This window comes from Streptomyces sp. CA-210063, assembly GCF_024612015.1.
Taxonomy (GTDB): domain Bacteria; phylum Actinomycetota; class Actinomycetes; order Streptomycetales; family Streptomycetaceae; genus Streptomyces.
In genome coordinates this window covers 9,533,982-9,649,076 of record NZ_CP102512.1, presented here as the reverse complement: position 1 = coordinate 9,649,076, position 115,095 = coordinate 9,533,982, and the positions used below count along the sequence as shown (strand labels likewise).

Sequence of the window (115,095 nt, the reverse complement as noted above, 5' to 3'; positions counted from 1 at the left end):
GGTGATGTCCAGGACCACCATCAGCTGACACGAGGCGATGACGAAGAGCGCCATCGCACTCCCACCACCACCTGATTCCCGAGTGGTGGTCTGCGCGGGGGAAGTCGGCTGCGGGTTGCTCATGGCGTATCGCAAAGGCAGAACTCGGTGAACGGTTCCGTCCACGGCGTCCACTGTCCGACGCTACGCTTTTGCCGCGACCGTCACCACTTGAGCGCCGGCTCCGCCCTGGGACCGCCTTCAGTGCCCTCGGAACGCCTCTTCCAGCCACCAGGACCCGTGGTCGCGGGTCACCTTCGCGTCGATCAGCAGCGGCGCGGAACGCGGTCCGGCGAGCCAGTCCTCGACGGGCTCGAGGTCGGCCGCGGTGCGTACCGTGACCGCCTCGAAGCCGTAGCCGCGGGCGAGGGCCGCGATGTCGGTCGGCGGGAACACGACCGTGTCGAGGGGGTGCCCGTCCGGGCCGAAGTGGTGGACCTCTGCTCCGTAGGCCTCGTCGTTGTAGACGACGACCACCATGGGCAGGCCGAGCCGTCGTACGGTGTCGAGTTCGACGGCGCTCATCAGGGCTCCGCCGTCGCCCAGGGCGGCCACCGGCAGCCGGTCGGGCTGCGCGAGTGCCGCGCCGACGGTGGTGGCGAGGCCGAGGCCGATCGACTGGAAGGCCTGGGTGAAGCAGAAGCCCTGGTGGTCCGGCACGGACAGGTACGCGCTGGGGTGGCCCATGAAGTTGCCCGAGTCCACGCCGATCACACGCGCGGCGGGCAGGAGGTCGTCGAGCGCGATGCTCAGGGTGCGCGGGTCGATCCGCTCCCGGTCGCTCTCGTCCTCGTACGGCACGTCCCGCCACCGTACGCGGGCGGCAATGGCGGCTTCGGTGTCGGCGGTCCGGTAGCCCTGCCGGTGGATGGGGATGTCACCACCGCTGTCGCCCACCGCGAGTGCCCGGCGTGCCGTGAGTTCCACGTCTCCGGTGACGCCCAGGTGGACGGGGCGGTGGGCGCCGAGCGCGGACGGGTCGTCGTCCACCTGTACGACGGTGGCGTCGGGGCCGATCAGGCTGCCGTGGCGCATCGTCCACATGTTCAGGGCGCAGCCCCAGCCGATGATCAGGTCGGCGCCCTGGATCAGTTCGGTGGTCAGGGGGGAGGCGAAGCCGCCGGAGATGTTCAGGGACCAGGGGTTGCCGTGGAAGAGGCCGTGGGCGACAGCCGAGGTGGCGAGGAGGGCGCCGTGACGGTCGGCGAGCGCGGTGAGGGCCTCCCGGGCGCCGGGCGTGCGGGCACCTCGGCCGGCCACGAAGACGGAGCGCCGTGATTTCTCCAACTCCCGTGCCAGCGCCGCTACTTGGTCCGCATCCGGCGACATCGCCTCTCGTGCGGGTGGCGGAGTGAGGGAGGCGGGCAGGGCGGCGTGCGGTACCTCAGAGGCCTGTACGTCCAAGGGCAGGTTGAGGAGGATCGTCCGGCGTTCGTGAAGAGCGCGTCGTACGGCCTCGCAGGCCTGCGCGACCGCCGTCTCCGCCGACGTCACGCGTGCCGTGACCGCACCCACCGCCCGCGCCAACGCCTCTTGGTCGATGTGGAAGTTGGAGTGCGGCTGGGTCACCTCGGCGGCCAGTACGAGCAGGGGTGTGCGGCTCTTCGCGGCCTCGGTGATGCCGGTGACGGCGTTGGTCAGGCCGGGGCCCTGGTGGACGCTGAGCGCGGCGACGGTCCCGCTGGTGCGGGCGTAGGCGTCGGCCATGGTCGCGGCGCCGCCTTCGTGACGGGCGGCGACGAATCGGGCGCCGGCGGCCACGAGGGCGTTGGTGAAGTGGAAGTTGCCGGAGCCGACCACCCCGAAGACGTGGTCGATGCCGGATGCGTACAGTGCCCTGCCTACCGCTTCGGCGACCTTCATGCGCGCTCCACCAGGGCGAGGACCCGCGCGGGAGCCCCGGATCCGGCGACGATGGGCAGCGGTCCCGCGATGACGACGGCGCCGGTCGGGGGGAGTGCGGCCAGGTTGCGCAGCTGCGTGAGCCCGTACTTGTCGTTGCCGAGGAAGTACGAGTGGCACGGGAAGGCCGGGTCGAAGGAGTGCGCGCGTCCGGCGTCGGTGCCGACCGTCTCCACGCCGAGGCCGATCACCGGTGTCTCGTCCGCCACCCAGCGGGCGCAGTCCGATGACAGGCCGGGAGTGTGCGGGCCGTTCTCGTCGGAGTTGAGGAACGTCTCCTGGGAGTGGCCGCGGGCGTCCCACCCGGTGCGCAGCAGCAGCCAACCGCCGTCGGGCAGCGGCCCGTTGTCGGTTTCCCACGCCTTGATGTGGTCGACCTCGACGAGGAAGTCGGGGTCCTTGGCGGCTTGGGCTGTGAAGTCCAGTACGGCCGCGGGTGCGATCAGCCGACGTGCCGGTACGGACGCCACGTCGTCGAGGTCCTTTCCGGTGACCCAGTGGACGGGGGCGTCGAAGTGGGTGCCGGTGTGCTCACCGCTGCGGAAGTTGTTCCAGTACCAGGCCGGGCCCCGGTCGTCGTACCGGCTGATCTCCTCCAGTTCGAACACCTGGGTCTGGCCGAACCCGGGCGGCAGCTGGATCACCGGCGTCGACGACGACAGGGGCGAGGTGAGGTCCACGACCTCGATCGCGCCACTGCGCATCCCGGACACCAGGGCCGCGAGGACGGAGGGTTGGGTCATGACGGCCTCCTGGGGGGGCGAATGCGGTCGGCCCGTCCAGGGTGTCAGCGGGTGCGCACGCGCACCAGGTGGAGTGTTCCCGTCCCTGGCGGCCCGGGTTGTGCTCGCTCCCGTCGAAAACATGTGCAGGATCGGCGCGGGTGGCGTTATGCTCGCCGCGATGATGACTCACTCCATTGGCAGAATGGGGGTCCCGTCCGCGCAAGGTGAGTGCTGATGCTCACTCATATCGCGAACGGGGATTCCCGGCTTTCCTTCTGGTCGCGCGTGCGCGAGTTCGCCGTGCCACCCTCCATGATCGAGACTGCGACCGTCCGCCGTGCTGTCGGCGACTGGGCCGGGGCGTGTGCCGCCGCAGGTATCGACATCGACCTCGATATGCGTTCCGTGGCACACGGTCATGGCCACGAGCTCGCGGCCCAGGTCCGGGCCGATCTCAGGTATTTGGCCCCGGACCTGTTGCGCTGGCACATGCCGAGGATCGCGCCCGACGGGCTGTTGCGCCCGGGCCTGACCCTCTCGCTGGCCCGTTACGACGTGGCGGGGCGTGCCGGACCGTATCCCGTGCACCTCGTGGCCCGGACTCCGCCCGCCTGGGCGGACGCCGGTCAGCGGATCGGCCTCGCGTTGTGGGACGGGTCCCGGTCCGAGGCCGCCGCCCGCGGTCATCCGCATCCGCGCCCCAGCCGTCGGTACCGACTCGATCTGCATCGCCATCTGTGGGACGCGCGCAGAGCTGGTGAGTTGCGGGTTCGGGCCGGAGCGGATGCGTCGGCCGCCGACGGCCCGTCTCCACCGGGTCCCTCGCTGGTGGACTCCGATGTGCCGGGGACGGACGTGTGGGGGACGTTGGCCGCGGAGCGCGGCTGTGCCGTCGAGCGGTGGGCGGACGAGGCGGCGGTCGTGCTGCGTGCGGAGGGGCGATCCACCGGTACCGTCCTCGTGCGCTGCGGGGCCCGGCGCCGACTGATGCTGGACGTGGGATCGGGGCCGGGCGCGGACGCCGACGGCCGCAGCCTCAACGGCAACGGCAACGAGCCGCCCGCCCTGCGGATCGCCGTCGCATCCGGCGACGACGGCGTCGGCGCCTCGCTGCCCGTCCTGCCCGACGCCGCGACCTGGGTGCTGCCCGATCTGGAGCTGATCCGTGCCGGCGCGATCGACGTCGAGCGGCTGCACCCGCTGGTCGCGTCGGCGCTGGTACCGGGTCATGTGCCGTCGGGTCCGTCCGGGGCTCCGGACCGGGCGGGGCGACCGCGGATCGTGGAGTGCCGGGGAGAGCGGCACCGGATCGGCCTGGTCGACGGGGTACTGGTCCCGCTGGACCATGACCCGGCCGAGATCCGGCGGGAGGAACTGCTGGTCGAGCTGACCGGTACTCCCCTCCCCTGCCTGCAGGCGATCGACGAGGCACACCGCCGCCCGGACTGTCTGTCCGGCGTGCGCGAACGCCTGGACCACGGGGACATCGCCGGTGCGCTGGCCGTCGTCGAGGGGCTGCTCGGCCCCGAGGCGGTACTGCGTGACGGTGCTCTCCGGGACGAGTTGGAGGCGGCCGCCCGACGCCGGATCGCCTACGGCCTGTACCGGGCGGGCCTTGCCGATCCCGGTCCCGGCCGGGTCCGCAGCGATGTCGGCCGCCGCCGTCCCCGCCACCGCCGCCCGCGCGTCGCGACCTTCTACTGACCCGGGGACCTCGGTCCCCGGCACCCGCTCACTTCACATCGTCACGGGGGCCGTCACCCCCGCACGCCCTCTACACACCACAGGTGATCAAACATGCCCACTCGCGCCCCGTTCGCCTTGCCCAACGCCTTCTCCGATACCGATACCGGCACCGATACCGACCCCATCTCCCAACTCGACGTCGCCAGTGACCTGTTGAGCCTGCTGCGCACCACGACCACCGAACCGCGCCCCGACACCCAGCTGGAGGCGCTGACCCTGGCCGTCGCAGCGGATCTGCCCGTACTGCTGTGGGGGGAGCCGGGGATCGGCAAGACCGCGGCGCTGACGCAGCTCGCGGCCGCCCTGGATCTTCCGCTGACCACCGTGATCGCCAGCGTGCACGAGCCGTCCGACTTCTCGGGGCTGCCGATCGTGGGAGACGACCCGGCCGAGCAGGGCGTGCCGATGGCTCCGCCGGACTGGGCCGTGCGGCTCGTACGCGCCGGCCGGGGGCTGCTGTTCCTGGACGAGCTGTCGACGGCGCCGCCGGCCGTGCAGGCCGCGCTGCTGCGGCTGGTGCTGGAGCGAAGGATCGGCGCACTGCAACTACCTCCCGAAGTAAGGATCGTGGCCGCCGCCAACCCGCGGTCCTCGGCGGCCGACGGCTGGGAGCTGAGCCCGCCGCTGGCCAACCGGTTCGTGCACCTTCAGTGGACGCACGACCACGAGGTCGTCGTACGGGGTCTCGGCGGGACCTGGCCCAGGGCCACCCTGCCGAAACTCGCGCCGGAGCGGCTGTCGCAGGCCGTGGACTTCGCCCGTCGCGCGGTGTGCGCGCTGCTGGCCGCGCGCCCCAAGCTCGTGCATCAACTGCCCAGCAGCGAAAGCCGCCGGGGTGGCCCGTGGCCGTCGCCCCGAAGCTGGGAGATGACCCTCCGTCTGATCGCCTTCGCCACCGCCTCCGGCGTCTCCCGGGATGTGCTGTCCCTGCTGGTCAGGGGCACCGTGGGCGACGGTCCGGGGCTGGAGCTGCTGGCCGGTCTGGACCGGCTGGACCTCCCGGATCCCGAGGAACTGCTCGCGGACCCGGCGAGTGCGGTCCTGCCCGGGCGGGGCGACCTGCGGCAGGCGGTGCTGGACGGTGTGGTGGCGGCGGTCCGGGCACGGCCGGAGAAGGCCCGCTGGGACGCGGCGTGGGCGCTGCTGGTCCGGGCGTTGGAGACGGGGGCCCCGGATCTGGTGGTCGTGCCCGCGACCACCCTCGCCTCCTTGCGCCGCGAGGACTGGGACGTTCCGGCGGCGATCGAGAACCTCGCCGGAGTGGTGACGCTGTCCCGGCGGGCGGACCAGGCGGCGGCCCGGGCCAGGACGGCGACGAAGGGCCGCCGATGAGCACCGACACGACTGCCGAGGTGAGCACCGGCGCGCCGGGCACCCAGGACCTCGACCTCGACAAGCTCTTCGCCGCCCGGCTCCAGGCGGCGCGGGCCCGGCCCTATCTGGCGACGGCGCTGTTCGCGCTGCACACCGTCGCGTCCCGGCACGTGCCCACCATGGGCGTGGACCGGCACTGGCGGTGTTACGTCTCGCCGGGCTTCGTGGACCGAACGCCGGTGGAGGAGCTGGCCGGCGTATGGGTGCACGAGGTGTCGCATCTGCTGCGCGACCATCACGGGCGCAGCGACCGGGTCGCCAAGGAGCGTGGCCTGACCGGTCCCGGGGAGCGGCTGCGCATGAACATCGCCGCGGACTGCGAGATCAACGACGACGTGTTCGGCGACGGGCTGGTCAAGCCCGAGGGGGTGGTCGATCCGGCGTTCCTGAGGCTGCCCGAGGGACAGTTGATGGAGGACTATCTGCGTCAGTTCCAACTCGGGCCGCGCACACAGGAGTTGGCGTGGCTGGACTGCGGCAGTGGCGCCGACGGTCTGGACCGGGAGTGGGAGCTGGGGCCGGACGGGGCGCACGGCCTGAGCGAGCGGGAGCGGGACGCGGTCCGGTTCCGGGTGGCGCAGGGCATCACCGGCCGTCCGGGTTCCGCGCCCGAGGGCTGGCAGCGGTGGGCGGAGGAGGCGTTCCATCCGCCGCAGCCGTGGCGGGAGTTGCTGGGCGCGGCGGTACGGTCGGCGGCCTCCGCCCCCGGCGCGGGCGAGGACTACTCCTACGGCCGGCCGTCGCGGCGCTCGGCCGGAGTGCCGAAAACCGTGCTGCCGAGCCTGCGGCGCAGACCGCCCCATGTCTCCGTGGTCATCGACACCTCCGGGTCGGTCAGTGATGTGGAACTGGGCAGCGCGCTTCTGGAGGTCGCCGCGATCTCCCGTGCGGTGGGCGGCCGCCGCGATCTCGTCACCGTCGTGCCGTGCGACGCGGCCGCCCGGATCGCCCACCCGCTGTGCCGGGCCGAGGGCATCCCCCTGATGGGCGGCGGCGGTACGGATCTCCGCACCGGCTTCGCCAAGGCGCTCCGCAGCCATCCCAAGCCCGACGTCATCGTGGTCCTCACCGACGGGCAGACACCGTGGCCCGACTCACGGCCGCCGTGCCGGACGGTGGTGGGCCTGTTCCCCCGCCAGTACGCGGGCAGTGCGTGGGACGAGGACGACCCCGACTACGTACCGGACTCACCGCCCGACTGGGCACGTGTGGTGGAGATCGGGTAGGGCGGGCCCGACGTTGACCAGGACTACTCCCGTATCCAGCACCACAATTCCCTCATGACAATGAAAACGATTATCGATAAGGTGGGCATGTCAAGCCGGGCGCCTCCTTGTCGAGGTGCCGTCGGGCTGCCCTGAGGCCGGAACGCACCGCACGAAAAGGGGAGCTGTGGCTCATCTGTTGGTGGTCGAGAGCTGGGTCGGATCGATGAGCAGGCTGCTGCCACGGGCCATCCGGGAGGGCGGGCACGCGTTCACGTTCCTCACCCGCGACCTGCACCACTACCTCCGCTCGGCCCCCGAGGGCACGGCCCATCCGCTGCTCGGCGCGCGGAACATCGTCACGGCCGACACCAACGACATCGACACCCTGCTGCCGGAGGTCGAACGCCTGCACGCGGTGTTCGGCTTCGACGGAGTGATCTCGTCCTGCGACTACTACCTGCCGACGGTGGCCCGGATCGCCGGGCACCTCGGACTCGCCGGGCCGGGCCCGGAGGCCGTCGCGGACGCCTGCCGCAAGGACGCCACCCGCCGCGTCCTCGCCGACGCCGGGGTGCCCGGACCGCGTTTCGCTCTCCATGAGGAGTGGGCCGACCTCGCCCGGGCGGCACGGGAGATCGGCTATCCGCTCGTCGTGAAGCCCGTCGACCTGTGCGCGGGCATGTACGTACGGCGTGTCGACGACGAGGTCGAACTCATGTCGGCGGTAAGGGAGTTGGCCGACTTTCCGCTGAACGCGCGCGGGCAGCGGCGGGTACCCGCCGTGCTCCTCGAAGAGCTGCTGACCGGGCCCGAGGTGAGCGTCGAGACCGTGTCGTACGCCGGGGCGGTGCACGTGGTCGGGGTGACCGACAAGAGCGTCGGCGGGGCGCCCGCGTTCATCGAGACGGGGCACATGTTCCCCGCCGCCCTGACGGGCGCCGACGCGGAGGCCGCCGAGCAGACCGCGCTGGGCGCGCTCAAGGCGCTCGGGCTGACCGACGGTGTCGTGGCGCACACGGAGATCAAGCTGACCCCGGCCGGGCCGCGTGTGGTCGAGGTGAACCCCCGGCCCGCCGGGAACCGCATCACCGAGCTGGTCCGCCATGTCACCGGCATCGACCTGGCCGCGGCCGCCGTGGAGGTCGCCCTCGGCCGCGAGCCCGATCTGCGGCGCCGGGAGACCGGGCTGCGCAGCGCGGCCGTCGGCTTCCTCGTACCGGAGAGATCGGGCACGCTCGAAGCGCTGGACGGCGGTCAACTCACGGATGTGCCAGGCGTGTTGGAGGTACAGCTCGCCGAGCCGGGCCGGCCGGTCAAGGCGGCGGGAAGCAACAACGAGTATCTCGGGCATGTCATGGTGGGCGACCCCGACGGGCTGGGTGCGCGCGGGCAGGTCGAGGCGCTGCTGGGCGAGTTGAGCGCCGGGCTGGTGATCCGGTGACCGCCGTCGCGCCGATGGCCCGCGCGGCCACGTACGAGGAACTGGTGGAGCGGGCTCGCGCGGGCGAACTCGGCCCGGATCCGAGGACGGTGCGGATCGCGGTGGCGTTCGTGACGCGGCAGGCCGTGCGGCACGACGGGCGGGGTACCGGCTATCGGAACGAGGTGCTCAGCCTGCGGCTCGCCGGTGCCGTGGGGTCCTGCGCGGTCGAGCCCGGCGCTCTGCCGGACGCGGCGATCGACGACTGTGTCGGCGCCGATGTCGCCCGCCTTCTGGATCATCCGCTCCTTCCGGTACGGGTGGCCGCGCTGGACGCCTATCTGATGCATGTCGGCCCGCACACGCCGGAGAACGGGGCGCGCCCGTTCGCGCTGCCGGCCGGGACGTCGCTGGAGAAGTCGCGAGCGCGGGCGCGGGCCGTGGTCGAGCTGCTCGCATCGCCACCGGGTGCGACGGTGCTCGTGGTGGGTGTCGTCAACTCCCTTCTGGAGGCGCTGCGTTCGCGCGGGATCGGCTATGTGCCGTGCGATCTCAAGGGCGGGGTCACGGAGTGGGGCGAGGAGGTCGTCGCCGACGCGCTCGGGGCGGCCGACCGCTGTGACGCGCTGCTCGTGTCCGGGATGACGCTGAGCAACGGCACCTTCGAACCGTTGCGGCGGCACGCGCTGGCGCACGACAAGCAGTTGGTGATGTTCGCGCAGACGGGCAGCGCGGTGCTGCCCAGGTTCCTCGGTCACGGCGTGAGCGCGGTGTGCGCGGAGCCGTATCCCTTCTTCTGGCTGGACGCGGGGCCGGGCACGCTGCACCGCTACCACCTCAACTGTCCGGATCCGGGAGACCGCCAGTGACCTCGTCGACCGTCCTGCGTACCGTCGCCCGCCCCGAGCTGCTGTCCCTGGTCGGGCGTACGCCGCTGGCGCGCATCACCGCCGATCTGCCCGGGCCCCAGCCGGGGTTCTGGGCCAAGCTGGAAGGGCTCGCGGCGGGCGGGATGAAGGCGCGGGCCGCCGTGTCCATGCTGCTGGGCGCCCGTGAGCGCGGCGAACTGCGGCCCGGCGCCCCGGTGGTGGAGTCGACGTCCGGCACGCTGGGCATCGGGCTCGCCTTCGCGGGGCAGGCGCTCGGCCATCCGGTCGTGCTGGTCGGCGACAGCGAACTGGAGCCGTCCATGCGGCAGTTGCTGCGCTCCCACGGCGTACGGCTGGAGCTGGTGGACCGCCCGGCCCCCCGGGGCGGCTGGCAGGCGGCGCGCCTCGCGCGGCTGCGGGAGCTGCTGGCCGTGCTGCCGGGGGCGTACTGGCCCGACCAGTACAACAACCCGGACAACACCGCCGGTTATGCCTCGCTGGCCGCCGAACTCGCCGTCCAGCTGGACCACTTGGACATCCTGGTGTGCAGTGTCGGCACCGGCGGCCACAGCGCGGGCATCATCGGCCCGCTGCGGCGGCACTGGCCCGCGCTGCGCCTCGTCGGCGTCGACTCCACCGGCTCCACGATCTTCGGCCAGCCGGCCCGGCCGAGACTGATGCGCGGCCTGGGCAGCAGCATCCACCCGCGCAACGTCGCCTACGACGCCTTCGACGAGGTCCACTGGGTCGGGCCCGCGGAGGCCGTGGACAGCTGTCGTCGGCTCGCCCGGGGCAGCTTCGTCAGCGGCGGCTGGAGCACCGGCGCGGTCGCGCTCGTCGCCGCCTGGGCGGCCCGCGTCCACTCGGGCGCCGTCGTCGCCACCGTCTTTCCGGACGGCCCCCACCGCTACCTCGGCAGTGTCTACGACGACGACTTCGCCACCGCGCACGGCCTCGACCCGGCCTCCGCCGCCGTCCGCCCCGTCGAGATCCCCCATCCCGGTGCGGCCGAGGCCGTCGGCTGGGTCCGGTGCGGCAGGGTCGCCGATCCGCTCAAGGTCCCCCATTCGGAAGAGAGACTGTGAAGGCCACCCAGCGCACCGTACGCCTCGAACTCGCCGAGCCGTTGCGCATCTCCCGCTCCACCATGTCCGCGCGTGACGCGGTGTGGCTGACCATCGAACACGACGGACTGGCCGGCCACGGTGAGGCCGTCACCAGCGTCTACTACGGCCTCGACGCCGACACCCTTGGACGGCTGTTCACCGCCGTCGCCGCGGACCTCGTCCGCTTCGGTGATCCGGAGAGCGCCCTGGAGGCCCTGCGGGGCGGCGAGCCGGCCGGGGCGGGCACTCCGCCCGCCGTGACCGCCGCCGTGGGTGCCGCGCTGCTCGACCTCGTGGGGAAGCGGGCGCACAGCCCCGTGCACCGGCTGCTCGGCGCTCCGGTGGCACCGGTGGCCGCGACCGCCCGGACCATCGGCATCACCTCGCCGACGCGTGCCGCGGCCGAGGCCCGCCGCCTCGCCGCGAGCGGCTTCGAGGTCGTCAAGGTCAAGGCCGGGGCGCCCGACCCGGAGGACGACGTCGAACGCGTACGGGTCATCCGCGACGCCGCACCCCGGGTCCGGCTGCTCCTGGACCCCAACGGCGCCTGGTCGGCGGCGCAGGCCGAGGTCCTGCTGCCGCGTTTCGCGGAACTCGGGGTGGAGGCCGTCGAGCAGCCCCTCGCTCCCGGTGATCCGGACGCCCTGGCGGCCCTCGCGGAGCGCTCGCCGCTGCCCGTCATCGCCGACGAGGACGCGGTGGGGCTGGAGGACGTACGGCGGCTCGCGGGGCGTGTACACGGAGTCAACATCAAGCTCGCCAAGTGCGGCGGCGTCCACGCGGCCCTGCGGATCGCCGAGTCGATCGAGGGCAGCGGCACCGAGCTGATGCTCGGCTGCCTCACCGCCAGCAGCCTCGGGCTCGCCCCCGCCGTCCATCTCGCCGACCGGGCCCGCTGGGTGGACCTCGACGGGCACCTCCTGCTCGCCGACGACCCGTGGACCGGCATCGGGGGCACCGACGGATTCGTACGCGCAAGTGGTGTGCCTGGTCTGGGAGTTCGGCTTCGGGAGGCAGCGGAGGCGGGACGGACGGGGCACGCTCGGCAGCCGGGGGAGACACGCCGTGCAGACGTGGCATGAGATACGCCGCTTCCCGTTCGCCGTCCGCCTCCTGCTGGTCAACCAGCTGGGCGTCAACATCGGCTTCTACCTCCTGATCCCCTACCTCGCCACCCACCTCACCGAGAACCTGGGCATGTCGGCGGCCGTCGTCGGCATCGTCCTGGGCGTCCGGAACCTCAGCCAGCAGGGCCTGTTCATCATCGGCGGCTCCGCGTCCGACCGGCTCGGCGCCCGGGGGGTCATCATCGCCGGGTGCGCGCTGCGGACCGTCGGGTTCGGGCTGTTCGCGCTCGGCGACGGGCTGGCGGTGCTCCTGGCCGCCTCGGTACTCAGCGGGCTCGCCGGGGCCCTGTTCAATCCGGCGGTGCGGGCCTATCTGGCGCAGGAGGCCGGGGAGCGCAAGGCGGAGGCGTTCGCGCTGTTCAACGTGTTCGCCACGACGGGAGCCCTGATCGGGCCGCTGCTGGGCAGCGTGCTGCTGCTCGTGGACTTCCGTACGTCCGCGCTCACCGCCGCCGGGATCTTCGCGGTCCTCACCGTGGCGCAGGCCCTCGTCCTGCCCGCCCGGAAGGTCGAGCCGACCGGCAGCGGTGTCCTCGGCGACTGGCGCGAGGTCCTCGGGAACCGGGCCTTCCTGGCGTTCGCGCTCGCCATGGTCGGCATGTTCACCCTGGAGAACCAGCTGTACCTGCTGCTGCCCGCCGGAGCACGCGACGCCACCGGCTGGGACGGCGCGGCCGGCCTCGTCTTCCTCGTGGGCACGCTCGCCAATCTCGCGCTCCAGCTGCGTATCACCAAATCGCTCAAGTCGCGGGGCGACAGGGCACGGTGGATCGGCGTGGGGCTCGCGGTGACGGCACTGGCGTTCGTGCCGCCGGCCCTCGGGGCGAGCGTCGGGGCCTCCGGGTGGCTCGCCGCCGTACCCGTCCTGCTCGGCGCGCTGCTCCTCTACCTCGGCCTCATGGTCGCCTCGCCGTTCGTGATGGAGCTGATCCCGCGCTTCGGGCGACCGGAGCTGACCGGCACGTACTTCGGGATCTTCTACGTGGTCTCGGGGGTCGCGGCGGCCGTCGGCAACACCGTCGTCGGGTGGGCCATGGACGCCGGGGCGCGCGGCGGCCACGGCTGGCTGCCCTGGGCATGCTGCGCCCTGTTCGGGCTGGCCTCGGCGGGCGGGGTGGCCTGGCTGTACCGGCGCGGGGCACTGCCCTCCACGCCGGCCCCGGTCACCACCGCCCCGGGGAAAGAGAGGAGCACGGCATGACGGGCGGAGCGACCGGCGACGTGACGAGCGAGGCCACGAGCCGAGCGACCGCCGATATGAGGGGCGAGGCCACCAGCCGAACGGCCGGCGCCGTGACGAACAAGGGCACGAGCCGAGCGACCGACCAGGTGGGGGGCGAGGCCACCAGCCGAGCGACCGGCGAGGTGAGAGGCGAGGCGCCGGGATCACCGATCGCCGACACGACAGGCCGAGCGACCGCCCGGGTCGTGGGCCGCAACCTCCTCACCGACAACCCCGAGCTGTACGAGGCCCGCTTCCCCGACTCCGGCCGGCTGGCCGGGCGCTGGGCCGAGGACTGTCTGCGGCGCCACGGGGCCGGGCCGCGCGTCCTGGACATGGGCTGCGGCACCGGGCGCGACGCCGCGCACCTGCACGACGCCGGCCGTACGGTGACCGGCGCGGACCTCTCCGAGGCGATGCTCACCCACGCCGGGGACCGGCACCCCGGGCCGACGTACGTGCGGGCGGACCTGCACGGCTTCGACCTGGGCCGGGCCGCCTTCGACGCGGTCGTCTGCCTGGACAGCTCCCTGCTGTACTGCCACACCAACGCCCAGCTCGACGGCTTCCTCGCCTCCTGCCGCCGGGCGCTCGCGCCCGGCGGGCTGCTGGTCGCGGAGATGCGCAACGGCGCGTACTTCCTGGGCCGTACCGACCTGCTCGACACCCCGACCGTCAACGCCTTCACCTGGCAGGGCACGGCCTACCGGTCCACCACCACCCTGACCGTCGACCGCACCGCCCAACTGCTGCGCCGTACCCGCGTCTGGACCTCGGACGACGGCGCGCCACCCGCCGAACAGTGCTCCGCATGGCGGCTGTTGTTCCCGCAGGAGCTGCGCCACGTCCTGGTCACGCACGGTTTCGAGGTGCTCGAACTGCACGACGGTCCGGGCCCGCGTACCGAACCACCGTGGCAGGAAGGGCAGTTGCCCGGCCGCGCGACGGACGCGGACCGGCTGCACGTCGTCGCGCGACTCACCTTTGCCCACTGACCCCTCATCCACACCACACCACACGACACCCAAGGAACCCTCATGCACGACGATCTTTTCCCCGGTCTGCGCCGACGCGGTTTCCTCGCCGCCACGGGTGCCGTCACGCTCGGCGCGCTCGCCCTGACGGGGTGCGGCGAGGACGGCGGTACGGACGCCGAGGCGGACGGCGGCGACGGCACGCCCAAGCGCGGCGGGCGGCTGCGTGCCGCCTTCGCGGGCGGCGGCGCCAGCGAGACCCTCGATCCGCATCTGGCCAATCTGTTCGCCGACGTCGCCAGAGCCAAGGCGCTGTTCGACAAGCTCGCCGACTACGGACCCGATCTGTCCGCCCAGCCGCGCCTGGCCACGAAGTGGGAGTCGAACAAGGCCCTGGACCGCTGGCAGGTCACCCTGCGCGAGGCGACCTTCCACGACGGCAAGCCGGTCACCGCGAAGGACGTGCTGTTCAGCTACCGCCGTATCGCCGACCCTGAGAAGGCGTTCCGCGCCAAGGCGTCCCTGGAGCCCATCGACCTCGACGCGAGCCGGGCCACCGGTGAGCGGAGCATCGAGTTCGTGCTGAAGCGGCCGACCGCCGAATTCCCCAACGTACTGGCCGCGTTCGGCGCGTACATCGTGCCCGAGAACACCGCCGACACCGCCTTCGACAAGAAGCCGATCGGCTCCGGCCCCTTCCGCTTCGTGTCCTTCTCCCCCGGCCGCTCGGCCGTCTTCCGCCGCTACGACGAGTACTGGGAGGGCGCCCCGCACCTCGACGAACTCGAATTCGTCGTCGCCAACGAGGAGTCCGCCCGCGTCAACGCCCTCCTCGGCGGCCAGGTCGAGTACGCCCACGAGCTGAACCCCACCACCGCCCGCGCCCACGAGGGCAAGGGACAGATCGAGATCGTCCGGCTGCGCAACAGCGCCATGCAGGCGTTCTGCATGAAGACGGACCGGGCGCCCTTCGACGACAAGCGGGTACGTGAGGCGTTCTTCCTGATCGCCGACCGCCAGGAACTCGTCGACGGCGCGCTGTCCGGGGCGGGCGTGGTCGGCAACGACCTGTTCGGCAAGGGCTACGAGTACTACGCCGCCGACCTCCCCCAGCGCGAGCAGGACCTCGACCGCGCCAAGGCCCTGCTCAAGCAGGCCGGTGCCGAGAAGCTGAAGGTCAGCCTGGACACCTCGGCCGTGGCCGCCGGGTTCACCGAGGCGGCCAGCATCTTCCGCGACCAGGCCGCGAAGGCGGGCGTCACGATCGACGTCAAGATGGGCAGCAAGGACTCGTACTGGAGCGACATCCTCGACTCCGGCACCCTCGCCTGCTACCGCTCCGGCGCCATGCCCATCGAGGCGCACATCTCGCAGCGACTGCTCACCGACTCCACCACCAACGCCACCAAGTGGCAGCACAAGGACTTCGACGCGCTGTACCAGCAGGCACAGTCGACGCGGGACAAGACGGAGCGGGCCGCCGTCTACGAGCGGATGCAGCGCCGGCTGTACGCCGAGGGCGGTTTCCTGATCTGGGGGTTCGCCGACTGGATCCTCGGAACGGCCAAGACGGTGAAGGGAGTTGAGGTCAAGGCCCCCGCCAACACGCTCGACTGGGCACGCTTCGACAAGGTGTGGCTCGCGTGACATCCGGGCAGACCGAGCGACATCCCCCACGGTTCGCCCGCGCCCCGAAGGGGCGCGGGGCTGTGTCGACATGCGGCTCCGCCGCGGGGCGCGACAAGCCACGACGACGCCGCACAGACAAGACAACCCATCGCGGCACCCCCCGTGGAGCGCTTCGCTCCTTCATCGCCCGGCGGCTGCTTCTCGGCGTCGCGCAGACCGTGGCCGTCGTGCTGCTGGTCTTCGCGCTCACCGAGGCGCTGCCGGGCGACGCCGCGGTCGCCCTCGCCGGCGACCAGCCCGACCCGGCACGCATCGCCGCCATCCGCGAGGCCATGCATCTCGACCGGCCGGTGCACGAGCGGCTGGCCGACTGGGCGCTCGGCCTGCTGCACGGCGACTTCGGCACCTCCCTGGCCTCCGGCCGCCCGGTCGGCCAGTACATCGCCGACGGCTTCGGGCCGACCCTGCTGCTGGCCGCGCTCACCGTGGCTCTCCTCGTGCCCATCGGCTTCGGCCTCGGCGTGCTCGCCGCCCGCCACGAGGGCGGACTCGTCGACCGGCTCATCAGCTCCCTGACGCTCGCCGTGTACGCGGTCCCCGAGTTCGCCCTCGGGGTGCTGCTGGTGACCGTCTTCGCGCTGAAGCTGGGCTGGCTGCCGCCGACCGCCGTCGGCTACGGCGCCGACCTGCTCGCCCACCCGGCCGCGCTCGTCCTGCCCGTTCTGGTCCTGCTCTCCCGGCCGGTCTGCTCCCTGGTCCGCCTGGTCCGCGCCGGCATGGTCGACGCCCTCGCGTCCCCGTACGTCGCCCACGCCCTCCGGTACGGCGTGCCGGGTGCCCGCGTCCGCTACGCCCACGCACTCCCCCATGCCCTCGCCCCCGCCGCCCAGCAACTCGCCCGCACCATCGACTGGTTGCTGTGCGGCGTCATCGTCGTGGAGGCCCTCTACGTGATCCCCGGACTCGGCACCGTTCTCCTCAACGCGGTCGCCGAACGCGACGTACCCGTCGTCCAGGGCCTGGCCGTGGTCTTCGGTGTCCTGACCGTCGTCCTCAACCTGGGCGCGGATGTGGTCGCCCGGCGGCTGGCGCCCCGGGCGGGGGTGGCGGCGTGACGACGGACGTGGACATCAGCGCAGTCGTCGTTCCCGCTACCCGGCGTCGACGCACGGGCCGTTTCGCCCTCGGCGTCGCCGTGATCGCCGTACCCCTCTTCCTCGCCCTGCTGGGCCCGGTGTTCGCGGGCGAGCCCGGGGCGCGGTCCGCGTCCTTCACGCTCGGCGGCGGGCACTGGCTCGGCACGGACTTCGTGGGCCGGGACGTGTGGCGGCAGGTGCTGCACGGCGGTCGGCCGGTCGTGCTGACCGCGCTCGGCGCCGGGGCGCTCGCCTATCTCGTCGCGTTGCCGGTCGGTCTGATCGCCGCGCTGACGCATCGGCGCTGGCTGGAGGAGCTGCTGATGCGCCCCCTGGACGTCCTGATCGCGGTCCCGTCGCTGCTGCTGATCCTGCTCGTGTCCTCCGTGTTCACCCCCGGTGCCGTCGGCCTCGCCCTCCTGGTGGCGCTGGTCAATGTGCCGGACGCGGCCCGCCTCGTACGCGCCGCCGCCACGGAGGCCGCCGCCCGGCCCGTCGTCGAGGCACTCCGGCTCCAGGGCGAGAGCTGGTGGCGCACGGCCGTCGGCTACGTCGGCCGCACGATCCTGCGCACCCTCGGCGCCGATGCCGGCACCCGGCTGACCGGTGTGCTGTACCTGGTCGCCACGGCCGCGTTCCTCGGCGTCGGGGTGGCGCCGGACGCCGCCGACTGGGCGGTGATGGTCGACCGCAACCGCACCGGCCTGTTCGTCCAGCCATGGGCCGTGGTCGTACCCGCGCTGCTGATCGTCGCGCTGACCACGGGCACCAACCTCCTCTTCGACGCCGCGCTGGAGAAGCCCGACGTTCGCGGCGGGAACGGCCGGCGCGGCGAGCGCCGGGTACGGAAGGAACGACGGTCGTGAAGCAGTACGACGACGGCGGCGGCCGGGCCGCCTCGCCGCCCCTGGCCGAGATCACGGATCTACGGGTCGAGGTGGGCGGCCGGGCGATCGTCGACGGGGTGAGTCTGCGTGTCCTGCCCGGCAGGGTCACCGCGCTGGTGGGTGCCTCGGGCAGCGGGAAGACGACCACCGGGCTGGCCCTGCTCGGCGAGTTCCCGGTGGGCGCGCACATCAGCGGCGATGTCCGCGTGGCGGACGAGGGCCTCGTCGGATACGTGCCGCAGCATCCGGCGGCCGTCCTCAACCCGGCCCGCCGTATCAGCGCCCTGCTGACCGACATCGCCCGCGCGCAGGTACGTCACCTGCCCCGCGGCGGACGCCGAACAGCCGCCCGCGAACGCGTCCTCCAGGCCCTGACCGATGCCCAGCTCCCCGACGCTGAAGCGCTGTTGCGCCGCTACCCGCATCAGCTCTCCGGTGGCCAGCAGCAACGCGTCGTCCTCGCCCAGGCCCTCCTGCTCGGCGCCCGGATCGTCGTCGCGGACGAGCCCACCACCGGCCAGGACGCCCTGACCAAGAGCCTCGTCGTCGACCAGTTGGCGGCGGTCGCGGCGCGCGGCATCGCGGTCGTCCTGCTCAGCCACGACCTCGACGTCGTGCGCGCGCTCGCGGACGAGGTCCATGTCATGCGGGCGGGACGTGTCGTGGAGTCGGGCGCGACTCACGACCTGTGGCTCGCGCCCCGGCACGAGTGGACCCGCCAACTCCTCGACGCACAGCCGTCGTTCACCAGAACGGTGACGGGGACGGAGGCCGGTGACCGCGGCGGCTCAGTGGGAGCGGCTCCGGAGCCCGTGCTGCGCGTACGCGGCCTCACCGCCCGCCACCGCGACGGCTCACGCGGCACGACCGTGGCCGTGCGCGCCCCCGAACTCGCCCTGCGCGCCGGGGAATGCCTGGCCGTCGTCGGCCGCTCGGGCAGCGGCAAGACCACCCTCGCGCGCTGCCTCGCGGGGCTCCACCGCGACCACGACGGCGAGATCCTCCTCGACGGCACCCCCCTGCCGCGCAGCCTGCGCGACCGCGGCCGGGGGCAGTTGGCGGCCGTGCAGTACGTCTTCCAGGACGCCCGCGCCGCCTTCGACGAACACCGCCCGGTCCTGCACCAGGTGGCCCGCACGGCGGTCCGGCTGCGCGGCGCCGACGACCGCGCCGCCGAGACCGAGGCGCTGACGACCCTGACGCGTCTGGGCCTCCCACCGGACCTGGTGCGCCGACGCCCGGCCCAGCTCTCCGGCGGCGAACTCCAACGCGCCGCCCTGGCCCGCGCACTCCTCGCCCACCCCCGCGTCCTGATCTGCGACGAGATCACCTCCGGGCTCGACACGGTCACCCGGCGAGGAATCCTCGACGTCCTCGCGGGCCTGCTGGGCGACAGCGGCCCGGCCCTGGTCCTGATCACCCATGACCTGGACACCGCGGCCGTGGCCCACCGCATCGCGGTCATGGACGCCGGCGAACTCGTCGAACAGGGCCCCGCCCACCAGATCCTGACGGCACCACGGCACCCGTTCACGATCTCCCTCATGGGGACCGCCCACTCCCGCCCCCTTCCGCTCTCCCCCGCCACAGCCGCTACGCATGAGGACGTCTGATGCAGGCTCCGGGTGTGTAGTGCGAACTGATCGCCTGCCCTCGCCCGCTCGGCCGCCGCGGAACTGCGCGCGCGACACTCCTCGGCCGCCTGAGCCTCAGGGCGCGGCGTCCGTCCAGGCGGAGTCGTCCTCCATGAGGTCCAGGTCCGGCGGTACGAGGGTCGTGGACTCCACCATGCCCTTGAGGAGGTTGTGGAGCAGCCGGTTGTCGGAGGGGCGGCCCTCGGACTTGTCGTGCATCAGCGGGTAGCGGAAACCGGTCCTGTGCAGGCGCCGCCGTACCGCCTCGATGCGGTGCTCGACCTTGCGCTCGGTCCAGCCCGCGTCCGGGCGCAGACAGGCGAGCTGCTTGGCGGCCATGCCGTACGTCAGGGGGCGCGGGTCCTCCTCGTACAGCAGGTAGCGCTGGCCGAGCACGACCAGGAGCAGCCGTTCGTCGTCGTCGAGCGCCCAGATCTCCGGCCGTACGGTCTCGGCGCGCCGGCGCGACACCGGCCCCTGGTCGTCGTGGCCCGCCACATACAGCTCGACGAGGTGCTCGCGGTAGCCGGAGCCCTTCACGAACAGCGGGGTGTAGCCGGCGTCGAGCGGGATGGGCTCGGTGGTGAGGTGCATCATCCGGCCGCGGGGCAGCCGGACGAGCTGCTGCCCGATGTTGCGCAACCACCACATGCCTTGGCGGTACGTCAACTCGCCATGCCGCCGGCTCACCCTCAGATCGTCCACGCCCACACCCAGGTCCACGTCCGGCTTCTCGCCGCGCCCGAAGCGGACCGTGAGGCCCTGCCGGGGCGGGGCGCTCAGGTCGCCGGTGACCGTGCGGGCGTGCAGCGTACCGGGCGCGGCGGGCGCGACACCGCGCGCGAGGCTGGTGGAGAGGGGCATCGCTGGTCTCCTCGGTTCATCGATTCTGCGCACACGGTACGGACGCTGCCACCAGGGTCCTCCCTCCGCTCCGGGACCCCTCCCCGATCCGGGCCCGTATAAAGGGATGTGCCCCGTGGACGGGGCTCAACGGCGTCCGCCGGCATACGAGTTGAGGGGTTCGCCTATGAGCACGGGCAGGGGCCGGTTCGGCATCGCGGTGGCGTCGGCCCTGACAGTGGTACTCACCGGCTGCGGCGGGGGCGGCGGTCAGGACGACGGCTCCGGGGAGGGGACGGAGCCGTCGTCCACGACCCGTACGCCATCGGCAGCGGGCACGAGCGACGAGGCGGGCACACCGCCGCCGCGGGCGGAGCGGCCGGCCTCGCCGACGACCTCTGCCACCGACGACGGCGACAGCGGCGGCAGTGAAGGTGACCGTGCCGGTGAATCGGGCGCGGCCGACGGCACCGACGTCGACGCCTGCTTCGACGGGCGCTGCGAGATCGCCGTCTCCAAGCCCCTGTCCATCAAGGTCGACAGCCGCTTCGGCGTCAGCGATCTCCGCGTCACGAAGGTCACCGCCGACACCGTCGTCCTCCAGTCCTCGGGCGCCGGCACGTTCCTCAGCTCCTCGATCGGCGAAGGCGGCACGGGCGGCCTGAACGGCCTCGGCTTCCGCGTGACGTCCCTCGAAGGCGGCACGGCGGTGCTGGAGTTCTTCCCCCGCGCCTGAACGCCTGAGCCCGCGTGACTCAGGCGATCTCGACCAGCAGGTCGCCGCCCTCCACCTGCTGGATCTTGTTGATGGCCAGGCGGGAGACCCGTCCGGCCTTCGGGGCCGTGATGGTGGCCTCCATCTTCATCGCCTCGATGGTGGCGACCGTGGCGCCGGCCGCGACCTCGTCGCCCTCGGCGACGGCGAGGGTGACCACGCCGGCGAACGGGGCGGCCACATGGCCGGGGTCGGAGCGGTCGGCCTTCTCGGTGACGGGGATGTCGGAGGAGGCGGCCTTGTCGCGGATCTGGATGGGGCGCAGCTGGCCGTTCAGGGTGGACATCACCGTGCGCATGCCGCGTTCGTCGGCCTCGCCGACGGCCTCCAGGCCGATGAGGAGCCGCACGCCGGGCTCCAGGTCGACGGAGTACTCCTTGCCGGGGCCGAGCCCGTAGAAGAAGTCCTTGCTGTCGAGGACGCTGGTGTCGCCGTAGGTCTGACGGTGCGTCTCGAACTCGCGGGTCGGGCCGGGGAACAGCAGGCGGTTGAGGGTGGTGCGCCGGTCCTTCTCCAGTCCGGTGCGGTCCTCGGCGGTCAGGTCCTGGACGGGCTTGGCGTCGGCGCGGCCCTGGAGGGCCTTGGTGCGGAACGGCTCGGGCCAGCCGCCGGGCGGGGTGCCCAGCTCGCCGCGGAGAAAGCCGATGACGGAGTCGGGGATGTCGAACCGGTCGGGCGTGGCCTCGAACTCCTCGGGGGCCACTCCGGCGCCGACGAGATGCAGGGCGAGGTCGCCGACGACCTTGGAGGAGGGCGTGACCTTCACCAGGTGGCCGAGGATGCGGTCGGCGGCGGTGTACATCGCCTCGATGTCCTCGAAGCGGTCGCCGAGGCCGAGGGCGACGGCCTGGGTGCGGAGGTTGGAGAGCTGGCCGCCGGGGATCTCGTGGTCGTAGACGCGTCCGGTCGGTGAGGCGAGGCCCGCCTCGAAGGGGGCGTAGATCCGGCGGACGCTCTCCCAGTAGGGCTCCAGGTCGCCGACGGCCTTCAGGTCGAGGCCGGTGGGCCGGTCGGAGTGGTCGGTCGCCGCCACGATGGCCGACAGCGACGGCTGCGAGGTGGTGCCGGCCATGGACGCCACGGCCCCGTCGACGGCGTCGGCGCCGGCCTGGATCGCGGCGAGGTAGGTGGCGAGCTGGCCGCCCGCCGTGTCGTGGGTGTGGATGTGCACCGGCAGTTCGAACTCGCGGCGCAGGGCCGACACGAGCTTGGTGGCGGCCGGGGCGCGCAGCAGGCCCGCCATGTCCTTGACGGCCAGGACGTGGGCGCCCGCCTCGACGATCTGTTCGGCCAGCCGGAGGTAGTAGTCGAGCGTGTAGAGCTGCTCGGCGGGGTTGGAGAGGTCGGAGGTGTAGCAGAGGGCGACCTCGGCGACGGCCGTTCCGGTGGCCCGTACGGCGTCGATGGCGGGCCGCATCTGGCCGACGTCGTTGAGCGCGTCGAAGATCCGGAAGATGTCGATGCCGGTCTCCGTGGCCTCCTGGACGAAGGCGTCGGTGACCTCGGTCGGGTACGGCGTGTAGCCCACGGTGTTGCGGCCGCGCAGCAGCATCTGGAGGCAGATGTTGGGCGCGGCGGCGCGGAAGGCGGCCAGCCGCTCCCAGGGGTCCTCGGCGAGGAAGCGGAGGGCCACGTCGTAGGTGGCGCCGCCCCAGCACTCCAGGGAGAGCAGCTGCGGCAGCGTCCGCGCCACCACCGGGGCGACGGCGAGCATGTCCTTCGTACGGACCCGGGTGGCGAGCAGCGACTGGTGGGCGTCCCGGAACGTGGTGTCGGTGACGCCGATGGTAGGCGACGCGCGGAGCCAGCGGGCGAAGCCCTCCGGGCCGAGCTCGACGAGCTTCTGCTTGGAGCCGGCCGGGGGTTCGATCGTGGTGGGCCGCGGCAGCTTGGTGGCCGGGTCGATGAGGGCGGGCCGTTCGCCGTGCGGCTTGTTGACGGTCACGTCGGCCAGATAGGTGAGCAGCTTGGTGCCCCGGTCGGCGGAGTGCCGGGAGGTGAGCAGGTGCGGGCGCTGCTCGATGAACGACGTGGTGACGTTGCCGGACTGGAAGTCCGGGTCGTCGAGGACGGCCTGCAGGAACGGGATGTTCGTGGCCACGCCCCGGATGCGGAACTCGGCGACCGCGCGCCGGGCCCGGTTGACGGCGGTGGTGAAGTCCCGGCCCCGGCAGGTCAGTTTGACCAGCATGGAGTCGAAGTGGGCGCTGATGTCCGTACCGGCGTGGGTGGTGCCGCCGTCGAGGCGGATGCCGGAGCCGCCGGGCGAGCGGTAGGCGCTGATACGGCCGGTGTCGGGGCGGAAGCCGTTGGCGGGGTCCTCGGTGGTGATACGGCACTGGAGTGCGGCGCCGCGCAGGGTGACGGTCTCCTGGGACAGTCCGAGGTCGGCCAGGGACTCCCCTGCGGCGATGCGGAGCTGGGACTGCACGAGGTCGACATCGGTGACCTCCTCGGTCACCGTGTGCTCGACCTGGATGCGGGGGTTCATCTCGATGAAGACGTGGTTGCCGTCGCGGTCGAGGAGGAACTCGACGGTGCCCGCGTTGCGGTAGCCGATCTCCCGGGCGAACCGTACGGCGTCGGCGCAGATCCGGTCGCGCAGGGCCGGGTCGAGGTTCGGCGCGGGGGCCAGCTCGATGACCTTCTGGTGGCGGCGCTGCACCGAACAGTCGCGTTCGAAGAGGTGGATGACGTTGCCGTGGCCGTCGGCGAGGATCTGCACCTCGATGTGGCGGGGCTCGATGACGGCCTTCTCCAGGAAGACGGTGGGGTCGCCGAAGGCGGAGGCGGCCTCACGGGAGGCGGCTTCGATGGACTCGCGCAGCGCGGCGGGGTCCTCGACGCGGCGCATCCCGCGTCCGCCGCCGCCGGCGACCGCCTTGACGAACACGGGGAAGCCGATGTCGTCGGCGGCACGGACCAGTTCGTCCACGTCGGTGGAGGGCTCGGAGGAGCCGAGGACCGGTACGCCGGCGGCGCGGGCGGCGGCCACCGCGCGCGCCTTGTTGCCGGTCAGTTCGAGGATGTGGGCGCTGGGTCCGACGAACGTGATGCCGGCTTCCTCGCAGGCCCGGGCCAGCTCGGGGTTCTCGGACAGGAAGCCGTAGCCCGGGTAGACGGCGTCGGCGCCCGCCAGCCGGGCGGCGCGCATGATCTCCTCGACGGAGAGATAGGCCCGCACGGGGTGTCCCGGTTCGCCGATCTCATAGGCCTCGTCGGCCTTGAGCCGGTGCAGCGAGTTGCGGTCCTCGTGGGGGAAGACGGCGACGGTCCGCGCGCCCACTTCGTAGCCTGCGCGGAACGCGCGGATCGCGATCTCGCCTCGGTTGGCGACCAGTACCTTGCGGAGCATTCCCGATCCCTTCGGCCTGCCTGGTGAGGAACACCATGCTCCCGGCATTGTGGCCGACGTGCCATGAGAGCCCGGTCACTGACAGGCGATCGGAGGTCTGACCCAGGTGACGGAGTCCGTGCGAAGGGTCCGAACATCAGTACGCGGGTCGGCTACGCCAGGGGGCCGAGGTCGCCTTCGAGGACGGTTTGGGTGATCGGGGGGCGGTCCCAGAGGGCGAGGATCTCGTTGGCGAGGTCGACGATCGGGAGCACGGGGTGGTCGTTGCGCACCTCGATGGAGGCGGCCAGCAAGGAGCGGGGGACGGCTTCGGCGTCGAGGAGGACGCGCCAGTCCTCAGGCGCGAGTTCGAGGAATTCCAGTCCCTTCAGGTGGGCGATCTCCAGGGGGTCGGCGAGGGTGCCGGGGTAGGCGGTGAGGGTGCGCAGGCGGGGCAGGCCCATGACGGGGACGAGGCTGAAGGGTTCGCCGTCCCACACGCCGAGGCTCAGGGCCTCCAGGCCGGGATGGGCGGCGGCCTCGACGCTCCGCACCGAGGCGTGGTTGACCCAGACCACCGCCGGCGGCTCGCCGTCCCCTCTACGGCCGACGCGCTCTTCCTTGGGTCCGTGCAGCACCAGGTCGGTGAGGGAGTCGCTGACCAGGGCGGCGCCTGTGTGCTCCTCGTGGCTGAGGATGACGATCTGCCCCAGGTGTCCGCACGGGCCCGGTGTCAGGTCGACGGCCAGCCGGTCGCCCCCGCCGTTGTCGCCGAAGGCGATCCAGCCGGGCGAGCCGACCAGACCCTGCACGGCGGCGTCGGGTGGTGTCACGACCGCGTCCTTCGCCCCGAACCGCCACAGGGCCGGGCGGGACGGCGCGTCCGCGACATACACCTGGTCCAGGGGGAGGATCTCGCAGTGGACCGCCCTGTACTGGACCTCCGCCGCCTCGTAGCCGCCGTCCCCGTCCTCCCAGCGCGCACGCGTCACCCGGTAGAGCACCTTGAGCTCGTCGGGCAGCGGGACCCCCAGGCGCTCCTCGGCGGCGGCGATCTCCTCGTCGGTGGCGCCGACGGCATCGGGCATCCGCTCGCGCAGCGTCCGCTCCAGCAGCGCGGGGTCGGCGGTCGGGGCCGGGGCCGCGTCGGGCGTCGGTTCGGGCAAGCGGCGCCACGGCTCGGGGACGGCGCCCTCGACGAGGACCAGCGAGCCGGGGTGCGGACCGCCGACGCCCGGTTCCACGGCGGGGCTCGGACCGATCAGCCGCAGCAGGGCCCGCCCGTCCGGCGAGGCTTCCAGCGTGAACGAGACGCCCTCGACATCGGATTCCATGAGCGCGTTACGCACCAGCTCCACCGCGTCCCACTCGGCCTGCATGTCCTCGAGCTGAGCGGCACGACCGGGCTGCGGCATCGATCGGGTCAGGGGGACGCTCCACCCGTGGACGCTGATCTGCCCCGCCACTTGGCCATCCGGTGCGGCGAGCCGCTCCGCCTTGTCGGCCCACAGGAGCCTCGACAGCGGCTCCCAGGTGGTGAAGTCATGGAGTGCGGACACGTGTCCTCCGGTTGGTTCCGGCGAGCGGGGCGAGGCGATTATCACGGACGGCCGTGTCCTGCCCTGGTCCGACCCCCTGCTCAAGGTGACCTTTGAATCGCTTCATCCCCTGCGAGCTCGGGAGCAGCGGCAGCACGGTCGGCTCCGGGTGCGCCGCTCCGAGACACGCACACGACACGGGTGACCGTGCCGCCGAACTCCCGTGGGCACGGTGCTGCGGATCGGACCGGTGGGGTCGGACACGACGGAGGTGCGACGCGCGGCCTCCTGAGTCACTGGAGCGACAGAAGTGACCGAAACCCGGACCTCGGGCCCGCGCTGAGCTAGCCTCAGTTTTCGGGGGGCGAACTGACGTGCGCCTAAATTCATTTCGGGGGTGTTGTGTCAGACCAGCGGCCGGTGCCATCACGTTCGACGGCAGAGAAGGCTCCGGCGCTGCGACAGGCGGGTGCCCTGCCCTTGCGCCCCGGCGACCCGGACCGCATCGGTCCCTATGTGTCACTGGGGCTGCTCGGCAGCGGCGGTATGGGGCGCGTCTATCTGGCGCGTCCCGTGGACGGCGGGCCCGACCTCGTCGCCGTGAAGGTGATCAGGCCCGAGTACGCGGAGGACGTCCGGTTCCGCCGCCGGTTCGAGCACGAGGCGTCGGTCCACAGCCGGGTGCGCACCCCGCGTATGCCGCGCCTGGCCGGCACGGGCTTCCGGGACGAACTGCTGTGGATGGCCACGGAGTACGTGCCCGGGCTCGATCTGGCGGCCGCCGTGCACGAGGACGGTCCGCTGCCGGCCGTCGCCGTCCGGCGGCTGGTGGCGGAGCTGGGGCAGGCGCTCGCCGACCTCTCCGCCGCGGGGATCGTGCACCGGGACCTGAAGCCGTCCAACGTCCTGCTCTCCGCCCGGGGCGCGCACGTCATCGACTTCGGCATCGCGAAGGCCGCCGACGCGAGCGCGATCACCGGCACGGGCAACCGGGTGGGCACCCCGGCCTACATGTCCCCGGAGTACCTGCGCACGGGTGAGTGCGACACCGCCTCGGACGTGTTCTCTCTGGCCTGCGCCCTGGTCTTCGCCGCGACGGGCAGCGCCCCGTTCGGCGACGGCACCGGCGTCGACGTCATGCACCGGGTGGCCTTCGAGGAGCCCAACCCGAAAGTGCTCGCCGAGATCGCGGCGGCCGACGCCACCCTCGCCTCGCTGCTGGCCGCCTGCCTGGCCAAGGAGCCCGGGAGCCGGCCGACCCCGGGGCAGCTGATCGAGGCGGCCGGGGCCGACCCCGGGAGCTCCGAGACGTCCGGCTGGCCCGAGCCGCTGGGCGGCAGAGTCCTCGCCCGGCAGCGGGCGTACGAGGCGCTGTGCCGGCTCCCCCTCGAACAGCCCGAGTCCGAGCGCGTGGAGAAGGCTCCGAGTCCGTCCGCCGACGTACCCTCGAGTCCGCCCGCCGACGCGTCGGCACAGGAGTTACGTCCGACGCGGCCCCGCACCTGGACCCGCCGCAAGCGGGTGCTGGTCGGCGCCGCCGGTCTCGCCCTGAGCACGGCGGCCGCCGGTGTCGTCGTACTCACCCTCCAGAGCCCCTCCGGCACCACGGCGTCGCCGGAGACGGGCACGACGAATTCCGCCGACGCTCTGCCCGGCGAGGCCGCCTCGGCGTCGGCGACCGGCGGCTCGGGCGGTGCGGCGGCCGTCCCGGACGGTGGGTCCGGGGTCTCGGAGGTGTCCGGCAAGGGTGACCCGGCCGCGCCTGACGGCGACGCCGCGCGCCCCGACGCGTCCGGCTCCGGCACCCCCGACGACGACCGGCACACCGACTCCTCCGCGCCCGCGCCAGGGACCGGCGCGCCCACCGGGACCACGCCGCCCCCGGCCGACGAGTCCACCGAGCCCTCGACCCCGGCCGGGCTCTCGGACTGCACGTACTACTCGGGCAACGGACGCACCCGCCTGGGGGACAGCGGCAAACGCGTGTCGCAGGTCCAGTGCATGCTGACCGGGCGCGGGTACGGCGTCGGGGACGCGGACGGCGAGTTCGGGACCGGGACGGAGGCCGCGGTGCGGAACTTCCAGAGCGACAAGGGGCTGAACGCCGACGGCGTCGTCGCGCGCGACACCTGGGTCGCGTTGCGCGGCACCGACTGACGTATCTGTCCGCCCGCTTGCGTCGGGGCTCCCCGAGCGGCGCCTGAGGTCACTCCACGAACAGTCCGCGCGCGGCGGCCCGCGCGTCGAACTCCTCCAAGTGGGCCTGGGCGTCCGGGAGGGCGTCGCACATCGCCTCCAGGAGGACCTGACCCAGCAGCATGGGGGCGCTGACGGTGTCGAAGACCAGGCCGGTGCCGACGGCGGCGGGGAGGAGCAGATCGCTGTGGGCGGCGACCGGGGCGAAGGTGCCGTCGGCGATGGTCACCACCGTGAGGCCCGCGGCGCGGGCGTGGGCGAGGGCGTCGAGGAGTTCACGCGGGTGGCGCGGCAGCGCGAAGCACAGCAGCGCGCTGGCGCCCGCCTTCCGGGCCGCGTCGATGCGGTCGGCGAGCAGTGAGCCGCCCTCGTCGAGCAGCCGTACGTCGGGGTGGACCTTCGCGGTGAAGTAGGCGAAGCCGCGTGCCTGGGCGGCGGAGGCGCGCAGCCCGAGGACCGGCAGGGGACGGGAGGCGGCGAGCAGCCGGCCCGCTCGTTCGACGGGCTCGGGGTCGGCCAGCAGGGACGCGAGGTGCCGCAGGTTGTCGATCTCGGCCTGTACTGCCTGCTGGTACGGGTTCCGCGACCGGCCGTCGAAGCCGTCCCAGGCGGGTGCGACGTCCCGGAGGTGGGCGCGGAGGGCCGGGTAGCCGTCGAAGCCGAGGGCGACCGCGAAACGGGTCACCGAGGGCTGGCTGACTCCGGCGAGCTGGGCCAGTTCCACGCTCGACAGGAAGGGCACGTCCGCCGCCTGCCGGACCAGGCAGTGGGCGATACGGCGCTGGGTCGGGGTGAGCCGACGCCCCTCGAAGAGCTGGTGCAGCCGCGCGGACGTACCGACGCCTCCGAGTCCTTCGGGGCCGGCTCCACCGGGTCGTTCGGCACCGACTCCCTCGGACCTCTCGGACCCAGGTCGTTCGGCACCGACTCCCTCGGACCTCTCGGACCCAGGTCGTTCGGCACCGACTCCCTCAGACCTCTCGGACCCAGGTCGTTCGGCACCGACTCCCTCAGACCTCTCGGACCCAGGTCGTTCGGCACCGACTCCCTCAGACCTCTCGGACCCAGGTCGTTCGGCACCGACTCCCTCAGACCTCTCGGAGCCAGGTCGTTCGGCACCGACTCCCTCAGACCTCTCGGTGCCGACAGCGTCAGCCATCTGATCCCCCAGCCGGTCGTCGTGCTCGGTCCCCTCCCCCTGCCCGGCGGGGTGGTCGGTGCGCGGTGCCGGGCAGGAGCGGGGGCGGACGGTGTGGGCGTGACCGGGACGGTCAGCTCGCGAGGCCGGCGGACGTCAGCCAGTCCTTGGCGACGACGTCGGCGTCCTCCTTGTCGTTGACGAGCTTCTTCATCATCTCCAGCAGGTCCTCGGTGGTGAGCTCGGCCGAGACGGCGTTGAGCGCGGACTTGGCCGTGTCGTTCACCGCGTCCTTGTAGACGAGCGGCGTGACGTTCTGCGAGGAGAAGAGGTTCTTCGGGTCCTCCAGGACCACCAGCTTGTCCGCGACGATGGCGGGGTCGGTGGTGTAGAGGTTGGCGGCCTGCACCTCGTCGTCCTTCAGCAGCTTCACCAGGGTGGTCTGAGCGCCCCCGTCGAGCGGCTGGAACTTCCCGAACTCCACGCCGTAGACCTTCTTCAGGCCGGCGACGCCCTGGTTGCGGGTCTTGAACTCCGAACTGGCCCCGAGCGTCATGTCCCCCGCGACCGGCTTGAGGTCGGCGAGGCTCTTGAGGTTGTGCTTGGCGGCGGTCTCGGCGGTGACCGTGACCGAGTCCTTGTCCTCGGCCGCGGCGGAGTCGAGGATCTCCACCGACGACGGGAGCTTCTCCTTCAGCTCCGCGTTGACCTGCTCGGTGCTGGTCGCGGTGCTGTTCTCGTCGACCGCCACCGACAGCAGGGCGCCGTTGTACTCGGGGAAGACGCCTATGCCGCCCTTGACCACCTGGTCGTAGTAGACCTCGCGGGCCCCGATGTCGAACTTCCGGGTCACCTTCAGGCCCTTGCTCTCCAGGGCCTGCGAATAGATCTCGGCGAGCAGCTGGTTCTCGGGGAAGTTCGCCGAGCCGACGACGATGGACTTGCCGTCGCCGCCACCGTTGTCGCCCGCCAGCGGGTTGTCGTCGCTGTCACCGCCACCGCCGCAGGCGGTCAGCGTGATTGCGGTGATCAGGCCGAACGCGGCGCCTCTGTACATGCCTCGCATGGGTTTTCCTCTCTCGGAGCCCGGGAGCTCCGAAAATCGTGATGAAGAGATTCAGGATTTCGACGCCGAGACCCTCAGGCCCGGCGAGACGACGACGCGCCGCAGCGCGGTGAACACGACCTGGACGACGAGGGCGAGCACGACGACGACGGTGGAGCCGCCGATGACCAGCTCGTAGTCGTTCCGGGAGAGTCCGTCGACGATGTAGCGGCCCAGGCCGCCGAGGCCGGGGTAGGCGGCGACGGTCGCGGTGGCCACCACCTGGATCGCGGCGACCCGCAGTCCGAGGAGGATCAGCGGCAGCGCCATCGGCACCTCCACCCGGATCAGGACCTCCCACTCGGTCATACCGACCCCGCGCGCGGCGTCCCGGGTGGCGGGGTCCACGCCCCGCACTCCCTCGAAGGTGTTGATGAGGATCGGCGGAACCGCGAGCGCGGTCAGGGCGACCAGCACGGGTGCGGTGCTGAGCCCGGCGAGGGTGACGACGAGGACGACCAGGCCGAAGGTGGGGATGGCGCGGGCGAGGTTCGCCACGGTCGCCACGGCGAACGCGCCACGGCCGGTGTGCCCGACGAGCAGCCCGAACGTCAGCCCGATGAGGGCGGCGAACAGCAGGGACAGTCCGCTGTAGGTGAGGTGCTCCAGGAGCCGCTGTGGGATGCCCTCGTCGCCGCGCCACTGGGCCGAGGAGGTCAGCCAGTCCCCCACGAGCTCCATCTGGTTCAGGAAATCGTTCATGCCGCCGTCACCTTGTTCCGGGACCACGGGGTGAGCAGCCGCTGCGCGAGGACCAGCAACGCGTCGGTGGTGAGCGCGAGCAGCATGATCAGCACGATCGCGGTGAAGATCGGGGTGGGGAAGTCGAGTTGGAGGCCGCGGGTGATGTAGTAGCCGAGGCCGCCCTGTCCGATCAGCTGTCCCACGGCGACGAGGCTGATGGACGAGACGGCGGCGACGCGCACACCGGCGATGACGACGGGGACGGCGATCGGCAGTTCGACCTGGACGACCCGGCGTACGGCGCCGAATCCCATCGCGGTGGCCGCGAGCCGGACCGGTTCGGGGACCGAGGCGAGGCCGTCGACGACGTTGGGCACCAGCACCGACAGGGTGTAGAGCGTCAGCGGGATCATCACCGTCTGTTCGGTCAGTCCGGTGTAGCGGACGAAGATCATGAACAGGGCGAGTGACGGGATCGAGTAGAGGATGTTGGACACGGTCAGGACCGGCGGGTAGAGCCAGCGCCAGCGGTGGCACGCGACGCCGAGCGGCACGGCGATGATCAGTCCGAACAGCACCGGGAGCAGGCCGAGTCTGAGGTGGACGCCGGTGTATTCGGCGAGTTCGGCGGTGTGGTCGGCTATCCACTGCCACCGGACCAGCGGTTCGTCGTCGCTCATCGGTCACCGCCGCCCGGGCTGTCGGCGGTGACCTTGTCGCCGGTCGGTGCTTCCTCGGCCGCCCCGGCGGACAGCTCGTACGCGTCCGCGACGCCGACGACCGCGCCCTGTGCGTCGACGCCGACCGCGAGGCGGGCGGGTGACAGCAGGGCCGAGTCGAGGGCGGCCCGTGCCGAGTCGCCGACGAGGCTGAAGGTGTGGCCGAGCGGGGTCAGCGGCGCGTCCGCGAGGGTGCCGGTGTCCGGCAGTCCGGCGACCGGGGTCCAGCCGAGGGGGCGCCGGGCGTCGTCGACGACCAGCACCCAGGGCTCGTCCACCGCGCGGGCCTCGGCCACGGGCGCGGTGGTCGACAGCACCGGGCCGTCGCGCAGCGGCAGCTCGGCCGCGTTGACGAAGGAGAGCCGGCGGATGCCCCGGTCGTGCCCGACGAAGTCGGCCACGAAGTCGTCGGCGGGACTGGCGAGCAGCCGCTCGGGGGTGTCGAACTGGGCGAGCTTGCCGCCGGTGCGGAACACGGCGATGTTGTCGCCGAGTTTGATCGCCTCGTCGATGTCATGGGTGACGAACACGATCGTCTTGTGCAGCTCCTTCTGCAGCCGGATGAACTCGTCCTGCAGCTCCGCCCGCACGATCGGGTCGACCGCGCTGAACGGCTCGTCCATCAGCAGCACCGGCGGGTCGGCGCCCAGCGCCCTGGCCACCCCGACGCGCTGCTGCTGCCCGCCGGAGAGCTGGCTCGGGTAACGCTTGGCCATCTCGGCGGGCAGGCCCACGAGTTCGAGCAGTTCCGCCGCCCGGGCCCGCGCCTTCTTCTTGTTCCAGCCGAGCAGCAGCGGAACGGTCGCTATGTTGTCCAGGATGGTCCGGTGCGGGAACAGCCCGGCGTGCTGGATCACATAGCCGATGCCGCGGCGCAGTTCGGGGGCGTTCACCTCCCGGATGTCCCGGCCGCGCAGCATCACCGTGCCGTCGGTCGGCTCCACCATGCGATTGATCATGCGCAGGGTGGTGGTCTTGCCGCAGCCGGAAGGACCGACCAAGACCGTGATGCCACCCTCGGCCAGCTCCAGGGACAGTTCGTCCACCGCTGTCGTGCCGTTTGGATATTTTTTGCTCACCGCGTCGAATCTGATCAAGACTGCCCCTTACCCGACTGCATATAGCCATTCAGAGTCGTCGGTGACTGAATGAGAGTCAATGGAATTCGGTGAACGGCACGTTACGTTCACACTAAGACGGCCCAGAGATGCCCGAAATTCTTAACTTTTGCCCTATATGTCCAACTTCATAAAGCTCGCCGTGGAGGCCTTGGTCGCCGCGCAGGCGGCGGATCTGGCGGCAGGACGGTGAGCCGCGACATCCTGGGGTCGGACGACGACCGGCGCACCCTGCGCGCCCTGACCGGGGAAGCGTCGGCCTTGGTGGGAGGAGCGTCATGACCAACTGCGACGTACACCAGCATCTGTGGACCCCCTCGCTGGTGACGGCCCTGCGGTCACGCCGCGAACCACCGTTCCTGGACGGCTGGACCCTGTTCCTGGACGGCGAGCCGCCCTACGAGATCCCGCCCGCCGACCACGACATCGCCCGCCGTGCGGACCTCGCCGCCACCGACGGACTCGGCCGGGCCCTCGTCTCGCTGTCCTCGCCGATCGGCGTGGAGTGGCTGCCCGGGGCCGAGGCGCGCCCCCTTCTCGACGCCTACCACGAGGGCTCGGCCACGCTCCCCGAGCCGTTCGGCGCCTGGGCCGCCGCCTGCGTACGGGACGTCGACGCGAAGGCGACCGCCCAGGACCTCGACGCGGGCTTCGTCGGCCTCCAGCTCCCGGCGAACGCCCTTGCCGACGCGGCCGGTTACACGCGCTGCGCCCCACTGCTCGACCTGCTCGAAGAGCGGGACCTCCCGCTGTTCGTCCACCCGGGGCCCGCGCCCGGCGGGGCCGAGGGGCCCGGCTGGTGGCCCGCGATGGTCCCCTATGTCCAGCAGATGCACTCCGCCTGGTTCGCCTTCCGTGCCTACGGCCGGCCGCGTCACCCCCGGCTGCGGATCTGCTTCGCGCTGCTGGCCGGGCTCGCCCCGCTCCACGGGGAGCGCTTCGCCGCCCGGGGCGACGGGAGCGACGCCGCGGGGGACCCGGACGTCTTCGTCGAGACCTCCTCCTACGGCCCGACCGCCGTCGAAGCCGTCGTCCGCGCCCTCGGCGTGCACGCCGTCGTCCAGGGCTCGGACCGCCCCTACGCGGAGCCCCCGCAACAGCCCGGCTTCGGCCTGGGCGGCGCGGCCGCGTACGCCTTCCGCATCACCAATCCCCGACGCCTGCTCACCGGGAAAGCCGACTGAGGCCGGAGCCGGGCCGCCCCGCCGCGTCGAAGCCGTCCCCTCAGCGGCCGGGGCGGATCAGCCCCGTCAGATAGCGCCACAGCGAGGAGCGCTGCCGGGCGGACGGGTCCGGTGTCACCGGCTCCTCCACGTCTCCCGCCCCCATCGGCTCCTCCGCCGCGCCGTCCGCCCGTGGCCGCTCGGACGTCGGCGCGAGTTCGTACCGTACGGGCAGCGAGCGCAGGCCCCGCATGAAGGGCGAGGAACGCCAGGGCAGTTGGTCGACGGGGAGGGCGAGGTCGAGGTCGGAGAACCGCTCGAACAGCCGGCCCACCCCGACGGCGGCGACCGTCGAGGCGAGTTCGCGTGCCGGGCACTGGCGCGGGCCCGCGCCCCAGGAGAGGTGGGCCCGGGTGCTGACGGTGGTGCCGGGGGCCACGTGGTCGGCGAAGAGCGGGTCGGCGTGGGCAGCGGCGGCGGAGACCCAGACCGGGTCGCCCGCGCGGATCAGGTAGTTGCCCAGCGGGGTGTCCTCGGCCGCGAACCTCGGCACGAAGTTCACCAGCGGCGGCTTCCGCATGACGACCCGGTTCATGGCCTCCCGGACCATGCCCGCGGAGAGGCTGGCCCGCACGCTGTCCTCGCCCGAGAGAACCTCGACGACCGTGTTGGAGATGAGGATGCCGACGTGGTCGGACGTCATGCCCAGCAGCATGAACAGTTCACGGGCCAGCTCGTCGAGCGAGAGGTCGGGGTGGGCGGCCAGCAGGTAGGAGGGGAAGTCCTCGCCGGGCTCCTTCAGCTTCAGCCTCCCCAGTTCCGCGAGCGCGCCCAGCAGCCGCTCCAGGGCGGGCCCCGCGTCCGGGCCCGCGTCCAGTACCCGCCACATGTCCATCAGGGCGTCGTCGCCCTGGGAACCGGGGAAGCCGAGCAGATGGCTGGCCACCATCAACGGCAACGGCCGGGAGAACTGGGCGGACAGGTCCGCCAGCCCCGTACCACCGGCCTGGCCCATCAGGGTGATCAGTTCGTCGGCGTAGGCGGTGACGGCCGTCTTCAGCCGCTTGGCCTGGGGGTTGCGCGGGTCCTGGAACGGCCTGAGCGCCAGGTCCCACGCGGTCCGCAGCGTGCGGTGGCCGGGGCCGCCCTGGATCAGTACATGGTTGACCTCCAGGGACGGACCGAGCGGCCAGTCGGCCGGGACCCGGCCCTCCGTCCGGGCCCGCCAGTTCTCCAGGCCCTTCGGCCACCCGTCGTCGTCCTGGAGGACCTGGAGCGCCTCGCGGTAGCCCAGGACCAGCCAGGCGGGTACGCCCAGCAGATCCACCGGCGCCACCGCGCCGTGCCGCTGCCTCAGCCGCTCGTACACCAGCGAGGGACGCGTCTCGTAGTCCCGGGTCAGCAGCGGTTCGGGAGACAGCGCCTCCAGACCCGTGTCGTTCAGCTCCACGGACACGCCCTCGCCCGACTGGGTTTCCCTCACCATGCCGCCCCTCCGACACTCCCCGTACCGGCCCACCTTCAGCCGGTGACCGGAAACGTGGGGACCCTACCCCAGGGTCACATCCAGGGGAACGGCGGGCGTCACCACGCACAGCTCCCGCCCCCTGACCCACCGCCGTGGACGACGGCGAACCAGGCCGTCAGCCGGCGGCACGGGCCGCCTCGACGAACTCCGCGATGAGGGCGGGGTCCTTGACGCCTCGGCTCTGTTCCACGCCGCTGGAGACGTCGACGCCCCAGGGGCGGGTGGCGGCGACGGCGTCGCGCACGTTCTCCGGGGTGAGGCCCCCGGCGAGGAGCCACTTCTCCCCGTCCGAGGCCAGCGGCCTGCTCGACCAGTCCCAGGCGATGCCCGAGCCGGGGACGGGCGCGTCGAGGAGGAGCATGTCCTCGCCGAACTCCCCGCAGCGCGGCACCGAGTCGCCGAACGCCGCGGCACGGATCAGGGTCCAGCCGCCGGTCGCCAGGTCGTCGTAGTAGGCGCGCTCCTCCGGGCCGTGCAGCTGGACGGCCCGGATTCCCGAGTCGGTGGCCAGGGACCGTACGTCGTCGAGGGGCTCCTCGCGGAAGACGCCGACCGTCAGGACGTGCTCCGGTACGCGGCGGCTCAGCCGTGCGGCCGTGGCGGCGTCGATCCGGCGCGGGCTGGCCGAGAAGACGAAGCCGATGGCGTCGGCGCCCGCCTCGACGGCCGTGTCGACGTCCTGCTCGGTCTTCAGACCGCAGATCTTGATGAAGAGGGAGTCACTGGAGTTGCTCACCGCCCCAGCCTGCCGTATCGGCGGCGGGAACGGGACGGCGGTCACCCGGTCCAGGTGCGCCCGACGCGGTCAGCTCCACGCTCCCGACTGGCGCCGGGTGACGACCGCGCTGAGCGTGCGCACGCCCCGGGTCGAGCCCGGGTCGATGCCGGTGAGCTCCCGCACCCGGCGGAGGCGGTAGTCGAGGGTGCGGGTGTGGACGTTGAGGGCGGTCGCGGTGGCGCCGCGGTGCATGTCGTGGCGGTAGTACGCGTCGAGGGTGAGGAGCAGGTCCGGGCCGGAGTCCAGCCGGCGGGCCACCGCGCTCAGCCAGTCGTCGACGAACGGCACATCCGCGACGGCCAGTTCGACGAACACGTCCGCCAGGGTGTGCGGGCGCAGCCGGGCGTCCGCGCGGCTCAGCGGGGCCGCCCGACTGATCCGCCGGGCCCTGTCCAGGGCGTCGGCCAGCCCGGACAGCGGGGCGGTGGCCGTACCGACGGCGCAGGGCCGGCCGAGGGCGCGGGCGAAGTCCCGTACGAGATCCGGCACGTGGTGGGGGGTGAGATCGGGAATGAGATCGGGAACGGTGTGCGGCGGCACGTTTTCCGCTTCGGCGGCGCCGGACATCAGGGGGACCAGGGCGATCAGCTCACCGCTTCCGTCTCCGTTCTCCAGGCCCCACATGACCGGTACCTGGTGGCTCTTCACCAGCGTCTCGATCTCGTTTTGCAGGAAACGGTCGACGGCGGGCGGGTCCGGCAGCCGGAACACCGTCACCGCACAGTCATCGGGCAGTTCCATGTCGACGGCCTCGGCGAGTTCCGCCGCTATCGGATCACCGTTCAGCAATGACCGGGCCAGCAGGGCGACCTGCTCGGCATACGGCATTCGGCGGCGCAGTACGCGCACGAATCCCTCACGGTAGGCACCGATGCCGCGCTCACCCTGCGGGGCGAACCAGGTCATCATGCGCATGAGTTCGTCGACGCCGCCGCCGCGCTGGGCCTCGGTCGCCTCGTTGATCTCGCGCAGCATGAGCGCGGTGTGCACCCGCAGCACCCGCTGCCGCGCGTCGAGCGACATTCCGGCCCCGGCCCGCAGCTCCCCCATCGACGCGATGTAGCCGAGGTCGTCGCCGCTCAACTCGCTGTTGTCCGGCGACAGTTCGACGGTACGACGGCGGAGCCACATCGCGTGCTCCAGCGTCTCGGCCCGGGCCCGGGGGTCCTTGTCCAGGAACCCGAACTCCGGGATCTCACGCTCGTACGTCTCGACCTCGCGGCGGGCGTTGGTCGACGCCTGCCGGGCCAGTTCGGCGAAGAGGCTCCCCATGGACGCGAGCATGTCATTCCGGACGAACCGGCCGACAGGCGAGATCCGGACGGCGTTCATCACTCCGCATAAATCGGCGTCAACCCTGTCGAGCAGGCTTTTGTCACAGTGCGCAAAATTCCCGGATCGGGGCGTTCCCGTCACCACTTCCGCTTGTGGAGGAGCTGTGAAACGGCCTTAATGAGAACCGCGTACACGCCCGTTGGGGGAACACGGCGGCACATCATTCCGGCGCGGCTCCGGCACGGTCCGGAAATCAGTGCGGGCGGAAGTACGGGAATTCTCAGACATGCGCCCCACAATGGCGCTCGCTCAAACGGGAGGGAAACTCCGATGAAAGCGGACAAGAGAAAGAGAATCATGGCGGCGGTCGCGGTCATGGCCACGTCGACGGCGCTCATGCTCGGCACTCCGGGCACCGGTTCGGCCGCCCCCGCCGCCACCCCCAGCCTGCGTGCCTACGGGATCACCGGTGACGGCACCCTGATGGCCGCGTTCTGGACCGACCGGCCGGACGTACTCAACTGGGTCAGGGCCGTCACCGGCCTCAGCGGCGACACGGGCCTGATCGGCATCGACTTCCGGGTGCAGAACGGCCTGATGTACGGCGTGGGCAACAAGGGCGGCATCTACACGATCAAGATCCCGACGGGCACCCAGGACGTCGTGGTCACCAAGGTGTCCCAGCTCCAGTACGCGCTGAACGGCACGAACTTCGGCGTCGACTTCAACCCGGCGGCCGACCGGCTGCGCGTGATCAGCGACAACGGCCAGAACCTGCGGCACAACCTCAACGACCACACGACCATCCAGGACCTGAACCTCACCACCCCGCCGATCGAGGGCACGACCAAGGGCGTCTCCGCCGCCGCCTACACGAACAACGACCTCGACGGGACCACGGCGACCACCCTGTTCGACATCAACACGACCAGCGACCAGGTCGTCATCCAGTCCCCGGCCAACAACGGCACGCTCTCCGCGACCGGCAACCTCGGCATCGATGCCCAGATCAACGCCGGCATGGACATCTACAGCACCCTGAGCGGCGGCAAGACGATCGACAACGCCGCCTTCGCCACCCTCGCCCCCTCCGGAGCCGGCACGCCCTCCCTCTACACCATCAACGTCTTCACCGGACAGGCCACCCTCGTGGACCCCGACCCCGCCAGGGCCAAGTTCCCCCTGAACATCACGGACGTGGCCATCTCCCTCACCGGCAGCTGACCCCGCGGACCGCGCCTCACCGCGGAGGAGGCGGCGGCTGACGGGCCGACAGGTCCGTCAGGTCACCGCAGTTCCTCCAGGTCGAGGTCCGGCCCCACGACCAGGGTCACGACCCCCGCGGCGGCGTCCGCGGACCGCGTGGCCCTGGTGTCGGGCAGCCGCGAGGTGAGGACCTTCGCCTGCTGGGTGAGGTCGGCCGGGTAGGCGACCGTGGTCTCGTCGGTGTTCTCGGGCGCGTTGCCCGTGCCGACGACGGTGAAGCCCGCCTCGCGCAGCTTCTCGGCGACGGCGCCCGCTCGCCCGGTGACACCGGTGCCGTTGAGGACCTGGACGCGTACGGCGGACGCGTAGACCAGGTCGTTCTTCGCCTGTGCCTGCAGCCGCTTCTTGTCGACCTCCTTGTCCTTGGCGAGGGAGGTGAACAGGTCGGCGGCCTGCGGGTACTGCCAGACGATGTTGGCCTTGTCGGTGGGGACGTCCGCCTCGCGGGGGTAGTTGGGGACCGTCAGGAAGGTCAGCCGGTCGCTCGGGATGCCCTTGAGCTCGGAGGCGAGGTCGTAGAGCGGGTCGATGCCGGCGAGGTCCTCGTCCGTGGTCAGGGACTTGGTGGCGGACTGCAGGAAGTCGTAGAGCGACGTGGGGCTGGTCAGCTTCGACTTGGCCTTGGCGGCCAGGGCCTCCATGAACTCCTGCTGGCGTCCGATGCGTCCGATGTCGGAGCCGTCGCCGACGGCGTAGCGGGTCCGTACGTAGCCGAGCGCCTTCTCGCCCTCGACGGTCTGACAGCCGGCCTCCATGTCGAGGCGGGCCTTCTTGTCCTTGATGGCCTGCTCGGGGCAGACCTCGATGCCGTCCAGGGCGTCGACCATCCCCTTGAAGCCCTGGAAGTCGACCGACATGAAGCTGTCTATGCGCAGTCCGGTGTTCTCCTCGACCGTCCTGATCGAGCAGGCGGCGGCCCCGGCGACCTCGCCGCTCGCACCGCCGATCGCGAACGCCTCGTTGATCTTCGCCAGGTGCGGACTGGAGGTGCTGCCGTCCCCCTTGTCGCACGCGGATATCTCGACCCATGAGTCACGCGGGAACGACACCACGGTCGCCCACTCCCGGTTCGCCGGGACGTGCAGCACCATCAGCGTGTCCGACTGCATGGTGGTCAGGCCGTCGCCGCCGTACCGCGCGTTCGCCCCGTCCCGACTGTCCGAGCCGACGACCATGATGTTCTTGGAGCCCGGGCTGAGATTGACCGGGCGGTCCCCGCCGAGCTTGCCGTCGACATCGGCGCCGGTGATGTTGTTGTCCAGGTCCTTGTAGACCCAGGCACCGACACCTCCGACACCGAGGACGAGCAGGGCCGCGCTGCCCGCGAGCCAGCTCACCGTCCGGCCCCGCCGCGTCAGTCGCGTCCCCCCGCCACCGCCACCCGCGCGCCGCCTTCCCGTACCACTCACCGGCCTCCCCCGCCTCGGCCGCACCCGGCCGGTCGACTACCCCCTGCGCGTCCGGCACTTGATCACCGAACCCCAGGACTCTACATCCAGGTAGATATACGTACAGGCGTCCGACTCGTCTCACCCCGCCCGGGCAGGCCTCAGGCGTCCCCTTCGCCCCGCGTCCCACCCAGCAGCTCACGCAGCAGTCGCTCGTCGTCCGGCTCCAGCCGGGCCGGCCACCACGGATCCTCGACCGGTTCGGCGAGGTCGAGCGTCGAAAGCCTGCGCAAGGGCGTGGCCGCGTCCCCGCCGGACCGCTGCCCGGCGGTGGGGCGTCCCACCGGCGTCGTCAGTGCGATTCGCGGCTCACCTGGGAGCCGCTGGAGCCGATGAGGAAGTCGAGGTCGGCGCCGGTGTCGGCCTGGAGGACATGGTCGACGTAGAGGCGTTCCCAGCCGCGTCGGGGGTCGGCGAAGCCGTCGAGCGTGGCCCGGTTCGGCTCCCGGCGGGCAAGTTCGTCGGCGGGTACGTCGACGTCGATGCGGCGGGCCTGGACGTCGAGGACGATGAAGTCGCCGGTCCGCAGGAGGGCGAGGGGGCCGCCGGCCGCCGCCTCGGGTGCCACGTGCAGGACGACGGTGCCGTACGCCGTGCCGCTCATCCGGCCGTCACAGACGCGGACCATGTCGCGGACGCCCTGTTCGAGGAGTTTCTTCGGCAGGGGCATGTTGGCGACCTCGGGCATGCCCGGGTAGCCCTTGGGGCCGCAGCCGCGCAGGACGAGAACGGAGTCCGCGTCGACGTCCAGGTCCGGGTCGTCGATCCGGGCGTGGAAGTCCTCGACGGAGTCGAAGACGACGGCCCGCCCTCGGTGGCGCAGGAGGTGCGGGGAGGCGGCGGCCGGTTTGACGAGCGCGCCGTCGGGGGCGAGGTTGCCGCGCAGGACGGCGATGCCGCCCTCGGCGACCAGTGGTTCGGCGCGCGGGCGGATGACCTCGGCGTCCCAGACGGTCGCGTCGTCGAGGTGGTCGACCAGCGGCTTGCCGGTCACGGTCAGCGCGTCGGGGTCGAGCAGGTCGCGGACCTCACGCAGGACGGCGAGCAGGCCTCCGGCGCGGTGGAAGTCCTCCATGAGGAAACGCCCGGCGGGCTGGAGGTCCACGAGGACGGGTACGCGGGAGCCGATGCGGTCGAAGTCGTCGAGGGACAGGTCGACGCCCGCGCGGCCGGCGATGGCGAGGAGATGGACGACCGCGTTGGTGGAGCCGCCGATGGCCGCGAGCGCCACGATCGCGTTGTGGAAGGACGCCTTGGTGAGGAAGGTGCCCGGCCGCCGGTCGGCGCCCACCAGGTCCACGGCCAGCCGGCCGGTGTGGTGCGCGGCCTCGAGGAGGCGGCTGTCGGGGGCGGGAGTCCCGGCCACGCCCGGGACGACGGTGCCCAGCGCCTCGGCCACCAGCGCCATCGTCGACGCGGTCCCCATCGTGTTGCAGTGCCCCCGGCTGCGGATCATCGCCGACTCGGAGCGGGTGAACTGCTCCTGGGAGAGCGTGCCCGCCCGGACCTCCTCCGACAGCCGCCACACATCGGTGCCGCAGCCCAGGGGCTTGCCCCGGAAGGTCCCGGTCAGCATCGGGCCGCCCGGCACGACCACGGCGGGCAGGTCCACCGAGGCGGCCGCCATCAGCAGCGACGGGATCGTCTTGTCGCAGCCGCCCAGCAGCACGACGCCGTCGATGGGGTTGGCCCGCAGCATCTCCTCCGTGGCCATCGCCGCCATGTTCCGCCAGAGCATGGCCGTGGGCCGCACCTGTGTCTCGCCCAGCGACACCACCGGGAGGTCCAGCGGGATGCCGCCCGCCTCGTACACACCGTCGCGCACCGAGGCCGCGACCTCGTTCAGATGCGCGTTGCAAGGGGTCAGGTCCGAGGCGGTGTTGGCGATGGCGATCTGGGGCCGGCCGGTGAAGGCGTCACCCGGCACCCCCCGCCGCATCCACGCCCGGTGGATGTAGGCGTTGCGGTCCTGTCCCTCGTACCACTGCGCGCTGCGGAGCGTCACCCTTGAGCCTTCCGACATTCGGTACGGCGGTCTGAGATCCGGAACGCGATGAAGCATACGCAGGCGTACGAGAGCTCGACAGACCTCGGCGAGGACGGCCCGGCGGCGCCGGGAGCAGCCGACTTGTGGGCACACCCGTGAGCGCTACGAGCTCGGCGACGGGTTCCCGACGAGGTGGGCCCCGTACTCGCCGGTGAACGCCCGGCCGGGGCGGGGGACGGGCCGAAGATCCACGTCGAGTCCCGACAGCGGGCACTCGGTGGCTCGGTCCGGCGGGGCGGTTCTCGCACGTGGAGGGGCCCGGCATACCGTACGGGGAGATCACGATCAGCCCGGGAGTTCGCATGGCCGGTAGCCGCCGGAAGAGACCCGTCGAGCCCTTCGAGGCCATCGAGCCCCCGGGCAACGCCCCACTGGTCCTCGGCGTGCTGGCGGTGACGGCGCTGGTGGAGGCTCTCGGGGTGCTGTCCGGGTCCGAGGTGTGGCTCCTCGGGCTGCTGGTGTTCCTGCCGGGGACGGCGTCGGCGCTGTGCACGGTCCGGCAGACGGCGTTCGTCGCCACGTGGACCACGCTGGTCGTCACGACCACCGCGGTGGTGCGGAACGCCGACGCGGACCGGTGGCTCGACCGGCTCCTGCTGGTCCTGCTCACCCTCGCCCTGGGCGTGGCCTCGGTGTACGCCTGTCACCGGCGGATCAGGCGCGAGCACGAGATGGTGCGGCTGCGCTCCACGGCCGCGGCCATGCAGCGGCACATCCTGCACCCCCTCCCCCTGCTCACCGACGACGTGCTGGTCAACGGCGTCTACGAACCTCTCCAGGAGGACCGGCTCGTCGGCGGCGACATCTATGACGTCGTGGCCTCGCCCTGGGGGACCCGGGTGCTGATCGGAGACGTCCAGGGGAAGGGGCTGGCCGCCGTGGGCACCGCGTTCGCCGTCATCGGCACCTTCCGTGAGGCGGCCCACCGCGAGCCCACGCTCACCGCGCTCGTCGACGCCCTGGACGCCGCCGTGGTCCGCCACAACTCCTACGCCGAACACACCGGCGACGACGAACGTTTCGTCACCGCCCTCGTCCTCGGCATCGACGCGTTGACCGAGGAAGCGCAGGCCGTCAACTGCGGGCACATCCTGCCGCATGTGCTGCACGAGGGCTCGGTCACCACGGCCACGCTGGACTCCGGCGTCCCGCTCGGTCTCGCCGAACTCGCCCTCGAACCCACGACCGTGGGCTGGTTCCCGTTCCCGGACGGCGCGACGCTGCTGCTGAGCACCGACGGCCTCACCGAGACCCGCGCCGCCGACGGCACGTTCTACCCGGTCGACGAACGCCTGGCCGAACACCTCGACCTCTCCCCCACCGAGCTGCCCCGAGCCCTGTACGAGGACGCCCTCGCGTACGCGGGCAGCGGCGGCCGGCACGACGACGTCGCCGTCCTGACGGTCCGTCGCACCCCGCGCCCATGACGCGCCCGCCTACGGGGAGAGCGTCGACGACAGCAACGCCCACACCGTCGCGATCCCGACAACCCCGACAACAACGTCGCCGTGACCGACCTGTCTCGCGTCAGTCCTGGACCAGTTGATCGGCCAGGCGATGGGCCTGGGCCAGCAGCGTTCCGTAGGTCACCAGTGCGTCGGGGTCGTCCGAGACGGCGCCCGGTAGCCGGCGGCGGAACTCGTCGAGTGTGCGGTGGAGTTCGCCGACGGCCTCGCGGAGTTCCCGCGCGGCGGAGTCGTCGTGGCCGCTCGGGGCGAATCGGGTCCGGCTGTACAGCCGGACGGCGCGGGCGGTGTGGCGCAGGAAGGCCGCGTACGGGTGGGCGATGGCCGCGCTCGGCCGGGCCGCCTTCCCCCGGTGGTCGGCGGTCTCCCACACCGTCCGGGTCACGCCCGCGGTGTGGACGGCGACGTAGTCGAGCACGGCCAGCGCGTCGGCGTACACCTTGCCGGGCGGGGAGACGGCGTGCTTGCGGCGGCCCCGGGGGTTGACGCGCATGCTCTCCCGGCTCCAGCCGATCGCCGACCGCGCCTGGTCGACCAGGCGGCCCAGCCGCAGTGCGCGCTCGTGCCAGTCCCCGGCCTCGTGCGCGTCCCACTCGCCGGCGGCCAGCCCGTCGGCCACCGCGTCCAGGATCTCGTCGGCCTCACGGGCGGCGTCCTCCAGCGCGGAGCGGGTGTCGCGCAGATACACGGGAGGGCGGATCAGCGCGTTGACGGCGACGCCGACCATCGCGCCGAAGACCGCCTCCGCGATACGGGCGGCCGACGCGGCGACGGTGATCTGTCCGCTGGTCAGCACGAAGAGGGCGCCGGTGGCGGCGTAGACGCCCTGGCTGCCCAGGCGCTGCCACTGCCCCAGCAGCAGCAGCACCGTCGGCAGGACCAGGGCCATCGTGACGATCGTGCTGTCCAGCACGAGCGCCACCGCCGTCGCCACCACCGTGCCCACGGCGATCGCCGCGAGCTGCTGCAGCCCGTGCGCGATCGACCGGTACACCGTCGACTCCACCAGTACGACGGCCACCCAGGGCGCCACGAACGCCATCGGCGCCGCGAGCCACCAGCCCGCCACCGCCCACGCCACCCAGGCCGCCAGCGCCGCCTTGCCGGCCTGCGCCACCAGATCCCGCTCACGGCCCGGCCCCGTCCACGCCCGCCGCACCGTCTGCGCGGCGGCCCCGCCGCGCCGCCGAACCGCCCGTACCGCCCTGCCAGTCCACTCCATGTCACACCAAGTGCCACGCCAGGTACGAGACGCACCCGCCGACGGCGACTTCACGGCGTCCGTGCCTCGACGGCCCGTCGACGGGCGGGGCTTGGCCGCCGTCAGGGGGGGGGACGCGAGGCGTGCCGGCACGGCGCGGCGGGCACCGGCGTGCCCGGCCGTGGAGAGCACCGGCGAGAGGCACACCTTGCAGTCCCAGCAGGAACAGCCCGAACCGCAGGTCACCGCCGAGCCCGCCCCGCCCTACGACTCGGACAGGCAACGGCGGCCGGCCTGGAGGCCGAGATGCGCACCGCGCCGCGTCACCGGGCGAGCCGGTACCGCGCCGCCGCAAAGCTCCAGGACAAGATCGCGCTGATCACCGGCGGTGATTCCGGCATCGGCCGGGCGGCCGCCCTTCTCTACGCCCGGGAGGGCGCCGACGTCGCCATCGTCCATCTGCCGGACGAGCGCGCGGACGCGGAGCAGGTGCGGCACGAGGTGGAGGAACAGGGCCGACGGTGCCTGCTGCTGCCCGGCGACCTCAAGGAAAAGGCGTTCTGCCGCGACGCGGTCGAGCGGACGGTGGCCCGGCTCGGCGGGCTGTACATCCTGGTGGCCGCTCCCCGCGGCGGAAGACCCCCGGACGCCACGGCGACGGACGCGTCGCCGAGGCCACGTGGGGGCTGCTGTGGGGCCGCCCCCACGGCGCTCGCGTGCGAGGCTGAGGAGGAGGCCTGCTCGGACGGCGTGAAGCGGAGGACGGTGTGGACTGGGACCGGTTCGCACAGCAGATGGCGTCATTGGCGCGGGATCTTCTGGCGCGGCGTTCGGTCGAGGCCACGCTGGAGCGGATCACCGCCTCGGCCACCGAACTGGTGGAGGGCTGTGACGCGGCCGGCATTCTCGTGCTGCGCGGAACGACGGTGGAGACACTCGCGCCCACCGACAGGCTGGTCGCCGACAGCGACCGGCTGCAGGAACGGCTGAGCGAAGGGCCGTGCTTCGACGCCGCCCGCAGCTCGGACGGAGAGCGGGTCTTCCGCATCGCCGACCTCTGCGGTGAGCAGCCGCGCTGGCCCGCCTATGCCCCACGGGCCCGTCGGCTGGGCGTGGGCAGCATGATGGGCTTCCTGCTGTTCACCGAGGACGAGCACCTCGGCGCCCTGAACCTCTACTCCCGTGAGCCCGGCGCGTTCACCGAGGTCAGTGAGCTGGCCGGGTGGCTGCTCGCCTCCCACGCGGCGGTCGCCTTCTCCAGCGCCCGGACCCACGCCCAGCTGGAGCGGGCCCTCACCACCCGCCATGTGATCGGCGAGGCCATGGGCATCCTCATGGGCAGCCACCACCTCACCGAGGCGGAGGCGTTCGACGTGCTGCGCCGCTACTCGCAGGAGAACAACATCAAGCTCCGCGAGGTCGCCCGCCGCGTCTGCGAGCAGGGCAGCCTCTGACGACCTCGGGGGACGGCTCCTCCGGCACGCTGTCAGAACCAGAGAAGCCTGGCCGGGCCGGCCCCCAGGGGAACGCCGCCTGACCCGACCTGCACATCAAGTCCCCCGCCCCCGCCTCCCCACACCTCCGCCGCACGACGCACCTCAGGACGACGACACCATGGCCGCCGACCTCCACGGCGTCGCCCGGGCCCTCACGGCCCGCCCGCTGCTCCCGGCCGGCTCACGAGTACCGCGTAGAAGCAGATCGGTGCGGGTACCCGGCGCGGGTCACACGGAGGCCCGGGCCCCCTTACGCACCCACGCGACGAAGGACCGTGCTCATGAGCGACGACGAGCGGCAGAACCCGGTCGAGCGGCATCCCCAGCCGGACTTTCCGCAGCAGGACCAGGAGCATCCCGGCTGGACCGGCCCCATGGACCCGCCGCCCGACCACGGGGAGGACTCCTACCGTGGCAGCGGGCTGCTCAAGGACCGCAGGACGGTGCTGACCGGCGGGGACTCCGGTATCGGCCGGGCGGTTGCTCTGGCGTACGCCCGGGAGGGCGCGGACGTCCTCTTCTCCCATCTGCCGGAGGAGGCCGAGGACGCCCGGGAGACGGCCCGGCTCGTCGAGGACGCCGGACGGAAGGCGGTCGCCGTCCCCTGCGACGTCCGCGACGAGGAACAGTGCCGTGCCCTGATCGAACGGGCGGTCGCCGAGTTCGGCCGGATCGACGTGCTGGTCAACAACGCCGCCTATCAGATGGCGCAGCCCGACGGCATCGAGGCCATCTCCACGGAGCAGTTCGACCGGGTCCTACGGACCAACCTCTACGGCATGTTCTGGCTGTGCCGGACGGCCCTGCCGCACATCCCCGCGGGTGGGTCGATCATCAACACCACCTCCGTGCAGGCGTACAAGCCCAGTCCGCACCTTCTCGACTACGCCATGACCAAGGGCGCGATCGTGACGTTCACCCAGGGGCTGGCGCAGATGGTCGCCTCGGACGGCATCCGTGTCAACGCGGTGGCACCGGGGCCCGTATGGACGCCGCTGATCCCGGCGACGCTCCCGGACACGAAGGAGTTCGGGAAGCGGGCACCGCTGGGCCGGCCCGCCCAGCCCGCCGAAATGGCACCCGCCTACGTGTTCCTGGCCTCCGAGCGGGCGAGCTTCATCACGGCGGAAATCCTCAACGCCACCGGCGGCACGCCCCTGCCCTGAGGACCGGCTGCGCAAGGCCCCGTCGAGGAGATGGTGTTGAAGCCGCTGGAGTGGCGCGGTGGCACCGCGGTTTGGGCTCTCCGTCGCTGGGAACCCGAGGGCGCACACGTCGAAGGGCCTACGGCCGGCCCCGGGATCGGAAAGAAGATGAGCCGTCGTGAGCACGCACACCGTCGAGAAACTCGTCGTCCGTGAGAGCGGCTGGGCGGAGGCCCGGCGCCGGCGTGGGAAGGGCGTACGCACGTGCCTTCCCGCTCTCACGGGCAGGAATGCCCGCCGTACGCCGGAGGCCGAGGCGGAGCAGACCATCGTCAGGGGTGACGACTGACCTTCGGTCCGCGGACGGGACCGAGAAGGCCGGCAGGGGACAGCCGGAACTGTCCTCTGCCGGCCTTTCGCCGTGGCCGGCCCGCGGAAGCGCGGGCCGCCGCCGTGCCCGGCCCGGGTGTCAGTCGCCCTTTCCGCGGCCGGTCAGCGCGTCGCGCATCCGGTCGACGAGGCCCATGCCGGGGGCGAGCAGCTTGTTGGCCGGAGGGGTGTCCGGGGCCGCCGGGTGGGGCCGGGTCGGCGCCGTCTTCTTGGCCGTGCGGACCTTCTCGCCGAGGCCGTTGAGGACGTCCGCCGAACAGGACTCGCGCAGTCGGGGAAAGAGGTTGTCCTCCTCGTCCTGGATGTGCGAACGGATCTCGCTCATCAGCCGGGTGATCAGCCGGTCGAACTCGGGGTCGTCGGCCTCGCACCGCTCCAGGTCCTTCATGGTGCGCTCGGCCTGGGCGTGGTCCTCGAGTTCCCGGTCGGCGACCATGTCACCGTCCGCGACGTGCTCGCGGACCGCCGGGTAGAGGTAGGCCTCCTCGGCGACCGAGTGACGCACCAGTTCGATGGTGACCTTGTCCGCGTACTGCTTGCGCTGGGGGTCACCGGAGGGCAGTGCCTCGATCTCGCCGAACATCTCCTCCACTTCCTCGTGATCCCTGGTCAGTTCAGCGATGACGTCTCCGCCGTGTCCCATGTCCTTGCTCCTCTCCTGCTGCTCCCGGCCGTTCGTCCCGGCGGGCACCCTTGCGGGGGCCAGTGAAACGCCTCGGCCCCCGCATACGAGGCATTGACGCCACGGAGGGCCGTCCGGCCGGACCCGACCGACCGGGGCACGGCCGCTCCTGTGGCCTGCGCCGACTCCTCGCCGACGGTTCCGGCCGATGTCCTCGGACGCGGCCCCAAGTACCCACGAACGGCCCAGCCACGCGGCTCGCCCGCTCACTCCGGCGACCGGACGGAACTCGTCTGCATGAGTCACGGTCCCGTAGGAACTTCGGTGCGCATGACAGTCATGCGACGGCGTCAGCAACGTGACCGAGGGCCACAGAGCCTCACCGGTCGCGAGCGAGACCAGTACATGTGAAACTCGTTTCTCGGGCGTCCTCCGCCGGCGGTGCGCATCCAGCCATCGTTCCGACAGCGATGCGGGGGAGCCACACCGGGGCTCTTCACCGCCCTGGCGTTCATCGCCCGTCCCGCGCTGGGCGACCTTGCCCGGGGGCCTCCACCACAGCGTCGTGGTGACCGGTCCCGCAAGACCCCGCGCCGGACCACTGATCCCCGTGAGCCGCCTGAAGCGGCGCGCCGCCATGCCCGGCCCGCCCAGGAAGCGCTGCGCCGTCACCGCGTACGGAGGAGATCGCCATGACCACCGTCTTCTCACCGAACTGGCAGCACGCAGTCGTCACCGGCGGTGCGGGTTTCGTCGGTTCGCACTTGTGTACGGAACTGCTGGACTCGGGTGTGGACGTCACGTGCGTCGACGACCTCAGTACCGGCCGTCTCGACAACGTCGCCGCGCTCATGGACCGTCCTGGATTCACCATGCTGCGGGCCGACGTCTCGGAGGGCATCCCGGTGGAGCGGTCCCCCGACCTGGTCCTGCACTTCGCGTCCCCCGCGTCCCCCGCCGACTATCTCCGCCTGCCCCTGCACACGATGGACACCGGCAGCCTGGGAACACGTCACGCCCTGGAACTCGCCCACGCGTCCGGAGCCCGCTTCCTGCTCGCCTCCACGTCCGAGGTGTACGGAGACCCTCAGCAGAATCCGCAGGACGAACGCTACTGGGGCCATGTGAACCCCGTCGGACCACGGAGTGTGTACGACGAGGCCAAGCGTTTCGGCGAGGCGCTGACCACCGCCCACGCCGACGCGAAGGGGACCGACACCGGCATCGTGCGTCTGTTCAACACCTACGGCCCGCGGATGCGGGGTCACGACGGCCGCGCGGTACCGACGTTCGTCCGGCAGGCGCTCGCCGGCGAGCCCCTCACGGTCACCGGGGACGGGCGGCAGACCCGCTCGCTGTGCTACGTCGACGACACCGTGCGCGGTGTGCTCGCGGCGGCGGCCCACGGCATGCGCGGCCCGGTGAACATCGGCAACCCCGGCGAGATCACCATGCTCGACCTGGCCCGCCTGGTCATCGACCTCACCGGGTCCGACTCCGAGATCCGCTTCGTCGAACGCCCCACCGACGACCCGGCGTTGCGGTGTCCGGACATCACTCTCGCCCACGACAAGCTCGGCTGGGAACCGCGGGTGACGCCCGTGGAAGGGCTGCGCCGCACGATCGCCTGGTTCCGCGCCGAGGCGGAGCACGCGGCGGCGCCCCCGCCGCGCTGATCCCCGGCCCGAGCACCGGCACCCGATCGCCCCCGTCGGCCCTTCGCGCGCCCGGTACCGGATCGTCCCGTCGGCCTTCACCGCGCTCCGGCACCGGCGTCATCCCCTCGCCGAAAGGTTCCGTCCTGATGCGCATTCTCGGAATCAACGCGCTGTTCCACGACCCCGCCGCCGCGCTCGTGATCGACGGCCGTACCGTCGCCGCCGCCGAGGAGGAGCGGTTCTCCCGGCGCAAGCACGGCAAGCGGCCGGTGCCGTTCGCCGCCTGGGAGGTGCCGGAGAAGGCCGCCGCCTGGTGTCTGACCCGGGCGGGACTGCGCCCCCAGGACCTCGACGCGGTCACCTACTCCTACGACCCCCAACTCGCCCGGCCCGCACAGGACATGGGCCTCGACGACCCGTGGGACCACCTGCGGCAGACGTACGCGCGCGAGGCCCCGGGGTTCCTGGAGTCGGCCCTGCCCGGACTCGACCCCGGCATCGTCCGCTTCGTACCGCACCACATGGCCCACGCCGCGTCGAGCGCGTTCGGCGCGCCGGATGCCGGGAACTCCTCCGTTCTGGTGCTGGACGGCCGCGGCGAACGCGCCTCCCATCTGGCCGCGCACCGCGTCGGCGACCGGCTGGAACCCCTGTACGCGCAGGAACTGCCCCATTCCCTCGGGCTGGTGTACGAGGAGCTGACCGAGCACCTGGGGTTCCTGCGCTCCTCCGACGAGTTCAAGGTGATGGCCCTCGCCTCGCACGGCACCCCGCGCATGCTGCCCGAGCTGCGTCGTCACGTACACCCCACCGGCGACGGCGGGTTCCGTGCCACGGGCGTGCCCTGGCACGAACTCTGCCCGCCACGCGGCCCGGACGAGCCGTGGACGCGGGAGCACGCCGATGTCGCGGCCAGTGCCCAGGCGGTCCTGGAGGAGACCCTGCTCGACCTCGTGCGCTGGCTGCACGGGAGGACCCACGACAGCACGCTGACCCTCGCCGGAGGCGTCGCCCTGAACTGTGTCGCCAACTCCCGGATCGCCCGCGAAGGCCCCTTCTCCCGGGTGTGGGTGCAGCCGGCCGCCGGTGACGCCGGGACGGCGCTGGGCGGCGCGCTGCTGCTCGCCGCGGCCGAGGGCGAGGAGCCGGAGCCCATGCCGGGCGCGGATCTGGGCCGGGACTGGTCGGACGCCGAACTCGGGGCCTGGCTGAAGACGGCGGGCGTGCCCTTCGAGCGGCCGGCGGACATCGCCGCGACCGTGGCCCGGTCGCTGGCGGACAACGACATCGTCGCCTGGTTCCAGGGCCGCTCCGAGTACGGGCCGAGGGCGCTCGGCCACCGCTCCCTGCTCGCCCACCCCGGGCACGCGGGCAATCTGGAACGGCTCAACGACGTCAAGGGCCGCGAGCAGTTCCGGCCGGTCGCGCCGATGGTCCTCGCCGACCGGGCCGGGGAGATCTTCGACGGCCCGCTGCCGAGTCCGTACATGCTGTTCGTGCATGACGTGGCGCCCGAGTGGCGTGAGCGGATACCCGCCGTCGTGCATGTCGACGGGACGGCCCGGATCCAGACCGTGGACGCCGGCCGGGAACCGCTGGTGGCCCGCGTGCTCGGCGCCTTCGAGGAGCTGACCGGACTGCCCGTGGTGGTCAACACCAGCCTGAACACGGCGGGTCGGCCCATGGTCGACGATCCCCGGGACGCGCTGGAGTGCTTCGGTTCGTCCCCGGTCGACCTGCTGGCGATCGGCCCGTACGCGGTGCGGCGGCAGGGCCTCTTCGGCACCGGCGGCGAGGGAGCGGCCCGATGAGCGACGTCACCCGGCAGCGGCACGCGCACCCCGACGACCGGACGGGCTCCGGTGACGGGAGCGGCGCGTACGCCGTGGTGGTCCCGACGCTCGGGCGTCCGAGTCTGCGGGCGTGTCTGCAGGCACTGGCCCGGTCCGAGGGACCGATGCCGGTCCGGGTGGTCGTCGTCGACGACCACCCGGAGCCGGACGGCGCGCCGCTCGCCCCGGAGATCCCCCCGTCCCTGCGGGACGTCACGACCCTGGTGAAGGGACGCGCCGAGGGACCGGCCGCCGCACGCAACACCGGGTGGCGGGCGGCCGGCCGGGTGCCCTGGATCGTCTTCCTCGACGACGACGTGGTGCCCGGGCCGTCCTGGGCGGACGACCTCGCCCTGGACCTGGCCACCGCGCCGCCCGACAGCGCCGGGGTCACCGCCCGGATCGAGGTACCGCTTCCGGCGGGGCGGCGGCCCACGGACTGGGAGCGCAACACGGCGGGGCTGGCAACGGCCCGGTGGATCACCGCCGACATGGCGTACCGCAGGGAGGCGCTGGAGGCCGTGGACGGCTTCGACGAGCGCTTTCGGCGGGCCTTCCGGGAGGACGCGGACCTCGCGCTGCGCGTGCTGGGCGCCGGCTGGACACTGACCGCCGGGGACCGCCGCACGCGGCACCCCGTGCGTCCGGCGGACCGCTGGGTCTCCGTACGGCTGCAGGCGGGCAACGCCGACGACGTGCTGATGACGCGGCGGCACGGCCGGGACTGGTGGGAGCGGGCCGGGGCGCCACGGGGGCGCCTGCCCGGGCATCTGGCGGTGACCGCGCTCGCCGCGGCCTCCCTGACCTGCGCCGTCCTCGGGCGGCCACGCGCCGCCGCGCTCTGCGCCGCCGGCTGGCTGGCGGGCACGGCCGAGTTCGCGGTGGCCCGGATCACGCCGGGGCCGCGTACGCGGGACGAGATCGTCGCCATGGCGCTGACCAGCGTGGTCATACCGCCCGCCGCCACCTGGCACCGGCTGCGCGGACAGTTCGCGCACCGGGGGACGGCGGCGTTCCGGCCGGCCGCGCCCTCGGTACGCGTGGCCGTTGAGGAAGTTGAGGAAGGGGTGCGGTCATGACCGGCGTCCTGGCGCCCTGGCTGTTCGGCTCGCCCACACCGGTGGCGGGCGGGGTCGGGACGGGCGTCCCGGAGGCCGTCCTCTTCGACCGGGACGGCACGCTGGTGGCCGACGTGCCCTACAACGGCGACCCCGGGCGGGTCGAGCCCATGCCGTCGGCCCGGGAGGCCGTCGCGGCCGTGCGCGAGCGGGGCGTCCCGGTCGGCGTCGTGAGCAACCAGCCGGGCGTCGCCCGGGGGCTGCTGACATACCGTCAGGTGGACGCCGTACGGCGGCGGGTGGAGGACCTGCTCGGCCCGTTCGACATCTGGGCGGTGTGCCCGCACGGGCCGGACGACGGGTGCCCGTGCCGCAAGCCAGCCCCGGGTCTGGTGCTCGCCGCCTGCGACCGGCTCGGCGTACGGGCCCGGCGCGCCGTCGTCATCGGGGACATCGGCGCCGACCTGGCCGCGGCCCGTGGAGCGGGCGCGCGCGGGGTGCTGGTGCCGACTCCCGTGACCCGGCGCGCGGAGATCGCCGCCGCCGACCGCGTGGCCGACGACCTGCTGGGGGCGGTGCGGCTGGTGCTGGGCCCCGGGACCGGTGCCGACCGGCCCGACGTGGCGACCGCGGGAGGCCGGCGATGAGTACGGCCACCCCTCTCCCCCGCACCCTCGTCGTCCGCCTAGACAGCGCCGGTGACGTGTTGCTGGCGGGTCCCGCCGTCCGCGCGGTGGCCGAGGGTTCCTCCCACACCGCGCTGTTGTGCGGCCCCCGGGGAGTCGCGGCCGGGCGCCTGCTGCCGGGCGTGGACGAGGTGATCGAGTACGACGCCCCGTGGGTGGGTCTGGAGCCGCCGCCGCTGTCGCGGGCCGTGACGGACCGGTTGGTCCAGGAGTTGTCGGCCCGGCGCTTCGACCGCGCGCTGGTGCTGGTGTCGTACCACCAGAGCCCGCTGCCGGTCGCGCTGCTGCTGAAGCTGGCCGGGGTCGGCTGGACCGCCGCGGACAGCGAGGACTACCCGGGCGCCCTGCTCGACCTGCGCCACCACCGGCGGGCCCACCGTCACGAGGCCCTGGCCGCCCTGGATCTGGCGCGCGACGCGGGATTCGCGCTGCCTCCCGGCGACGACGGGGCGCTGCGGGTGCAGCCGCCGCCGGACACCGCGCACCTGACCGGCCCTGAGCCGTACGTCGTGCTCCACCCGGGCGCCGCGGTGCCGGCCCGCGCGTGGAGCCCGGACCGTGCGGCACGGGCCGCCGCCGCCCTGTCCGCCGCGGGCCACCGGGTGGTGGTGACCGGGGGCCGGGGCGAGCGCGACCTCACCTCGTACGTGGCGGGCGGGCACGCGCTGGACCTGGGCGGGGTCACCGACCTGCGGCAGCTGGCCGGAGTCCTCGCCGGGGCGCGCGTGGTCGTCGTCGGCAACACCGGGCCGACGCATCTGGCCGCCGCGGTGGGCACCCCCGTCGTCTGTCTGTTCGCCCCGGTGGTGCCGGCCGAGTGCTGGGGCCCGTACGGCGTGCCGCACGTCCTGCTCGGGGACCAGGACGCCGCGTGTGCCGGGAGCCGGGCCCGGAGCTGCCCGGTGGCCGGGCACCCCTGCCTCGACGGGATCGGCGACGGGCAGGTCCTCGCGGCCGTCGCGGCCCTCGGCGGCCTCACCGATCACGACGGCGGCCGGACCGCCCGACCCGACCCGTGGGGCCCCACCGCCGGCCCGGCGTACGGGCCGGGTCGCGGCCTCGCGACGGAACGAGGAGCGACCGAACGAGGAGCGACCGTATGAACATCCTGCTGTGGCACGTGCACGGCTCCTGGACCACGGCCTTCGTGCAGGGCCCGCACACCTACCTCGTTCCGGTCACGCCGGACCGCGGGCCGGACGGCCTCGGCCGGGCCCGTACGTTCTCCTGGCCGGCCTCGGTGCGCGAGGTGACGCCCGAGGAGCTGCGGGAGACACCGGTGGACCTGGTGATCCTGCAACGGCCGCACGAACTGGAGCTCGCCGAGCGATGGCTGGGCGGTCGCCGTCCCGGGCGCGACGTACCCGCCGTCCATCTGGAGCACAACGCCCCGGACGGCGACGTCCCGAACACCCGGCACCCGTTCGCCGACCGCGACGACCTGACGCTCGTTCATGTCACCCACTTCAACCGGCTGTTCTGGGACTGCGGCTCCACCCGCACCGAGGTGATCGAGCACGGCATCGTCGACCCGGGCCATCAGTACACCGGGCGGCTCGCGCGCGCGGCCGTCGTGGTCAACGAGCCGGTGCGGCGCGGCCGTCACACCGGCACCGACCTGTTGCCCGCCCTCGCCGACGCCGCCCCTCTGGACGTGTTCGGCATGCGCACCGAGGGGCTCGCCGCGCGGCTCGGCCTGCCGGAGGAACGCTGTCGCGGCGCCGACCTGCCGCAGCACGAGCTGCACGCCGCCCTGGCCGAACGCCGCCTGTATCTGCACCCGGTGCGCTGGACGTCGCTCGGGCTCTCCCTGCTGGAGGCGATGCATCTGGGCATGCCGGTCGTGGCCCTCGCCACCACCGAGGCCGTCGAGGCGGTCCCGCCGGGCGCCGGCACCCTGTCCACCCGGCCCGAGGTGCTGGCCCGGGCCGCACGCCTCTATCTGGAGGACCCCGCAGCGGCGGCCGCCGACGGTGCGCGCGCCCGGCAGGCGGCCCTCGAACGCTACGGGCTCAAGCGCTTCCTGGACGACTGGGAGCGTGTGATGACGGAGGCGCGCTCATGAACTCGATCCTCACCCCTTTCCGGCTCGGCAGCGTCACCCCCGCTCCGCGCCCCCGGTCGATCGCACTGGTCTCGGAGCACGCGAGCCCCCTCGCCGTCCTCGGCGGAGTGGACGCGGGCGGGCAGAACGTCCACGTCGCCGCGCTCGCCTGCACCCTGGCCGACCGGGGCCACGAGGTGACCGTGTACACCCGCCGCGACGCGCCGGACCTGCCGGACCGGGTGCGCATGCGTGCCGGGGTGGAGGTGCACCATGTGCCCGCCGGCCCGCCGGAGCAGGTTCCGAAGGACGAACTCCTGCCGTACATGGGGGACTTCGCACGCCATCTGGTCCGCGTGTGGCGGGAGCGGCCGCCGGACGTGGTGCACTCGCACTTCTGGATGTCGGGTGTCGCCTCCCTGCGTGCCGCCCGCGAGCTGGGGCTGCCGCTGCTGCACACGTACCACGCGCTGGGCGCGGTGAAGCGACGGCACCAGCAGCTCGCCGACACGAGCCCGCCCGCGCGCATCGCGCTGGAGCGGAACGTGGGTCTCGGCTGCGACCGGATCATCGCCACCTGCCGCGACGAGGTCGACGAACTCGCCCGCATGGGCGTGCCGGCCGGTCAGGCCACGATCGTGCCCTGCGGGGTGGACACCGACCTGTTCACCCCGCGCGGCCCCGCCATGGCGCGTGGATCCCTCCCCCACCGGATCCTGCAGCTGGGGCGGCTGGTCCCGCGCAAGGGCGCGGGCGTCGCGGTCGCCGCCCTCGCCCTGCTGCCCGACGTCGAACTCGTGGTGGCCGGCGGCCCCCCGGCGGACCGGCTCGACGACGACCCGGAGGTCCGCAGGCTGCGCGCCCTCGCCGACGAGGCGGGGGTGGCGGACCGGGTCCGCTTCACCGGCGGGGTGCCCAGCCAGGAGGTGCCGCCGCTGCTGCGCGGCGCCGACGTGGTGGTGTGCCCCGCGGACTACGAGCCGTTCGGCATCGTCCCGCTGGAGGCGATGGCCTGCGGCCGGCCGGTGGTCGCCAGCGCGGTGGGCGGGCAGCTCGACACGGTCGCCGACCCGGGCACCGGGCGGCTGGTGCCGCCGCGCGACCCGGGGTCGCTCGCGCGCGCCGTGGGCGAACTCCTCGCCGGCCCCGCGGCCCGCGCGGCCTGCGGGGAGACCGGCCGCCGTCGCGTGCTGCGCCGCTACTGCTGGGACCGCGTCGCCGCGGCGACCGAGGCGGCGTACGAGGAGGTCGTCGACGCCCGGCCCGCCATGACCGGCGTGGTCTGACCGTCCCGGCACTCCGCCGTGCCCGACAGTCCCGGTACTCCGCCGTGTCCCACAGTCCCGGCACTTCGCCGGCCACGGCACCGGGACCGCGAATCCCCGAGGTCCGAAGGAGGTGCGGGTCAGGCCGCCGTCCCCGTGACGCGGCGCACCCGATCACCATGGCTGAATTCCCCACGACCCCCGTACTGGACGCCGCGCACCTGCACTGCCGGTCCCTGGAACAGACCCTCGGCCGGCTCCGCCGCGACAGCCTCGGCCGGATCGCCGAGTGGGGCGGCCTGCTCGCCGGCGTCCTGGCGACCGGCGGCAGACTGCTCGCGGCGGGCAACGGCGGCAGCGCCGCCCAGGCCCAGCACCTGACCGCCGAACTGGTGGGCCGCTACCGGCAGGAACGGCCGGCGTACTCGGCGATCGCCCTGCACGCGGAGACCTCCAGCGTGACGGCGATCGGCAACGACTACGGCTTCGACCATGTCTTCGCCCGGCAGGTCTCCGCCCACGGCCGCCCCGGAGATCTGCTTCTGCTGCTGTCCACGTCCGGCCGCAGCGCCAACCTGATCACCGCGGCCGTCACGGGCCGCCGGGCGGGCCTGCGGGTCTGGGCGATGACCGGGCCCTCGCCCAATCCGCTGGCCGACGCCGCCGACGAGACGCTGGCCATCGACGCCGACAGCACGGCGACCGTCCAGGAGGCCCACCTGGTCGCGGTGCACCTGCTGTGCGAGTGCTTCGACGCCGCCCTCGCCGAGCCACCGCTCGGATCCGCCGTCGGCGCCGGGACCCGTCGTCCGGTACCGGCCCGGGGGAGGGTGTCATGACCGGGCGCGGGCCGCTCGTGGTCGTCGGGGACACTCTGCTCGACGAGGACATCGAGGGCACGGCCACCCGGTTGTCCCCGGACGCGCCCGCGCCCGTCGTGGACGTCACCGGCAGCCGGTGCCGCCCGGGCGGCGCCGGACTCGCCGCCGCGCTGGCGGCCGGGGACGGTCGTGACGTGCTGCTGGTGACCGCGCTGGGCGACGACGAGGCCGGCGACGTCGTGCGCCGGGAGCTGGGCGGCCGGGTCCGGCTCGTCGAACTGCCCCTGGACGGCACCCTCCCGGTGAAGACCCGGGTCCTCGCGGGCGGCCGCCCCGTCGTCCGGATGGACCGGGGCGGTGGCACGCCCGGCACACCGGACGCGGCCGTGCGGGAGGCGCTGGAGGGGGCCGCCGCGGTCCTGGTCGCCGACTACGGCCGACGCACGGCGGACGCCGTACGGGATCTCCTGGCGGCCGTCGCTCCCCGGACGCCCCTGGTGTGGGACCCCCACCCCAAGGGCGGCGCTCCCGTCCCCGGCGCGCGGCTCGTCACGCCGAACGCGGCCGAGACGCGGGTCCTGTGCCCCGGCGGGGAGACATCGACGCGCCCGGACATCACACAGGCCCAGAGCCGGCGCGCGGGGGAAGCCCCGACCCGGGCGCCTGCCCTGCCCGCAGGCGAGGACGCCTCGCTGCGCGCGTACGCCGAGCGGGGCGCCGAACTGGCCGACCGCTGGCGGGCGGCGGGGGTGGCCGTGACGCTGGGCGAGCGGGGCGCGCTGCTGACCGGGGCCGGCGGCGGCACGCCGATGCTGGTCCCGGCGCCCTACCGGGCCGTCGGCGATCCGTGCGGTGCGGGCGACTGCTTCGCGGCCGCGACGGTCGCGGCGCTCGCGGAGGGCGCGCTCCCGGAGGAGGCCGTCCAGCGGGCGGTCGCCGAGGCCGCCGCGTTCGTCGCGGCGGGCGGCGCGGGCAACCCGGCGCTGTGGTGCGCGGAACGCGCGGCCCAGCCGGTCGAGGAGCCGGGTGGCGACGCGTTCGCGCTGGCGGAGCGGGTGCGGGCGCGCGGCGGCACGGTGGTGGCCACCGGCGGCTGCTTCGACCTGCTGCACGCCGGCCATGTGGGCCTGCTGGAGAGCGCCCGGCGCATCGGCGACTGTCTGATCGTGTGCCTCAACTCGGACGCGTCCCTCGCCCGCCGCAAGGGCCCTGACCGGCCGCTCACCCCGCAGGCCGACCGTGCCCGGGTGCTCGCGGCCCTCGGCAGCGTCGACGCGGTCGTGGTCTTCGAGGAGGACACGCCCGAGGCGCTGCTGCGGCGGCTGCGGCCCGACGTCTGGGTCAAGGGCGGCGACTACGCCGTCCAGGACCTCCCCGAGGCGGAGGTGCTGCGCGCGTGGGGCGGCCAGGCGGTCGTCCTGCCGTACCTCGACGGTCGCTCGACCACCCTGCTCGCCCGCCGGGCGGCACGGGCCGCCGTACCGATCGGCCCCTCGAAGCCCCGGGGCCGGTGACCGTGATCCGCCACGACACCGGACGGGAGCGCACGCATGAGAGTCCGTCCAGGGCGGGGCGAGGGCGCGGAGGGACATCCGCGGGCGCTGGTGCTCCGCGCGCTCGTGCTCGGCGGCCTGCGCACTGCCGCGCCCACGTCGCGAGCCCTGCGACGACGACTGTCCCGTCACGAGATCGTGCTCGCCGCGCCCACGTCACGGCCCTGCGACGACGACTGTCCCGTCACGAGATCGCGCTCGCCGCGCCCGCATCGCGACCCCTGCGACGACGACTGTCCCGTCACGAGATCGTGCTCGCCGGGCGCCGCGCCCGCACGGCCGGCGGTGGCGGCGACCGGCTTGGTGGGCCGGCTGCCGCCGACGTCCGCCGCCGCCGGGCGCGCGGTGCCGGTGGAGCTCGACGGGACCGGCTCCCGCCCGACCTCGCGGTGGATCCGCACGGCAACGGCCCGTCGATGCACGGCCCGCCTCACACCCCGGCCGACAAGCCGCCCGGACTCCGCCGACCGGAGGGCCCTCGGTGCCCCCCGGTCCACCACCGGACGCGGGTCCGGCCCGCTGCCCGGCGTGGCTGGGCCCCGGGTATCGAGGTCGGGGCCGGGGCCGGGGTCGGGGTCGGGAGGTTCAGGCGGCGGTGCTCAGCCCCGGTCGCTTCACGGCGTCGTGTGTTGCGACGACCGCCGCGTCGGGGGCGAGGTCCCGCACCCCGTGCTCCTCCACGTCCAGGGCCTCCGGCGGTGTGGTCCGGCGGCCGCGGAGGGCGAAGCCGGCTCCGATGGCGCCCGCGACGACGAGGCCGCCGGTCGCGAGGGCGCCGCGCGCCCCGGCCAGCTCCATCAGCAGACCGAGTACCGGGGGCCCGCCGAGCCCCCAGACCGTGCTGATGCTGCCCCAGACGCCGAGCACCCGGCCCCGGAGGTGGGCGGGCGGATCGGTCTGCAGGACGGTGGTGCCCGCGGTGTCGGAGACGGATTCCAACACGGCCATCGGCAGGACGAGCACCAGCAGCACGGTGAGCGACGGGGAGAACCCGGCCACCACCTGGAGCAGGGCTCCCCCGGCCGCCAGCAGGCCGACCAGCCGTACCGACGGCCTGCGCAGCCGGGCGCCGACGACCGCGCCGAGGATGCCGCCCACGGCGAGCACGGTCGAGACCGTGCCGAACGCCCCGGCGCCGCCCGCGAGAGGCCCGGTGACGAGCACGGCCAGGGTGAGCCCGTAGTTCCGCCCGAACACCGCGCTGATCCCGGTGATCCCGGCCAGCGCGACCAGGCGGGGCCGGCGCGCGAAGAAGGCGAGCCCCTGACGCACCGTCATGTCCGAGCTCCCGGCCTTCGGCTCGGCCCCCCGCTGGGCGGGAACGGCGGCCGTGGCGGTCCCGGCGCCCTGTGGCACCTCGCGCACCGGACGGAGGAACGGAATGACCGAGGCGACGAACAGGAACGACAGTCCGTTGGCGGTGTACGCGGCGGCCGTGCCGAGGAACGCGACGGTCACGCCGGCGAGCCCGGCCCCGGCTAGCCGTCCCGCGCTGTGCACCAGCGAGCCCACACCGATGGCGGACGGCACGTCCTCCTTGCGGACCAGATCGTTGCCGAGGAGCGCGCAGGCGGGGCCGTCGACCGTCGCGACGAGCCCGGTCACGGCGGCCAGCACCATCAGCGCGGTCAGGTCGAGCCGGTCCAGCGCGACGAGGACGGCGGTCACGAACGCCACCCCGCCCAGCAGGGCCTGGCTGACGGCAGCCGTCACCTTGCGGGGCCAGCGGTCCACGGCAGCGCCGCCCAGGAGGCTCACGAGCAACGCGGGAGCGGCCTGGACGGAGATGGACAGCCCGGTCGCGGCGGCGGAGCCGGTGATCTGCAGGACCAGAAGGTTCTGCACCGTGAGCTGCATCCAGGTCCCCGCGTTGGACAGGAAGTTCGCGAGGGACCACCAGCGCATGCTGGGGTACTTCAGGGACCGCCAGGGCGAACGCGAAGCGTCCGCGGGGGCGGCGACACGCGAGGACGCGGGGGCAGGGACGGGGGCGGGCACGCGGCCCGTGGAAGAAGAAGGCAAAGTGAGCTACTCGGAGAGGGGGCCGGGGACTCGGGCACGGACGGACGAGGGCGCATCGGCGGGATGTCGGAACGCCGGCGTCGCTGCGCGGCCGCTCCACCGGATCGCTCCGGAGGCGGTGCCACCGGGTCGGCGTCCCACGACGGCTGCGGCGTGGGCGCACCCTTGGGCACGGCGACGCCCATCGTGGCAGACGCGGCGGGCGAGTCATTTCGACACCGCCGCACCCTCGCTCGACCGTTCGGTCAACTCCCCCCTGTGCCACACGTACTTGCCCGACCAGGTGGGCTTCCTCACAGCACTCGCCACGCCGGGGAGGCGCCCCCGCCCGGGTGACGCCCGCAACACCGCGTCCGACCCGCGCGGCCGACGACGCCGTCCCCGTCCCCTGTCGCCCCGCCGCACCGGACGGCCGGGCGTGGGAGTGGTCCGCCGGGGGCACCGGTGCCTCGGCCGCCAGGACGCCCTGCCGGAAACCCACGCCGAAAGTCCGCCGAAAGGGAGGTGCACATGACGACCCCCATCAGCTTCACCGCTCCGACCCGGCCCGCCTGGGACCGCGCCCTGGTCACCGGCGGCGCCGGCTTCCTCGGCTCCCACCTGTGCGAACGCCTGCTGGAGCACGGCGCCGCGGTCGACTGCGTCGACAACTTCTCGAGGGGTTCGGCGGACAACGTCGCCCCTCTCCTGAACAGGCCGGGGTTCCGTCTCCTCGAACACGACGTGGCCGACCCCCGTTCGCCGGACGTGCTCGACGGACTGCCCGTACGACCTGGTCCTCCACTTCGCCGGTCCCGCCGCGCCCGCCGACCGCCGTCGCCTTCCCCTTCAGACGCTGGAGGCCGGCAGCCTCGGCACCCGCAACGCCCTGGCGGTGGCCTGCCGGGACGGCGCGCGGTTCCTGCTGGGATCCTCGTCGGCCGTCTACGGCCGTCCGCGCGCGCATCCGCAGCGGGAGGACGACGTCGGCGACGTGGACCCGGTCGGCCCGCGCTGCGCGTACGAGGAGGCCCAGCGGTTCTCCGAGGCGCTGGTCACCGCGTATGCGGGCACCAGCGGTTCTCCGAGGCGCTGGTCACCGCGTATGCGGGCGCCGAGGGGGCCGACGCGGGGATCGTCCGGGTGTTCAGCACGTACGGTCCCCGGATGCGGGCCGACGACGGCCGGGTGGTGTCCACCTTCGTCCGGCAGGCCCTGGCCGGTGAACCGCTGACCGTCGCGGGCGACGGCCGGCAGACGCGGTCGCTGTGCTTCGTCGACGACACGGTCGAGGGCGTGCTGCTGGTGGCGGCCTCGCGGTCCGTGCGCCCGGTCAACATGGGCGGCGGCGAGGACGAGGAGACGAGCGTCCTACTCCTCGCCCGTCGGGTGATCGAGCTGACCGGCTCGGACTCGACGGTGTGCTTCGTCGACCGCCCCGCCGGCGAGGCGGGGCGCCGCGTGCCCGACACCACCTGGGTCCGGAAGTTGTTCGGCTGGAACCCGAGGGTGTCGTGGCGGGAGGGCCTGGAGCGGACCGTCGCCCACTTCACCCGCACGTCCCCGTCCAGCGCCCCGGGGACGGACGTCCGAGGGGAGGGGGCGCCGTGAAGGCGCTGGTCGTGTGCCCGGACGGTTTCGGCGGCGTCCTCCTGGCCGGTCCCGCCGTGCGGACCGTCGCGACGAGGGCCGCGTCCGTGACGGTGCTGTGTCGCCCCGAGGGCGTCCCGGCGGCCCGCCTGCTGCCCCACGTCGACTCCGTCCTGCCCTGGGACGACGGCGGTCCGCCCGCTACGGACGAGGACGGCCCCGACAGCATGGTGGGCACCCTGCGGGACGGTGCGTACGACCTCGCTCTCGTCCTCGGTCCGGACGGCCGCGGTCCCGCGCCGTTCGTGGACCTGCTGCGCAGCGCGGGGATACGGCGGGTCGCGGACGACTGCGCCGCGCTGGGCCTTCGCCGAAGGGCAGGAGACGACGGCCGGCTGCGCGTGGTGCCGACCCCCGACACGACCGGCCTCACCGGAAACGGCCCGTACGTGGTCGTGCAGCCCGGGCCGGACGCGCCGGAAGGCGGCGCGGCCGCCGAGTGCTGTGCGGAGACGGTCGCCGCTCTCGCGGACGCCGGCCATCGGGTCGTCGTCACCGGCGGGCCCGCCGAGCGGGCGTCGACCCGGCGGATCAGCGGTGACACGGCCGTCGATCTCGGGGGCCGTACGGACGCGCGGACACTGGCCGGTGTGCTGCGCGCCGCCGATGTGGTCGTCGCCGGTGCACCGGGCCCGGCGCACCTGGCGGCTGCCACCGGCACCCCCGTCGTCTCGCTCTCCTGCCCCGTCCTGCCCGCCGAGCGCGCGGCGCCGTACGGCGTGCCCAGGGTTCTGCTGGGCGACCGGGACGGCACCGGCGGGGACGGCGGTCCGCACCGGATCACTCCCGAGCACGTGGTCCGGGCTGTTCAGGACCTGATCGACGAAGGAGTGCGATGACACCCGTCTCCGACGGACACCTCCGTTCCGTCCGCTCCCGCCGCGCACACCGGACCGGTTGGCTGCCCCGCCGTCGCACGTGTTGCCTCGGGGATCGTCGGGTACTCGCAGCGGGGCATGATCGACGACCACGACGGGGAGCCGGGATGCCCGAAAGGGCCGCGAGTTCCGGCTCGGGCGACACACCCGGGCGATGAGTGACCGAACGCCCTCCGGCACCTCTCGGACCACCTCCGGCAAGGGGACGGACATGGACGCGAACCTGCTCGGCATCTACCTCAACGACCATCTGGCCGGGGCCACCGCGGGCGTCGACCGGTCACGCCATCTGGCACGGTCCTGCCGCGGTACGGAGTTCGGTCCGGCCGTGGAGGAGGTCGCCACCGAGATCGCTCAGGACCGGCGCAGCCTGGCCCACCTGATGCGGCAGCTGGACGTCCCGGCTCGTCGCTACAAGGTCTCCGTGGGCTGGGCGGCCGAGAAACTGGGCCGGCTGAAGGCGAACGGCCGGCTGGTGCACCGCTCCCCGCTCAGCACCGTGATCGAACTGGAGATGCTGCGGGTGGGAGTGGCGGGCAAGCTCGCGTGCTGGCAGACCCTGCGGCGGCTCTGCGACAGCGAGGAACGTCTCGACGCACACCTGCTCGACGACCTCCTCCGACGTGCCCAGCGACAGCTTCAGACCCTGGAGGAACTCCACCTGCGGCAGGTCACGACCACGTTCCGAACGCCCGATCGAGCGACCTCGGGAGCATCACGATGAGCGAGCAGACACCGTCCCAGGCAGAGGGCGAGCGGGCCCCCGACACCGGTCCCGAGCGGCGAGCGACTCCCACCGAGGACCCCGACCAGGCGCCCCGCACCACACCCTCGCAGGCCGAAGGCGAGCGGGACGAGGCGGAGGACGAAGGCGGAGATGCCGGAGACGGCGAAGGGAGCGACGGCCGGCGCTGATGTCCGACGTCGCCGCGGACGACCCTGCCGAGGCGAGCGCCGACATCGGCGGGTGCGGTCGGCCGGATGCGACAGCCGGGAAAGGGGCGACATGCCATGAGCACCCTGGAGGAACTCCCCGTCCTGCGGTCCCTCGGTGACCTGGCGGCCCTGGTGCGGCGCGCCCCCGGCCTCCATGTGCGCTGGTCGCACGGTCCCGCGGGCGATCAGGACCGCGCGGCGAGCAGGGACGGCCTCACGGGCGTACGACTGCCGGGGCTGTCCGCCAATCCGCTCGATCTGGAGCCCTGGTGGAAGGACCGGCCGCTCGAGCTCTGGGTGGCCCGCCGGCTGTACGACTACTCGCACCTTCCGCGTGAGAAGGGCCCGGGGGTCCGCCCGTGGGTCCTGCGCGGCCGGATCGAGGGCAGGGGTCCCGACAACGAGCCCCTGCTCGGTGACGTGGAGCCCATCGCGTGGATCGACGAGGCGGTCATCGAAGAGGCCCAGGCGACGGTGGCCTGCCAGGAGGGTGAGTGGGGCCCCATGCAGCGCGATCCCGAGGAGTCGCCCGAGGAGTCCGGGCCCGAGGAGTCCGGGAGCGGGCGGCACGAAGCCCGCGACTGAGCACCGGACGACCGCATCCGGGGTCCTCAGTGGCGCGCCACCACCCGCAGGGTCCGGATCGAGGAGTCCGCCGCGTCCGGGATGAGGACGCCGTGCTCGGCACCGCTGCGGAGGTGGTCGAGGACGGCGTCGGTGATCACTTCTCCGGGGGCGATCGCGGGGACACCCGGCGGGTAGGGACTGATCATCTCCGCCGCGATACGGCCCGCCGCCCGCTCGGCGGGCACATGCTCCACCTCCGCGAAGAACGCCTCGCGCGGCACCATGGCCTGTTCCAGCTCCAGGTCCGAGGGCTCGGGCAGGTGGACCGCCGACTGCCGTTCGATGGAGTCGGCGCCGTCGACGAGCGCGTTCAGCGCGTCCAGCAGGATCTTCTCGGTCTCGTCGTCGTCGGCGTGGGTGATCGAGGCGCTGATACGGCAGGTGTCGGAGCCGCCGACGTCCACGTGGCGCTCGACCCGCAGCCATTCGGCCGCCTGCATACCGCTGATGCCCAGCTCCCGTACGTCGATCACGATCTTCAAGGGGTCGAAGTCGGCGGCGAGTCCCTCCTCGACGACCTCCCGGCCCATGGGCCGCAGGCCCGGCAGATCGCCGGCCGCGGTACGGATCCGTTCGGCGCGGTGCAGCGCGGCGTCCAGCAGCTCGTGCCCCTGCTCGACCATCTGGCGGCGCCAGCCGTCGAGGGAGGCGTACACCAGGGTGGAGGCGCTGGTGGTACCGAGCAGGTCCTCCCGCTGTTTGAGGACCTCCGGCGACACTCGGTCGTACTGGAGGTGGAAGACGGAACTCTGTTCGATGGCGCCGCCCATCTTGTGGACGCTGGTGACCACCAGGTCGGCCTCGGCGTCCATGCCCCAGGCGGGCAGCCCGGGGTGGAAGGGAAGGTGGGCGCCCCATGCCTCGTCCACGAGGAGGGGGACGCCGAACTCGTGGCACACCCGGGCCACGCCCCGGACGTCGGCGCAGGTGCCCCAGTCGACGGGCGTGATCAGCAACATGCCCTTGGCGTCCGGGTGTTCCCGCAACCGGCGGCGTACGTCGTCGGGTTCCGGCGGGTGGGCGAGGTGCCGCTCGGTGTCGAACTCGGGGTGCACCCAGATCGGTTCGACGCCGTTGACGACCACGGCCGCGATCACCGACTTGTGCGCGTTGCGCGACAGCAGCAGCTTCTCGCCGGGGCCCGCCACGGCCAGCATCGCGGTCTTCACCGACAGGGAACTCCCGCACGTGGAGAAGAACGCCTGCTCGGCGCCGACCGCGTCGGCCATCAGCTCCTGGGCCTCGTTCAGGACGCCCCGGGACTGCCGGCGGTCGTCGAGGCCGTTGAGCGAGAGGACGTCCGAGCGGAACACATCAGCCCCGAGGATCTCCGCCACCCGTGGGTCCACGCCACGGCCCTGTTTGTGGCCCGGCGGGCCGTACGCCACGTCTCCGCGCCGCCGGAACTCCTGCAATGCCTCCAGCACGGGCACACGTGAGTGGTCCATGCCCACCTCCCGGGAATCTCCCGCTCGTACGGGTACCTACGAGTACCCCCGCCCGGCACTCAAAGCCTGGCACGTTTGTGCGATTCCTCGGCAGTGGATGTAACAAATGCGGCTTATTTATGTGTTTGCCGGGAACTCGCACTGCGCAGCGGTCGTCGCAGGTCTTCGGCCCGGCGGGCGATCTCGGGTACGGATGAGGGAGAGGCCGTGACCGTTCGTGTAGGCGTAGAGGAAGAATTCCATGTTCTGGACGCGGAGAGCGGGCGGCTCGTCCCGAGCGCCGGTGCGGTTCTCGGTCGGCTGCGCGGCTGCGAGTTCAAGCCCGAGCTGCAGCGGTCGGCCGTGGAGTGGAACAGCCGGGTGCACGCCTCGCTGGACTCCCTGCACGCCGATCTGGCCGGGGCACGGCGGCGGCTGGACGCGGCGGCCTCCCCGCTCGGGCTGGCCGTCGTCGCGGCCGGGACCGTGCCGTTCGCGCGGCTCACGCCCGGTGACGCCACCGCCGGTTCCCGCTACCGGCACATGGTCGAGGAATACCGACAGGTCGCCGACGAGCATCTCGTGTGCAGCGCGCAGGTCCATGTCGACGTTCCCGATCGTGACACGGCCGTCCGGATCATGTGCGCCGTCTCGCCGTGGCTGCCCCCGCTGCTGGCTCTGTCCGCCAGCTCACCGTTCTGGCTCGGCACGGACACCGGATACGCCAGCTGGCGCACCATGCTGTGGCAGCGCTGGCCCACCTCGGGGCCGGTCGGCTGCTTCGCCCGAGCCGCCGACTACGACGCCGCGGTCGAGGATCTGATCAGCTCCGGCGTGATCAGCGACCGGGGCATGATCTATTACGACGTACGGCCGTCCGACCACCAGCAGACCCTGGAGCTGCGCATCTGCGACGCCTGCCCGCGCATCGAGACGGTCGTGCTCGTCGCCGGGCTGTTCCGCGCTCTGGTCGAGGAGGCGCGGGTCCGGCTGGAGCGGCCGGGGCGGGGTTGTGACGGCAGGCACGAATGGTTCCGGGCGGCGGTCTGGCGGGCGGCCCGCGCGGGTCTTGAGGGCACCCTCGTCGACCCGGTCGACCGTCTCGCCGCGCCCGCTCCCACCGTCCTGCGCGCCATGCTCCGGCGGCTGCGCCCGACCTTGGAAGCCTTCGGCGACTGGGACGCCGTACGCGTACTGATGGAAGAGGCGCTGGCTCGGGGCAGCGCGGCCCACCGCCTGCGCGGGGTCGCCGAGTCGCAGGGCCTGCTCGCCTGCGTCGAGACGATGGTCGCCGAGACCCGTGGCGAGCACGGGCGGAGCCCCGCCCAAGGAGCCGTGCGCCGACCCGTCGCTGCGGGGACCCCGGCGCCGTACGCGGTGGAAACCGTCGGCGGCTGACCCGCGCGGCCGTGCGAAAAGGCAGGCGCCGGCCGTCGCCCCGCGACAGGGCGCCACGGCGCGGAGAACCCGGACGGGGAAGCCGCCGTCCGCGCCGTGGGGGCAGGGCCTGCTGTGATCAAGGAGAGTGGCTCGCATGTCCAGCAGCAATACCGATACGCACGCGGATCGGACCGGCTCGTGCTCGCTCAAGGCCCCGCCTCCGAGCACGGCCGGCCCCGGCCCCCTGCGAGGGGGTGTCGCCTGATGTGCGGTCTCAGCGGAGAGATCTGTTTCGACGGGGGACGGCCGGACCTGGCGGCCGTCGAGCGCATGACCGACCGGCTGGCCGCCCGGGGACCGGACGGCAGGGGCCTGTGGTCGCAGGGCGCCGTGGCGCTGGGGCACCGCCGACTGAAGATCATCGATCTGTCCGAGTGCGGGGCGCAGCCGATGAGCGACTCCGCGGGGCGGATCGCCGGTGTCTTCAACGGCTGCGTCTACAACTACAAGGGGCTGCGTGCGGAGCTGAGCGGTCTCGGCCACCGCTTCTTCTCCGGCTCCGACACCGAGGTGGTGCTCAAGGCGTACCAGCAGTGGGGAACCGCCTGTGTCGACCGCTTCTACGGCATGTTCGCCTTCGCCATCGTCGAGCAGGACACCGGGCGGCTGGTCCTGGCCCGTGACCGGCTGGGCATCAAGCCGCTGTACCTGGCTCGGACGCCGGGACGGCTGCGTTTCGCCTCCTCGCTGCCGGCCCTCCTGGCGGGCGGCGGCGTCGACACCTCGCTCGACCCGGTCGCGTTGCACCAGTACATGAGCTGGCATGCCACGGTGGCCGCCCCGCGCACCGTCCTCACCGGCGTACGCAAGCTGCCCGCGGCAACCGTACGCGTCGTGGAGCCGGACGGCCGCCACCGCGACATCCGGTACTGGCAGCCGTCGTACACGCGCCGGGACGACTGCGCGGACCTGGGCGCGGACGACTGGCGGGACGCGATGCTGGGCGCGCTGCGCACCGCCGTCCGCCGGCGCATGGTCGCCGACGTACCGGTCGGCGTTCTCCTGTCGGGCGGCCTCGACTCCAGCCTGATCGTGGCGCTGCTGGCCGACGAGGGGCAGCGCGATCTCGCGACGTTCAGCGTGGGATTCGAGTCCGAGGGCGGCGAGGAGGGCGACGAGTTCCGCTACTCCGACCTGGTCGCCCGGCACTTCGGCACGGACCACCACCAGCTGATGGTGCCCTCGGACCGGGTGTCCACGGCGCTGGACGCGGCGATCGAGGCGATGAGCGAGCCGATGACCAGCCATGACGTGGTCGCCTTCCATCTGCTGTCGGAGCAGGTGGCGAAGGAGGTGAAGGTCGTCCAGAGCGGCCAGGGCGCCGACGAGGTCCTCGCCGGCTACCACTGGTACCCGGAGATGGCCGCCGTCCCGAGGGAGCGGGCACCGGAGGCGTACGCCGAGACGTACTTCGACCGGCCGCACACCGACCTCAAGAGGATCCTGGAGCCGGACCTGCTGCCCGATCACGACGTGTCCGGCCGCTTCGTGCGGGAGCACATGGCGCGCCCGGGCGCCGAGACCGCTCTCGACGCGGCGCTGCGGCTCGACGCCGAGGTGATGCTCGTCGACGATCCGGTCAAGCGCCTCGACAACATGACCATGGACTGGGGCCTGGAGGCCCGCGTCCCGTTCCTCGACCACGATCTCGTGGAACTGGCCGCCGCCTGCCCACCGCAGTGGAAACTCGCCGACGGCGGCAAGGGAGTCCTCAAGGCCGCCGGCCGCCGGATCCTGCCCAGGGAGGTCGTGGACCGGCCGAAGGGCTATTTCCCGGTCCCGGCCGTCAAGCACATGGCGGGCCCCGTCCTGGGGCGGGTCCGTGAGGCTCTGTCGGCGCCCGAGGCCAGATCACGGGGCGTCTTCCAGGACGCGTACGTGGCCGGGCTGCTGTCGGCGCCGGACGAGCACCGCACCAGGCGTGGGGCGAACGAGCTGTGGCAGGTAGCTTTGCTGGAGATATGGCTGCAAACGCACGGAATCGGCTGACCGGGGCGCAGGGGACCCACCCACCGCGCCCGGCGACGGCGGCCTCGCCACGCCCGCTCACGGGCGAAGGCGTCGTCGACGGGGTGCCGTGGCGGCCCGAGAATCACGGCACCGTCTCCACGGTGACGGCCGGGTCGGCCGGCGGCCTGGCCGGGACGGCCACCACTCCGATGCCGGCCCCCATGGCTCCGGTGCCGGTCCCGCTGCCCGACACCAGCGGGCCGCTGGACACACCGCAGCCGCTGAGGTCCCATGGCTGCTGGTATCCGTCGGTGGACCCGAGCGGCAGGTACGTCGCGTTCATCTGCGACCGCAGCGGGGTGCCGCAGCTGTGGACCGGCCCCGTCGACGGGCACGAGGTCCATCTCCTCGACGCCGACCCGCACCCGGTCAAGGAGGTGGCCTGGTCGCCGGACGGCCGCTGGATCGCCTACACCACGGCCCCGGGAGGCGGCGAACACACCCGGGTGCTGTGCGTACGCCCTGACGGGACCGGGCGACGCGTTCTCGCCGGCGCCGAGCCCGGCAGCTCCGCGTACCTGGGCTGCTGGCAGCACGACGGCTCGGCGGTCGCCGTCACCGTCGCCGAGCCGGTTCTCACGCCGGGCGGTGCCGACACCGAGGAAGGGCCCGCCCATGCGGAGCCCGGCCTCGCCGACCCGCACACGTACACCGCCCCCCGCCCAGCGGGCTGGGCCACCCGGGACGGCCGGGCCGTACTGCTGGGCGGCCCACACCACGGCGACGCCGATCCCGCCACCCGCGCCCCGGGGACCATCCACACTCCGCTGCCGGCGGACACACCCGAGAGCAGGCCGTCCCACCCCCTGGAGGACACCCCCACCGAAACAGTCACCGCCGCCGACGAGTTCAGCCGGAGCGCGGGGGGCCCTGGTGCTCCCGAGGGAGAAGGCGGAGGGCCGGCCCCGGAGGGGAGGCCCGGCAGAGGGCCGGCCCCGGAGGGGAGGCCCGGCGGAGGATCGGGCGCCGACGGGCCGCCAGGGGGTGGGCTGGCCCTCGACGGGACGGCCGCCGAAGGAGCCCCCAAGGGGACGACCCCCGCCGGAGGACCAGCCACCGACGCGACACCCGGGAGCGGGCTGACCCTCAACGGGACGGCCACCGAAGGGGCCCCCAAGGGAACACCCGACGAAGGACCGGCCGCCGTCGGGACGCCCGGAGGCGGGCTGCCCCCCGAGGGGTCGCCCGGCGGAAGGCTGGCCCCCGAGGGGTCGCCCGGCGGAAGGCTGGCCCCCGAGGGGTCGCCCGGCGGCGGGCTGACCCTCGACGGGACAGCCACCGAAGGACCGGCCGCCGTCGGTACGCCTGGAGGCGGGCTGCCCCCCGAGGGGTCGCCCGGCGGAAGGCTGGCCCCCGAGGGGTCGCCCGGCGGCGGGCTGGCCCCCGAGGGGTCGCCCGGTGGAGGGCTGGCCGCCTACCTCGTCGACCCCCTGGGCGTGGCGGCGCCGGCCCTGCTGGCGGTCGAACGCGGCGCCGCCACCCTGCGCGTGTGCGACATCAGCCGGGACGGACGGCTGGCGCTGCTGCGCCGGGGGCCACGCGGCCGCCGCGAGGCGCTCGTCGTGCGCACCACCGACCTGCGGACCACCTTCGCCCTACGCGTCGCCGACGGAGATCCCTGGATCGGCCGGTTCTCCCCGGACGCCACGACGCTGTGGCTGCGGAGCGACGCGGCACGCGAGTTCGCCGCGCTGTTCGCCGTCCGCCTGGATTCCGGAGGGGAGCAGCTGAGGCTGACCGTCGCCGCGGAGCGCGACGACTGCGGCCTGGAACTGCTGGCGTTCGGCCACGACGGGCACACCGCGGCCCTGGCCTGGAACGTGCGCGGAGCCAGTGAGCTGGAGATCACCGCCGTCACGACGGCATCCGCTGGGGACACTCAGGTGGGTCCGGTGGGTCCGGCGCGCGGGGTCCCGCTTCCGCACGAGGTGGTGACGCGCATCCCGCACGTCGACGGCCGGTCGGGACTGGTGCTGGCCCTGTCCGGGTCGCGGCGCCGCCCCGGTGTGTGGTGGTTCCCCGAAGGCGCCGCGCTGCGCACCGAGTGGTCGTCCCGCGACGAGGACGCCGTCCCGCCGGGCCGTCCGCCCGTGCGGCCCGTACCGCTGCGGTTGACGGCACGTGACGGACTGCCGCTGAGCGGCTGGTACTACCGGGCGCCGGGCCGTGGCCCCCGGGAGCCGGCGCCCTGCGTGATCCATCTGCACGGCGGGCCGGAGGAGCAGGAACGGCCGGTGTTCAACCCGCTCTACCACGAGTTGCTGGGCCGTGGCCTGGATGTCTTCGCACCGGACGTGCGCGGCTCCTCGGGGCACGGCCGGTCGTTCGTCGACGCCGACCTCGGCACGGGACGGTTCGCCGCGATCGAGGACGTCGCCGACTGCGCGGCCCACGTCGTCGTGGCCGGACTCGCCGATCCGCGTCGGCTGGCCGTCATGGGCCGCTCGTACGGCGGCTACCTGGTGATGGCCTCCCTCGTGTGGCACCCGGAGCTCTTCCGCACCGGCGTCGCGGCCTGCGGCATGTCCGACTTCGCGACCTTCTACGCCGGCACCGAGCCGTGGATCGCGGAATCGGCCGCCCACAAGTACGGCCACCCGGAGCACGACCGTGAACTGCTGCACGCGCTGTCCCCGATGACCCGTGTCGACGCGCTGCGCGTGCCGCTCCTCGCCGTCCACGGTGAGCACGACACCAATGTGCCGCTCGGCGAATCCGAGCAGTTCGTACGCGCGGCACGCGAGCGCGGTCTCGAGGCCGAACTGCTGATGCTGCGCGACGAGGGCCATGACTTCCTGCGCGCGGACAGCCGGAGGATCTTCCGCCGGGCCGCCGCCGACTGGATCCAGCGGCACATCGCCGAGTAGCGCGTTCGGCGGCGCGTTGGGCACTCTCCCTGCATACACCTCAGTAGCGTTTTGTCCGCATAACGATCCATACCTTGTGCCCGCCTGAGGGCCGGTGACCGACCAGTGCGACGGCCGCGGGCGACCTCCGATCCGCGGGCAGATTCCCGGAAGGCACTACGTGAGTCCCAACGGCTGTGACCGATCGCCGCGACGTCCGATGCGTCGAAGGCTGCCGCAGGCGCTGACCGCGGTCCTGGTCCTGGCGACCGTCTCCGGTTGCGTCGACCACGCCCGGATGCTCTTCAACGTCAAGGCCGTCTCCCCGGAGCGCTACCAGGAGCACCTGCGAGGGCTGGCCGACAAGGGGCAGCGGGGCTTCATCCCGGCGGGCATCGAGATCACCGATCCGGCCGGGAACGACGAGCCACGCAAACTGTGAGCGACGTCCGAGGAGAAACCACCGTCGACGCGGTCGGCGGTGGTCCTCGGCACGGAGCAGGAACGTCGGCCCAGGGGTACCCGCCTCTACCACGAAGGGAGGCGCCTTGAACGGGAGACCGGGTGGATCACCACCTGGCTGAGGTCCGCGAACGCAGGCCCACGGGATCAGGTCCGTCATAGGACATCCCAAGACACAGGCCGCTCGGGCAGCGGGCGCCCGCTGCATCGCACCGCCGTGGCCCAGGCCGAGCCCGAGGCCGGTGTGGCCTCGGGCCCGTGGGGCGTGTTCCCGTGGTGTCAGCGTCCCGTTCGGGCGGAGCGGCCACGGCCGCCGCCCCTGTCGGTCTTGTTCGCCGCCGCGCTGGCGGCCAGCGCGAGCAGCAACGCCACAGCGCCGACGATGATGTTGTTGACGACGGTGCGCGTGGTGTCCACGTTCCCCGCGACCACCCAGGGCGCGACGATGGTCCAGACTCCGACCATCGCGGCCGCCCACGCCCTGGCGTGCGTGCGCTCGTAGGCGTGGCCGAAGCCGCTGAGCAGGAGTGCGTAGGCGATACCGGTGATCAGGTTGTTGATGGCCAGGGTGCCGAAATCACTGAAGCCCGCGATCCAGGGCGATGCGGCCAGGTACAGGCCGGTGACAAGGGCCAGCGCCTCGACGGCCTGCCCCTGCTGGGTGGAGGCCGCCCGCTCGGCCCGGGCGTGGCGCTCCCGCATCTCCAGGATGTCCGGATGCGACTCCAGGGTGGTCTGGGTCCTCTCGGTCATGCCCGCCTCCTTCGTCAGGGGCCACGATCCGCGCGTCCCCGGTGGATGAACCCCGGGTACCCAGCATGTGGCCTCAAACCCGTAGATATCGGACATATGCCATCGCGCTCGGATGCAGCCGAACGGCCCCTCGGCGTCCCCACCCGCGCGTCGGGCCAGGAGCGGCGAACATGGCACTCGGGCCGGTCGCCGCACTCATGGGCCGCACCAAGGACGCGGTGCGCAAGGCCATGGGCAAAGAAGGCTGACGAGCGGACGGCGACCCGGCTTCCGGGCCGGGCCGCCGTCTTCCATCAGACCCCGGCGGAGCCCCGCCCCGGTGCGGGTGTCAGTCCTCCCGCTCGCCCGGCGAGGGCAGTCGCTCCTCGGGGACGACGTGCATCGCGGCCTCCTCCGCGCCCGCCGCTCCGCCGTCGATGCCCTCGTCCTCGGCGACGAGTTCCTTCGTGGTGTCCGTTCGAGCGCCCTCGTCCGGTGCGACCAGGCGACCGGCGCGTTCCGAGCCGGCCTCCGGGTCGAGTGGTTCGCCCTCGCCGCCGGGCAGGTCACCGACACCGTCCCCCGCCGGTACGTCCACGTCGGCAACCTCCTGTCGCAGCCTGTCGTCCAGCGACTCCCCCTCGTGCTGCTCGGCCGCCGTGGTCCCGCTCTTGGCGACCCCCAGCGGCTTCTCCGGCGGCGAGTAGCCCTCGTCCAGCATGTCGTCGTAGGTGCGCTCGTCCACCGCGTCCTGGAGATCCAGGGGGGCGGCGTCCTCCTGGTCCTCGTTGCTGCCGGTGGGCTGGTAGACGTCGTCCGCCATGTTCTCGTCACTCATACTCGCCTCCGGAGACGGTCGACTCATGCGTGCCATGCGTGCCATACGTGCCATACGTGCTTCCGTGCGGAGTACCGGGTTCCCGGGGTGTGACACCTACGTTTTCCCAGGCGACGGCCGGGGACTCGCACACCGGCACGAGCCCCGGCCGTCGCACGTCGCCACTGGGGACATGCTGGAGGAGCCTCTGACCGGCGCATGTGCGCCGCGGCTTCTCCCGGCCCCGTCCGGAGAGCGAACGGAACCAGTGATGAGCCGGAAACGCAGCGACGCGGATCGCCCCGCGCGTCTGCTTTTCGAAGGCTGGATCGCCGGGATGGGTACTTCTTCCGGCACCCGCATCGTGCTCGGGCACTGGGAGAGATCGCCGTTCGGGCCGTTCAGCGACGTGATGATCGAACTGGCGAACGGGCAGCGGGTGCTGTTGGCTCCCACGGGTGAGACGGCGGACTTCATCGCCGGCGTCTACGTCTTCGACACGGTCCGTGTCGTGCCGGTCGACGTGAGCCTCGGCGCGGGGACCTGGACCGTGCGGGCCGGGTCACTGGACCTGCGCTTCAGCACCGGTCGGCGTGGACCCCTGGGGCTAGGACTGCGCGTTGTCCCCGGCGCACTCGCCCGCCGCCCGGCGTGGGCCACGCTGACCGACTTTCCCGCCCGGTTGCTGCTGACCGGCGTACGCACCCGTGGCAGTGCGGGCTCCGGTCGCCGCGAGTGGTACGGCGCACGGGATCTGCGGCCCATCCGCGCGGTCGCGGCGACCTTCGAAGGCGACGACCTCGGTGCGCTGACACCCGTCGATCCTCCTGTCCGCTTCGGGTTCGGTTCGGTGCCCCGGAAACCCGCCGTCACACGGGTCGTCACGACGGTGGCGCGGACCGGCCGCAGCCGACGAACGAGCAGACCACCACCCGATCGCCCGCCGTGCGCCGGCGCACGGCCGTACTGGCCATGCGCATGTCCACCGTGAGAACGAACCGGACCGCGCCGGGATACCCGCCCGCCTCCGCCCCAGACGCGACGCGTGACGCCGTGCGTACCACTGGACGGCCAAGGTGAGGGCGAGGCCGATTTCCACCAGGTCGCCGCCGTAATACATCAGTTGGGCACCGGTGCGCAGATCGCCGACGGTGAAGTCGGTGCCGGGCGGCGGTGCCGCGTACAGCTCCTTTTCCTGCTGGGCCACTCCCCCACCGGCCCGGGTCCGCGCCTGGGTACCCGGTAGACCACGATGACGCGCGCGCTCCGGGCAGGTGCACGGCCGCGTTGCCGGTGCAGCCGGGCGGGCACTCGGGTGCGCATGCATCAGAGTCGTCGCCCCCGCTCGTCGACCGTTCGCTCACGGGCCTCGCCCGCGTACCGACGCGGCCCGTGCGTCGGGGCGAGCGGCCCAGTGACGACCACCGGGCCAGGCTCCGGGTGAGTGACGGGTGCGGGTCCCTTCGGGCCCGCACCCGGGACGGGGCCGGTCAGGCAGCGACCGCCTTCCGACTGATCCGGCGCCCGGCGGCGGCCAGGCCCGCTCCCGCCAGCGTGACGACGGCCGTCCTGCGCATCGCCGTGCGCCGCCGGCCGCCCCAGCCGCCGTGCACCGCACCTTCCCCGGGAGCCGGTACGTGCAGCGCTCCATGGGTGGCCGGGGCCGCCTCGTCGTGGGACAGATGGGTCCTGTCGGTCTGCCGCGCCATCACCCGCTCCGCGAGGGCGGGGTGCTTCCGCGACCGGCGCACCAGGGCCCGGCCCGCGGGGCCGACCACCACCTCACGGTGTGGGTGACGGGCCAGGTCCACGACAGCCCGGGCGACCCGCTCGGGGCTGTAGACGGGCGGCATGGCGAGCACCTTGCGCCCGGTGAAATTGGCCGCCTGTTCGAAGTGTGGGGTGTCGATGGTCGCGGGCATGACGGTGCACACCCGGATGTCCCTGAGCCCCTCCACCCGTAGCTGCTGCCGGAGGCTCGACCCGAGCCCCTGGATGGCGTGTTTCGACATGCTGTACGGGTGGCTGTACGGCTGGGCGACGGCGCCCGCGATGGACGAGATGTTGATCAGCGTGCCGCGTCGCCCCTGCTCGCGCATGACCCGCAGAGCCGCCCGCGCTCCGTGCACGTACCCCATCACGTTGACGTCCAGGACCTTGCGGAAGTCCTCCAGCGGTACGTCCTCGAAGCGGCCGAAGGCGTTGACGGCCGCGTTGTTGACCCACACGTCGATCCGGCCGAACTCCTCCACGGCCCGCCTCGCCAGGTCGTCGACCGCCTTGGCGTCCGTCGTGTCGGTCGGCACGACCAGTGTCCGGGCCCCGCGATGCTTCTCGCACTTCTGTGCGGTCGCCTCCAGGGCCTCCTCCCGGCGCGCGGCCAGCACGACGGCGCACCCTTTGCGCGCGAAGGCCTCGGCCGTGGCCCGGCCGATCCCGCTGGACGCCCCCGTCACCACCACCACCTGTTCCCGCTGCCGCATCACGTACCTCCTCGGTCGTGCCCCGTGCCGGACACCTCAGGTCCGGCTCGTCACCGCCCGAGTACCCGAAACCACCGAGTCACCTCTGCGACCGCTGACGATCTCGTACGGCGCGCGGCGGATTCCGGCAGTCCGGAAGGCGGCCCGTCGCGGGGATGGCGCTGTACCGGTCGCCCGGTGAGGATGCTCCCTCGCACCACACATCCCGCAGTGGACAGGAGGGCCTTTCCGATGGGTTCGCACGCGGCACCGAAACGTCGTGGACGCGCACTGCTGGCGCCCACGAGTCTGATGCTCCTGGCCGTGCTCCTCGGTGTCCCTCGTGCCGAGGGCGCGCCCGTGTCGGCCGACGCCTGCCGTGCCGTGGGCACCGAACTGCCCCGCGGCGACTGCGGGCCGTTCTGGCAGGTCCTCGCGGAGGACTTCGACGGCGACCGGGTGCCGCTGGGCGCGTTCAGCGACTGCGACCACCGGGTCGACACGTCCGGCGCGTACTGCGGCGGCCTGCGCGGGACGTACCGCGACAACTGGTGGGCCTACCCCACCGGTTGGCGCGACACGGCCAATGACCGGGGCCGGGAGGTCGTGGGTGTCTACCACCCGGAGGACACGGTGAGCGTGGGCCCTGCGGAGAACGGCGACGGCAGGATGTACATCCGGATGTGGCGGCCCGCCGACGGCGGCCCCGTGCACGCTGCCGCTGTGGTACCGCGTGCCGTCATGCAGATGAAGTACGGCAAGTACAGCGCCCGTATCAAGGTGACGAAGCTCGCGCCGGGCTACAAGTCCGCCTGGCTGCACTACGGCGGGGGATGCGAGATGGACCATCCCGAGGGCGAGTGGACCGGCGACCTCACCGCCTTCCACCATCCGTGCGGCGGAGGCGAGCAGGGCTACTTCCCTGGCAGTGACGACTGGACGCGGTGGCACACCGTCTCGACGGAGTGGACGCCCGGACACGTACGGTTCTTCGTGGACGGCCGACAGGTGGGGCACGACACCCGCGAGGTGCCCGACCAGCCCCTGTCCTGGGTGCTGCAGAACGAGAGCGCCCTGCAGGGGCCGGGCGCCGCCCCGGGCAGCAGCGCCCAGCTCGACATCACATGGGTCGCCGCCTACGCGTACGGGTGGAAGTGATCGTCCTGGGCGTACGCCCGTGAAGGGCGGAGCTTGCCCGTGTCGCGCGCCCGGCGCACGCTGGTTGTATGGCTGCGCAAGACGGCCCCGGCCCCACGCTCATCACGTCCGTGCAGCGGGCCTTCCGCCTGCTGGAGGCGGTGAGCGCCCACGAGAACGGCGCGCCGGCGAAGCAGCTGGCCCGGGAGACGGGGCTGCCCCTGGCCACCGCCTATCACCTGCTGCGGACCCTGGTCCACGACGGCTATCTGCGGAAACTGGACGACGGCGGGTTCGTCCTGGGCGACAAGGTGCAGACGCTCCACACCACCGGCCGCGGCCAGGCACTGCTCAGCCGGGTCCGCCCCACGCTCGCCGCGCTGCGGGACGAGCTCACGACCGCCGCCTACCTCACCTTCTACGAGGACGGCGAGATCCGGGTCGCCGAGATCGTGGACAACGCCCGGGCACCCCGGGTCGACCTCTGGGTGGGATTCGAGGACGCCGGGCACGCCACCGCGCTGGGCAAGTCGGTGCTGCGCGAGCTGGACGAGGAGTCCCGCAAGGACTACCTCTCCCGGCACCATCTGACCGATCTCACGCCACGGACCATCACCGACGCTCCGGAGCTGCTGCGGCGCCTGGACTCCTCGCCCGTGGCGCCGGCCGTCACGGACCTGGAGGAGTACGCCCTCGGCACGGTCTGCATGGCGGTGCCCGTGTACAGCGGGGACACACTCGGCTCGCTCGGCGTCTCACTGCGGGCCGACCGGCTCTCCCGTCTCCAGGAGGTCCGGGAGCGGCTGCTCCCGACCGCGAGCCGCGTGACCAGGGGCCTGTCGCTCACTATCTGAAAATCGTGTCCTTGTGGCGCCCACACCCATCCCCTTTCCTGGACCAAACGGACATTTCCCGGAGCGCATGCTCCACGCACAGGTGAGGACTGCGGGCGAAACATGAGTCACACGCGAGAGCACGGTGACGACCACCGGCCGATCCGGCCGCCCAGGAAAGACGTGGCTGCCCCAGGGACGGGGGCACTGAAGCGCCTCGCCACGCAGCTGGCCTCCGGTACGCCCGTACTGCCGGTGCTGATCGTTTCCGTCATCGTGGCCGTCGACCTCCTCGGCGGAGCCGGGCTGACCTGGCTGCCGCTGCTCGCCGCCGGACCCGCGCTGGCCGCCACCACGAGCGGCCCGCGCGGAGTGCTCTGTGTCGGTCTGCTCGCCGGCCTGCTGGGCGCGACGCTGGGCATCCGTGACGGCGAGCCGGTCCGCGAGCTGGCGGCCGTACTGTCCGCCCTGGTGGCCGTCACCCTGGCGAGTGGCCTGGCCAGCGCGCTGCGCGGGCGTCGCGAGCGGGTGCTCGCGGCCGTCCGCTCCGTCGCCGAGGCCGCCCAGCACGCGCTGCTCCAGCCCGTACCGGCGACCGTCGGCCCGTTCCAGGTGGCCGTCCGCTACAGCGCCGCGGCCGCGGAGGCCCGGATCGGCGGGGATCTCTACGCCCTCGTGCCGACCCCGTACGGGGTTCGGCTGATCGTCGGCGATGTGCGCGGCAAGGGGCTGCCTGCGGTGGGGATCGCCGCTCTGGTGCTGGGGGTCTTCCGTGAGGCGGCCTACGAGGAGCCCGATCTTCTCGCCGTCGTCGACAGGATCGAGCGGAGTCTGGCGCGCAACCTCCGCTGCGACGACTTCGTCACCGCCGTGGTCGCCGGACACGCCCGGCCGGACCTGCTGGAAGTGGTCAATTGCGGGCACACGCCACCGCTGCTGGTGCGCGGATCCGGAGTCGTACCCGTGGAGTCCGACCGTCCGGCACCGCCGCTCGGGCTGCGCGCCCTCACGGGCGAGACCCCCGCCCTCCAGGTGCTGCCCTTCGCCGACGACGATCAGCTGCTCCTCTACACCGACGGCGTCACGGAGGCCCGCGACCGCGCCCGTGAGTTCTACCCGCTCGCCGACAGGCTGGCACGGCATGTGTCCGACGAACCGGCGCGCACCCTCACGGCGCTCCACGACGAACTGCTGGCGCATGTGGGAGGCCGACTCCACGACGACGCGGCACTGCTCCTGCTCCGCAAGCCCGCCGTTCCCGCGGCGGCACCCGCGCCGGATCGGGCATGACCGTGACCGCCCCGAGACGACGGCGAATCGCAGCACTCCCGTTACCGATGCCGGGCATCGACTGCCCGCTTCCCTTCTACAGTGCCGGTATGGAGATCAAGTGTTCGCAGTGCCAGGGCTTCGACCTGGAGCCGGGATTCGTCGAGGACGCCGGTGAGAGTTCCCGGGGATACGCGCGGTGGATCCCCGGGCCCCTGGAGCGAGGCGTCCTGGGCGGGGCCAAGCGCTTTGGCCGCCCCCGCTTCCAGATAGACGCCTACCGCTGTCGCGCCTGCGGCCATCTGGAGCTCTTCGCTCCGCATCAGGTCTGACCTCGCGAACGCCGGAAGCGGAGCGGACGGACGACCGCACGGGCGTCGACGGGGAGCCCGCAGGTCTTAACGAGGTCTTGACGCCGCCCCGCCCCACTTTCCATGGCCCACACACCACTCCTTGCTTACGCTGATGCAGCGGTCCCCCGATGGCCGGAACCGTTCGTATCACCGCACGTCAGGAGCTCACCCTTGGCCACCACGGAGCACACCCGGACGAGCCCCTCGGCCGGCCGTCTGCGGACGTGGATGCTGGAAGGCCTGTCCGACATGGGCAAGGCCGGACGGACCGCTAAGCGCCGGCCGGAACCGGCCGCGGAGCCGGCCCACAAGGGCCAGTCCTGGTGGCGGGTGATGTGCCTGACCGGCGTCGACTACTTCTCCACCCTCGGCTACCAGCCGGGCATCGCCGCGCTCGCCGCCGGTCTGCTCTCCCCCGTGGCGACCATCGTCCTCGTGATCGTCACCCTCGCCGGCGCACTCCCCGTCTACCGGCGCGTGGCCGAGGAGAGCCCGCACGGCCAGGGCTCGATCTCCATGCTGGAACGCCTGCTGACGTTCTGGAAGGGCAAGCTCTTCGTCCTCACCCTGCTGGGTTTCGCGGCGACCGACTTCCTGATCACCATCACCCTCTCGGCCGCGGACGCCTCCACCCACCTCGTGGAGAACCCCCATCTGACCGACGTCCTGCACGACAAACAGCTCCTGATCACCCTCATCCTGATCGCCCTGCTCGGCGCGGTGTTCCTCAAGGGCTTCCTGGAGGCGATCGGCGTCGCGGTGGCCCTGGTGGGCTCCTACCTCGCCCTGAACGTCGTCGTCGTGGCCGTGGGCCTGTGGCATGTGATCACCGAGGGTCACGTCATCACGGACTGGTCGACGGCGCTGACCGCCGAGCACGGAAACGTTCTGGCCATGATCGGTGTGGCTCTCCTGGTCTTCCCGAAGCTCGCGCTCGGCCTGTCCGGCTTCGAGACGGGCGTGGCGGTCATGCCGCATGTGGAGGGCGACCCGGGCGACACCGAGCAGGATCCGAAGGGCCGCATCCGGGGAACGAAGAAGCTCCTGACGGCCGCTGCCGTGATCATGAGCGTCTTCCTGGTCAGCACCAGCTTCATCACCACCCTCCTCATCCCGGAGAAGGAGTTCGAGGACGGCGGCGAAGCCAACGGCCGCGCGCTCGCCTATCTCGCCCACGACTACCTGGGCAACGCCTTCGGCACGGTCTACGACGTCTCGACGATCGCCATCCTCTGGTTCGCCGGCGCCTCCGCCATGGCCGGTCTGCTCAACCTCATGCCCCGTTACCTGCCCCGCTACGGGATGGCCCCGCACTGGGCCCGCGCGGTCCGCCCCATGGTCATCGTCTTCACCCTCGTCGGCTTCCTCGTCACCTGGATCTTCGACGCGGACGTCGACGCGCAGGGCGGCGCGTACGCGACGGGCGTCCTGGTCCTGATCAGCTCGGCGGCGATCGCGGTGACGATAGCCGCGCGGCAGGCCCGCCAACGGGGCTGGACGATCGCCTTCGCCGTGATCTCGGCGGTCTTCCTCTACACGACGGTCCTCAATGTCATCGAACGGCCCGACGGCGTGAAGATCGGCGCCTGCTTCATCGCGGGCATCATCCTCATCTCGCTTCTCTCCCGCCTCGCCCGGGCCTTCGAACTCCGGGTGACGAGCGTCGACCTCGACCCGATGGCCGAGCGTTTCGTCCGCGACATCGCCAGCCGCCGTATCCGCTTCATCGCCAACGAGCCCGACAACCGGGACATCGCCGAGTACCGCGAGAAGATCGAACAGATCCGCCACGACAACGACGTCCCCACGGCCGAGGACTTCGTCTTCGTCGAGGTGACCGTCACGGACCCCTCGGAGTTCGAGGCGGGTCTGACGGTCCGGGGCGAAGTGATGCACGACCGCTACCGCGTGCTGACCCTGGAATCCTCCTCGGTCCCCAACGCCCTGGCCGCCCTGCTCCTGCACGTCCGGGACTCGACCGGCTCCCTCCCCCACATCTACTTCGAGTGGACCGAGGGCAACCCCTTCGCGAACTTCCTCCGCTTCTTCCTCTTCGGCCAGGGCGAGGTCGCCCCGGTCACCCGAGAGGTACTGAGGGAAGCCGAAGCCGACCGCGAGCGACGCCCTCGCGTGCACGTGGGCTGAGCGCGCGCGGTCGGCCACGGGTCCGTCAGCCGTCGCCCTCCAGGTCCCCCTCCGTCTCCAGGTACACCTGCCGCAGCCCCTCCAGCACCGCCGGGTCGGGCTTCTCCCACATCCCGCGCGACTCCGCCTCCAGCAGTCGCTCGGCGATGCCGTGCAGGGCCCAGGGGTTGGCCTGCTGGAGGAACTCGCGGTTGGCGGGGTCCAGGACGTAGGTCTCGGTGAGTTTGTCGTACATCCAGTCGGCGACCACGCCGGTGGTGGCGTCGTAGCCGAACAGGTAGTCCACGGTGGCGGCGAGTTCGAAGGCGCCCTTGTAGCCGTGGCGGCGCATCGCCTCGATCCACTTGGGGTTGACGACGCGGGCGCGGAAGACCCTGGACGTCTCCTCGACGAGGGTCCGGGTGCGGACCGTCTCGGGGCGGGTGGAGTCACCGATGTACGCCTCGGGGGCCGTGCCGCGCAGGGCCCGGACGGTGGCCACCATGCCGCCGTGGTACTGGAAGTAGTCGTCCGAGTCGGCGATGTCGTGCTCGCGGGTGTCCGTGTTCTTGGCGGCGACCTCGATCCGCTTGTACGCCGTCTCCATCTCCTCGCGGGCCGGGCGGCCGTCGAGTTCACGGCCGTAGGCGTAGCCGCCCCACACCGTGTAGACCTCGGCGAGGTCGGCGTCGGTGCGCCAGTCGCGGGAGTCGATGAACTGGAGCAGACCGGCGCCGTACGTGCCGGGGCGGGAGCCGAAGATCCGGGTGGTGGCCCGGCGTTCGTCGCCGTGCGCCGACAGGTCGGCCTGGACGTGGGCCCGTACGTGGTTGACCGAGGCCGGTTCGTCCAGGGACGCGGCCAGGCGTACGGCGTCGTCCAGCAGCCCGATGGTGTGCGGGAAGGCGTCGCGGAAGAAGCCGGAGATGCGCAGGGTCACGTCGATGCGGGGGCGGCCCAACTCCTCGTAGGGGATGGGCTCCAGGCCGGTCACACGGCGCGAGGCGTCGTCCCAGACCGGGCGGACGCCGAGCAGGGCGAGGGCCTCGGCCACGTCGTCGCCGGCCGTGCGCATGGCACTCGTGCCCCACAACGACAGCCCGACGGACGTGGGCCACTCGCCGTTGTCCGTGCGGTAGCGCTCCAGCAGGGAGTCCGCGAGCGCCTGGCCGGTCTCCCAGGCGAGGCGGGAGGGGACGGCCTTGGGGTCGACGGAGTAGAAGTTGCGGCCGGTCGGGAGGACGTTGACGAGTCCCCGCAGGGGTGATCCCGAGGGGCCCGCGGGGACGAAGCCGCCGGCCAGGGCGTGGACGGTGTGGTCGAGTTCGGCGGTGGTCGCGGCCAGGCGCGGCACGACCTCGCGGGCCGCGAACTCCAGGATGGCGGCGACCTGTTCGCCGTGCTCGGTGGGGACGGCGGCCGGGTCCCAGCCCGCGTCCTCCATCTCCTGGACGAGGGCGCGGGCCTTCGCCTCCGCCTCGTCGGCGGTCGTACGGGTCGCCGCGGACTCGTCGAGGCCCAGGGCCTCCCGCAGGCCGGGCAGCGCGGTGGCGCCGCCCCAGATCTGGCGGGCGCGGAGGATGGCGAGGACGAGGTTGACGTGGTCGTCGCCGGTGGGCGGGGTGCCGAGGACGTGCAGACCGTCGCGGATCTGGGCGTCCTTGACCTCGCAGAGCCAGCCGTCGACATGGAGGAGGAAGTCGTCGAAGCCGTCGTCCTCCGGGCGGTCGGCGAGGCCGAGGTCGTGGTCGAGTTTGGCGGCCTGGATGAGGGTCCAGATCTGCGCGCGGATCGCCGGGAGCTTCGCCGGGTCCATGGAGGAGATCTGGGCGTACTCGTCGAGCAGTTGCTCAAGACGCGCGATGTCACCGTAGGAGTCCGCGCGGGCCATCGGCGGGACCAGGTGGTCGACGAGGGTGGCGTGGACGCGGCGCTTGGCCTGGGTGCCCTCGCCCGGGTCGTTGACCAGGAAGGGGTAGATCAGGGGGAGGTCGCCGAGGGCTGCGTCGGGGCCGCAGGCGGCGGACAGACCGGCGTTCTTGCCGGGCAGCCACTCCAGGTTGCCGTGCTTGCCGAGGTGGATCATCGCGTCGGCGCCGAACCCCCCGTCCTCGGTGCGGGCGGCGATCCAGCGGTAGGCGGCCAGGTAGTGGTGGGAGGGCGGGAGGTCCGGATCGTGGTAGATCGCGATCGGGTTCTCACCGAAGCCGCGCGGGGGCTGGATGAGGATCAGCAGATTGCCGAAGCGCAGGGCCGCGAGGACGATGTCGCCCTCCGGGTTGCGGCTGCGGTCGACGAACATCTCGCCGGGCGCCGGGCCCCAGTGCTCCTCCACGGCGGTACGCAGTTCCTCGGGGAGGGTGGCGAACCAGCGGCGGTAGTCGGCGGCCGCTATGCGGACCGGGTTGCGGGCCAGCTGCTCCTCGGTGAGCCAGTCCTGGTCGTGGCCTCCCGCCTCGATGAGGGCGCGGATCAGCTCGTCGCCGTCGCCGGACGCCAGACCGGGCACATCTGTGTCCCCGAAGTCGTAGCCCTCTTCCCGGAGTCGGCGCAGGAGAGCTACCGCGCTCGCCGGTGTGTCCAGGCCGACCGCGTTGCCGATGCGGGAGTGCTTGGTCGGGTAGGCGGAGAGCACGAGCGCGAGGCGCTTGTCGGCGGCCGGGATGTGGCGAAGTCGCGCGTGGCGTACGGCGATCCCGGCGACACGGGCGGCCCGCTCGGGGTCCGCGACGTACGCCGGGAGGCCGTCGGCGTCGATCTCCTTGAAGGAGAACGGGACGGTGATCAGACGACCGTCGAACTCGGGTACGGCGATCTGGCTGGCCGCGTCGAGCGGGGAGACACCTTCGTCGCTCGCGTCCCAGTCGGCCCGGGAGGAGGTGAGGCAGAGCGCCTGGAGGATGGGGACGTCGAGGCCGGTCAGGGCGCCCGCGTCCCAGGACTCGTCGTCACCGCCGGCCGACGCCTCGGCGGGCTTGGTGCCGCCCGCGGCCAGGACAGTGGTGATGATCACGTCCGCGGAGCGGAGTTCCTCGATCAGCTCGGGCTCGGGGGCGCGCAGGGAGGCCACGTACAGCGGAAGGGCACGGGCGCCCGCGTCCTCGATCGCGTCGCACAGGGCGCCGACGAAAGCGGTGTTGCCGCTCATGTGGTGGGCGCGGTAGTAGAGCACGGCGACGGTCGGGCCGTCGACGCCGTCGCCGGGCGTGCGCTCCAGCGGCCCCCAGGTGGGGGCGGGCGTGGGCGCCTCGAAGCCGTGGCCGGTGAGCAGGACCGTGTCGGAGAGGAAGCGGGCGAGCTGCTCCAGGTTGGCCGGGCCGCCGTGCGCGAGGTAGGCGTGGGACTCGGCCGCGATGCCGATGGGGACGGTGGAGGCGGCCATCAGCTGGGCGTCGGGCGCCTGTTCACCGGTGAGGACGACGACCGGGCGGCCGTCGGCGAGCAACAGGTCCAGGCCGTCCTGCCAGGCCCGGATGCCGCCGAGGAGACGTACGACGACCAGGTCGACGCCGTCGAGGAGGGCGGGGAGGTCGTCGAGGACCAGGCGGGAGGGGTTGGCGAACCGGTACGGGACCGGGCCGGTGGCCGCTCGGGCGCTGAGCAGATCGGTGTCGGACGTCGACAGGAGCAGGATCATGTGGCGGTGGGCCTTCCTCGGGGTCCGCGCCCCGGGCGGTGTCGGATCGAAAGTCTCCCCTGCTCGGCCGGGACCGGGCGTCGGGGAAGGGAGTTCCTGGCTCGCCCGACCCCTGGGGACGGGCTCACAGTGGCGGGACCGCGCCGGACTCACACCGGGCTTCCTCCCCTGTCGCCGTCGTGGCGTCGGTGGACCGGATGATCCACCACGCAGCATAGTAAGGGGCGCCTCAAAAGGGCGGGGCATACAGCCGTGATGACGGTAGGTATGCTCGCCGCCATGTCCATGGCTGCCCTCCGTTCATCCTCCCAGGCCACAGCGGCCCCACGAGACCGCGGTGACGCCTGCCCGGGGACGCTCCGGCTGCACACCGCGGACGACGGGGCGTTGGCCCGCGTACGGATCCCGGGCGGCGTCCTGACCGTCCGCCAGGCCGAGGCGCTCGCGGAGGCGGCGCGGCGGCTCGGTGACGGCGACCTGCATCTCACCTCGCGCGGCAATGTGCAGCTGCGGGGGCTTGCGGACGGCTGCGGGGCGGAACTGGCCGAGTCCCTGGACGCGGCCGGGCTGCTCCCCTCCCCCGCGCACGAACGGGTCCGCAACATCGTCGCCTCCCCCTTGTCCGGCCTCGACGGGCATGGCCTGCGCGACGTACGGCCCTGGTTGTCGGCCCTCGACGCGGCCCTCTGCGCGAGCGACGGGGCGCGGGCGTTGTCGGGCCGGTTCCTGTTCGCACTCGACGACGGGCGCGGGGACGTGGCCGGGCTCGGCGCCGATGTGACCGTACGGGCGGCCGAGCACGGCGCCGCGCTGCTGAGCCTCGGAACGGCCGGCGAAGCCCTGCTGGTGCCCGGCGAGGAGGCGCCCCGCGCCGCGCTCGCGGCGGCCGAGACCTTCCTGGAGGCGGTGCGGGAGAGCGGCACCCGGGCCTGGCGGGTCACTGAACTCCCGCTCTCCAAGGGGGAGTTGACGCAGATGGTCCGCCGCCGCCTGGCGGCCGACGGCATCGACGCCGCCGGCACGGCCGGTGTCGGGCCGGCCGGTGTCGGGCCGGCCAGTGTCGGGCCGGCCGGTGTCGGGCCGGCCAGTGTCGAGTCGGCCACCGACGACGGACCACCGCCCGGGCTCGTCGGCGCGGCCCTCTCCGTACACGCCCCGCTCGGCCGGCTCTCGGCCCTCCAGTGGCGGGAGTTGACGCAGGTGGCGTCCCTGGACCCCGCCGGTGAACTGCGGCTGACCCCCTGGCGCGGCATCGTCGTGCCCGCGCCGGGCCTGGACGCCGAGCAGGCGGCCGACGCGCTCGCCCGGCTCTCCGCCACCGGCCTCGTCACCGACCCCGCCTCCCCCTGGCTCCGCGTCGGCGCCTGCATCGGACGGCCCGGATGCGCCAAGTCCCTCGCGGACGTACGGGCGGACGCGACCGAGAGCCTCGCCGCGGCCGGGCGCGCCGGCCTCCCCCTGTACTGGTCCGGGTGCGAACGCCGCTGCGGTCACCCCCGGGGCGAACGGATCGACGTCGTCGCCGTCGAGGGCGGCGGCTATCAGCTCTCCCTCACCGCTCCCGGCCAGGACCCGCGGACCGCGCCCATGGCCGACCCCTCCCGACTCGCCACCGCCCTGGCGGCGATCACCGCATGAGCCCCATGAACGGAACGCCCCCACGAGCCGCACGAACGACAGCCACACGAACGACAGCCACACGAACGACAGCCGCATGAACGACAGCCGCATGACGACCGAGAGCAGCGAGAAGACCACCGTGACCACGTACGACTACGAGAAGGACGGCCCGGCCATCTACCGCCAGTCCTTCGCCACCATCCGCGCGGAGGCGGACCTCGCGGCCCTGCCCGCCGACGTCAGCCAGGTCGCGGTCCGGATGATCCACGCCTGCGGAATGGTCGACCTCGTACGGGACTTGGGGTACACGCCCGACGTGGTGGCCCGCGCCCGCGAGGCCCTGCGCGCCGGCGCGCCCATCTTCACCGACGTCCAGATGGTGGCCAGCGGAGTCACCCGCAAGCGGCTGCCCGCCGGCAACGACGTGCTCTGCACGCTCTCCGACCCGGCCGTCCCCGAGCTGGCGGCGAAGCTCGGCACCACGCGCAGCGCCGCCGCCCTCGAACTGTGGCGGGACCGGCTGGAGGGTTCCGTCGTCGCCGTCGGCAACGCGCCCACCGCCCTCTTCCGGCTCCTGGAGATGATCGAGGAGGGCGCGCCCCGGCCCGCCGCCGTCATCGGCGTCCCGGTCGGCTTCGTCGGCGCCGCCGAGTCCAAGGAGGCCCTGGCCGCGCACCCGTCGGGGCTGGAGCACATCGTCGTACGCGGCCGTCGTGGCGGCAGTGCCATCGCCGCCGCCGCGCTCAACGCGATCGCTAGTGAGGAAGAGTGAGCGGCAAGCTGTACGGGGTGGGGCTCGGCCCCGGTGACCCGTCCCTGATGACCGTACGGGCCGTCGAGGTCATCGCCGAGGCGGACGTGATCGCGTACCACAGCGCCCGCCACGGCCGTTCCATCGCCCGCTCGATCGCGGCGAAGCACATCCGCGCCGACCACATCGAGGAGCGGCTGGTCTACCCGGTCACGACGGAGACCACCGACCATCCGGGCGGTTACAAGGGCGCGATGGAGGAGTTCTACGCGGAGGCGTCGGCCCGGCTGGCCGTGCACCTCGACGGGGGGCGTACGGTCGCGGTCCTCGCCGAGGGCGATCCGCTCTTCTACGGCTCCTACATGCACATGCACAAGCGGCTCACCGGCCGCTACGACACCGAGGTGATCCCCGGTGTCACGTCCGTGTCCGCCGCGGCGGCCCGGCTCGGCACCCCGCTCGCCGAGGGCGAGGAGGTGCTGACCATCCTGCCGGGCACCCTGCCCGAGGAGGAGCTGACCGCGCGGCTCGCCTCGACGGACGCGGCCGTGGTGATGAAGCTGGGTCGGACCTTCACCAAGGTGCGGAGCGCGCTGGAGGGTTCGGGGCGGCTGGGCGAGGCGCGGTATGTCGAACGGGCCACCATGGCCGGGGAGCGGGTCGCCGAACTGGCGGACGTGGACGCGGAGTCGGTGCCGTACTTCGCGGTGGCCGTGCTGCCCAGCCGGGTCGACGCGGAGCGGCCCGAGGCGCGGGAGCGGGGCGAGGTGGTCGTGGTCGGTACCGGTCCGGCCGGTCCGCTGTGGCTGACGCCCGAGACGCGGGGTGCGCTCGCCGCCGCCGACGACCTGGTCGGTTACACGACCTATCTGGACCGGGTGCCTCGGCGCGCGGGCCAGGTCCGGCACGGCTCGGACAACCGGGTCGAGTCGGAGCGCGCCGAGTTCGCCCTCGATCTGGCCCGGCGCGGGCGGCGGGTCGCGGTCGTCTCCGGCGGCGACCCGGGGGTCTTCGCCATGGCGACGGCCGTCCTGGAGGTCGCCTCGCAGAAGGAGTACGCGGACGTGCCGGTGCGGGTGCTGCCGGGTGTGACCGCCGCCAACGCGGCCGCCGCCCGTGCGGGCGCCCCGCTCGGCCACGACTACGCGGCCCTGTCGCTCTCCGACCGGCTCAAGCCGTGGGAGGTCATCGCCGAGCGGCTGCGCGCGGCGGCCTCGGCGGATCTGGTGCTGGCCCTGTACAACCCCGGTTCGCGCAGCCGCACCTGGCAGGTGGGCAAGGCGCGCGAGCTGCTGCTGGAGCACCGGGCGCCGGACACCCCGGTCGTGGTCGCCCGGGACGTGGGCGGCTCCGGCGAGCGCGTCCGGATCGTACGGCTGGCCGACCTGGACCCGGCCGAGGTCGACATGCGGACCATCCTGCTGGTCGGCTCCTCGCAGACCCGGGCCGTACGGCGCGGGAACGGCGAGGAGATCGTCTGGACACCGCGCCGTTATCCGGAGGGGTGACCGGCGGCTGCCGGGGTTCAGCGGGCCGTGAGACGCTCTTCGACCCAGCGGGCCGCCGCCTCGGGATCCGCCACCACGGGGACGCCCTCGGGCACGGGCGGCCTGCGCACCACGACGACGGGCAGCCCGGCCTCACGGGCCGCCGTCAGCTTCGGCGCGGTGGCGGCTCCCCCGCTGTCCTTCGTCACGACGACGTCGACGCGGTGGCGGCGCATCAGCTCGCGTTCCCCGTCGAGGCTGAAGGGGCCGCGGTCGAGCAGCACCTCCATACGGGCCGGGTGCGGGGCCTCGGGTGCGTCGACGGACCGGACGAGGAACCACAGGTCGTCCAGGGCGGCGAACGCGGCCAGGCCCATGCGCCCGGTGGTGAGGAAGACGCGCCGGCCGAGCGCGGGCAGCAGCTTCGCGGCCTCCTCCAGGGAGGCCGCGTCGTGCCAGTCGTCGCCGTCTGCCGGGACCCAGCCGGGGCGGCGCAGCGCGAGCAGGGGAACATGGGTGGCGGCGGCCGCCCGTGCCGCGTGGAAACTCATGGTCCCGGCGAAAGGGTGGGTGGCGTCGATGAGCGCGTCCACCCCGTGCTCGCGCAGCCAGGCGGCCAGTCCCTCGGCCCCGCCGAAGCCGCCGACGCGGACCTCGCCCGGGGGCAGCCGAGGGCTGGCGACGCGTCCGGCGAGGGAGCTGGTCAGCCGCAGGCCAGGGGTGTCGTGCAGCAGTTCGGCCAGGCGGCGGGCCTCCGTGGTTCCGCCGAGTATCAGTACGCGCATGGAAGTCCGGGTCCGTTCATGAGCAGTGGTGCAGAGCAAGGCGCGGGTGGGGCCGCCGGTGCGGCGAAGGGCGGTCGTGCGGCCCAACTCAAGCACACCGGTCTGCGGCCCGGCTGGACCACCGGCGCCTGTGCGACGGCGGCCACGACAGCCGCGTACACCGCCCTGCTGACCGGCGAGTTCCCCGACCCGGTGACCATCACGTTGCCGAAGGGGCAGACCCCGTCGTTCGCGCTCGCGGCCGAGGAGCTGACCGGCGGGAGCGCGATGGCGGGGATCGTGAAGGACGCGGGAGACGATCCGGACGTCACGCACGGGGCGCTGGTCCGGGCCACGGTACGGCGGCTGCCCGCCGGGGCCGGGGTGGTGTTCAGGGCCGGTCCCGGCGTCGGGACGATCACCCGCCCGGGCCTGCCCCTGCCCGTCGGCGAACCGGCCGTGAACCCGGTCCCCCGGCAGATGATGCGGGACCACGTCGCCGAGGTCGCCGCACGCCACGGGGGCACCGGCGATGTCGAGATCACCGTCTCCGTGGACCACGGCGAGGAGATCGCCCGCTCCACCTGGAACCCCCGGCTCGGCATCCTCGGCGGTCTGTCCATCCTGGGCACCACCGGGATCGTGGTCCCCTACTCGTGCTCGGCGTGGATCGACTCCATCCGGCGGGGCGTGGACGTGGCCCGGGCGGCCGGGCGCACCCATGTCGCCGGGTGCACGGGGTCGACGTCGGAGAAGACGGTCGTCGCCGCGTACGACCTGCCCGAGGACGCGCTGCTGGACATGGGCGACTTCGCGGGCGCGGTGCTGAAGTACGTCCGCAGGCATCCCGTGGACCGGCTGACGATCTGCGGTGGCTTCGCCAAGCTCTCCAAGCTCGCCGCCGGCCATCTCGACCTGCACTCCGCCCGCTCCCAGGTCGACAAGGGCTTCCTCGCCGAACTGGCCCGGCGCGGCGGCGCGAGCGAGGCGCTGGCCGCCGAGGTGGCCGACGCCAACACCGGGCTCGCCGCGCTCCAGTTGTGCGGGGCGGCCGGGGTGCCACTCGGTGACCTGGTGGCGACGGCGGCCCGCGACGAGGCCCTGGCCGTGCTGCGCGGTGCGCCCGTCGCGGTCGACGTCATCTGCGTCGACCGGGCGGGCACGATCGTGGGACGCAGCACGGTCCGCTAACTCTCCGACACCGTCCGAAGGTAGGCGCCGAGACGGGCGACGGCCGACGGGTTGCGGGGGCTCTCGACCAGGTCGACGTAGTCGAGGACGAAGATCCGCTGGTGCCTGATCGCGGAGACGTCGCGCAGCGGGGCGTAGGAGAGCAGGAACTCCTTCTTCCGCTCGGCGCTCACGTCCCCGTAGTCGCAGATCACGATGGTGTCCGGGTCCCGCTCGACGACGCTCTCCCAGCCGACCGTGGTCCAGGAGTCCTCGACGTCGTGCATGACGTTGACCCCGCCGGCCTCGGTGATGATCTGCTCGGGGGCGGCGTAGCGGCCGGAGGTGAAGGGCTGGTCCTGGCCGCTGTCGTAGAGGAAGACCGTGGGCTTCTTCGCGGGTGCCTCGGCCCTGACGCCGGCGATCCGCTTCTTGAAGTCGGCGATCAGCGTGGCCGCCCGTTTCTCGACGCCGAACAGCTTCCCGAGGTTGGTGAGGTCGGTGTACAGGGCGTCCAGGGGCGGCATGATGCCGCGCGAGGTCTCGGTCCGGCCGTTGCGGCAGGACTCGGTGAGGATGTACGAGGGGATGCCGAGCTTCTTCAGGGCGTCGGGGGTGAAACCGGCGTCCTCGCGGAAGCCGTAGTTCCAGCCCGCGAAGACGAGGTCGGCTCTGGCGTCGAGGACGTTCTCCTTGGTGAGCTGGTCCTTCGACAGCCATGTCACCTTGTCGTAGCCGTCCTTCCACGGCACACCGCTCAGATCGCCCTTGTCGTCGGGCATGGCGAACCCGGCCATGCGGTCCTCCAGGCCGAGGGCGAACATCAGCTCGGTGATCCCGACGTCGTTGGTGACCACGCGCTCGGGGACCTGGTCGAACGTCACCTTCCGGCCGCAGTTGGTGAGGGTGACCGCCTTCTGGGAGGACGTGGCGTCTCCGGGCGGCTCGACGGTCGCGCCGCATCCGGTGGCGGTCGCGGCGAGACACAGTGCGGCGGCGAGCAGCTTGCGCATGGGGGTCCTCAGGTCGTGGGCGGAAGCAGGTCGAACAGGAGTTGGACGGCGCCGGTCTCCGGATGCCGTACGGGATGTGCGCGGACCCCGAACACCTCGGCGAGCAGGGCCGGTCGGAGGACGTCGTGGGGCGGGCCCGAGTCGACGATCCGGCCGCCCGCGATCACGTACAGGACGTCGCAGTGCGCGGCGGCGAGATTGAGGTCGTGCAGGGCGGCGAGCACGGTGACGCCGCTGTCGCGCACCAGGGACAGCACGTCCAACTGGTGGGCGATGTCGAGGTGGTTGGTGGGTTCGTCGAGGACGAGCACCTTGGGCTGCTGGGCGAGGGCACGGGCGATCAGGACGCGCTGCTTCTCGCCGCCGGACAGGGCCAGGAACCCCCGGTCGGCGAGATGCCCCACCCCGGTCCTGTCCATGGCCCGCGCGCGGATCTCCGCGTCGGAGGCGGCCGTCCGGTCCCGGTGCGGCAGCCGCCCCATGGCGACCACCTCGGCGACCGTGAAGTCGAACTCGGCCGACGACTCCTGCGGCAGCGCGGCCAGCACCCGGGCGGCGGCCCGGGGCGGCATGGCGTGCGCGTCGTCCCCGTCCAGCCGCACCACGCCGGCGGCCGGGCGCAGCGCCCGGTACACACAGCGCAGGAGCGTCGACTTGCCGCTGCCGTTGGGGCCGACGAGCCCGACGAACGCCCCGCTGTCGACGGTGAGTCGGACGTCGTCGACGATCCTGGCCCCGGCGGCCTCGACCGTCACATCCTCGATGTCAAGCCGCACGGGCCCTCCTGGTTCCGGCCGGGACGAGCGGGCCGCCCGCCATCAGCGGCCTCCGAACGCGTAGCCGCCGCGCCGCATCAGCAGCAGGAAGGCGGGCACGCCCACCACGGCGGTGATCACTCCGACGGGCAGTTCGGCGGGGGCGAGCAGCAGCCTGGACAGCACATCCGCCCACACCAGCAGCACGGCGCCGACGAGCGGGGCCACCATGAGCACCCGGCGGTGGTCGGCGCCGACCAGCATCCGCACGATGTGCGGCACCATCAGCCCGACGAACCCGATGGCCCCGCTGACCGCGACCACCGTCCCGGTCACGGCGGCGGTGACGAGGAACAGCTCCCGGCGCAGCCGCGCCGGGCGGATGCCGAGCGCGGCCGAGGTCTCGTCGCCCATGGCGAGGGCGTTGAGCGATTCGGCCCGCCACCGCAGCCACGCCCACCCGGCCGCCACGGTCACGGCGACGAGCGGCACCTGCGCCCAGGTCGCCCCGCCCAGACTGCCCAGCAGCCACATCAGCGCCGACCGGGCCGCCTCGCCGCGGGCCGCGCCGAACACCATGACCGTGGTGACCGCTTCGAAGCCGTACGCCAGTGCCGTGCCGGTCAGGATCAGCCGCAGCGGGGTCAGCCCGTGCGGCGACCGGGCCACGGCGTACACCAGGGCCATGGCCGCGAGCGCCGAGACGAACGCCGACACGGACAGCGCCCAGACCCCGAGCCCGGCGAACGCGCCGAGCAGGATGACCGCGTTGGCGCCCACCGCCGCGCCCGAGGAGATGCCCAGGACGAACGGATCGGCGAGCGCGTTGCGCACGATCGCCTGCACGGCCACGCCGACGGCCGCGAGCCCCGCCCCGACGACGGCACCGAGCAGGACCCGGGGCAGCCGGATCTCCCAGACGATGGTGTACGAGGCGACGTCCCCGGCGTGCACGGTGCCACCGGTGAGCCCGGCCCACAGGAACCGGAGGACGTCCGCCCAGCCGATCCCGGCGGCTCCCAGACCGGTGCCGCCGACGAGCGACAGCAGCAGAAGCGACCCGATGCCGACTATCAACGGGGGCAGGGGTATTCGGCTGGGGGCGGGGCTGCGGCGCACGGTCGGGGCGGTCCTTCGCCTGGGGCCGCCTGGTGGACGTCGGTCGAGGAACGGTCCGTACGACGCGCCGGCCGTGCGGTCCCCTCTCGCAGTCCACGGCGAGCAGTCAACGGGTCGCACCACCCACGGGCGATCGGGCTCGCGCGACGGACTGTCCGGCCGTCGCACACACCGTTGCGGGTCAGCGCCGGACTCTCACCGGCTTCCCCCGCGGGAGGCGGTGGCAGCGTAACACCGGGTGCGATGGCGCCTTCGAGCCCGGTCGGTTTGGGTGCGTTGGCGACTGCGGGTGGTGTGTGGTTGCTCGCGCAGTTCCCCGCGCCCCTGAAAAGCAGGGGCTGCGCCCCGTGCTTTTCAGGCCCGCAGGGCCGTCGTCTTCAGGCCCGCAGGGGCCTGTTTTTTAGGGGCGCGGGGAACTGCGCGAGAAGCCCCCACCCACCCGCAGCCGACAACGAACCCCGCGCATCAGCAACCGTGCCGCTCCCGCTCCGCCGAGTACAGGTGGCTGTCCCGAAACTGCCGCGCACCCAACGTTCGGCCGACCATGATCACAGCCGTGCGCAGCACACCCGCCTCCTTCACCTTCCCGGCGATCTCCTCCAGCGTGCCCCGGATGATCAGCTCGTCGGGCCGGGAGGCGTAGGCGACGACCGCGACGGGGCAGTCGGCGCCGTAGTGCGGGAGCAGTTCCCCGACCACACGGTCCACGTACTTGGCGGCCAGGTGCAGCACGATCAGGGCGCCGCTACGCCCGAGCGTGGCCAGGTCCTCACCCTCGGGCATGGCGGTGGCACGGTTGGCGATCCGGGTGAGGATGACGGTCTGGCCGACGGTCGGCACGGTCAGCTCCCGCTTCAGGGAGGCCGCCGCGGCGGCGAAGGCGGGCACGCCCGGCACCACCTCGTACGGCACGCCGGCCGTGTCCAGCCGCCGCATCTGCTCGGCGACCGCGCTGAACACGGACGGGTCCCCGGAGTGCAGCCGGGCCACGTCGTGCCCCTCCTCGTGCGCGCGCACCAGCTCGGCGGTGATCTCGTCCAGGTTGAGCTGGGCGGTGTCCACCAGTCGGGCGTCCGGCGGGCATTCGGCCAGCAGTTCGCGCGGGACCAGGCTGCCCGCGTACAGGCAGACCTGGCAGGCGGCGAGCGTACGGGCGCCGCGGACCGTGATCAGGTCGGCGGCGCCGGGGCCGGCGCCGATGAAGTACACGGTCATCTGTCTGCTCCTGGAACGGGGTCGATGGTTTTCTGTACGGCCCACTGGGTCACCGGCATCGCCTGCCGCCACCCGGTGAAGCCGCCCACGGGCACGGCGTGCGCCACCGCGAGCCGCACCAGCTCACCGCCCCACCGTCGGTGGGCGTTGGCGAGCAGCGCCTCGGACTCCAGCGTCACGGTGTTGGCGACCAGCCGTCCGCCGCCGGGCAGCGCCTCCCAGCAGGCGTCGAGGAGGCCGGGCGCGGTGAGTCCGCCGCCGACGAACACGGCGTCGGGCGGCGGCAGTTCGGCCAGGACGGCGGGCGCGGCACCGGTGACGACCCGCAGCCCGGGCACGCCGAGCCGTTCGGCGTTGCGGGTGATGCGCTCGGCCCGCACCGGATCGCGTTCGACGGTGATCGCCCGGCAGGAGGGGTGCGTCCGCATCCACTCGATCGCGATCGAGCCCGACCCGCCGCCGATGTCCCACAGCAGCTCGCCGGGCGCCGGGGCGAGCGCACCCAAGGTGGCGGCGCGCACATACCGCTTGGTGAGCTGCCCGTCGTGTTCGTACGCCTCGTCCGGGAGCCCCGGCACGGCGCCGAGCCGGAGCGCGTCCGGGGCTCGGCGGCACTCGACGGCGACGATGTTGAGCGGGTCGCCGGGCGGCTGCGCCCGCCCCCAGTCGTCGGCGGTGCTCTCGTCGCTCGTACGTTCCTTCTCCCCGCCGAGCTGTTCGAGGACCCGCATCCGGCTCGGCCCGAAGCCTCGGTCCCGCAGCAGGGCGGCGACCTCGCCGGGGGTGTCGGCATCCGCGCTCAGCACGAGCAGCCGTCGACCGTCGTGCAGGGCGGCGACGAGCCGGGCGGTGGGCCGCCCGACGAGGGTGACGATCTCGACGTCCTCCAGCGGCCAGCCGAGGCGGGCGGCGGCGTAGGAGACGGAGGAGGGGTGCGGCAGGACGCGCAGGGCGTCCGTCTCCTCGGCGAGGGCGCGGCCGATGCCGTAGAACATGGGGTCCCCGCTGGCCAGTACGGCGATCCGGCGGCCGGCGTGCGCGGCGAGCAGGCCGGGGACGGCGGGGCGCAGGGGCGAGGGCCAGGCGATCCGCTCCCCCGCGCACTCCGGCGGCAGCAGGTCCAGTTGGCGCGGGCCCCCGAGCAGGACCTCGGCGTCGCGCAGGGCCGTACGGGAGGTGTCGGGGAGTCCGCCCCAGCCGTCGGCTCCGATCCCGACGACGGTGACGGCGGGAGTCGGTCCTGGTCGTGCGGGGGTCACTCTTCGCTACCTCGGATTTCGGGGACGGTACTGGGGTCGCCTCTCCCGGAGACAACAGGGGCGCACTCTACTGGCCGACCTCCCGTCCACACCGCTCGGGTACGCATCGGGTCGGCCGCGTGACGTGCGACGTCCTCCTACGGGCTCTCCGCCTTCGTCAGCGTCGCGACGGACGGTGACCTGGCGTGGTGTGCGGCGACGGCCATGACGATGACGGAGGTCAGGGTGATGGCCGCGCCGACGTAGAGGGGCGCGGTGTAGCCGAGGCCCGCCGTGATGGCCAGGCCGCCGAGCCAGGCGCCGAGGGCGTTGCCGATGTTGGACGCGGACACGTTGGCGCTGGCGGCCAGTGCCGCGCCGTGGGCGTGGTCGGTGACGCGGGTGATCAGGCCGGGCACACTGGCGAACCCGGTCACTCCCATCAGGAACACCAGGATCACCGACGCGACGGCGCTGCCGGCCAGCAGGCCGAACGCGGCCAGGGTGACGGTGAGTCCGAGGAGGGCGAGGACCAGGGCGCGGTCACGGTCGTGGTCGGCCGCTCGCCCGCCGACCAGGTTCCCGACGACGAGGCCGACGCCGTACACCATCAGCAACCAGGCCACATCCGCCGAGGAGAAGCCGCCGACCTCGGTGAACGTGTAGGCGATATAGCTGAACGCGCCGAACATGCCGCCGTAGCCGAGCGCGGTGGCCGTCAGGGTGAGCCAGACCTGCCAGGAGCGGAACGCACGGAACTGCGCCCGCAAGCCGGTGGGCGGCGGCGGACCGGAGCGGCCCGGCGCTGTCGCCGTCCGCGTCGCTCCCGCGTCGTCGGGGACGAGGGCGACGATGCCCGCCAGCGCGAGCACACCGATCGCGGTGACCGCCCAGAAGGCCGCTCTCCAGCCCCAGCGTTCACCGACCAGCGCGCCGAACGGTACGCCCAGCACGTTCGCGAGCGTGAGCCCGGCGAACATGACGGCCACCGCGCGGGACTTCTTCTCCGGCGCGACCAGGCCGCGGGCGACCAGCGAGCCGATCCCGAAGAACGAACCGTGGCACAGCGCCGCGACGATCCGCCCGAGCAGCATCACCTGATAGTTCGGCGCAACCGCCGACAACAGGTTGCCGATGACGAACAACGCCACCAGGCCGACCAGGACGCCCTTGCGCGGCAGCCGCGCCGTCGCCGCCGTCAGCGCGATCGCGCCGATCGCGACACTCAGGGCGTATCCGGAGATCAGCCATCCCGCCGCCGCCTCGGACACGGCGAAACTGGTCGCCACCTGGGGAAGCAGCCCGGCGATCAGGAACTCCGTCAGACCGATGCCGAACCCGCCGAGTGCCAGCGCGATGAGCCCACTCGGCATCCGCCGCTCTCCGATCGACCGCCCGACAAGTCGCTGTCCGCGGCCCCACTATGCCACCACGGGTACGGAGTTCGTACGGTCACCCCGCCAGGCGCGGATCCAGGTGATCCGGGGGCCTACCGCACCAGGCAGGGGCGCTTGCTGTCGAACTCCCAGTCGGGGATCAGGAATTGCATGGTGACGGCATCGTCGCGCGCCCCCAACGCCTTCTCCCGGTAGAGGTCATGGGCGGCGAGGAGGCGGTCCATGTCGAGCTGGACGCCGAGGCCCGGGGCGTCAGGGACGGCGATCTCACCGCCCACGATGCGCGGTGGGTCGACGGTGAGCCGTTCCAGCCCTTCCTGCCAGATCCAGTGCGTGTCCAGGGCGTTGTACTCGCCCGGGGCCGCGGCGCCGCAGTGGGTCACCATGGCCAGGGAGATGTCGAAGTGGTTGTTGGAGTGGCAGCCCCAGGTCAGCCCCATCGCGTTGCACAGCTGCGCCACACGCACGGAACCCTGCATGGTCCAGAAGTGCGGGTCGGCCAGCGGGATGGAGACCGACTGGAGGGTCAGGGCGTGGGCCATCTGACGCCAGTCGGTGGCGATCATGTTGGTCGCGGTGGGCAGGCCGGTGGCGCGGCGGAACTCGGCGAGGATCTCCCGTCCCGAGTAGCCGCCCTCGGCTCCGCAGGGGTCCTCGGCGTAGGCGAGCGTGCCGACCAGGGGCCGGCACAGCTCGATCGCCTCGCGCAGCGACCAGGCGCCGTTCGGGTCGAGGGTGATGCGGGCCTCGGGGAAGCGGGTCTTCAGCGCCCGTACGGCCTTGACCTCCTCCGCGCCTTCCAGGACGCCTCCCTTGAGCTTGAAGTCCCGGAAGCCGTAGAGGTCGTAGACCGCCTCGGCCTGGCGGACGATCGCCTCCGGGGTCAGGGCCTCCTCGTGTCGGATCCGGTGCCACTCCGCGTCCACGTCGGGTTCGCGGACGTACTCCAGATCGGTCCGGTCGGGGTCGCCGACGTAGAAGAGGTAGCCCAACACCCGTACGGAATCCCGCTGTTGCCCGTCGCCCAAGAGCGCCGCCACGGGCACGTCGAGGTGCTGGCCGAGGAGGTCGAGCAGCGCCGACTCGACGGCGGTGACGGTATGGACGGTGGTCCGCAGGTCGAAGGTCTGGGCGCCCCGGCCGCCGGCGTCGCGGTCGGCGAAACGGTCGCCGATCTCGCGGAGGACGCGCTTGTAGTCGCCCACCTTCGCCCCGAGGACGAGGGGTCCGGCGTCGCGGAGCGTCTGCGTGATCTTCTCGCCGCCGGGCACCTCCCCCAGTCCCGTACGGCCCTCGGAGTCCTTGAGGACGACGACGTTGCGGGTGAAGTACGGGCCGTGGGCGCCGGAGAGGTTCAGCTCCATGCAGTCGCGGCCGGCGACAGGGTAGACGGCGTACTCGGTGACGGTCGGCTGACTGCTCATGCTGGTCCAAGTCCCTTGTGTCATGGATGAGTCGGGTTACAGGCTGAGGACGTCGAGGGCCCACTCGGCCGCCAGGACACCGCCCAGGCCGAGGATCGCGAGCACGGTCGTATAGCTGGTACGGACCTTGATCGCTTCGATGACGGAGAGGTTGAAGTACTCCTTGAACAGCCAGAATCCGGGGTCGTTGACATGGGAGCAGGCGATGGAACCGCAGGCGACGGCGAGCACCATCATCTCCGGGTGGACCCCGCTGCCCGCCAGCAGCGGCAGCACCACGCCGGAGGCCGTGACGACGGCGACCGTCGCCGAGCCGAGCGCGATACGGAGGATGACGGCGACGAGCCAGGCCAGGACGATCGGCGAGATGGACCAACTGTCCGTGGCGTCCTTGATGTAGTCGGAGATCCCGCCTTCGACGAGGACGTTCTTGAAGGCCCCGCCCGCGCCGATCACCAGGAGGATCATCGCCATCGCCTTCGCCGCCGAGGTGCAGGAGGCGCCGACCTCCTCCAGGCTCCGGCCGATCCGCGGTCCGAACGCCCAGATCGCCAGGCACAGGGTGAGCAGCAGCGCGATCGGTGCCGAGCCGAGGAAGGCGACGGAGTTCAGGAGCGGGCTCTCGGTGGAGGTGGCCATGTCGGTCACGGCGGCGGCCACGATCAGCACCACGGGGAAGAGCGCCACGAACAGCGACCAGCCGAGGCCGGGCATCTCCTCGTCGGTGAACTCGCGCTCGGTGACCAGGCCCTTGGGGATGGCCGGGTCCAGCGCCCTGACGAAGGGAAGCCGGGGCCAGGTCAGGGCGATGAGCGCACCGGCGGGAACGGCGATGAACAGGCCGTAGAACAGCGTCAGCCCGACGGAGGCGTGGAAGGTCGCGGCGACGGCGGTGGGGCCGGGGTGCGGCGGCAGGAAGCTGTGCATGGTGGACAGCGCGATGGACATCGGCAGACCGACCCACAGCAGCTTCGCCCCGGTGACCCTGACCAGGGTGAACGCGATGGGCACGATGATGATGAAGGCGACCTCGTAGAACATGGTCACGCCGATCAACATGGACGTGACCACCATGGCCACCTGGACCCAGCGGGGGCCGAACGCGTCGAGGAGCTTTCCGGCTATCCGCTGCGCGGCACCGGAGTCCCCCATCACCCGCCCGACCATGGCACCGAGTCCGATGGTGAGCATGGTGTCGCCGATCTGGCCCCCGATGCCCTCGGAGAGCACGTCGGGGATGGTCGCCACCGGGATTCCCCGGACCAGTGCGACGCCGACCGCCACGAGCAGAAGGGCCGCGAAGCCGTTCAGCCTCAGCCTGGTCATGAGCAGCAGCAGGATCAGCACACTGATCCCCACCACGAGCAGGGGCATGACAGTTCTCCTTTGAACCGGTGCGGGGCGGCGAGCTGGTGAGATCCATCCCTGTATGCAGATGCTGTCCACGTATGCAGATGGACGTTAAGGGTGTGAACGGAGACGGTCAATGGGTGAACCGGCATGGATTGCCGCGGACTTACGATGAGCGCCATGTCGGAGGGGAGAGGTGTCCGTGGCGTGAAGTCGGCGGCGCGGACCGTCGCGCTGCTGGAACTGCTCGCCGCGCGGGGCGAGCGGCCCTCGCGCCTGGACGAACTCGCGGAGGACCTGGATGTGCCGCGCAGCAGCATGTACCAGCTGCTCCAGACCCTCGTCGACTGCGGCTGGGTCCGCACCGACGCCACCGGCTCCCTCTACGGCATCGGGATCCGCGCCCTGCTCACCGGCACCAGCTATCTCGACGGCGACCGGCGTATCCGCGCGGTACGGCCGTACCTCGACGAGGCGTCGGACGCGCTCGGCGAGACGATCCACCTGGCACGGCTCGACGGCCCGGACGTCGTCTACCTGGCCACCCGCGAGTCCCACGAGTACCTGCGCACCATCAGCAGGGTCGGCCGCCGCGTCCCGGCCCATGCCGGCGCCCTCGGCAAGGCACTGCTCGCCGAGCGCCCCGACGACGAACTGCCGTTCACCGACGAGTCGTTGACCGCCCTCACGGAGAACACGCACACCAGCCGGACCGCGCTGCTCGCCGACCTGGCCCGGGTGCGCGAGCGCGGCTACTCCATCGACCGCGAGGAGACGGTCACCGGCATCGCCGGCTTCGGCTTCGCCCTGCGGTACGACACCCCGGCCACCGACGCCATCAGCTGCTCGGTCCCGGTGGCCCGGCTGACCGGGGAACACGAGGCCCACATCATCTCGGTGATGCGGGAGGTACGAGCGACGATCGAATCCCGTCTGCCGCCGGCCTCGGGCACACCCGACTGGCGCTGAGCGGCGAGGACGGCGAGCGCCCGGCACCGGGTCGGTTCCACCTCAGCGGTGCGCCGTCCGACGCCGGGGTGCCGTGGCAAGGGCGGCTCAGGCGACAGGCTGCGCCCGACCGCCGCTCAGCCCCGTCAAGCGGAACGTTTCATCCAGCCGGTCCAGCCGGTCCGGCCACCTCGAACCGCCCATGCGGTCGGTCCGGTCCGTCCGCAGCGCGAGGATTCCCAGGCGCAGTGCTATCGCGATGAGATGCGTGCGGTTCTTCGCACACAACTTCTCCCGGATGCTGCGCATATGGGAAGCCACCGTGCGGGGCGAGATCGACAGCTCCTGGGACATGTCCGCGTCCGACATACCGTGGGCCGCCAGAAGAAGGATCTCCAGTTCCCGGGTGCTGAGTCGGCCAGAGGTGTCCACTGTCATGGTGCCTGCCTTGTTCGAAGGGGGTCGAGGACCCACGAGATCGTCCGCCTGGTGCGCTGTGACTCTTCCGTGACACCCGGGTCCCGGCCATCGACCGTTCGACCGATACCCGGTGGTAGCCATCGGCCGATCGACCTCGGTCCTTCCGCCCTGACGAGGATCGGCCGTCAGGAACGCGCCAACCGCTCGGTCCTTACAGCCATTCGGACCGCCGGCTTTCCGCGGACTGCCGGAGCGGCCACGTGATCCGTGGCATGCTCGGCCGCGTGAGCAGCACCCCCACGCGCGTAGTGATCGCCGACGATCAGGATCTGATCCGGGCCGGATTCCGCCTCATCCTCGACGCCCAGGAGGGCATCGAGGTGGTCGGAGAGGCCGCCGACGGGCTCGCGTGCGTGGAGCTGGCGCGCGCGTTGCGGCCGGATGTGTGCCTGGTGGACGTCCGTATGCCGAAGCTGGACGGGCTGGAGGTGACCCGGCTGCTGTCCGGCCCCGGGGCGATGTACCCGACCCAGGTCGTGGTGGTCACCAGCTTCGACCAGGACGACTACCTCGATGTGGCGCTGCGCAACGGCGCTTGCGGTTTCCTGCTGAAGGACGCCACGCCCGCGTTGCTGGTCGAGGCGGTGCGGGCGGCGGCGCGCGGTGACGCGCTGGTCTCGCCCGCCGTGACGGTCCGGCTGCTGAAGCGGCTGGAGGAACGGGCGGCGGCGCCGGCGAACGGCACCGGTGTGCCCGAATCGTCGCTCAGCGCCCGGGAGTTGGACGTCGCCCGGCTGGTCGCGGTGGGCCGCACCAACCAGGAGATCAGCGACGAGCTGTGCCTGTCCCTGTCCACCGTGAAGACGCACCTGGGCCATATCCACCACAAGCTCGGCGTGCGCAACCGCGTCGAGGTGGCCGCGTGGGCCTGGGCCAACGGGACGGTCCGGACGGCACACTGACGGTGGTTCCGTGAAGGTCCTGTCGTCGATCTGTGTCCCTCCCCACAGATCGATCCACCACCTGTGAGACAGGCACGGGCATGCCTAACCTCCGGTTGTATGACAACTTCGTCACTCGCGGCACTTTCGGCACGAGCGACCCAGCCGCACCACGGCCCCTCTCGGTTACCCGCGCGGCGGCTGAACCACCGCGCCCTCTACCCGGCTCTGGGTGTGCTGTGGCTGCTCGACATAGGGATCATCGGGTCACAGCAGCGCGGCCCCGTCGACTGGCTGCCCCTCGTGACCGGCCCGCTCGCCCTGGCGCTGGTGCTCGTGCCGGAACCGCGGCTGAGCACCGAGTGGCGGGCGGGAGTCTGCGCGGCCGTCTCGACGACGGTGACGCTGGTCACCCTGCTGATGGGGGCGGCCCTGCCCGAATGGGGGCTGCTGGAGACGGCGTGCATGCTGGTCCTGCTCGCCCGCACCTGCCGCAACGTCACCCGGCCCGGCATCACCCTCGCACTGGCCGCCGCGATGGGGGCCAGCATCATCGACGAACCCCTGCGCACCGGGGGCACCGGAATCACCCTGACCTACCCGTTCCTGCTGACGTTCGCCGTGGGCGGGGCCGTCGGAGCGGGCTGCTACCTGCGCACCCTGGACGCCCGGCGCAGCCGTACGATCGCCGCAGTACGGCTCGCCGAGCGGATCCAACTCGCCCGGGAACTGCACGACTTCGTCGCCCACCATGTGACGGGCATCATCGCGCAGGCACACGCCGCCGGTGTGATCCACGAGAGCTCGCCCCACCAGGTCGGCCCCATCCTGAGCAACATCGCCGAAGCCGGGCAGCGGACCATGGACTCCATGCGCCGCCTGATCCGGGTACTGCGCGAGGAGGGCGAGCAGACCACCATCGAGCGCCCGGAGGAGCCGTACGCCGAACTCACCAAACTGGTCTCGTCGTTCAGCGGCCAGGGTGACGGATCCACCGCCCAGCTGGAGGTCACCGGTGCGGCCCGGAGAAGCACTCTGCTGCCCGAGGTGGGCTCCGCGGTCCATCGCGTGGTGCAGGAGGCGCTGACCAACGTACGGCGGCACGCGCCGGGCACCCAGGCGACGGTGCGCGTCCACCGCACCCGCGAGGATCTGCTCCGGGTCGACGTGTACAACGACGGGCCCGAGCGTCGGGGCTCCCGTCCCACGGGAGGCCACGGCGGCTACGGTCTGATCGGTCTGCGCGAGCGGGCGGAGGCGGTCGGCGGCTCCCTGACGGCGGGCCCCGCCGACGACGGCGGCTGGTGGCTCATCGCCCATTTCCCGGTGCTCACCGAAGCCGAACTCCAGCGCGACGCCGAACGGTCCGCCGCCCCGGTTCCGCCCGCTCGCCCGCACCACGGACGCCACGCCAGGCCGAATGCCCGTACGGAGCCCGAGCCGGACATGAACTGGGATGCGGGTTAGGCGATCCAGGGCGTGAATTAGGCAATTCTGCGAATCGCGCCGGAGCGGGCCCGCCCTCTAATGTGTCGAAGACCCAAAAGGCGCCGGGACGGCCTTCTCACGTCCCGCAGAGTGGTGAAACGGCCCGGACCGGGCCCTTGCGAGGGCCCGGTCCACCACTTTCCCGTTCACCGCTTCGCGAACCGGCCGACCGGTGCCCGTTTTTCGAGGCGACGCAGGAGGCACATGAGTACGGCCGTCGTGGTGGGCAGTGGTCCGAACGGACTCGCGGCCGCCACGTTTCTCGCCCGGGAGGGTGTCGAGGTCACCGTCCTCGAAGCCGCCGACGCCATCGGCGGCGGCACGCGCACCAGCGAGCTGACCCCGGGACTCCTGCACGACCACTGCTCAGCCACCCATCCCATGACCGTCGGCTCCCCGTTCCTGCGCGGCCTCGACCTCGGCCGCCACGGCCTGACCTGGCGCCTGCCGGACATCGACTGCGTGCATCCGCTGGACTCCGGCGGGGCCGGGGTCCTGCACCGGTCGGTGGAGGAGACGGCCGACGGCCTCGACGGTGGGGACGGACGCAACTGGCGGCGGGTGTTCCGGCCGCTCGCGGACGGCTACGACGAGCTCGCCGAGGACCTGATGCAGCCGCTCGGTCATGTGCCGAAGCATCCGCTGCGCCTGGCCGCGTTCGGCCCGCAGGCCCTGCTGCCCGCCGCCGCGGTGGCCCGGCTGTGGCGGGCGGAGACCACCCGCGCACTCTTCGCCGGGGTGGCCGCGCACGCGTTCCGCCCGTTCCACCGGCCGGCGAGCGCCGCGGTCGGCCTGACGATCATCGCCGCCGGTCACCGCCACGGGTGGCCCGTGGCCGCAGGCGGTTCCCGGGCGATCAGCGACGCGCTCGCGGCTCGGCTCGCGGAGTTCGGCGGCCGGATCGAGACCGGTGTGCGGGTGCGTTCCCAGGCCGACCTGCCCCCGGCCGACGTGGTCCTCTTCGACCTCGCGCCGCGCGCGGTCGCCGACATCCTGGGCGACCGGCTGCCGGCGCGGGTGGCCCGCGCCTATCGCCGGTACCGTCACGGACCCGGCGCCTTCAAGGTCGACTTCGCCGTCGAGGGCGGTGTGCCCTGGACGAACGAGGCGGCCCGCCGGGCCGGCACCGTCCACCTCGGCGGGACCTACGAGGAGGTCGCCGCCGGCGAGCGGGCGATCCACGCCGGGCGCATGCCCGAGCGGCCCTTCGTCCTCGTCGGCCAGCAGTACCTGGCCGATCCGCGGCGTTCGAAGGGCGACGTCCACCCGGTCTGGACGTACGCACATGTGCCGCACGGCTACGACGGAGACGCCACGGAAGCGGTCGTCGCACAGATCGAACGGTTCGCCCCCGGATTCCGCGAACGGGTCCTGGACATGGCCGTCCGCTCACCGGCCGGCTTCGAGGAGTACAACCCGAACTACGTCGGCGGTGACATCATCGCCGGGGCGAACACCGCCTTCCAGCTCGTGCTGCGCCCCCGCGCCGCGCTCGACCCCTACAGCACCGGCGTGCCGGGCATGTACATCTGCTCCGCTGCGACGCCACCGGGAGCCGGCGCCCACGGCATGTGCGGCGCGAACGCGGCCGCGTCGGCGCTGCGCCGGCTTCGCTGAGAAATCCCGCTTTCGGAACCGCCTTTTCGAACGGCCCGGACCATATGGTCCGGGCCTTTTTCGCGCCGCCCGCACACTGTGAACCCCGTCACTCGCAGATTCGGCAATTTTCAGGATGTGAGGCCCCTGTGGGCGCCCGTAGTGTTCTTTCTCGAAGGGCACGGAAAAAGGTTCCCCGAAGCCCTCGAAAAGAAGAAGCAGAAAAGAAGCAGTAGAAAAGAAGCCGTCACACCGAAAGGAAAAAGCGAATGAGCATCATCGCGAAGGCAATGGACCGTATGGACCTCCCCGTGGAGGGTGTCATCCTCGCGTCCGCCCGTCCCACCCTCGGTACCCCGCGCATCGGCCGGGTCGCGAACGGCGCCAACGCCCTCGCCGCACTGGGTGGTCTGGCGGACCTGGCCCAGGTCGGCGGCGGCGTCGCCCAGGTGGTCGGCGCGGCCAGCGCCGTGGAGGCGAACAACGCCGCCGCGGACGCCAACCAGGCCATCGCCAACGCCGCGAACGCCCAGGCCGCGGCCGTGGGCGGCGTCTGATCCGCTCCGCACAGCCTCACTCCCCGCGGCTGTTAGGAACTGATCGAGAAAGCACATGAAAACTGCCGGGCCAGAGTCGTGTTCTGGCCCGGCAGTGTGCCCTGAGGCAAAGAAATCCATCAGAGGTTACCACGAAAGAGGGGCCCGTGAAATTCACCGGAAAAATTCCTTCCGTAATTCCGGGAAGGATCACCTCGGCGGTCTTCGGACCGGCTCCGGTCGGCCGGGATCGCGCCATCGGCATGTCCGAGCGGCTGGCCGCCGTGTCCAGTCTGCAGTCCTCCCTGGAGTACCTGACCCAGCGCAAGGACATCGAGAAGGGAGGGATGAACGACTGGGAGGTGGCCAGGCAGTACCTCGCCGGAGCCGGCCCCCTGACACGCCGTCTGGTCGACAGCGTCAGCGGAGTGCACACCACCACCGCCCTGCACGTGGCCCGCTCCGCCGTGGCCGTCGGCATGCTGCTGCCCGGCAATTCCCGGTGGCGGGGCGCGGGCAACCTGTTCCTGGGCGCCTCCTCCGCCGTGCTCGCCCCGCGCCACCACTACGGCGGCGACGGCTCCGACCAGGTGGCCACACTGGTCCAGATCGCCACCGGCGCCGCCCGTCTGGCGCCCTCGCCTGCGGCCAAGGACGCACTGGTGTGGTACGCCGCCCTCCAGGCCAACATGGCGTACGCGGTGTCCGGTTGGGTCAAGCTGTTCGGCAAGCCCTGGCGGGACGCCTCCGCGCTCGGCGGAGTGATGCGCACCCGTACGTACGGTCACGAAGGCATCTTCCGCTGGACCCAGGAGCACCCGAAGACCGCCAAGGCACTCACGCACAGCGTGCTCGCGCTGGAGTGCCTCTTCCCGCTCGCCTACGCCCGCGGTGGCACACTGACCCGCTCCATGATCACCAGTGCCGCGGCGTTCCACGTGGCCAACGGCTACTTCATGGGCCTGAGCCGGTTCGTGACCGCCTTCCCCGCATTCCACCCCCTGGTCGCCTACACCAGCACCCCCCGGTCCCACGCCGCCGTCGCCGGACGTGACGACCGTGCCGTCAAGGCCGCGCTCGTCGCACTCGCGGGCGGCACCGCCGCGGCGGCCGTGACCGCCGTACGGCGACGGCTGCGTACCACCGAGGGCTGGCACTCCTCCCGCATGCTGACGACCCGGCACGGAAACCGGCTCCAGTACGAGGAGTACTCGCCCGGCGACCCCGACCAGCCGGTCGTCGTCCTGGCCAGTGGACTGCTGTCGACGAGCGAGCACTATGCCTGGATCTCCGAACGGCTGGCCCACGAGACCCGGTACGGCATCGTCGCCTACGCCCGCGCCGGATACGCCGGCAGCCGCCGGGAGGCCACCAGCCCGTACCGGCTGTCGGAGTCCGTGCACGACCTGGTCGACCTCGTGAACGGCGCGGTCGCCCCGCACCGCGAGGTGATCCTCGTCGGCCACTCCATCGGCGGCGAGATCGCCCGCCGCGCCGCCCGTCACCTGGGCGACCGGCTCCGGGGCATCGTCTACCTCGACTCCTCCCACCCCGGCCAGTTCGCCGGCGGACTGAGCCAGGTGGAGAAGGGTCTCTCGGAGCACTTCACCTCGGTCAGCCGGGCACTGCGCCTGGGCACCGGCGCCCTCCTCACCCGTCCCGTCTGGATCACCGAACTGCCCTACGCCTACCGGAAGAAGGTCTTCGCGCAGTACGCGGACGCCCGCATGTGGGAGGCCGCACGCCGCGAATGGAAGGCCGTACGGGACGATTTCGCGTCCTTCAAGGGAGCGCTCGCCCGGATCGAGGGCGTACCCGCGCTCGTGATCTCCGCCCAGCGGACCGTGGACACCAACCCCGAACAGCTTCTCCTCCACAAGGAGCTCGCCGAGGCCCACGTCGGCGCGCGCAGCGAGGCCGTGGTCATCGAGGGCGCCACCCACGAGAGCATGCTGATCAACAGCCGCTACGCGCACCAGGTGACGGACCGCGTCGTCGCGTTCTTCGGCGCCCCCGACCGCCGCTCCCCCGGTTCTGGCCCCTCCCGTCCGTCCCGCCCCGCCCCCCGCAAGGAGGCCACCCGATGACGTCCCTGCCCCGTCTCCGGCTGAAGAGCGCCTTCACCGGTGAGGGAGCCCCCTGGCGGATCGCCGGAGCCGCCCTGCTCCTGCTGACCCTCGCCGGCCAGCACCCCCACCAGCACTTCGGCCGGGTCCGTTCCCGGGACCACTTCTCCCTGCTGCCGAACTGGCGGTTCTTCGCACCGCACCCGGCCATGTTCGACTTCCACTTCCTGTACCGGACGGTGAGCGGCGACGGCGCGGCCTCCGGCTGGCGCGACGCCAGCGGCATCGAGGAGCGCAAGCCGCTGCACCTGGTCTGGTTCCCGACCCGCCGCGCCGACAAGTCCGTCTTCGACGCGTGCCAGGAGATCCTGCCCCGCCTCGACCAGGGCTTCACCGCCGCCGCCCACACCCCCGGCTACCGGCTGATCTCCGAGCACGTACGCACCCGTATCGCGGCCGAGGACGCGTCGGCCGACGACGTCAGGGGCTTCCAGTTCGCCCTGGCCTCCAGCACGGGATACGACATGCGCCAGGGCCCCCAGCTCATGTTCGTCTCCCCCTTCGTGCCCCTCGACCCGCACGCCCCGAGCACTCCCCTCACCCCGCTCGCCCCTGCCAAGACCGAAGTGAGGACCTGACCATGAGCCTCGACAACCCCTTCTTCATCAGCGGCCTCGTGCTGATCGGCCTCGGCTTCGTCAAGGCGGCCCTCCTGTACGTCCAGGTCGTGCGGGAACGCAAGCACGACGGGAGTGACGCCGAGTGAACCCCGCCGGCACGCGGCCCCCGACCAGGCCGCGGGCCGTGCACCGGGCGGTCCCCGAGCTCCATCTGCATCTGCTGTGGGGCAAGGGAGCCAAGCCGTGGCGAGCCCTGGGCCGACACCGCGGACTGATCGCACTCGGCATCCTGCTGGGCCTGCTGGGCGCCGCGGCGTCCCTGGCCCAGCCCGCCGTCATCGGCGGACTGGTCGCCTCCGTCGAAAACCAACAGCCCGTGACCGGCCCCATCCTGATCGCCGCGGCCCTGTTCCTCGCCGACGCCGTCCTCGGCGCCCTCCACTCGTACGTCATCGGCCTCGCCGGGGAGAACATCGTCTACGACATCCGCAGCAACCTCGCCGCCCGGCTGCTGCGCTCCCGGTTCCGCGCGTACAGCGGCTGGAAGCAGGGCGACGTGTTCGCCCGGATGGTCAGCGACACGCTCCTCGCCCGCACCACCATGACGCACGCCATCGACAGCATCATCCAGAACGGCTTCCTGGTCGTCGGCGGTATCGCGCTGATGGCCTGGGTCGACGAGGTACTGCTTCTCGCCACGCTGGGCTGTCTCGGCGTCACCAGCGTCATCTCGCTCTGGCTGGCGCGCGGGGTGCGGAAGGTGTCGGTGCTCAACCAGACCGACACCGGCAACTTCGGCTCCGCGCTGATGCGGGTGCTCGGCGCGATGCCGACCGTGAAGGCGTCCCGCGCCGAGGCCCGTGAGGCGGAGGGCATCTCGGACATCGCCAAACAGGCCCGCAAGTCCGGGATCAAGGTGACGGTCCTGTCGTCGCTGCTCGACCCGACGATGAGCATCGGCACCCAGCTCGCCCTCACCGTCGTCATCGCCCTGGGCGCGGCCCGCACCGCGACCGGCGAGATGACCGCCGCCGATCTGACGGCGTTCATCCTCTATCTCTTCTATCTGGTGGCCCCGCTGCTGACGCTGTTCACGTCCATCGCCCAGTTCCAGGTCGGCAGGGCGTCGATCGACCGCCTGGCGGAGCTCGGCAAGATCGAGGTGGAGGGCGAGAGGCCGGCCGACCGCCCGGCGGACCGCAGGCGCGGGCCCCGGCCCGCCAGGACCGCGTACAACACCGGCCTCGCCTTCGACGCGGTGACGTTCGCCTACCCGGGCAGCGAGAAGGTCGTCCTCGACGACGTCTCCTTCACGGTGCCCGCCAGCGGGCTCACCGCCGTCGTCGGCCCGTCCGGCGCGGGCAAGAGCACCGTCTTCCAGCTCATCGAGCGGCTCTTCGACCCGGTGTCCGGGGCGATCCGCATCGACGGCACGGACATCACCGACCTGCCGCTCAACCAGCTGCGGTCCATCGTCGGATACGTCGACCAGGACCACACCCTGCTGCGCGGCACCGTCCGGGAGAACCTCACGTACAGCGCGCCGGACGCCGGCGACAAGGACATCGCCGAGGCGCTGCGCATGGCCAACCTGACGGAGGTGATCGCCGCGCTGCCGCACGGCCTCGACACCGAACTCGGCGACCGCGGCGCCGGTCTGTCGGGCGGTCAGCGGCAACGCCTCGCCATCGCCCGTACGTTGCTGCAGGCACCCCGCTTCCTGCTGCTGGACGAGGCCACCGCCAACCTCGACAGCGAGTCGGAGAACGCGCTGCGCGACAGCATCACCATGATCTCCGAGTTCTGCGCGGTCATCGCCATCGCGCACCGCCTGTCCACCGTCACCGAGGCCCAGCGGATCGTGGTGCTCGACCGGGGACAGGTGCACGCCGTCGGCACCCACGACGAACTCCACCGGCACAGCGGCCTCTACCGCCGGCTCGCCCGGCTCCAGGAGCTCAGCGACGTGGCGTCGTGATCCGAGGACCCCGACAGGAGAGAGCATCCCGACAGGAGTACCTGATGAACGACTTCCTGCTGACCCCGCTCGTGGTGGCCCTCGGCATCGTCGGCTTCCTGATCGCCACCGGCGCCGTCAGCACTCCCGCCGTCATCGGCGCCGCCCTCGTGGCGCTGTTCGGGGCCTGCGCACAGGCCAGAAGGAACACCCACCCGAGGAACACCCCACCCAAGAAGCGGAGGCAGCACCCATGAGCACGTCCACCACGACCACCACGGCCGCCACGTCATCCCCTCCCACGACGACCGGCATCGTCGACGACATCGGCTACGGCCGGCAGTTCGACGGCTGGTACCACCGTCTGTTCCCCGACGACGCGTCCGTCGTCGCCGAGGTCGAGCGTCTGGCCTCCCTCCACCCCGATCCGGCTTCCGGCACCGTCGAGTTCGGCGTCGGCAACGGGCGGATCGCGCTCCCGCTGTCGCGCCGCGTCGGCCGGATCACCGGCATCGACTCCTCCCCCGAGATGCTCGACGTCCTGCGCCGGAACCTGGCCGACGACACGAGTGTCGAGCCCGTGCACGCCGACATCCGCACCTACACCGCCGACCGCACCGTGGGGCTCGTCTACTGCGTCTGCGCCACCCTGTCCATGCTGCTCACACCCGAGGAACAGCGCCAGGCCGTACAGCGCGCCGCCGACCTGCTCGCCCCCGGCGGCCGCCTCGTCCTGGAGACCCACAACAAGCCGGCCATCCTCGCCCTGCACGAAGGCCGCAGCCGCGCCACGTACTTCACGCCCTACCCGGAGCCCGGCACCGGCCTGCAGAGCCACTCCCTCCTCCTGCCCGAGGGGTCTCTGTGGCACCTCTCCCACGTCTGGTACGAGTCCGACGGCACCACCCGCGTCGGCACCGAGGTCTCCCGCCTGACCGCACCGGAGGAGCTGGACGCCTACGCCCGCGCGGCCGGCCTCGAACCGGAGACCCGCTTCGGCGACTGGCCCACCGACGCGGAACCGTACGCACCGCACTCACCACTGGCGATCTGCGCCTACGTGAAGCCGTCGTAGCGGTCGGCCCGGCCGACTCGCGAACGATCACTCGTGTCTGTTCGGGGGTGATGTCGGGCGGGGCGTACGCCCTGCGCGCGCTCGACGAAGCCCCTGCGCGCGATGGCGCCGTGCGCGCAGGTGACCTCGGCTCCGGCTGACGCGAGGCCGCCGGCTTGCTCGGAGGTGATGACGGTGAGGAGCAGGCCCCCGTTGAGCCGGGCCGGCACCGCCACTGATGTCGCGGTCACGGCTCCTCCCCTTGGGCCCGACCGGCCGGACGGTCCCCCGCGCCGCCCGACCGGCCATCGGTTGTTACGGCAGGGACGCTATCGACCGGCGGGCGGCCCGGTCTTGGACGAATTTGCACTCGCTGAGAGAGCAAGTGCGCCTTCCACCCGGCGGGAGGCCACCATCTGTCCGGGTGTGGTACCGGCGATGGCCCGGAACTCGCGGTTGAGGTGCGCCTGGTCGTAGAAGCCGCAGGCCGTCGAGATCTCGGTCAGGCTCGCGGCACTGTGGCTGAGCATCGCCACGGCGTGGCGGAAGCGCAGCACCCGGGCGGACGCCTTGGGCGTCAGCCCGATCTGCTGGGTGAACCGCCGGATCAGGTAGCCCTGGCTCCATCCGACTTCGGCGGCGATTCGGGCGATCGGGATCACCCCCGCGCTGCCGGAGAGCAGTCGCCAGGCGTGGCCGACCTCGGGCGCGGGCTCCGGGCCGCGCCCCAGCCGGGCGAGCAACGCCGCGTCCAGCAGGTCGAACCTGGCCGCCCAGTCCCGGGTGGACGCCAGCCGCTCCACCAGCACCCCGGCTTCGGGCCCCAGAACGTCCCGGATCTCGATGGCCAGGTTCGTCAACTCGCTCATCGGCATGCCGAACAGCCGGTAGGCGCCCAGCGGCGTGAACTCGACCCGGATCGCCTCCTGGCCGCCGGGATGCGCACAGATCGCGGGCCGGTCCTCCAGCCCCACCACCAGCGACCCGATGTTCCCGCTGCCCCCGCCCGGTACGCCCAACCGCCGCACCTGGGAGAACGGCTCCGCGAGGCTGATCAGCAGGGTCGCGCACCCGGTCGGCACCAACCGCGCCTCATACGGCGAGGTCACCGCTTCCCAGTAGCCGACATAGCTGCGCAGAAACGGCCGCAACCCCGGATGCCAGGGACGCGTCACCCGCCACAGACCACCGAGCCGCGCGACCTCGACCGCACCCGTCGTGCCACCGCGTGGACCATGCACCACCAAGAGGCTCCCCTCACCCCCGAGAGACCACCCAGAGCAAACCGTTCCGCGTATGAGCGTCTGACCGGCCCATGAGTCCGGGCTGTCGTCC

Annotated in this window: 97 protein-coding genes, 4 pseudogenes and 1 riboswitch (1 of these 102 cut by a window edge); of the genes and pseudogenes, 63 read left to right on the top strand and 38 right to left on the bottom strand. The window is 72.6% G+C overall.

The genetic code is table 11. The features are described from left to right. From JIX56_RS42325 to JIX56_RS42315, 3 genes are all read right to left on the bottom strand, one after another. On the bottom strand, window positions 1-54 hold the beginning of the coding sequence (locus tag JIX56_RS42325; protein ID WP_257549034.1) for an MFS transporter. It extends 1,434 nt beyond the left edge of the window; the window shows 54 of its 1,488 coding nt (coding positions 1-54); the start codon lies at window positions 52-54; its stop codon lies beyond the left edge, outside the window. Between the two features lie 186 nt (window positions 55-240). Continuing rightward, window positions 241-1,902, bottom strand: coding sequence for a thiamine pyrophosphate-binding protein (locus tag JIX56_RS42320; protein ID WP_257549032.1), 1,662 nt, complete (start codon window positions 1,900-1,902; stop codon window positions 241-243). Then, window positions 1,899-2,684, bottom strand: coding sequence for a cyclase family protein (locus JIX56_RS42315; protein ID WP_257549030.1), 786 nt, complete (start codon window positions 2,682-2,684; stop codon window positions 1,899-1,901). Before JIX56_RS42315 ends, JIX56_RS42320 begins: the two co-directional genes overlap by 4 nt. Window positions 2,685-2,900: 216 nt before the next feature. Here JIX56_RS42315 and JIX56_RS42310 point away from each other — a divergent pair, with 216 nt between their 5' ends. The 13 genes from JIX56_RS42310 (at window position 2,901) to JIX56_RS42250 (ending at window position 18,977) form a co-directional block, all read left to right on the top strand. Next, window positions 2,901-4,370 carry a hypothetical protein gene (locus JIX56_RS42310; protein WP_257549028.1) on the top strand — a complete coding sequence of 490 codons (1,470 nt, stop codon included), beginning with the start codon at window positions 2,901-2,903 and terminating at the stop codon, window positions 4,368-4,370. A 93-nt stretch (window positions 4,371-4,463) separates the two neighbouring features. After that, window positions 4,464-5,744, top strand: a complete 1,281-nt coding sequence (locus JIX56_RS42305) for an AAA family ATPase (protein ID WP_257549027.1) — start codon at window positions 4,464-4,466, stop codon at window positions 5,742-5,744. Further along, entirely contained in the window at window positions 5,741-7,012 is a 1,272-nt protein-coding gene (locus JIX56_RS42300; protein WP_257549026.1) for a vWA domain-containing protein, read from the top strand. The genes JIX56_RS42305 and JIX56_RS42300 overlap by 4 nt, the downstream gene beginning before the upstream one ends. Before the next feature lie 166 nt (window positions 7,013-7,178). Beyond that, window positions 7,179-8,435, top strand: a complete 1,257-nt coding sequence (locus JIX56_RS42295; RefSeq protein WP_257549025.1) for an ATP-grasp domain-containing protein — start codon at window positions 7,179-7,181, stop codon at window positions 8,433-8,435. Then, a complete protein-coding gene (locus JIX56_RS42290) occupies window positions 8,432-9,283 on the top strand; it encodes a Rossmann-like domain-containing protein (protein WP_257549024.1) in 852 nt (283 codons plus the stop codon). The genes JIX56_RS42295 and JIX56_RS42290 overlap by 4 nt, the downstream gene beginning before the upstream one ends. Next, window positions 9,280-10,368 carry a PLP-dependent cysteine synthase family protein gene (locus tag JIX56_RS42285; protein WP_257549023.1) on the top strand — a complete coding sequence of 363 codons (1,089 nt, stop codon included), beginning with the start codon at window positions 9,280-9,282 and terminating at the stop codon, window positions 10,366-10,368. Before JIX56_RS42290 ends, JIX56_RS42285 begins: the two co-directional genes overlap by 4 nt. Then, window positions 10,365-11,471: a dipeptide epimerase gene (locus tag JIX56_RS42280; RefSeq protein ID WP_257549022.1), complete on the top strand. Its 1,107-nt coding sequence runs from the start codon at window positions 10,365-10,367 to the stop codon at window positions 11,469-11,471. The genes JIX56_RS42285 and JIX56_RS42280 overlap by 4 nt, the downstream gene beginning before the upstream one ends. Further along, window positions 11,455-12,717, top strand: a complete 1,263-nt coding sequence (locus JIX56_RS42275; RefSeq protein ID WP_257549021.1) for an MFS transporter — start codon at window positions 11,455-11,457, stop codon at window positions 12,715-12,717. The genes JIX56_RS42280 and JIX56_RS42275 overlap by 17 nt, the downstream gene beginning before the upstream one ends. A gap of 227 nt (window positions 12,718-12,944) precedes the next feature. After that, on the top strand, window positions 12,945-13,733 hold the full coding sequence (locus JIX56_RS42270) for a class I SAM-dependent DNA methyltransferase (protein WP_443032083.1): 789 nt from the start codon (window positions 12,945-12,947) through the stop codon (window positions 13,731-13,733). Window positions 13,734-13,775: 42 nt separating this feature from the next. Then, complete coding sequence (locus JIX56_RS42265; protein WP_257549020.1) at window positions 13,776-15,359, top strand: ABC transporter substrate-binding protein; 1,584 nt, start codon at window positions 13,776-13,778, stop codon at window positions 15,357-15,359. Window positions 15,360-15,523: 164 nt separating this feature from the next. Then, the gene (locus JIX56_RS42260) at window positions 15,524-16,456 is read left to right on the top strand and encodes an ABC transporter permease (protein WP_257551437.1); all 933 of its coding nucleotides are present in this window, start codon (window positions 15,524-15,526) and stop codon (window positions 16,454-16,456) included. Beyond that, entirely contained in the window at window positions 16,453-17,343 is an 891-nt protein-coding gene (locus JIX56_RS42255; protein WP_257549019.1) for an ABC transporter permease, read from the top strand. Before JIX56_RS42260 ends, JIX56_RS42255 begins: the two co-directional genes overlap by 4 nt. Then, entirely contained in the window at window positions 17,340-18,977 is a 1,638-nt protein-coding gene (locus JIX56_RS42250; protein WP_257549018.1) for an ABC transporter ATP-binding protein, read from the top strand. The genes JIX56_RS42255 and JIX56_RS42250 overlap by 4 nt, the downstream gene beginning before the upstream one ends. A 96-nt stretch (window positions 18,978-19,073) precedes the next feature. Here the strand turns inward: JIX56_RS42250 and JIX56_RS42245 are convergent, their stop codons facing one another. Then, on the bottom strand, window positions 19,074-19,862 hold the full coding sequence (locus JIX56_RS42245) for an FHA domain-containing protein (RefSeq protein WP_257549017.1): 789 nt from the start codon (window positions 19,860-19,862) through the stop codon (window positions 19,074-19,076). A gap of 166 nt (window positions 19,863-20,028) precedes the next feature. Here JIX56_RS42245 and JIX56_RS42240 point away from each other — a divergent pair, with 166 nt between their 5' ends. Beyond that, window positions 20,029-20,577 (top strand): hypothetical protein, encoded by a 549-nt coding sequence (locus JIX56_RS42240; protein ID WP_257549016.1) that lies wholly within the window; start codon window positions 20,029-20,031, stop codon window positions 20,575-20,577. 19 nt (window positions 20,578-20,596) lie between these two features. Here the strand turns inward: JIX56_RS42240 and JIX56_RS42235 are convergent, their stop codons facing one another. Together JIX56_RS42235 and JIX56_RS42230 are read right to left on the bottom strand one after the other, a co-directional pair. Further along, window positions 20,597-23,971 carry a pyruvate carboxylase gene (locus JIX56_RS42235; RefSeq protein WP_257549015.1) on the bottom strand — a complete coding sequence of 1,125 codons (3,375 nt, stop codon included), beginning with the start codon at window positions 23,969-23,971 and terminating at the stop codon, window positions 20,597-20,599. Between the two features lie 152 nt (window positions 23,972-24,123). Continuing rightward, the gene (locus tag JIX56_RS42230; protein WP_257549014.1) at window positions 24,124-25,509 is read right to left on the bottom strand and encodes an SMI1/KNR4 family protein; all 1,386 of its coding nucleotides are present in this window, start codon (window positions 25,507-25,509) and stop codon (window positions 24,124-24,126) included. Between the two features lie 399 nt (window positions 25,510-25,908). On the opposite strand from JIX56_RS42230, the gene JIX56_RS42225 reads away from it, so the two are divergent. Next, a complete protein-coding gene (locus tag JIX56_RS42225) occupies window positions 25,909-27,645 on the top strand; it encodes a protein kinase domain-containing protein (RefSeq protein ID WP_257549013.1) in 1,737 nt (578 codons plus the stop codon). Window positions 27,646-27,694: 49 nt separating this feature from the next. Here the strand turns inward: JIX56_RS42225 and JIX56_RS42220 are convergent, their stop codons facing one another. The 5 genes from JIX56_RS42220 to JIX56_RS42200 all read right to left on the bottom strand — a co-directional run bounded on the left by JIX56_RS42220 (window position 27,695) and on the right by JIX56_RS42200 (window position 32,427). Then, window positions 27,695-28,507 carry a MurR/RpiR family transcriptional regulator gene (locus tag JIX56_RS42220; RefSeq protein ID WP_257551436.1) on the bottom strand — a complete coding sequence of 271 codons (813 nt, stop codon included), beginning with the start codon at window positions 28,505-28,507 and terminating at the stop codon, window positions 27,695-27,697. A gap of 448 nt (window positions 28,508-28,955) precedes the next feature. After that, entirely contained in the window at window positions 28,956-29,879 is a 924-nt protein-coding gene (locus tag JIX56_RS42215) for an ABC transporter substrate-binding protein (protein ID WP_257551435.1), read from the bottom strand. A gap of 60 nt (window positions 29,880-29,939) precedes the next feature. Next, entirely contained in the window at window positions 29,940-30,629 is a 690-nt protein-coding gene (locus JIX56_RS42210; protein ID WP_257549012.1) for an ABC transporter permease, read from the bottom strand. Then, window positions 30,626-31,291, bottom strand: coding sequence for an ABC transporter permease (locus tag JIX56_RS42205; protein ID WP_257549011.1), 666 nt, complete (start codon window positions 31,289-31,291; stop codon window positions 30,626-30,628). Before JIX56_RS42205 ends, JIX56_RS42210 begins: the two co-directional genes overlap by 4 nt. Then, the gene (locus JIX56_RS42200) at window positions 31,288-32,427 is read right to left on the bottom strand and encodes an ABC transporter ATP-binding protein (RefSeq protein ID WP_257549010.1); all 1,140 of its coding nucleotides are present in this window, start codon (window positions 32,425-32,427) and stop codon (window positions 31,288-31,290) included. Before JIX56_RS42200 ends, JIX56_RS42205 begins: the two co-directional genes overlap by 4 nt. 299 nt (window positions 32,428-32,726) lie before the next feature. Here JIX56_RS42200 and JIX56_RS42195 point away from each other — a divergent pair, with 299 nt between their 5' ends. After that, window positions 32,727-33,632: an amidohydrolase gene (locus JIX56_RS42195; protein ID WP_257549009.1), complete on the top strand. Its 906-nt coding sequence runs from the start codon at window positions 32,727-32,729 to the stop codon at window positions 33,630-33,632. Between the two features lie 40 nt (window positions 33,633-33,672). On the opposite strand, the gene JIX56_RS42190 is transcribed toward JIX56_RS42195, so the two are convergent. The 3 genes from JIX56_RS42190 to JIX56_RS42180 all read right to left on the bottom strand — a co-directional run bounded on the left by JIX56_RS42190 (window position 33,673) and on the right by JIX56_RS42180 (window position 37,189). Further along, window positions 33,673-35,097, bottom strand: coding sequence for a cytochrome P450 (locus JIX56_RS42190; protein WP_257549008.1), 1,425 nt, complete (start codon window positions 35,095-35,097; stop codon window positions 33,673-33,675). Between the two features lie 157 nt (window positions 35,098-35,254). Further along, window positions 35,255-35,875, bottom strand: a complete 621-nt coding sequence (locus tag JIX56_RS42185) for a phosphoribosylanthranilate isomerase (RefSeq protein WP_257549007.1) — start codon at window positions 35,873-35,875, stop codon at window positions 35,255-35,257. A 69-nt stretch (window positions 35,876-35,944) separates the two neighbouring features. After that, complete coding sequence (locus JIX56_RS42180; protein ID WP_257549006.1) at window positions 35,945-37,189, bottom strand: PucR family transcriptional regulator; 1,245 nt, start codon at window positions 37,187-37,189, stop codon at window positions 35,945-35,947. Between the two features lie 360 nt (window positions 37,190-37,549). Here JIX56_RS42180 and JIX56_RS42175 point away from each other — a divergent pair, with 360 nt between their 5' ends. Then, a complete protein-coding gene (locus JIX56_RS42175; RefSeq protein WP_257551434.1) occupies window positions 37,550-38,416 on the top strand; it encodes a DUF4394 domain-containing protein in 867 nt (288 codons plus the stop codon). Between the two features lie 62 nt (window positions 38,417-38,478). Here the strand turns inward: JIX56_RS42175 and JIX56_RS42170 are convergent, their stop codons facing one another. The 3 genes from JIX56_RS42170 to JIX56_RS42160 form a co-directional block, all read right to left on the bottom strand. After that, window positions 38,479-39,867 carry an LCP family protein gene (locus JIX56_RS42170; RefSeq protein WP_443031970.1) on the bottom strand — a complete coding sequence of 463 codons (1,389 nt, stop codon included), beginning with the start codon at window positions 39,865-39,867 and terminating at the stop codon, window positions 38,479-38,481. A gap of 140 nt (window positions 39,868-40,007) precedes the next feature. Continuing rightward, window positions 40,008-40,190 carry a hypothetical protein gene (locus JIX56_RS42165; RefSeq protein ID WP_257549004.1) on the bottom strand — a complete coding sequence of 61 codons (183 nt, stop codon included), beginning with the start codon at window positions 40,188-40,190 and terminating at the stop codon, window positions 40,008-40,010. Window positions 40,191-40,198: 8 nt separating this feature from the next. Next, a complete protein-coding gene (locus JIX56_RS42160) occupies window positions 40,199-41,911 on the bottom strand; it encodes an IlvD/Edd family dehydratase (protein ID WP_257549003.1) in 1,713 nt (570 codons plus the stop codon). A gap of 344 nt (window positions 41,912-42,255) precedes the next feature. On the opposite strand from JIX56_RS42160, the gene JIX56_RS42155 reads away from it, so the two are divergent. After that, a complete protein-coding gene (locus JIX56_RS42155; protein WP_257549002.1) occupies window positions 42,256-43,380 on the top strand; it encodes a PP2C family protein-serine/threonine phosphatase in 1,125 nt (374 codons plus the stop codon). 100 nt (window positions 43,381-43,480) lie between these two features. On the opposite strand, the gene JIX56_RS42150 is transcribed toward JIX56_RS42155, so the two are convergent. Beyond that, on the bottom strand, window positions 43,481-44,641 hold the full coding sequence (locus JIX56_RS42150) for an aromatic acid exporter family protein (protein WP_257549001.1): 1,161 nt from the start codon (window positions 44,639-44,641) through the stop codon (window positions 43,481-43,483). Between the two features lie 285 nt (window positions 44,642-44,926). On the opposite strand from JIX56_RS42150, the pseudogene JIX56_RS42145 reads away from it, so the two are divergent. The 4 genes and pseudogenes from JIX56_RS42145 to JIX56_RS42130 form a co-directional block, all read left to right on the top strand. After that, window positions 44,927-45,181, top strand: a pseudogene (locus JIX56_RS42145) (SDR family NAD(P)-dependent oxidoreductase); the annotation flags it as partial. Window positions 45,182-45,387: 206 nt separating this feature from the next. Further along, complete coding sequence (locus JIX56_RS42140; RefSeq protein ID WP_257549000.1) at window positions 45,388-46,074, top strand: GAF and ANTAR domain-containing protein; 687 nt, start codon at window positions 45,388-45,390, stop codon at window positions 46,072-46,074. 323 nt (window positions 46,075-46,397) lie between these two features. Then, complete coding sequence (locus tag JIX56_RS42135) at window positions 46,398-47,282, top strand: SDR family oxidoreductase (RefSeq protein WP_257548999.1); 885 nt, start codon at window positions 46,398-46,400, stop codon at window positions 47,280-47,282. 157 nt (window positions 47,283-47,439) lie between these two features. Beyond that, the gene (locus JIX56_RS42130) at window positions 47,440-47,610 is read left to right on the top strand and encodes a hypothetical protein (RefSeq protein ID WP_257548998.1); all 171 of its coding nucleotides are present in this window, start codon (window positions 47,440-47,442) and stop codon (window positions 47,608-47,610) included. A gap of 120 nt (window positions 47,611-47,730) precedes the next feature. Here JIX56_RS42130 and JIX56_RS42125 read toward each other — a convergent pair whose 3' ends face one another. Next, on the bottom strand, window positions 47,731-48,294 hold the full coding sequence (locus JIX56_RS42125; RefSeq protein WP_257548997.1) for a hemerythrin domain-containing protein: 564 nt from the start codon (window positions 48,292-48,294) through the stop codon (window positions 47,731-47,733). 671 nt (window positions 48,295-48,965) lie between these two features. On the opposite strand from JIX56_RS42125, the gene JIX56_RS42120 reads away from it, so the two are divergent. The 9 genes from JIX56_RS42120 (at window position 48,966) to rfaE2 (ending at window position 59,151) form a co-directional block, all read left to right on the top strand. Further along, window positions 48,966-49,949 carry an NAD-dependent epimerase/dehydratase family protein gene (locus tag JIX56_RS42120; protein ID WP_257548996.1) on the top strand — a complete coding sequence of 328 codons (984 nt, stop codon included), beginning with the start codon at window positions 48,966-48,968 and terminating at the stop codon, window positions 49,947-49,949. Between the two features lie 128 nt (window positions 49,950-50,077). Then, window positions 50,078-51,742 (top strand): carbamoyltransferase family protein, encoded by a 1,665-nt coding sequence (locus JIX56_RS42115; RefSeq protein ID WP_257548994.1) that lies wholly within the window; start codon window positions 50,078-50,080, stop codon window positions 51,740-51,742. Further along, window positions 51,739-52,842 (top strand): glycosyltransferase family 2 protein, encoded by a 1,104-nt coding sequence (locus tag JIX56_RS42110; RefSeq protein ID WP_257548992.1) that lies wholly within the window; start codon window positions 51,739-51,741, stop codon window positions 52,840-52,842. The genes JIX56_RS42115 and JIX56_RS42110 overlap by 4 nt, the downstream gene beginning before the upstream one ends. Next, entirely contained in the window at window positions 52,839-53,468 is a 630-nt protein-coding gene (locus JIX56_RS42105; RefSeq protein ID WP_257548990.1) for a D-glycero-alpha-D-manno-heptose-1,7-bisphosphate 7-phosphatase, read from the top strand. The genes JIX56_RS42110 and JIX56_RS42105 overlap by 4 nt, the downstream gene beginning before the upstream one ends. Next, a complete protein-coding gene (locus JIX56_RS42100) occupies window positions 53,465-54,610 on the top strand; it encodes a glycosyltransferase family 9 protein (RefSeq protein ID WP_257548988.1) in 1,146 nt (381 codons plus the stop codon). The genes JIX56_RS42105 and JIX56_RS42100 overlap by 4 nt, the downstream gene beginning before the upstream one ends. Further along, window positions 54,607-55,572, top strand: coding sequence for a glycosyltransferase (locus JIX56_RS42095; RefSeq protein ID WP_257548987.1), 966 nt, complete (start codon window positions 54,607-54,609; stop codon window positions 55,570-55,572). Before JIX56_RS42100 ends, JIX56_RS42095 begins: the two co-directional genes overlap by 4 nt. Then, window positions 55,569-56,837, top strand: a complete 1,269-nt coding sequence (locus JIX56_RS42090) for a glycosyltransferase (protein WP_257548986.1) — start codon at window positions 55,569-55,571, stop codon at window positions 56,835-56,837. Before JIX56_RS42095 ends, JIX56_RS42090 begins: the two co-directional genes overlap by 4 nt. A 158-nt stretch (window positions 56,838-56,995) precedes the next feature. Continuing rightward, window positions 56,996-57,655, top strand: coding sequence for a D-sedoheptulose-7-phosphate isomerase (locus tag JIX56_RS42085; RefSeq protein WP_257548985.1), 660 nt, complete (start codon window positions 56,996-56,998; stop codon window positions 57,653-57,655). Next, the gene (gene rfaE2 / locus JIX56_RS42080) at window positions 57,652-59,151 is read left to right on the top strand and encodes a D-glycero-beta-D-manno-heptose 1-phosphate adenylyltransferase (RefSeq protein WP_257548984.1); all 1,500 of its coding nucleotides are present in this window, start codon (window positions 57,652-57,654) and stop codon (window positions 59,149-59,151) included. The genes JIX56_RS42085 and rfaE2 overlap by 4 nt, the downstream gene beginning before the upstream one ends. A gap of 167 nt (window positions 59,152-59,318) precedes the next feature. On the opposite strand, the gene JIX56_RS42075 is transcribed toward rfaE2, so the two are convergent. After that, on the bottom strand, window positions 59,319-59,612 hold the full coding sequence (locus tag JIX56_RS42075) for a hypothetical protein (protein WP_257548983.1): 294 nt from the start codon (window positions 59,610-59,612) through the stop codon (window positions 59,319-59,321). Between the two features lie 163 nt (window positions 59,613-59,775). Then, entirely contained in the window at window positions 59,776-61,095 is a 1,320-nt protein-coding gene (locus tag JIX56_RS42070) for an MFS transporter (protein ID WP_443031967.1), read from the bottom strand. 627 nt (window positions 61,096-61,722) lie between these two features. Here JIX56_RS42070 and JIX56_RS48215 point away from each other — a divergent pair. The 6 genes and pseudogenes from JIX56_RS48215 (at window position 61,723) to JIX56_RS42040 (ending at window position 65,240) form a co-directional block, all read left to right on the top strand. Next, window positions 61,723-62,425, top strand: a pseudogene (locus JIX56_RS48215) (NAD-dependent epimerase/dehydratase family protein). Further along, on the top strand, window positions 62,359-62,802 hold the full coding sequence (locus tag JIX56_RS42060; protein ID WP_443031966.1) for an NAD-dependent epimerase/dehydratase family protein: 444 nt from the start codon (window positions 62,359-62,361) through the stop codon (window positions 62,800-62,802). The pseudogene JIX56_RS48215 and the gene JIX56_RS42060 overlap by 67 nt, the downstream one beginning before the upstream one ends. Continuing rightward, complete coding sequence (locus JIX56_RS42055; RefSeq protein ID WP_257548981.1) at window positions 62,799-63,680, top strand: glycosyltransferase family 9 protein; 882 nt, start codon at window positions 62,799-62,801, stop codon at window positions 63,678-63,680. Before JIX56_RS42060 ends, JIX56_RS42055 begins: the two co-directional genes overlap by 4 nt. A 193-nt stretch (window positions 63,681-63,873) precedes the next feature. Beyond that, window positions 63,874-64,443: a hypothetical protein gene (locus JIX56_RS42050; RefSeq protein WP_443031965.1), complete on the top strand. Its 570-nt coding sequence runs from the start codon at window positions 63,874-63,876 to the stop codon at window positions 64,441-64,443. Continuing rightward, entirely contained in the window at window positions 64,440-64,634 is a 195-nt protein-coding gene (locus JIX56_RS42045) for a hypothetical protein (protein WP_257548980.1), read from the top strand. Before JIX56_RS42050 ends, JIX56_RS42045 begins: the two co-directional genes overlap by 4 nt. 96 nt (window positions 64,635-64,730) lie before the next feature. Further along, window positions 64,731-65,240 (top strand): DUF6098 family protein, encoded by a 510-nt coding sequence (locus JIX56_RS42040; RefSeq protein ID WP_257548979.1) that lies wholly within the window; start codon window positions 64,731-64,733, stop codon window positions 65,238-65,240. Between the two features lie 26 nt (window positions 65,241-65,266). On the opposite strand, the gene JIX56_RS42035 is transcribed toward JIX56_RS42040, so the two are convergent. Then, window positions 65,267-66,730, bottom strand: coding sequence for an aminotransferase class I/II-fold pyridoxal phosphate-dependent enzyme (locus tag JIX56_RS42035; protein ID WP_257548977.1), 1,464 nt, complete (start codon window positions 66,728-66,730; stop codon window positions 65,267-65,269). Between the two features lie 207 nt (window positions 66,731-66,937). Between JIX56_RS42035 and JIX56_RS42030 the strand changes: the two genes are divergently transcribed. The 5 genes and pseudogenes from JIX56_RS42030 to JIX56_RS42015 all read left to right on the top strand — a co-directional run. Further along, window positions 66,938-68,107, top strand: coding sequence for a carboxylate-amine ligase (locus JIX56_RS42030; protein ID WP_257548976.1), 1,170 nt, complete (start codon window positions 66,938-66,940; stop codon window positions 68,105-68,107). 246 nt (window positions 68,108-68,353) lie between these two features. Then, entirely contained in the window at window positions 68,354-70,138 is a 1,785-nt protein-coding gene (locus JIX56_RS42025; protein WP_257548975.1) for an N-acetylglutaminylglutamine amidotransferase, read from the top strand. Next, window positions 70,111-73,026, top strand: coding sequence for a prolyl oligopeptidase family serine peptidase (locus JIX56_RS42020; protein ID WP_443031964.1), 2,916 nt, complete (start codon window positions 70,111-70,113; stop codon window positions 73,024-73,026). The genes JIX56_RS42025 and JIX56_RS42020 overlap by 28 nt, the downstream gene beginning before the upstream one ends. Window positions 73,027-73,186: 160 nt before the next feature. After that, window positions 73,187-73,288, top strand: a pseudogene (locus JIX56_RS48210) (cytochrome c oxidase subunit II); the annotation flags it as partial. After that, a pseudogene (locus JIX56_RS42015) lies at window positions 73,289-73,447 on the top strand (cytochrome c oxidase subunit II); the annotation flags it as partial. It abuts the pseudogene before it with no gap. A 299-nt stretch (window positions 73,448-73,746) separates the two neighbouring features. Here JIX56_RS42015 and JIX56_RS42010 read toward each other — a convergent pair. Next, window positions 73,747-74,220 carry an SPW repeat protein gene (locus JIX56_RS42010; RefSeq protein ID WP_257548973.1) on the bottom strand — a complete coding sequence of 158 codons (474 nt, stop codon included), beginning with the start codon at window positions 74,218-74,220 and terminating at the stop codon, window positions 73,747-73,749. 328 nt (window positions 74,221-74,548) lie between these two features. Further along, window positions 74,549-75,037, bottom strand: a complete 489-nt coding sequence (locus tag JIX56_RS42000; RefSeq protein ID WP_257548971.1) for a DUF5709 domain-containing protein — start codon at window positions 75,035-75,037, stop codon at window positions 74,549-74,551. A 250-nt stretch (window positions 75,038-75,287) separates the two neighbouring features. On the opposite strand from JIX56_RS42000, the gene JIX56_RS41995 reads away from it, so the two are divergent. Then, a complete protein-coding gene (locus JIX56_RS41995) occupies window positions 75,288-76,007 on the top strand; it encodes a hypothetical protein (protein WP_257548970.1) in 720 nt (239 codons plus the stop codon). Between the two features lie 499 nt (window positions 76,008-76,506). On the opposite strand, the gene JIX56_RS41990 is transcribed toward JIX56_RS41995, so the two are convergent. Continuing rightward, window positions 76,507-77,499, bottom strand: a complete 993-nt coding sequence (locus JIX56_RS41990) for an SDR family oxidoreductase (RefSeq protein WP_257548969.1) — start codon at window positions 77,497-77,499, stop codon at window positions 76,507-76,509. Window positions 77,500-77,730: 231 nt separating this feature from the next. On the opposite strand from JIX56_RS41990, the gene JIX56_RS41985 reads away from it, so the two are divergent. From JIX56_RS41985 to JIX56_RS41965, 5 genes are all read left to right on the top strand, one after another. Further along, entirely contained in the window at window positions 77,731-78,636 is a 906-nt protein-coding gene (locus JIX56_RS41985; protein ID WP_257548968.1) for a glycoside hydrolase family 16 protein, read from the top strand. 68 nt (window positions 78,637-78,704) lie between these two features. Beyond that, entirely contained in the window at window positions 78,705-79,469 is a 765-nt protein-coding gene (locus JIX56_RS41980; RefSeq protein ID WP_257548967.1) for an IclR family transcriptional regulator, read from the top strand. 102 nt (window positions 79,470-79,571) lie between these two features. Beyond that, complete coding sequence (locus tag JIX56_RS41975; protein ID WP_443031963.1) at window positions 79,572-80,738, top strand: PP2C family protein-serine/threonine phosphatase; 1,167 nt, start codon at window positions 79,572-79,574, stop codon at window positions 80,736-80,738. Window positions 80,739-80,827: 89 nt separating this feature from the next. Then, window positions 80,828-81,049 (top strand): hypothetical protein, encoded by a 222-nt coding sequence (locus tag JIX56_RS41970; RefSeq protein WP_257548966.1) that lies wholly within the window; start codon window positions 80,828-80,830, stop codon window positions 81,047-81,049. A gap of 192 nt (window positions 81,050-81,241) precedes the next feature. After that, window positions 81,242-83,215: an amino acid transporter gene (locus tag JIX56_RS41965; protein WP_257548965.1), complete on the top strand. Its 1,974-nt coding sequence runs from the start codon at window positions 81,242-81,244 to the stop codon at window positions 83,213-83,215. Between the two features lie 25 nt (window positions 83,216-83,240). Here the strand turns inward: JIX56_RS41965 and cobN are convergent, their stop codons facing one another. After that, entirely contained in the window at window positions 83,241-86,831 is a 3,591-nt protein-coding gene (cobN, locus tag JIX56_RS41960) for a cobaltochelatase subunit CobN (protein ID WP_257548964.1), read from the bottom strand. Between the two features lie 90 nt (window positions 86,832-86,921). Further along, window positions 86,922-86,997, bottom strand: a riboswitch (cobalamin riboswitch). Window positions 86,998-87,086: 89 nt separating this feature from the next. Here cobN and cobG point away from each other — a divergent pair. The 3 genes from cobG to JIX56_RS41945 all read left to right on the top strand — a co-directional run bounded on the left by cobG (window position 87,087) and on the right by JIX56_RS41945 (window position 90,710). Continuing rightward, window positions 87,087-88,469, top strand: coding sequence for a precorrin-3B synthase (gene cobG, locus JIX56_RS41955; RefSeq protein WP_443031962.1), 1,383 nt, complete (start codon window positions 87,087-87,089; stop codon window positions 88,467-88,469). A 76-nt stretch (window positions 88,470-88,545) separates the two neighbouring features. After that, window positions 88,546-89,223, top strand: a complete 678-nt coding sequence (locus JIX56_RS41950) for a precorrin-8X methylmutase (protein WP_257548962.1) — start codon at window positions 88,546-88,548, stop codon at window positions 89,221-89,223. Further along, a complete protein-coding gene (locus JIX56_RS41945) occupies window positions 89,220-90,710 on the top strand; it encodes a precorrin-2 C(20)-methyltransferase (RefSeq protein WP_257548961.1) in 1,491 nt (496 codons plus the stop codon). The genes JIX56_RS41950 and JIX56_RS41945 overlap by 4 nt, the downstream gene beginning before the upstream one ends. 17 nt (window positions 90,711-90,727) lie before the next feature. Here JIX56_RS41945 and JIX56_RS41940 read toward each other — a convergent pair whose 3' ends face one another. Continuing rightward, on the bottom strand, window positions 90,728-91,474 hold the full coding sequence (locus JIX56_RS41940) for a cobalt-precorrin-6A reductase (RefSeq protein ID WP_257548960.1): 747 nt from the start codon (window positions 91,472-91,474) through the stop codon (window positions 90,728-90,730). 18 nt (window positions 91,475-91,492) lie between these two features. On the opposite strand from JIX56_RS41940, the gene JIX56_RS41935 reads away from it, so the two are divergent. Further along, window positions 91,493-92,644, top strand: a complete 1,152-nt coding sequence (locus JIX56_RS41935; protein ID WP_257548955.1) for a cobalt-precorrin-5B (C(1))-methyltransferase — start codon at window positions 91,493-91,495, stop codon at window positions 92,642-92,644. On the opposite strand, the gene JIX56_RS41930 is transcribed toward JIX56_RS41935, so the two are convergent. From JIX56_RS41930 to JIX56_RS41895, 8 genes are all read right to left on the bottom strand, one after another. After that, on the bottom strand, window positions 92,641-93,636 hold the full coding sequence (locus JIX56_RS41930; protein ID WP_257548954.1) for an ABC transporter substrate-binding protein: 996 nt from the start codon (window positions 93,634-93,636) through the stop codon (window positions 92,641-92,643). The genes JIX56_RS41935 and JIX56_RS41930 overlap by 4 nt on opposite strands. An 8-nt stretch (window positions 93,637-93,644) precedes the next feature. After that, window positions 93,645-94,412: an ABC transporter ATP-binding protein gene (locus JIX56_RS41925; protein ID WP_257548953.1), complete on the bottom strand. Its 768-nt coding sequence runs from the start codon at window positions 94,410-94,412 to the stop codon at window positions 93,645-93,647. Window positions 94,413-94,454: 42 nt separating this feature from the next. Further along, complete coding sequence (locus JIX56_RS41920) at window positions 94,455-95,510, bottom strand: FecCD family ABC transporter permease (protein WP_257548952.1); 1,056 nt, start codon at window positions 95,508-95,510, stop codon at window positions 94,455-94,457. Window positions 95,511-95,975: 465 nt separating this feature from the next. After that, window positions 95,976-96,725 (bottom strand): precorrin-4 C(11)-methyltransferase, encoded by a 750-nt coding sequence (gene cobM, locus JIX56_RS41915; RefSeq protein WP_257548951.1) that lies wholly within the window; start codon window positions 96,723-96,725, stop codon window positions 95,976-95,978. Then, window positions 96,722-97,984, bottom strand: a complete 1,263-nt coding sequence (gene cbiE / locus JIX56_RS41910; protein ID WP_257548950.1) for a precorrin-6y C5,15-methyltransferase (decarboxylating) subunit CbiE — start codon at window positions 97,982-97,984, stop codon at window positions 96,722-96,724. The genes cobM and cbiE overlap by 4 nt, the downstream gene beginning before the upstream one ends. 137 nt (window positions 97,985-98,121) lie before the next feature. After that, window positions 98,122-99,336 carry an MFS transporter gene (locus tag JIX56_RS41905; protein WP_257548949.1) on the bottom strand — a complete coding sequence of 405 codons (1,215 nt, stop codon included), beginning with the start codon at window positions 99,334-99,336 and terminating at the stop codon, window positions 98,122-98,124. Window positions 99,337-99,452: 116 nt separating this feature from the next. Beyond that, window positions 99,453-100,784 carry an enolase C-terminal domain-like protein gene (locus JIX56_RS41900; RefSeq protein ID WP_257548948.1) on the bottom strand — a complete coding sequence of 444 codons (1,332 nt, stop codon included), beginning with the start codon at window positions 100,782-100,784 and terminating at the stop codon, window positions 99,453-99,455. Window positions 100,785-100,820: 36 nt separating this feature from the next. Then, complete coding sequence (locus tag JIX56_RS41895) at window positions 100,821-102,158, bottom strand: gluconate:H+ symporter (protein ID WP_257548947.1); 1,338 nt, start codon at window positions 102,156-102,158, stop codon at window positions 100,821-100,823. A 156-nt stretch (window positions 102,159-102,314) separates the two neighbouring features. Here JIX56_RS41895 and JIX56_RS41890 point away from each other — a divergent pair, with 156 nt between their 5' ends. After that, window positions 102,315-103,103: an IclR family transcriptional regulator gene (locus tag JIX56_RS41890; protein ID WP_257548946.1), complete on the top strand. Its 789-nt coding sequence runs from the start codon at window positions 102,315-102,317 to the stop codon at window positions 103,101-103,103. Window positions 103,104-103,190: 87 nt separating this feature from the next. Here JIX56_RS41890 and JIX56_RS41885 read toward each other — a convergent pair whose 3' ends face one another. After that, entirely contained in the window at window positions 103,191-103,520 is a 330-nt protein-coding gene (locus tag JIX56_RS41885) for a response regulator transcription factor (RefSeq protein ID WP_257548945.1), read from the bottom strand. A 254-nt stretch (window positions 103,521-103,774) separates the two neighbouring features. Here JIX56_RS41885 and JIX56_RS41880 point away from each other — a divergent pair, with 254 nt between their 5' ends. The 10 genes from JIX56_RS41880 to JIX56_RS41835 all read left to right on the top strand — a co-directional run bounded on the left by JIX56_RS41880 (window position 103,775) and on the right by JIX56_RS41835 (window position 113,781). Continuing rightward, window positions 103,775-104,464 carry a response regulator gene (locus JIX56_RS41880; RefSeq protein ID WP_257551425.1) on the top strand — a complete coding sequence of 230 codons (690 nt, stop codon included), beginning with the start codon at window positions 103,775-103,777 and terminating at the stop codon, window positions 104,462-104,464. A gap of 99 nt (window positions 104,465-104,563) precedes the next feature. After that, window positions 104,564-105,910, top strand: a complete 1,347-nt coding sequence (locus tag JIX56_RS41875; protein WP_257548944.1) for a sensor histidine kinase — start codon at window positions 104,564-104,566, stop codon at window positions 105,908-105,910. Between the two features lie 225 nt (window positions 105,911-106,135). Next, complete coding sequence (locus JIX56_RS41870; protein WP_257548942.1) at window positions 106,136-107,548, top strand: phytoene desaturase family protein; 1,413 nt, start codon at window positions 106,136-106,138, stop codon at window positions 107,546-107,548. 248 nt (window positions 107,549-107,796) lie between these two features. After that, complete coding sequence (locus JIX56_RS41865; protein ID WP_257548940.1) at window positions 107,797-108,084, top strand: hypothetical protein; 288 nt, start codon at window positions 107,797-107,799, stop codon at window positions 108,082-108,084. 242 nt (window positions 108,085-108,326) lie between these two features. After that, a complete protein-coding gene (locus tag JIX56_RS41860) occupies window positions 108,327-110,150 on the top strand; it encodes an alpha/beta fold hydrolase (protein ID WP_257548939.1) in 1,824 nt (607 codons plus the stop codon). Beyond that, complete coding sequence (locus JIX56_RS41855; RefSeq protein ID WP_257548937.1) at window positions 110,147-110,767, top strand: hypothetical protein; 621 nt, start codon at window positions 110,147-110,149, stop codon at window positions 110,765-110,767. The genes JIX56_RS41860 and JIX56_RS41855 overlap by 4 nt, the downstream gene beginning before the upstream one ends. A 2-nt stretch (window positions 110,768-110,769) precedes the next feature. Continuing rightward, window positions 110,770-110,895 (top strand): hypothetical protein, encoded by a 126-nt coding sequence (locus JIX56_RS41850; RefSeq protein ID WP_257548935.1) that lies wholly within the window; start codon window positions 110,770-110,772, stop codon window positions 110,893-110,895. Further along, the gene (locus tag JIX56_RS41845; protein ID WP_257548933.1) at window positions 110,892-112,727 is read left to right on the top strand and encodes an ABC transporter ATP-binding protein; all 1,836 of its coding nucleotides are present in this window, start codon (window positions 110,892-110,894) and stop codon (window positions 112,725-112,727) included. The genes JIX56_RS41850 and JIX56_RS41845 overlap by 4 nt, the downstream gene beginning before the upstream one ends. Before the next feature lie 44 nt (window positions 112,728-112,771). Continuing rightward, window positions 112,772-112,963 carry a hypothetical protein gene (locus JIX56_RS41840; protein ID WP_257548931.1) on the top strand — a complete coding sequence of 64 codons (192 nt, stop codon included), beginning with the start codon at window positions 112,772-112,774 and terminating at the stop codon, window positions 112,961-112,963. Further along, on the top strand, window positions 112,960-113,781 hold the full coding sequence (locus tag JIX56_RS41835) for a class I SAM-dependent methyltransferase (RefSeq protein ID WP_257548929.1): 822 nt from the start codon (window positions 112,960-112,962) through the stop codon (window positions 113,779-113,781). Before JIX56_RS41840 ends, JIX56_RS41835 begins: the two co-directional genes overlap by 4 nt. Here the strand turns inward: JIX56_RS41835 and JIX56_RS41830 are convergent. Together JIX56_RS41830 and JIX56_RS41825 are read right to left on the bottom strand one after the other, a co-directional pair. Next, entirely contained in the window at window positions 113,763-114,011 is a 249-nt protein-coding gene (locus tag JIX56_RS41830) for a hypothetical protein (RefSeq protein ID WP_257548927.1), read from the bottom strand. The genes JIX56_RS41835 and JIX56_RS41830 overlap by 19 nt on opposite strands. A 78-nt stretch (window positions 114,012-114,089) precedes the next feature. Beyond that, a complete protein-coding gene (locus tag JIX56_RS41825; protein ID WP_257548925.1) occupies window positions 114,090-115,004 on the bottom strand; it encodes a helix-turn-helix domain-containing protein in 915 nt (304 codons plus the stop codon). Window positions 115,005-115,095 lie beyond the last annotated feature (91 nt).

What these genes read in the sequence shown, in the direction of transcription:
- JIX56_RS42310 (WP_257549028.1), top strand. Translation starts at nt 2,901, where the DNA reads ATGCTCACTCATATCGCGAACGGGGATTCCCGGCTTTCCTTCTGGTCG.
- JIX56_RS41905 (WP_257548949.1), bottom strand. Translation starts at nt 99,336, where the DNA reads ATGCCGAGTGGGCTCATCGCGCTGGCACTCGGCGGGTTCGGCATCGGT.
- JIX56_RS42120 (WP_257548996.1), top strand. Translation starts at nt 48,966, where the DNA reads ATGACCACCGTCTTCTCACCGAACTGGCAGCACGCAGTCGTCACCGGC.
- JIX56_RS42025 (WP_257548975.1), top strand. Translation starts at nt 68,354, where the DNA reads ATGTGCGGTCTCAGCGGAGAGATCTGTTTCGACGGGGGACGGCCGGAC.
- JIX56_RS42240 (WP_257549016.1), top strand. Translation starts at nt 20,029, where the DNA reads ATGAGCACGGGCAGGGGCCGGTTCGGCATCGCGGTGGCGTCGGCCCTG.
- JIX56_RS42195 (WP_257549009.1), top strand. Translation starts at nt 32,727, where the DNA reads ATGACCAACTGCGACGTACACCAGCATCTGTGGACCCCCTCGCTGGTG.
- JIX56_RS42070 (WP_443031967.1), bottom strand. Translation starts at nt 61,095, where the DNA reads ATGCGCTGGTGGTCCCTCGCGAACTTCCTGTCCAACGCGGGGACCTGG.
- JIX56_RS42155 (WP_257549002.1), top strand. Translation starts at nt 42,256, where the DNA reads ATGGCCGGTAGCCGCCGGAAGAGACCCGTCGAGCCCTTCGAGGCCATC.
- JIX56_RS41995 (WP_257548970.1), top strand. Translation starts at nt 75,288, where the DNA reads ATGAGCCGGAAACGCAGCGACGCGGATCGCCCCGCGCGTCTGCTTTTC.
- JIX56_RS42090 (WP_257548986.1), top strand. Translation starts at nt 55,569, where the DNA reads ATGAACTCGATCCTCACCCCTTTCCGGCTCGGCAGCGTCACCCCCGCT.
- JIX56_RS42110 (WP_257548992.1), top strand. Translation starts at nt 51,739, where the DNA reads ATGAGCGACGTCACCCGGCAGCGGCACGCGCACCCCGACGACCGGACG.
- JIX56_RS41985 (WP_257548968.1), top strand. Translation starts at nt 77,731, where the DNA reads ATGGGTTCGCACGCGGCACCGAAACGTCGTGGACGCGCACTGCTGGCG.
- JIX56_RS41850 (WP_257548935.1), top strand. Translation starts at nt 110,770, where the DNA reads ATGAGCCTCGACAACCCCTTCTTCATCAGCGGCCTCGTGCTGATCGGC.
- JIX56_RS42060 (WP_443031966.1), top strand. Translation starts at nt 62,359, where the DNA reads ATGCGGGCCGACGACGGCCGGGTGGTGTCCACCTTCGTCCGGCAGGCC.
- JIX56_RS42085 (WP_257548985.1), top strand. Translation starts at nt 56,996, where the DNA reads ATGGCTGAATTCCCCACGACCCCCGTACTGGACGCCGCGCACCTGCAC.
- JIX56_RS41860 (WP_257548939.1), top strand. Translation starts at nt 108,327, where the DNA reads ATGTCCGAGCGGCTGGCCGCCGTGTCCAGTCTGCAGTCCTCCCTGGAG.
- JIX56_RS42105 (WP_257548990.1), top strand. Translation starts at nt 52,839, where the DNA reads ATGACCGGCGTCCTGGCGCCCTGGCTGTTCGGCTCGCCCACACCGGTG.
- JIX56_RS41875 (WP_257548944.1), top strand. Translation starts at nt 104,564, where the DNA reads ATGACAACTTCGTCACTCGCGGCACTTTCGGCACGAGCGACCCAGCCG.
- JIX56_RS41975 (WP_443031963.1), top strand. Translation starts at nt 79,572, where the DNA reads ATGAGTCACACGCGAGAGCACGGTGACGACCACCGGCCGATCCGGCCG.
- JIX56_RS41895 (WP_257548947.1), bottom strand. Translation starts at nt 102,158, where the DNA reads ATGCCCCTGCTCGTGGTGGGGATCAGTGTGCTGATCCTGCTGCTGCTC.
- JIX56_RS42150 (WP_257549001.1), bottom strand. Translation starts at nt 44,641, where the DNA reads ATGGAGTGGACTGGCAGGGCGGTACGGGCGGTTCGGCGGCGCGGCGGG.
- JIX56_RS42300 (WP_257549026.1), top strand. Translation starts at nt 5,741, where the DNA reads ATGAGCACCGACACGACTGCCGAGGTGAGCACCGGCGCGCCGGGCACC.
- JIX56_RS42100 (WP_257548988.1), top strand. Translation starts at nt 53,465, where the DNA reads ATGAGTACGGCCACCCCTCTCCCCCGCACCCTCGTCGTCCGCCTAGAC.
- JIX56_RS41835 (WP_257548929.1), top strand. Translation starts at nt 112,960, where the DNA reads ATGAGCACGTCCACCACGACCACCACGGCCGCCACGTCATCCCCTCCC.
- JIX56_RS42000 (WP_257548971.1), bottom strand. Translation starts at nt 75,037, where the DNA reads ATGAGTGACGAGAACATGGCGGACGACGTCTACCAGCCCACCGGCAGC.
- JIX56_RS41980 (WP_257548967.1), top strand. Translation starts at nt 78,705, where the DNA reads ATGGCTGCGCAAGACGGCCCCGGCCCCACGCTCATCACGTCCGTGCAG.
- JIX56_RS42125 (WP_257548997.1), bottom strand. Translation starts at nt 48,294, where the DNA reads ATGGGACACGGCGGAGACGTCATCGCTGAACTGACCAGGGATCACGAG.
- JIX56_RS42235 (WP_257549015.1), bottom strand. Translation starts at nt 23,971, where the DNA reads ATGCTCCGCAAGGTACTGGTCGCCAACCGAGGCGAGATCGCGATCCGC.
- JIX56_RS41940 (WP_257548960.1), bottom strand. Translation starts at nt 91,474, where the DNA reads ATGCGCGTACTGATACTCGGCGGAACCACGGAGGCCCGCCGCCTGGCC.
- JIX56_RS42245 (WP_257549017.1), bottom strand. Translation starts at nt 19,862, where the DNA reads ATGCCCCTCTCCACCAGCCTCGCGCGCGGTGTCGCGCCCGCCGCGCCC.
- JIX56_RS41880 (WP_257551425.1), top strand. Translation starts at nt 103,775, where the DNA reads ATGCTCGGCCGCGTGAGCAGCACCCCCACGCGCGTAGTGATCGCCGAC.
- JIX56_RS42045 (WP_257548980.1), top strand. Translation starts at nt 64,440, where the DNA reads ATGAGCGAGCAGACACCGTCCCAGGCAGAGGGCGAGCGGGCCCCCGAC.
- JIX56_RS42175 (WP_257551434.1), top strand. Translation starts at nt 37,550, where the DNA reads ATGGCGGCGGTCGCGGTCATGGCCACGTCGACGGCGCTCATGCTCGGC.
- JIX56_RS42205 (WP_257549011.1), bottom strand. Translation starts at nt 31,291, where the DNA reads ATGAGCGACGACGAACCGCTGGTCCGGTGGCAGTGGATAGCCGACCAC.
- JIX56_RS41890 (WP_257548946.1), top strand. Translation starts at nt 102,315, where the DNA reads ATGTCGGAGGGGAGAGGTGTCCGTGGCGTGAAGTCGGCGGCGCGGACC.
- JIX56_RS42265 (WP_257549020.1), top strand. Translation starts at nt 13,776, where the DNA reads ATGCACGACGATCTTTTCCCCGGTCTGCGCCGACGCGGTTTCCTCGCC.
- JIX56_RS41935 (WP_257548955.1), top strand. Translation starts at nt 91,493, where the DNA reads ATGAGCAGTGGTGCAGAGCAAGGCGCGGGTGGGGCCGCCGGTGCGGCG.
- JIX56_RS42320 (WP_257549032.1), bottom strand. Translation starts at nt 1,902, where the DNA reads ATGAAGGTCGCCGAAGCGGTAGGCAGGGCACTGTACGCATCCGGCATC.
- JIX56_RS41970 (WP_257548966.1), top strand. Translation starts at nt 80,828, where the DNA reads ATGGAGATCAAGTGTTCGCAGTGCCAGGGCTTCGACCTGGAGCCGGGA.
- JIX56_RS42305 (WP_257549027.1), top strand. Translation starts at nt 4,464, where the DNA reads ATGCCCACTCGCGCCCCGTTCGCCTTGCCCAACGCCTTCTCCGATACC.
- JIX56_RS42135 (WP_257548999.1), top strand. Translation starts at nt 46,398, where the DNA reads ATGAGCGACGACGAGCGGCAGAACCCGGTCGAGCGGCATCCCCAGCCG.
- JIX56_RS41930 (WP_257548954.1), bottom strand. Translation starts at nt 93,636, where the DNA reads ATGCGCAAGCTGCTCGCCGCCGCACTGTGTCTCGCCGCGACCGCCACC.
- JIX56_RS41990 (WP_257548969.1), bottom strand. Translation starts at nt 77,499, where the DNA reads ATGCGGCAGCGGGAACAGGTGGTGGTGGTGACGGGGGCGTCCAGCGGG.
- JIX56_RS41870 (WP_257548942.1), top strand. Translation starts at nt 106,136, where the DNA reads ATGAGTACGGCCGTCGTGGTGGGCAGTGGTCCGAACGGACTCGCGGCC.
- JIX56_RS42315 (WP_257549030.1), bottom strand. Translation starts at nt 2,684, where the DNA reads ATGACCCAACCCTCCGTCCTCGCGGCCCTGGTGTCCGGGATGCGCAGT.
- JIX56_RS42020 (WP_443031964.1), top strand. Translation starts at nt 70,111, where the DNA reads ATGGCTGCAAACGCACGGAATCGGCTGACCGGGGCGCAGGGGACCCAC.
- JIX56_RS42035 (WP_257548977.1), bottom strand. Translation starts at nt 66,730, where the DNA reads ATGGACCACTCACGTGTGCCCGTGCTGGAGGCATTGCAGGAGTTCCGG.
- JIX56_RS42180 (WP_257549006.1), bottom strand. Translation starts at nt 37,189, where the DNA reads ATGGGGAGCCTCTTCGCCGAACTGGCCCGGCAGGCGTCGACCAACGCC.
- JIX56_RS41855 (WP_257548937.1), top strand. Translation starts at nt 110,147, where the DNA reads ATGACGTCCCTGCCCCGTCTCCGGCTGAAGAGCGCCTTCACCGGTGAG.
- JIX56_RS41865 (WP_257548940.1), top strand. Translation starts at nt 107,797, where the DNA reads ATGAGCATCATCGCGAAGGCAATGGACCGTATGGACCTCCCCGTGGAG.
- cobG (WP_443031962.1), top strand. Translation starts at nt 87,087, where the DNA reads ATGACGGTAGGTATGCTCGCCGCCATGTCCATGGCTGCCCTCCGTTCA.
- JIX56_RS41840 (WP_257548931.1), top strand. Translation starts at nt 112,772, where the DNA reads ATGAACGACTTCCTGCTGACCCCGCTCGTGGTGGCCCTCGGCATCGTC.
- cobN (WP_257548964.1), bottom strand. Translation starts at nt 86,831, where the DNA reads ATGATCCTGCTCCTGTCGACGTCCGACACCGATCTGCTCAGCGCCCGA.
- JIX56_RS42095 (WP_257548987.1), top strand. Translation starts at nt 54,607, where the DNA reads ATGAACATCCTGCTGTGGCACGTGCACGGCTCCTGGACCACGGCCTTC.
- JIX56_RS42010 (WP_257548973.1), bottom strand. Translation starts at nt 74,220, where the DNA reads ATGACCGAGAGGACCCAGACCACCCTGGAGTCGCATCCGGACATCCTG.
- JIX56_RS42190 (WP_257549008.1), bottom strand. Translation starts at nt 35,097, where the DNA reads ATGGTGAGGGAAACCCAGTCGGGCGAGGGCGTGTCCGTGGAGCTGAAC.
- rfaE2 (WP_257548984.1), top strand. Translation starts at nt 57,652, where the DNA reads ATGACCGGGCGCGGGCCGCTCGTGGTCGTCGGGGACACTCTGCTCGAC.
- JIX56_RS42050 (WP_443031965.1), top strand. Translation starts at nt 63,874, where the DNA reads ATGAGTGACCGAACGCCCTCCGGCACCTCTCGGACCACCTCCGGCAAG.
- JIX56_RS41950 (WP_257548962.1), top strand. Translation starts at nt 88,546, where the DNA reads ATGAACGACAGCCGCATGACGACCGAGAGCAGCGAGAAGACCACCGTG.
- JIX56_RS41900 (WP_257548948.1), bottom strand. Translation starts at nt 100,784, where the DNA reads ATGAGCAGTCAGCCGACCGTCACCGAGTACGCCGTCTACCCTGTCGCC.
- JIX56_RS42115 (WP_257548994.1), top strand. Translation starts at nt 50,078, where the DNA reads ATGCGCATTCTCGGAATCAACGCGCTGTTCCACGACCCCGCCGCCGCG.
- JIX56_RS42210 (WP_257549012.1), bottom strand. Translation starts at nt 30,629, where the DNA reads ATGAACGATTTCCTGAACCAGATGGAGCTCGTGGGGGACTGGCTGACC.
- cobM (WP_257548951.1), bottom strand. Translation starts at nt 96,725, where the DNA reads ATGACCGTGTACTTCATCGGCGCCGGCCCCGGCGCCGCCGACCTGATC.
- JIX56_RS42215 (WP_257551435.1), bottom strand. Translation starts at nt 29,879, where the DNA reads ATGTACAGAGGCGCCGCGTTCGGCCTGATCACCGCAATCACGCTGACC.
- JIX56_RS42040 (WP_257548979.1), top strand. Translation starts at nt 64,731, where the DNA reads ATGAGCACCCTGGAGGAACTCCCCGTCCTGCGGTCCCTCGGTGACCTG.
- JIX56_RS41885 (WP_257548945.1), bottom strand. Translation starts at nt 103,520, where the DNA reads ATGACAGTGGACACCTCTGGCCGACTCAGCACCCGGGAACTGGAGATC.